Here is a 113,785-nt window from a genome sequence, read left to right on the forward strand (position 1 = left end):
CTATCAACACCATGATTTATATACGAAATACCAAGCTCAGGACAGCGAAATCAGCGGACTACTTGGGGAATGCGGGTGAGTACCTTTTCAGCTTTACCAAAGTATGTCACGGCCTTGGATGCGTTCTGCATGTGGTAAACATATTGATGGGCTGCCATGTCTGTGCCGCTCCGCTCCGGTGTGGATGATTGAGCGATCTGATAACGCCCCGCGATGGCAGGGGCAATGGTCAGCGCACAGCGTCGCGCAGGCGCGGCGCGGCCGCATATTGCGGCAGCCAGTCCAGCAGCGACGCCAGCGGCATGGGACGTGCAAGACCGAACCCCTGGATCACAGGACATCCGGCGCGCCGCAGCATGCGCAGTTGTCCCATCGTCTCGACCCCTTCAGCTACGACAACCATCTGCAACATGCGGCACAGCCGGATGATGCCACGCACCACAACGCGATTGCGCGGGTCGTGATCGAGCCGCGCGACCATCGAGCGGTCGAGCTTGATCTCATCCACGTCCATGCTTGCCATATGCGCGACGCCCGCATAGCCGGTGCCGAAATCATCGAGTGCGACGCGCACTCCGAGCCGTTTGAGACGCAGGATGGCGGTCTCCACATCCGGTCCGGACCCGTCAAGGATCGTCGTCTCCAGCAGTTCGACGCAGATCCGATCGGGCCGAAGCCCGCGCGCCTGCAACGCCCGGTCAAGCCGGTCGGGATAATCGGGATCCGCAAGACCCGCGGCCGAGACGTTGATCGACATGGTCAGATGGTCGAAGCCCGCCGCGTGCAGCGATTTCAGTGCGTCAAGGGCCTTTGTCATCGACAGGTGATCGATCTCGGCCACGAAGCCCTGCCGGCCCGCCGCCTCCATGAAGTCCGCGGGGCTTAGCACGCCCCGGCGCGGGTGTCGCCACCTTATCAGTGCCTCGCATCCGCAGATCCTGTCACCGGACAGGCTGAGTTGCGGCTGCAGATGCACCTCGAACTGATCCGCGCGCACCGCCTGTTCAAGGTCCTGCTCCAGTTGCTGCCGGATGCGTTGTGCGCGCCCCATATCGTCGGTGTAGTGCACGACACAGCCACGTCCGCGCGTCTTGGACACCTCCAGCGCGATTTCGCCACGTTGTATGAGATCCTCGCCCGTGTCGCCCGTCCCGTCCGCGAGGCAGACCCCGATGGATGCGCTGACCTGAACGGACTGCCCCTGCCACTGCAGCGGCCGGCACACGGCACGGCGCACGGTTTCGGCACGATTGCGAAGGGCCGGCCCGTCCGCGACGGTGCAGACGAGGTTGAACTCATCCTCGCCGGTGCGACAGACAAGATCGCCGTCACCGCATTGCGACCGCAACATCTGCGCCACATGACACAGGGCCGCATCACCTGCCCCATGGCCGAGCCGTGCGTTGATGTCCTTGAGATTGTCGATGTCGATCACCAGAACCCCGAGGGCACGGCGCGCGATGTCGCCGCGCACGGTTGGCGACCGCATGTGAACCGCCAGAGCCTGTCGGGTGGCAAGCTGCGTCAGATCGTCATGGTGCGCAGCGGGGCGCAGGCCGATCTGGTGAAAGAGCGCCTCCACTTCGGGTGTGTCTCGCGGTAGATTGTACTGCGCAATGTGTCCCATCTGCGATCCTGACTCGACTATGTGTTACGGGTACCGACGCTAAATCACTCAGGTTAAGGTTGTACATCTTCGCGCAGGACGTGTCAGAACATAATAGCTAAAATCCAGCCGACCGGCGCACGGTCCAACGCGGCCCCGCGACCGGACCAAGGCGACTGTCAGGCGATGGTGCGTGTCCGGCGGGCCCGGTGTCCACATCGGGTCCGCCGTCTGCGTCCATCGCGCATCGCCACCGCGCCTTGACCTGACAGGGCCGGGCAATGTCATATTTTTTTCAGTATGTTGACCGTCCGGTACAGGGCGGAACGTGGTGTCGCAACCGCGTAGGGCGGGGCCTATCTCATGGAGGTGATCCACAGGATCGTCGCATCCTCCGGGCTGATGGAAATCACGTTATGGCCCATGCGCGCATCATAGTAGGCACTGTCGCCGCGCCGCATCTCGCAGGGTTCGTAGAATTCAGTGTAAAGCCGGACGACCCCGGTCAGCACGTAGAGGAATTCCTCGCCGTCATGGCGCACCCAGCCGTCGAATTCGGCCATGTCGCGTGCCCGGACCCGCGTGCGGTAGGGCAGCATCCTTTTCCAAGTCAGGGGCTCGGCCAGCAGATCGTGCTCGTAGGTGGTCGTCGCCTTGGCCGTCCCGTCGCCCGATTTCGTCACCGCCATGCGCCCGTCGACCTGACCGTCCGACGGCGGTGTGAAAAGCTGTGGCACCGTGATCTCCAGCCCCGACGCCAGCTTCTTGAGCGCATCATAGGTCGGCGACATCTGACCGTTCTCGATCTTCGACAGGGTCGACCGCGCCAGCCCCGCCTGTCCGGCCGCCTGTGCGAGGGTCCAGCCGCGCGCCTTGCGCAGATCGCGCACCCGCGCACCGAGGTCGAGCGGTGCGGGTGTGGCCGTGTCTGCGGCGTCATGCGCAAGGCGCATCCATGGCGTCGAAGCGTCATCCATCATGTCCCAGTGCTATAGGCGGGCGCCCTCCTACTTGCAACTCGCGCGCCGCCCGCCTAATCCGAAGACATGCCTGCCATATTCGATCAGGGCGCTGCCGCCCCATGCCCCGCCCCCTTCAACCTCGCCGCCCATGTCATGGGGGGCGCCGACGCCGATCCCGACAAGATCGCGCTTGCCATCCTGCGCCTTTCCGGCGCCGAACGCTGGAGCTATGCGCGGCTGCGATCGGCAATTCTCGGCACCGGCACGGGGCTTTTGCGGGCGGGGCTGTCCCCCGGTGACCGGGTGCTGATGCGGCTTGGCAACACGGTGGACTTTCCGATCGCCTATCTCGGGGCCATCGCCGTGGGTCTGGTGCCGATCCCCACCTCCAGCCAGCTGACCGCGCACGAGGTCGCGAAGATCCTCGAGACGACAGGCCCCGCGCTGATCCTGCGGGACGGCGAGATCGCGTGCCCGGATACGGAGATCCCGGTGCTGGACGTGCCCGCATTGCAGGCGATGCGCGATCTGCCCGCGGCCGAGTGGCATATGGGGGACCCGGAAAGGCTGGCCTATATCATCTACACGTCGGGCACATCGGGCACCCCCCGCGCGGTGATGCACGCGCATCGCGCGATCTGGGCGCGGCGGATGATGCATCAAGGCTGGTACGGCCTGACACCCGAGGATCGGCTGTGCCATGCGGGGGCGTTCAACTGGACCTTCACGCTCGGCACCGGGTTGATGGACCCCTGGACGATGGGGGCGACCGCCCTGATCCCCGCGCCCGAGGTGACGCCCGATCGCATCCCGCTGCTGCTGAAACGCCATGATGCGACAATTTTTGCTGCAGCACCGGGCGTTTATCGCAAGATGCTCAAGCAGGACACGACGTTGGCTCTGCCACATCTGCGCCACGGTCTGGCCGCGGGTGAAAAGCTGTCCGACAGCCTGCGACACCACTGGCAAGAGGCCACCGGAACCCCGATCTACGAAGCCTACGGGATGTCGGAATGCTCGACCTTCATATCGGGCAGTCCCGATCACCCGGCCACCCCCGGCACCCTGGGCCGCCCGCAAGACGGGCGGCGCGTCGCGATCATGGGCGCAGACGGCCCGGTCGAGATCGGCGAAGAGGGGACGATCGCCGTCCACAAATCCGATCCGGGCCTGATGCTGGGCTATCTTGGTGCGCCCGAGGCGACAGCGGCGAAATTTTCGGGCGACTGGTTCATCACCGGCGATCAGGGGATGATGGACGCCGCCGGCGAGATCACCTACCTTGGGCGGGCGGATGACATGATGAACGCGGGCGGGTTTCGCGTGTCCCCGATCGAGGTCGAGAACGCCCTCACCCCGCATCCGGGCATCACCCAGGTCTTGGTTACCGATATCGAGGTGAAAGAGGACGTGCGCGTCATCATGGCCTTCTATACCGGCCCAGAAACACTCGATTCCGCAGACCTGGACGCATTCGCACGCGCCCGGCTTGCGGGTTACAAATCGCCACGCGGCTACATACATGTCTCGGCACTGCCGACCGGGGCCAATGGCAAACTCCTGCGCCGCGCATTGCGGCCGATCTACGAGGACCTTCATGGTCAAGCTTGACATCATCTCCGATCCGATCTGCCCGTGGTGCTACATCGGCAAGACGCTTCTGGATCAGGCGCTCGTCGCGCGCCCCGACCACCCGTTCGTGATCGAATGGCATCCGTTCCAGCTCAACCCCGAGATGCCCGAGGGCGGCATGGACCGGCGCACATATCTTGAAACGAAGTTCGGCGGACAACAGGCCGCGGCGCAGGCCTATGCACCGGTTCTGGAGCGCGCCGAGGCGGCGGGGCTGAGCATCGACTTCGCCGCGATCGAACGCACCCCGAATACTCTCGACGCGCACCGCGTCCTGCACTGGGCGGGAATCGAGAAATGTCAGGACCGCATGGCAATGGCGCTGTTCGCGGCCTATTTCGACGAGGGCCGCGATATCGGCGATCACGAGGTTCTGGCCGATGTGGCCGATACGCTCGGGATGGATGGCGCGGTGATCCGCCGCCTCTTGAAGTCCGACGCCGACCGCGACGATATCAAGACCCGCGATGCCCAGTTCCGCGAGATGGGGATAACCGGCGTGCCGACCTTCATCCTCGGATCCGAGCAGGCCGTGCCCGGCTGTCAGCGAGCCGAGCTGTGGTGTCAGGTGATCGACGATCTGGCCGCTGCGGCGGAGACCTGACCGCACCGCATCCGTGTCGCGTGTGCGGGCGCTCGGCCGACGCGACCGGCGCCCCGCCACCGCCCCGCTGATACCACGGGGCGGCGGCGCTCAGGCGATTTCCACGCCCAGATGCTTGGCGACGGCAAATATATCCTTGTCGCCACGTCCGCACATGTTCAGCACCAGCAGGTGATCGCGCGGGAGATCGGGCGCGATCTTCATCACATGGGCCAGCGCATGGCTCGGCTCGAGCGCGGGAATGATCCCTTCCTGCGCGCAGCAAAGCTGGAACGCCTCGAGCGCTTCGGCATCGGTGATGGACACATATTGCGCCCGGCCGATATCGTGCAGCCAGCTATGCTCCGGCCCGATGCCCGGATAATCCAGACCCGCCGAGATCGAATGTCCCTCTAGGATCTGCCCGTGGGCGTCCTGCAACAGGTAGGTGCGGTTGCCGTGCAGCACGCCCGGCCGTCCGCCATTGAGGGACGCGCAATGCTCCATCCGGTCATCGACACCGTGACCGCCGGCCTCGACGCCGATCAGGGCCACGTCCTTGTCGTCGAGGAACTGGTAGAACAGCCCCATCGCGTTCGAGCCACCGCCGATCGAGGCGATCAGGGTGTCGGGCAGACGTCCCTCGGCCATCTGCATTTGTTCGCGGGCTTCCTTGCCGATGATCGACTGGAAATCGCGCACCATGGCCGGATAGGGGTGCGGCCCGGCGACCGTACCGATGCAGTAAAAGGTGTCGCGCACATTGGTCACCCAGTCGCGCAGCGCGTCGTTCATCGCGTCCTTCAGCGTGCCGCGTCCCGACGTCACCGGCACCACCTCGGCGCCCAGCAGCTTCATCCGGAACACGTTGGGCGCCTGCCGTTCGGCATCATGCGCGCCCATGTAGACCACGCATTGCAGGCCGAACTTGGCACAGACCGTCGCGGTGGCGACACCGTGCTGGCCTGCACCGGTCTCGGCGATGATGCGCTTCTTGCCCATGCGGCGGGCAAGGATGATCTGGCCCAGCACGTTGTTGATCTTGTGCGCGCCGGTGTGGTTCAACTCGTCACGCTTGAGGTAGATCTTCGCGCCGCCAAGATGCTCGGTCAACCGCTCGGCATGATATAGCGGCGAGGGCCGACCGACGTAATGCGTCCAGAGGTGGTGCATCTCGTCCCAGAAGCTCGGGTCGGTCTTGGCATGCTCGTAGCACTCTTCAAGCTCCAGGATGAGCGGCATCAGGGTCTCTGACACGAAGCGCCCGCCAAAATCGCCGAACCGGCCCTTTTCATCGGGGCCGGTCATGAAGCTGTTGAAGAGTTCATTCATTGCATGCGTGCCTTTGTGCTTCGGGTGTTGGCCAAGACATATGGGACGCACACGGCATTTTCCAGTGCAAAGCGCGCCATCCCTCATCCGACAAAGCCGGTGCCGGCGACGGTTTGGGGGGCGGGGACGTGTTTTTTCCCGGTCCCCTTGCACAGATGCTGTTTTTGCCGGAACGTGCTTTAAGGCTACCCTCTTTCTGGTGATCGAAAGACGGAGGCGCATATGGCATCAATGAGGTCCGACAGCATGGACACGAACCCCGGCAGCGAACCCTTGATCGAAGAGTTGCGCCGCATCGTCGGGCGGCGGCATTGCCTGACCGGCGACCGGCGCACCGAACGCTTCCGCAAGGGCTGGCGCTCGGGCGAGGGTGACGCGCTGTGCGTGGTGCAGCCCGGTTCGCTGCTGGAACAGTGGCAGGTATTGCAGGCCTGCGTCGCCGCCGACAAGATCGTGATCCTGCAGGCCGCCAATACCGGCCTGACCGAGGGTTCGACGCCCAAGGGGCAATACGACCGCGACGTGGTACTCATCAATACGCGCCGGATGGACGCGCTGCAAAAGCTGGGCAATGGCGAGCAGGTGCTGGCATTTCCCGGCTCTACACTCTTCGCGCTCGAAAAGATGCTCGCGCCGCTGGGGCGTCAGCCACATTCGGTGATCGGCTCGTCCTGCATCGGGGCGTCGGTCATGGGCGGGGTGTGCAACAACTCGGGCGGCTCGCTTATCGAGCGGGGGCCGTCCTACACCGAGCTGTCGCTGTACGCGCGGATCACCGAGGCGGGCGAGCTCGAGCTGGTCAACCATCTTGGGCTGAACCTCGGGGACACGCCGGAGGACATCCTGACTCGGCTGGAGGCCGGGCATTTCGACGCCTCCGATATCGAGCCCACCAACAAGAAGGCCTCGGACACGGACTACATCACCCGCGTGCGCGATGTGGACGCCGACACGCCTGCCCGGTTCAACGCCGACAAGCGGCGGCTCTACGAGGCAGCAGGGTGCGCGGGCAAGCTGGCGGTCTTTGCCGTGCGGCTCGACACCTACCCGATCCCGGATGCCGAGACGACCTTCTACATCGGCACCAACGATCCGAGCGAGCTGACGGCGCTGCGCCGCCACATCCTGCGCGACTTCGATCATGTGCCGGTCTCGGGCGAATACATGCAGCGCGCCTGCTTCGACGTGTCGGACCGCTACGGCAAGGACACGGTGCGCATGATCGACTGGCTGGGCACCGACAAGCTGCCGATGTTTTTCGCGCTCAAGGGCACGTTCGATGCGTGGTTCAACAAGCTGGCGCTGACACGCGGGCTGACGGACCAGGTGATGCAGCTTTTTGCCCGTCTCACCCCCGATCACCTGCCGCGCCGGATGCGGCAATGGCGCGATGACTACGAGCATCACCTGATCCTGAAAATGCGCGACGGCGGCATAAACGAGGCGCGGGCATTCCTGACCGACTTCTTCGGGACGCGCGTCGGCGATTTCTTCGAGTGCGACGCGCGCGAGGCCAAGCTCGCCGGTCTGCACCGCTTTGCCGCCGCCGGCGCCGCGATCCGCTATCAGAACATCCACCGGGCCGAGGTCGCGGATATCCTGGCCCTCGACATCGCGCTGCGGCGCAACGACGAGGATTGGCTGGAAAAGCTACCGCCCGAGATCGACGACAAGCTGGTGCACAAGCTGTATTACGGGCATTTCTTCTGCCATGTGCTGCATCAGGATTATGTCGTGAAGAAGGGCACCGACCCGCAGGCGCTAAAGGACAGGATGCTCGCGCTGCTCGACGAGCGTGGCGCGGAATACCCCGCCGAGCACAATGTCGGCCATCTCTACGCCGCCAAGCCCTATCTCGCGGCGCATTACCGGGCTTGCGACCCCACCAACAGCCTCAACCCCGGCATCGGCAAGATGTCGCGGCGCAAGCATTACGGATAGGCGGGCGCCATGGGTCCAGCGAGGAGGGAAACTAGTTCAACGCTAAACTTTCTTTTGCACCGCTATGCGTGCGACACATGCAAGTCATGCCGCAAATGGGGTAACACAACGTCATACGGTCGGTTAGGACCGGCTGCGACGAGGTGATGGTTCAATATTAAACAAATCCGGTACGCTCGCGTGCCGCATCAGAGGAGAAGGGGGAGAGATGACACAGATCCCAGACATAGATCCGGTCGAGTCGCGGGAATGGCAGGACGCCATCGAGGACGTGATCGAACGCGACGGCGCCAACCGCGCGCATCACCTGCTGGACAAGGCCGTGCAGGCCGCCCGCGCCGCCGGGGCCAACCTGCCGTTTTCGGCCACCACCCCCTATCAGAACACCATCCCCGCCGACGATCAGGATTCGTTTCCCGGCGATATCGAGATGGAGTGGCGCATCCGCACCATCAATCGCTGGAACGCCATGGCCACCGTCGTTCGCCGTAACAAGGAAAGCAGCGAATATGGCGGGCATATCGCGTCCTTCGCGTCCTCGGCGGTGATGTACGATATCGGGCTCAATCATTTCTGGCGCGCGAAATCGGCGATCCATGGCGGCGATCTGGTGTTCTTCCAAGGCCACGTGATCCCCGGCATCTACGCGCGGTCCTTTATGGAAGGCCGCATCAGCGAAGAGCAGCTTGAAAACTTCCGCTCCGAGGTGGATGGCAAGGGCCTGTCCTCGTACCCGCACCCGTGGCTAATGCCCGATTACTGGCAGTTTCCGACCGTCTCGATGGGGCTGGGGCCATTGATGGCGATCTACCAGGCGCGGTTCATGAAATACATGCACAACCGCGGCCATATCGACATGGCCGATCGCAAGGTGTGGTGTTTCCTCGGCGACGGCGAGATGGACGAGCCCGAAAGCCGCGGCGCGATCGACCTCGCCGCGCGCGAGGGGCTCGACAACCTGATCTTCGTCATCAACTGCAACCTGCAGCGCCTCGACGGGCCGGTGCGCGGCAACGGCAAGATTGTGCAGGAGCTCGAGGGCGATTTCCGCGGTGCCGGCTGGGAAGTCATCAAGCTTCTCTGGGGCAAGGGCTGGGACGAATTGCTGGAGCGTGACACCTCCGGCCGCCTGCGCCAGCTGATGGACGAGACCGTCGATGGCGACTACCAGACGTTCAAGTCGCGCGACGGCGCCTATATCCGCGAGCATTTCTTCGGCAAGTACCCCGAAACCGCCGCACTGGTCGAGGACTGGACCGACGACCAGATCTGGGCGCTGCGGCGTGGCGGGCATGACCCGCAAAAGGTCTACACCGCCTTCAAGCGCGCCGCCGACACCAAGGATCAGCCCACCTGCCTGCTGATCAAGACGGTCAAGGGCTACGGCATGGGCACCGCCGGCGAAGGCCAGAACACCACCCACCAGCAAAAGAAACTGGCCGAGGATCAGCTGCGCGCGTTCCGCGACCGCTTCAAGATCCCGGTCAGCGACGAGGATCTGCCAAAAGCGCCGTTCGTCACGCTCAACAACGCGCAAAAGGCGTATCTGGCGGATCGGCGCAAGGCGCTTGGCGGTGAGTTCCCGAAACGAACGACCGATGCGCCCAAACTGACGCTCCCGTCGCTTGACGCCTTCAAGCGCCAGTTGCAAAGTTCGGGCGAGCGCGAGATTTCCACCACGATGGCCTTCGTGCAGATCCTGACCACTTTGTTGCGCGACAAGAATATCGGCCAGAACGTGGTGCCCATCGTGCCCGACGAGAGCCGCACCTTCGGGATGGAGGGGTTGTTCCGGTCGGTCGGGATCTACAACCCCATGGGCCAGAACTACGTCCCCGAGGACCGCGAGCAGATGTCCTACTACAAGGAATCCAAGACCGGGCAAGTGCTGCAGGAGGGCATAAACGAGGCCGGCAGCATGGCCGACTGGATCGCCGCCGCGACGGCCTATTCCAACCACGGCGTGTCGATGATCCCGTTCTACATCTACTACTCGATGTTCGGCTTCCAGCGGATCGGCGACCTCGCCTGGGCCGCCGGCGACAGCCGCGCGCGCGGCTTCATGCTGGGCGGTACGGCGGGGCGCACCACGCTCAACGGCGAGGGCCTCCAGCACGAGGACGGGCACAGCCATGTGCTGTCCAGCACCATCCCCAACTGCATCAGCTACGACCCGACCTTCCAGTTCGAGGTGGCGGTGATCGTGCAGAATGGCCTAAAGCGGATGTTCCAGGACGAGGAGGACGTCTATTTCTACATCACGCTGATGAACGAGAACTACGCCCACCCCGAGATGCCGATGGGCGTCGAAGAAGACATCGTGCGCGGCCTCTACCGTCTGGAAAAGACGTCCAGACCGGGCAAGAAGCACGTCAACCTGCTGGGGTCGGGGACGATCCTCATGCAGGCGATCAAGGCGGCGCGGATGCTCAAGGAGGATTTCGGGGTCACCGCCGATATCTGGTCGGTTCCCTCGTTCACCGAGCTTGGCCGCGATTACGAGCATGTCGAACGCTGGAACCGCATGAACCCGCTGGAAGAGCCGCGCGAACCCTTCGTGACGAAACAGCTCAAATCCGCCAAGGGCCCGTTCATCGCCGCCACGGATTACATGAAATCCTTCGCCGACCAGATCCGCGCGGGCGTGCCGGGGCGCTACACGGTGCTGGGGACCGACGGGTTCGGCCGGTCCGACAGCCGGGTGAACCTGCGTCGTTTCTTCGAGGTGGACGCCAACCACATCGCCGCGGCCGCGATGACCGATCTTTACCGGGAGGGGGCGATCACCAAGGCGGATCTGAAAAAGGCGCTGAAAACCTACGAAATCGACGGCGAGAAGCCGAATCCGCGTCTGGTCTGACGCGAGCAGGAGGAGAATGACAAGATGACACGTGACGTGAATGTTCCCGACATCGGCGATTTCGACGATGTGCCCGTGGTCTCGATCCTGGTCAGCGTCGGGGATACCATCGCCGAAGAGGACCCGTTGATCGAACTGGAATCCGACAAGGCGACAATGGAGGTGCCCAGCCCCGCCGCCGGCACCGTCAAGGAAATCAAGCTGAACGAAGGCGACAAGGTATCCCAGGGATCGCTGATCCTCACCCTGGAGGATGAGGACAGCGGCGGTGGCGACCCAGCCCCCGAAAAGGACGCGGCCCCGTCCGAGGCCGAAGCGCCCGAGGAGGCTGCCGCGCCTGCGGCCGCACCCGCAGCCCCCGCCCCGGCGGTGACCGATGCGGGTTTCGGCAAGGCGCATGCCAGCCCGTCGGTGCGCGCCTTCGCGCGGCAGCTCGGGATCGATCTGGCCAGCGTCAACGGATCGGGCCGCAAGGGCCGTATCCTGCGCGAGGATGTGACCAAGCACCTCAAGGCCACCTCGGCGCCGGCCGGCTCCGGGGCTCCGGCGGCGGGCGGCGGCATGGGCATTCCGCCGATCCCGCCGGTCGATTTCTCGAAATTCGGCCCGGTCGAGGATGTCGAGATGACGCGCATCCAGAAGCTGTCGGGGCCGGCGCTCCACCGCTCCTGGCTCAACATCCCGCACGTCACCCATAACGATGAGGCCGACATCACCGATCTGGATGCCTACCGCAAGGAGATGGACACCCAGGCCAAGGAGGAAGGCTACCGCGTCACCCTGCTGTCGTTCGTCATCAAGGCGAGCGTTTCGGCGCTCAAGACGCACTGGCAGTTCAACGCCTCGATCCACCCCGACGGCGACAAGCTCATCCGCAAGCACTTCTACAATATCGGCTTTGCCGCCGACACGCCCAACGGGCTGATGGTGCCGGTGATCAAGGACGCCGACCGCAAGGGTCTGGTGGAGATCTCGAAGGAGCTGATGACCCTGTCGAAGGCCGCCCGCGATGGCGAGCTGAAATCGAAGGACATGCAGGGCGCCACCTTCACCATCTCGTCGCTCGGCGGCATCGGGGGGACGTCCTTCACGCCCATCGTCAACGCGCCCGAGGTGGCCATCCTCGGCCTGACGCGCTCCAAGATGGCACCCGTCTGGAACGGCAGCGAATTCGTGCCGCGCCTGATGCAACCGCTCTCGCTCAGCTACGACCACCGCGCGGTGGACGGGGCGCTTGCCGCACGCTTCTGCGTGACGCTCAAGACGCTGCTCGGCGACATGCGCAAACTGATGTGGTAAGGAGAAAACCCCATGGACATCAAGGTTCCCGATATCGGTGATTTCTCCGATGTGCCGGTCGTCAGCATCCTCGTGAGCGTGGGCGACACCATCGCCGAGGAAGACCCGCTGATCGAGCTCGAGAGCGACAAGGCGACGATGGAGGTCCCCTCCCCCGCCGCCGGCAAGGTCACCGAAATCAAGGTTGCAGAAGGAGACAAGGTCTCCGAGGGCAGCGTGATCATGGTGGTCGAGAGCGCGGACGCGGCCGAGGAAGCGCCCAAGTCCGACGCCCCGAAATCCGAGGCCCCCAAAAAGGCCGAGGCCCCGCAGGCCGCCACCGGCACTGCGACGGGTAAGGGTGACAAGCACGCCGATCTGGTCGTGCTCGGCTCCGGTCCGGGCGGCTATTCCGCGGCGTTCCGCGCGGCCGATCTGGGCAAGAAGGTGATCCTGATCGAGCGCTACCCCACCCTTGGCGGCGTCTGCCTGAACGTGGGCTGCATCCCGTCAAAGGCGCTTCTGCACGTCGCCAAGGTGATCACCGAGGCCGAGGAGATGGCGCATCACGGCGTCAGCTTCGGCAAGCCCAAGATCGACCTCGACGCGCTGCGCAAGTTCAAGAGCGATACCATCGGCCAACTGACCGGCGGGCTCACCGGGCTCGCCAAGGCGCGCAAGGTCGAGGTCGTGCAGGGCTATGGCAAGTTTACCGGCCCCAACATGCTGGAGGTGGAGCATGAGGGCAAAAAGGTGAGCGTGTCCTTCGACAACTGCATCATCGGCGCGGGGTCCGAGGTGGTGAAGCTGCCCTTCGTGCCGCATGACGACCCGCGCGTGATCGATTCGACCGGCGCACTGGAACTGGAGGACATCCCCAAGCGGATGCTGGTGCTGGGTGGCGGGATCATCGGTCTGGAAATGGCCTGTGTCTATGACGCGCTTGGGTCGAAAATCACCGTGGTCGAACTGATGGACCAGCTGATGCCGGGGGCCGACAAGGATCTCGTCAAGCCGTTCCACAAGCGCATCGAGGGTCGCTACGAGTCGATCAGGCTCAAGACCAAGGTGACCAATGTCGAGGCGCTCAAGAAAGGCCTCAAGGTCACCTTCGAGGACGACAAGGGCGAGTCGAGCACCGACACCTTCGACAGGATCCTCGTCTCGGTCGGGCGCAAGCCCAACGGCAAGACGATCGACGCCGAAAAGGCCGGCGTCGCGGTGGACGAGCGCGGCTTCATCGCCGTCGACGGCCAGCAGCGCACCAATGTCGGCCACATCTTCGCCATCGGCGACATCGTCGGCCAGCCCATGCTGGCGCACAAATCCGTGCACGAGGGCAAGGTCGCCGCCGAGGTCGTCGCGGGTCACAACCGGCATTTCGACGCGCGGCTGATCCCGTCGGTCGCCTATACCGACCCTGAGGTCGCGTGGTGTGGCCTGACCGAGACCGAGGCGAAGGCCAAGGGCATCAAGTACGAGAAGGGCGTGTTCCCCTGGGCCGCCTCCGGCCGGGCGCTGTCCAACGCCCGCAGCGAGGGCATGACCAAGCTGCTGTTCGATCCCGAGGACGAGCGCGTGATCGGCGGTGGGATCGTCGGCACGAACGCGGGCGATCTCATCTCCGAGGTCGCGCTGGCGATCGAGATGGGCGCGGACGCGACCGACCTCGGCCAGACCATCCACCCCCACCCGACCCTGTCGGAGACCGTGAACTTCGCCGCGGAGATGTTCGAAGGGACGATCACCGACCTGATGCCGCCCAAGAAGAAAAAGGCGTAACAGCGCGCAAAAAAACGGAAAAGGGGGCACGCGGCCCCCTTTTCAATGCAACGGCGGGGCTGCGTGCGTCAGCCGCTTTCGGTTTCCGTACCGCGCACACCCAGAAGCTGGTCCATGCTGACCGAGGGCTGATCGCAGCCGGCCTCGCCCACGATTTTCGCGGGCACTCCGGCGACGGTCTTCATCGGCGGCACGTCTTGCAGCACGACAGACCCCGCGGCGATGCGCGAACATTGCCCGACCTTGATATTGCCCAGAACCTTGGCCCCGGCCCCGATCAGCACGCCATTGGCGATCTTGGGGTGCCGGTCCTCTTCCTCCTTGCCGGTGCCCCCCAATGTCACCGAGTGCAGCATCGACACGTTGTCACCCACCACGGCCGTCTCGCCGATGACTATGGAATGCGCATGGTCAATCATGATGCCCTTGCCGATCCGTGCCGCGGGATGGATATCGACGCCGAACACCTCCGACACGCGCATCTGGAAGAACCGCGCCAGGTCGAACCGGCCCGCGTCCCACAGCCAATGCGCAATGCGATACGCCTGGATGGCCTGGAACCCCTTGAAGAACAGCAACGGCATCAGAAAGCGATCACAGGACGGGTCGCGGTCATTGACCGCCACGATGTCGGCGCGCGCCGCCAGCCCGATGCTGTCATCGGCGTCCAGCGCCATGTCGCAGATCTCGCGCAGGATCTGCTCGGGCATCTCGTTCGAGGTCAGTTTGAGGGAAATGCGATAGGCCAGCGCCGATTCGAACGTGCCGTGATGCAGAACGCTGGAATGGATAAGACCGCCCAGAAGAGGCTCGTCAGAGATCGCCGCCTCGGCTTCGCGGGCAATCCGGCCCCAGACGGGGTCGAGTTCAGCCAGTTTTGATTTTGTGTGCGCCACGGGCACGCCCTCCTATGGATCAATATAAATATAGCAGATAGTCGGAGCAGGTGAAATGCAATGGACACTGCAGGGGATCACCAATGGATGAAAATCGTCTGGCCGCATATCGGCACAAGGTGAACGCCCTGCTGTCGGAACTGAACACCGAAGATACGCGTGGACAGTCCGGGCAGGCGACGGTCGAGCTTGACCAGCAGGCGGTCGGCCGGCTGAGCCGCATGGATGCGCTGCAGAATCAGGCCATGGCCAAGGCCGGCCATGCCCGCCGCCAGGCTCAGCGCACTCGGCTCGAGGCCGCGCTGCGCCGCATGGACGAGGGTGAGTTCGGGTATTGCGAGGATTGTGGCGACGAGATCGGCAAAGGCCGTCTGGACCTTGACCCCGCGGCGATGCGCTGCATCTCCTGCGCGACAGGGTGACCCCTAACCGATCCAGGAGACACGTATGCCCGCCCTCTCTGTCATCATCGTGAGCCACGGACAGCCCTCCGACCCGGATCCCGCACAGGCCGATCTGGAGGGATTCACGGCCCGCGTGGCCGCCGCCCTGCCCGGCTGGCATGTCGAGGCCGCTACACTGGCCAAGGATGGCGCGCTGGACCGCGCGCTTGACACGGCGGGAGCCCAACCATTGATCTACCCGCTTTTCATGACCGAGGGCTGGTTCACCGGCGACAACCTGCGCAAACGCCTGCACGCCGCCCCCGAGGCGCGGATCCTGCGACCTCTCGGGGTGTCGCCCGCCCTGCCCGATCTGGCGGCGGATCTGCTACGCGGCGTGCTCGCGACGCACGGTTGGAACGCGTGCGACACCCGGCTTTTCATTCCCGGCCACGGATCCGGGCGCAGCCCGAATTCGGCGCGCGACACGCGTGCTTTCTCCGATGCCCTGGCAGAGCGTATCACCTTTGCCGAAAACCGCGTCGCGTTCATCGAGCAAGCGCCCTATCTCGCGGATCAGGCGGTCGGGCTCGGGCCGCGGGCGATCTGCCTGCCGTTCTTCGCGATGAGGCTCGGCCACGTGATCGACGACATCCCCGAGGCGCTGGATACGGCAGACTTCGCGGGTGTGCGGCTGGATCCCATCGGCTGCGCGCCGGGGGTGCCGCAACTTGTTGCCGACGCGTTGACGCACGAGGCTGCACTCTCGGGGTGATCACGCGGGCCGGCAGACAGGTGATGCCGGCCCACGTTTGCGATAACCGTTATCGCTATCATTCTGAAATCCCGCCGAAAATACGAGTTTTGCGTCTTTCGACAGGCGCCGCTTGGGTCTATACCCCCGGCAAACCAGTCAGCAGGAGCAGCCCATGACCATCACCGTCGGGATCAACGGGTTCGGCCGCATCGGTCGCGCCACCCTTGCGCATATTTCCGAAAGCCTGCGCAACGACATCGAGGTCGTGAAGGTCAACGCCACGGGCCCGATCGAGACGGCGGCCCACCTGATGCGCTATGACAGCGTGCATGGCCGGTTCCCTCACCCTGTCACGGTCGATGGCAACAGCATGGATCTGGGTCGCGGCCCTATCGAGATGTTCTCGACCTATGACATGACCGCGCTCGACTGGGACGGGGTCGATGTGGTGATGGAATGCACGGGCAAGTTCAACGACGGGCTGACCGCCAAGACGCATCTGGAGCGCGGCGCGGGAAAGGTGCTGCTGTCGGCGCCGGGCAAGAACGTGGACCGCATGGTGATCTACGGCGTCAACCATGACAGCCTTCAGGCGGGCGAGCGGATGATCTCGAACGGGTCCTGCACCACCAACTGTCTTGCCCCGCTGGCCAAGGTCCTGAACGACGCCATCGGGATCGAGTCGGGGCTGATGACTACCATCCACGCCTATACCGGCGATCAGCCGACGCATGACCGCCGCCACAATGACCTGTACCGCGCACGGGCCGCGGCGATGTCGATGATTCCCACCTCGACCGGGGCCGCGCGCGCGCTTGGCGAGGTCCTGCCGGAATTGTCGGGACGCCTCGACGGTACGGCGATCCGGGTCCCCACGCCCAATGTCTCGGCGGTGGACCTGACCTTCGTCGCACAGAAGGACGTGACCCGCGACGACGTGAACGAGGTGATGGCCACCGCAGCCGCCGGGCCGATGAAAGGCATCCTTGGCTACGACCCGGAACCCAAGGTCAGCGTCGATTTCAACCATACCGAGGAAAGCTCGATCTTTGCGCCAGACCAGACCAAGGTGATCGGCAAGCGCCTTGTGCGGGTGCTGGCATGGTACGACAACGAATGGGGATTTTCCTGCCGCATGGCGGATGTCGCCGTCGCCATGGCGCGCCTGAACTGAGGGGGCATGTAGGCCCCACACGACACCCGTGATCGCGGGTGTCGTAACACAAGCTTCATAGCGGTCTTACAATACTGTCATCAGAGTTAACCATCCCATGGGCGGGGCTTCGTGTCCTTATCACGCCAATGGGAGATTTGTTCGATGTCACATTATACCAAGACCACCGCGATGGCGGTTTCGCTGACCGCGCTCTACGCCTTTGCCACCCCGGCCACTGCCCTCTGCACTGCGGGCGGGGACACTGCCAATCCGACACTGATCTGCACCGGCACCGACAGCGCGATCAATGACGGGCAGGACAATCTGGCGGTCACCGTCGAAAGTGGCGCGGCGATAAGCGACACAGGCGATACCGTGACCCTGACGGGACCCGACCAGACACTCGACAATCTGGGCCTGATCGACAGCGAGACCGGGAACGGTATCCTAGGCACCGGCGCGAACCTGACCGTGACCAATAACGGCACGATAGAGGCTGGCGACCGCGCGATCCGGCTGCAGGAGGGGGCGGACGGGTTCACGCTGTTCAACGGCACCGGGGGCGAAATCCGATCAACCAACCAGGCGGTGCGGCTGGACAATAGTGACGCGCTGAAGAACGCGACGATCACCAATGACGGCCTGATCGAAAGCACCGACGGGCGCGCGATCCAGAGCCGCGGACCGGGCACCACGATCACCAATTCCGGTACGCTGAGCGGCGGCGAGGAGGTGGTCGAGGCACGCGAGGCTTTCACCCTGACAAACACCGGCACCATCGCCATTCGCGGGTTGTCCTGGGATGCGGACACGCAATCCTGGACCAATGACGCGGCGCCCGATGACGAGGATGGCGTGCAATTCGCCAGCGGCACGCTGGAGAACTCCGGCGTGATCCTTGGCACCGATGACGGCGTCGACCTCGACGAAGGCAGAATAATCAACACGGGTGTGATCGTCTCGACCGGATCCGCAAGCGACCCCGACATCGGCGGCAGCGGCATCGACGTGGACGCGCTTTTCGAGCCGACAGTGGGCCCCGACAGACAGGCTGGTGCGCTGACCATCGAGAACGCGGGCTATATCGAGGGCATCAACGCCATCGGCACCGACCCCGGCAGCGACGCGGATCCCTCCAGCACGTCCAAGCTTACGATCCTGAACAGCGGCACGCTTGTGGGTCGTTCGGGCACTGCGATCCAGATGGTCCCGACGCAGGGCGACAGCAGCCTGACGCTGAGCGGCGACAGCGAAATCTTCGGTGACGTGATCTTTGGCGGCGGCAATGATCTGCTGAGCGTCGGGGACGTGTCCTCGGGCAAGCTGATCAACAGCGTTTTCGATGGCGGCGCGGGCGAGAACACCGTGGCCTTCACCGAGCTTGCCTTGGGCGATGTCACGTCCGCCCGGTTCGGCGCGGATCAGATTTCGCTCAGCCTTGCCACGGATGACGGCACGATCTCGGGCGATTTCCGCAATTTCGGCTTCTGGCAATTCGGCAGCGATGAGGCCGTGACGACCTCGGCGTTCCGCGATGCACTGCCGCAAGCGGTCGTCGTGCCAGTACCTGCGGGACTGCCCTTGCTGATCACCGCGCTTGGTGGGCTGGCCTGGCTGCGCCGCCGCGTCGCGCGGGGCTGAGACGGCGGCTGACCCTTGCAGTCTTGTGAACACCGGTCCCGTCGGGCATACCCGGCGGGATTTTTACATTCGGGGGCGCACAGCCCATGACCAATCGGATCGCGATCATTCTGGCGATTGTCCTTATGGCCCTGCTGGGCGGCGACTGGCTGTACAACGATAGTGCCGCGGTTATCTTTCTGGGTCGCAAGCTGATCGTGTTGATCGAGTACATCGCCTTCTGGCGGTGATCGCTTTTGACCACTTCGACAGAAAGCCGGCACAATTTGACAGTTTTCGAATTTCGTTTATGCTCGCGCTCGTAAGTTAGCGCTAACTGAACGGCGCACCACGTCATCTAAAACCACACGAGGACGACGTCATGACACTCAAACTTGCCATCAACGGATTCGGGCGCATCGGTCGGAACGCGCTGCGCGCCCTGGTGGAATCCGGGCGCGACGATATGGAGATCGTCGCGATCAACGATCTCGGTCCGGTCGAAACCAACGCCCATCTGTTGGAATTCGACAGCGTGCATGGCCGCTTTCCCGGCCCCGTCACCACGACCGAGGACACGATCGATGTCGGGCGGGGCCCCATCCGGGTGACCGCCATACGCGACCCCGCCGATCTGCCCTGGGGCGACATTGACGTGGTTCTGGAATGCACCGGCATTTTCACCGATCGCGACAAGGCCGCGACGCACCTGAAAAACGGGGCAAAGCGCGTGCTGGTCTCGGCCCCGTCGAAAGGTGCGGATCGCACGGTCGTCTTCGGCGTGAACGAGGGCGATCTGACAGCCGACGACGTCATCGTGTCGAACGCCTCTTGCACGACCAACTGCCTCGCCCCCGTGGCCAAGGTCCTGCACGAGGCGGTGGGGATCACACGCGGGTTCATGACGACGGTGCACAGCTATACCGGGGATCAGCCGACGCTGGACACGATGCACAAGGATCTCTACCGCGCGCGTGCCGCCGGATTGAACATCATCCCGACGACGACGGGGGCCGCGCGCGCGGTCGGGCTGGTGATGCCAGAGCTTGACGGACGGCTTGACGGCACGGCGATCCGCGTGCCCACCCCCAATGTCAGCGTCGTCGACCTGACCTTCGAAGCCGCGCGCGACACGAGTGTCGAAGAAATCAACGCCGCTGTCGAGGCCGCGGCAGGCGGTCCGCTCAACGGCATCCTCGACGTGGCCCGGCGCGAGCTTGTGTCATCGGATTTCAACCACAACCCGCACAGTTCGATCTTCGCGCTCGACCAGACGCGGGTGATGGACGCGCGCATGTGTCGGGTGCTGAGCTGGTATGACAACGAATGGGCATTCTCGAACCGGATGCTGGACGTCGCCGGCGAGATGGGGAAAACCGTATAGGCCGGGTCAGGCGAACTTGGTCAGCAACGCCTGTTTGACGGCGGGCGAGACGAATTTCGTCACGTCCCCGTCAAGCCGCGCGATTTCCTTGACCAGTTTCGACGCGATTGCCTGATGGTTGGCGTCAGCCATCAGGAACACCGTCTCGACCGTGTTGTCGAGTGCCCGGTTCATGCCGACCATTTGAAATTCGTATTCGAAATCCGCAACCGCGCGCAGCCCGCGCACGATCAATTGCGCGCCCACGTCATGCGCGCAGTTGATCAGCAGGTTTTCGAACGGATGCACCACGATCTCCGCGCCGGTCTCGACCGACAGCGCCCGCGCCTCGTCCTCGATCATGTCCACCCGTTCCTCGAGACAAAAGAGCGGCCCCTTGTCACGGTTGATCGCGACCCCGATCACGAGGCGATCCACGAGGATCGCGGCGCGACGGATGATGTCGACATGCCCCAGAGTGATCGGATCGAAGGTTCCCGGATAAAGGGCGATGCGCATTGGACTGCTCCGTTATGTCTTGCCAAGCGCACGCAACAATAATGCCCCGGCGAATGCAAGCCCCATAGCCCTTGTTCGACCCCGCCCCGGCGGGGTTTCAGCGCGTTGGCGACGCGCCGAAGACGTCCGTCACCCGTGTCGTATCTTCCTAGAACCCCTTGATCATGCCTTCGAGCGCGTCCTTTTCCATCGCCAGTTCTTCAAGGCGGGCCTTGACGACGTCGCCGATCGTGACGATCCCCACAAGCTGGCCGTTCTCTATCACCGGCACGTGGCGGAACCGTCCGTCGGTCATCCGCTGGAGCACCTCGTCGGAGGTATCCTGCATCGAACAATTGACCGGATTGCGGGTCATCATCTGGCTGACGGTCTCGTGCACGCAGCCGACACCGCGCACCGCCAGGCTGCGCACGATATCCCGCTCGGACAGGATGCCGTCCACCGCCTTGCCGTCCCGCGACACGATCAGGCCCCCGATCCGGCGTTCGGCAAGGATCTGCGCGGCCTCGGAAACGAGCGTCTCCGGCGTGACGGTGATCACGTCTTCATTGCCTTTGGATTTCAGGATCTGCTGAACCAGCATGGCGGGACCTCCCTAATGAATACCCTTGTATTCAGCGTCCGCCAGACTGCGATTTTTGTCAACTGCAACCGGCCTCCGCGGGGCGGGCCGAATTGCGGGCGGGCTTTTGACCTATTCCCTCTTTCCGACCGGGGGCTGCACGACTAAACTGCGCGCAATCGAAGAGGAGGACCAAAGATGCAGGAATTGACCCATTACATCGACGGCGCACATGTCAAGGGAACGTCGGGGCGTTTCTCGGACGTGTTCAACCCGGCCACCGGCGAGGTCCAGGCCAGATGCCCGCTGGCGGGGCCTGACGAGATGGCCCGCGCCGTCGCGGTCGCACAGGCCGCACAGCCCGCATGGGCGGCCACCAACCCGCAGCGCCGGGCGCGGGTGATGATGGAATTCGTCCGCCTTCTGAACCGCGACATGGACAAGCTGGCCGAGACGCTCAGCCGCGAACACGGCAAGACCTTTCCCGATGCCAAGGGCGATATCCAGCGCGGCCTCGAAGTGGTCGAATACTGCGTTGGCGCGCCGCAGTTGCTCAAGGGAGAGTTCAGCGACAGCGCCGGACCCGGCATCGACCTTTACTCGATGCGCCAGCCCCTTGGCGTGTCGGCGGGGATCACCCCGTTCAACTTTCCGGCGATGATCCCGATGTGGATGTTCGCGCCGGCGCTGGCCTGCGGCAATGCCTTCATCCTGAAGCCGTCGGAACGCGACCCCTCGGTCCCCTTGATGCTGGCCGAACTGATGGAAGAGGCCGGGCTGCCCAAGGGCCTGTTGCAGGTCGTCAACGGCGACAAGGCGGCGGTGGACGCGATCCTGTACGATGACGTGATCCAGTCGGTGGGCTTCGTTGGCTCCACCCCGATCGCGGAATATATCTATGGCACCGGCTGCGCGCAGGGCAAGCGCGTGCAATGCTTCGGCGGTGCCAAGAACCACATGATCGTGATGCCCGATGCCGACATGGACCAGGCCGCGGACGCGCTGATCGGCGCGGGCTACGGCGCCGCGGGCGAGCGCTGCATGGCGATTTCCGTGGCGGTCCCGGTGGGTGACGAAACCGCCGACAAGCTGATCGAAAAGCTTGTGCCGCGCATCGAGAAGCTGAAGGTCGGACCCTATACCGCCGGCGACGATGTCGATTACGGCCCCGTCGTGACCGCCGAGGCCAAGAAGAAGATCGAGGGTCTCGTGCAATCTGGCATCGACCAGGGTGCAGAGCTCGTCGTGGACGGGCGCGATTTCAAGCTGCAGGGCTACGAGGACGGCTTCTTCGTCGGTCCGCATCTCTTTGACCGCGTGACGCCCGACATGGACATCTATCAGCAGGAGATCTTCGGCCCGGTCCTGTCGACGGTGCGCGCCGGCAGCTACGAAGAGGCGCTGCAACTGGCAATGGATCACGAGATGGGCAACGGCACCGCGATCTTTACCCGCGACGGCGACGCGGCGCGCAATTTCGCCAACCGCGTCAATGTCGGCATGGTGGGCATCAACGTGCCGATCCCGGTGCCGCTGGCCTATCACACCTTCGGCGGCTGGAAGAAGTCGGTCTTCGGCGATCTCAACCAGCACGGGCCGGACGCGTTCAAGTTCTACACCCGCACCAAGACCGTGACCGCGCGCTGGCCGTCGGGCATCAAGGAAGGTGGCGAGTTCAACTTCAAGGCCATGGACTGATCCGCAATGACAAAGGGGCGGTCCGATGGACCGCCCCCTCTGCTGACCCCACTATTGGGATGCTGGGATCAGACAGTCTTGCGCCGACGCAGCGCCGCCAGCCCGCCAACCCCGGCCAGCATCAGCCAGCCCGCGGCGGGAAGGGGAACGGGCGTGGACACATTGGGCGGAGTCACCGGCGCGCTCTTGGCATATACGGACAGGTGAGACAGACTGTTTCCCCACGCCACATTCCAAGTGCCGGACGTAGAGTCAGCATCCGTCCCCGAGAACAACCAAACCGCGTAGCCGGGGTTGTTGGCCGCCTTCAGCGAAATCAGGAAGTCGCCATATGGTGCGAACTTATCCTCATCAACGGACCAGTTACCAACCGCTCCGTTGCTCGAAGGGGTGACGGTCAAGCCGATGTCGTTGCCGCTGATATTTCCGCCAATATCCTTCTTTGAGACGAAGGAATAAAGCATGCCATCCGCTTTAAAATTGCTCGTCCCGTCGGTATCGGTTCCCGTAAGTTGACTGTCATTGCCTTCTGCCGCGCCCCAGCAGTCACTAGCCCCACCAATATTTCCGGTAACATCCGTAACGTTTATTGTAACAGATGTGGTCGTGTTTCCTTGGCCAAAGGTATTGGTCGAAGACGTTCCGTTACAATGCCCGATTGAGGCAAGATCCACAGTCGCAGCGTCGACCCCCCCGACCATCATGACGGCGGCGATGGCAACAGCCCCAGTCGTTTTGAATAGCATTCTCTATCCCCTTTCAAATACTCGGAAAGCGCGCGGGTATTCCGCGCCGACTTGACGTTGATTTTTGTAGGGGCTGACCGGGCGGGCACCGCGCGTTACAACCCTGCATTGCGGGTTTGAGCGCGGCTGCGAAGATAATGGTTAATATTTCGTTTCATTGTTTTGACACTGGAAATGGTGCCGGGGTTTCTTCTGCGCACGCCCCAAGGCGCCGCGCGCAATCCTGACCTGATTCGTGCTTGCCAAAACGGGGCGCGGACGCTTTCGTGGTCGGTGCGGCGAGCGGAGACACAGATGATCACGGCACCCGACTTCACCATCGGCATCGAAGAGGAATACCTGCTTGTCGATCGCGACAGCCTCGCGTTGGCCAACGCACCCGAGGCGCTGATGTCCGCCTGCCAGGAGGATCTTCAGGACCAGGTCAGCCCGGAATTCCTGACTTGCCAGATCGAGATCGGCACCCGCGTCTGTGCCGATGTCGCCGAGGCGCGCGAGGATCTCAAGCGGCTGCGCAGCACAGTTGCGCGGCACGCGGCCGCGCACAACCTCGCGCCGATTGCCGCCTCGTGTCATCCGTTTTCCGACTGGCGCAGCCAGACCCATACCGACAAGCAGCGTTACAACGACCTGCAGCACGATCTGGCGGGCGTGGTGCGGCGCATGCTGATCTGCGGGATGCATGTGCATGTCGGGATCGACCCGCCCGACCGGCGCATCGACCTGATGAACCAGCTTGCCTATTTCCTGCCCCACTTGCTGGCGCTGTCATGCTCGTCCCCGTTCTGGCAGGGACAGGACACCGGGCTGGCCTGCTACCGGCTGAGTGTCTTCGACAACCTGCCGCGCACCGGCCTGCCGCCCCGAATGGAAAGCTTCGGCGAGTTCGAACGCTCGGTGAAATCGCTTGTCGATCTTGGCGTGATCGAGGATTCCAGCAAGATCTGGTGGGATCTGCGTCCCTCGTCGCGCTTTCCGACACTTGAATCGCGGATCTGCGATGTGCAGCCCCGGCTGGAGCACGCCCTGACGCTCGCGGCGCTACAGCAGGCGCTGGCGCGTATGCTGTGGCGGCTGGCGGTCCACAACCAACGCTGGCGCATCTACGATGCCTTCCTGGTGGCCGAGAACCGCTGGCGCGCGCAGCGCTACGGCATCACCGAGGGCCTTATCGATTTTGGCCGCGCCGAAATCGTGGACATGGCCACGCTGGTCGAGGAGATTCTCGTGCTGATCGAAGAGGACGCGGCGTTCTTCGGCTCTGCCGCCGAGGTGGCGGGCGCCCGCGATATCCTGCGTCTTGGCACCAGCTCCGAGCGTCAACGCGCCGTGTTCACCGCCGCGCGAGATACCGGCCAGACCGAAGCCGAAGCACTGCAATCCGTGGTCCGGCACCTGATCGAGGAATTCCACGCGGATCTGTAGCGCATCAGGTGCGCAACTCGTCGACGATGGCCTGGGCGGCGGCTTTCGGCGCCTTGGCAGCCCAGATCGGGCGGCCGACCACGATGTGATCGGCCCCGTCGGCCACCGCCCGGCCCGGGGTCGCCACGCGTTTCTGATCGCCAAGCGCCGCGCCTGCGGGGCGCACCCCCGGCGTGACGATCAGTCGGCCGGATGCTTCGGGCAGCCTGCGGATCATCGCGGCCTCCTGCGGGCTGGCGATCACGCCGTCGGCGCCCGCGTCGAACGCGCGGCCGGCGCGCGTCGCCACCAGGTCGGGCAGATCGCCCGCAACCATCAGCCCGTCATCCAGATCATGGCGGTCGAGCGAGGTCAGGATCGTCACCGCGAGGATTTTCATGTCCGTGCCGGCGGCGCCTTGCCGGGCCGCGCGCACCACATGCGGATCACCATGCACCGTCAGGAAATCCAGATCGAACTGCGCCAGACCCCGCACCGCCGCCTCGACCGTGGCCCCTATATCGAACAGCTTCATGTCCAGAAAGATCCGCTTGCCGTGATCCTGCTTCAACTCGTTTGCAAGCGCCAGACCGCCACCCGTCAGCATCCCAAGACCGATCTTGTAGAACGACACGGTGTCGCCAAGCGTCTCGGCCAGCCTCAGCCCGTCCAGCGCATTGGGCACATCAAGGGCAACGATCAGACGGTCATCGGACATCGCGGCAGTCTCCGGTCAAGGGCGTTCCGGTCTCTTGTCACGGCACGGGGCGGGGGCGTCAAGGCCCGACCACGCGCGCCCCGGCGCGCGGTTTTGTCGGCCCGCGCATCTTGAACCAGATGGCGGCTTTGCCCATCTACCTAGCAAGGTCCCCGACCGTTGCACGCCTCTGCGAGGGTGCGCCACCGGGGGAACGCTTGTAAAAAGGAGAAAAGACCATGGACTTCGAAAAGTTCACGGAACGGTCGCGCGGGTTCATTCAGGCCGCCCAGACCATCGCGATGCGCGAAAGCCATCAGAAACTGGCCCCGGAACATCTGCTCAAGGCGCTTCTGGACGATACCGAGGGTCTGGCGAGCAACCTGATCACCCGCGCCAAGGGCGACCCCGCGCGCGTGACCCAAGCCAATGAGCTGGCGCTGGCGAAGATCCCGCAGGTGACCGGCGATGCCGGTCAGACCTACATGGATCAGCAGACCGGCAAGGTGCTGGCCGAGGCCGAGAAACTGGCCCAGAAGGCCGGGGACAGTTTCGTCCCGGTCGAGCGGATGCTCTGCGCGCTGGCAATGGTGAAAAGCCCCGCGAAAGAGGCGCTTGAGGCCGGCAATGTCAGCGCGCAGACGATCAACGAGGCGATCAACGATCTGCGCAAGGGCCGCACCGCCGACACGGCCGGCGCCGAGGATACCTACGAGGCGCTGGAAAAATACACCCATGACCTGACGAAGGCGGCCAGCGAAGGCAAGATCGACCCGATCATCGGCCGCGACGACGAGATCCGCCGCAGCATGCAGATCCTGTCGCGCCGGACCAAGAACAACCCGGTGCTGATCGGCGAGCCCGGCGTCGGCAAGACCGCCATCGCCGAGGGGCTGGCGCTGCGCATCATCAACGGCGACGTGCCGGAAAGCTTGCGCGACAAGCGCCTGCTGTCGCTCGACATGGGTGCGCTGATCGCCGGTGCGAAATATCGCGGCGACTTCGAGGAACGCCTGAAAGGTGTGTTGAACGAGATCACCCAGGCCGCCGGCGAGGTCATCCTGTTCATCGACGAGATGCACACGCTGGTCGGTGCCGGGAAGACCGATGGCGCGATGGATGCCGCCAACCTGATCAAGCCGGCACTGGCGCGCGGCGAGTTGCACTGCATCGGTGCCACGACGCTGGACGAGTACCGCAAGCATGTGGAAAAGGACGCAGCCCTTGCCCGCCGGTTCCAGCCGCTGACGGTGTCCGAGCCGACGGTCGAGGATACGATCAGCATCCTGCGGGGCATCAAGGAAAAGTACGAACTGCACCACGGTGTGCGGATCTCGGATTCCGGGCTCGTGGCGGCGGCGACGCTGTCGCACCGCTACATCACCGACCGCTTCCTGCCCGACAAGGCGATCGACCTGATGGACGAGGCTGCAAGCCGCCTGCGCATGGAGGTTGACAGCAAGCCCGAGGAACTGGATGCGCTCGACCGCGACATCCTGCAAAAGCAGATCGAGGCCGAGGCGCTGCGCAAGGAAGAGGATGCGGCATCCAGAGACCGGCTCGACAAGCTGGAAAAGGAACTGGCCGAGATGCAGGAACGCTCTGCCGAGATGACCGCGCAATGGCAGGCGGAACGTGACAAGCTGGCCTCGGCGCGCGATCTCAAGGAACAGCTCGATCGTGCCCGCGCCGAGCTCGACAGCGCCACGCGATCCGCCAATTACGCGCGCGCGGGTGAATTGCAGTATGGCACCATTCCGGAACTGGAAAAGCGGCTATCGGACGCCGAAAAGCGCGGTGACGACGACATGATGGTCGAAGAGGCCGTGCGCCCCGAACAGATCGCGCAGGTCGTCGAACGCTGGACCGGCATCCCGACCGCCAAGATGCTTGAAGGCGAGCGTGACAAGCTTCTGGGGATGGAGGCCAACCTGCATCGCCGCGTGGTCGGTCAGGACAAGGCCGTCAAGGCCGTGGCCAATTCCGTGCGCCGCTCGCGCGCGGGGCTCAACGACGAGAACCGGCCGCTCGGCAGCTTCCTGTTTCTCGGGCCGACCGGCGTCGGCAAGACCGAACTGACCAAGGCGGTGGCCGAATTCCTGTTCGATGACGACACCGCCATGGTGCGCGTCGATATGTCCGAATTCATGGAGAAGCACTCGGTCGCGCGGCTGATCGGGGCCCCGCCGGGCTATGTCGGCTACGAGGAAGGCGGGGTGCTGACCGAGGCCGTGCGCCGCCGCCCCTACCAGGTGATTCTGTTCGACGAGGTCGAAAAGGCACATCCGGACGTGTTCAACGTGCTCTTGCAGGTGCTTGAGGACGGGATCCTGACGGACGGTCATGGCCGCACGGTGGATTTCAAGCAGACGCTGATCGTGCTCACCTCGAACCTCGGCAGCCAAGCGCTCAGCCAGCTGCCGGAAGGTGCCGATGCCGAAGCCGCCAAGCGCGACGTCATGGAAGCGGTGCGCGGACATTTCCAGCCCGAATTCCTCAACCGTCTGGACGAGATCGTGGTCTTCGATCGCATCACGCGCGACCAGATGACCGGGATCGTGGACATCCAGATGCGGCGGCTGCTCAAGCGGCTGGCCACCCGCAAGATCGATCTGCAACTGGATCAGTCGGCCAAGGAATGGCTGGCGGATGCGGGCTACGACCCGGTTTATGGCGCACGTCCGCTGAAGCGTGTGATCCAGAAGGCGCTGCAGGATCCGCTGGCCGAAGCGCTCTTGGCCGGGGATATCCTTGATGGTGCGACCGTGCCCGTGACGGCGGGGTCCGACGGGCTCATCATCGGTGAGAGGATCGGGACGACCACCCAAGATCCGCCCGCTGACGCGGTCGTTCACTGACACGAAAACTACGCCTCCCTGATCGGATCAGGGGGGCGTTTTCCACCTTGGGCAGACATTTGATTGACACGCCATTCGCAGGGTTGAGGCCGAAGGCGCCGCATTGGTGGCTTCAGGATAATCGCCTTTGCATCTTGACGGTTTCACGACCGCCCGTGGCTGCGATCATAGCCATTGCGCGGCGGGCTTTGCCAATCACCCAAGGCCCCCGGTGCGGGGCGAAACACCTCGACCAGCATCGGGTGGCACGCGGCGGCATCGCTGGTATGTTCGGACGAGCAATCCCCGCCCGGACAGGCGCTGAGCGCGCCCAAGAGGTCGATCTCGGCAAAAAATTCCAGATGATCGCCGGGGCGTACCGGGCTTGCCTTCATGAAATACTGCCCCGTATCGCGGGTGAAGCCCGTGCACATGAACACGTTGAGGACATCGTGCACATGGGCTTCGGCCATGGACAGCGACACATCCAGCTCTTCCGCGACCGCACGGATCAGGTTGGAGTGACAGCAGTGATGATACTGCACCCCTGACAGCAGATTTCCGGTGTACGGATCGCAGCGCGTACCGATCACGTCATGTACCGCCCCGCCAAAGTCGTCGATGCCGTACCAATCCAGCGTATCCGCGACGATCGTCGCCATCGGGCGCAGATGCGGAAAGGACGACCACAGCCGGTCACCCGTGCCGACATGCGTGCCGTGCAGCGCGCGTGTCTTGCCGGAATAGAACCGCTCCGACAGGTCGGCGGCGTTCCACAGGTTGAGATCGCCGACCTGCGCCCCCTCGACGCAGGTGATCCGAAAGAACTGTCCCGCACCCACACGAAAACAGGCCGCATCGCGCGGCGGCACGACCACCTCGGAAAGCTTGTCCGCCCCGTCCCGCGCCGCTGAGTATAGCCCCAGGTCAGGCACGGGCAGCGTGTCGGTGGGATAGCAGATGACGGGTGGCACGGCCCGCCGCATCCCGGCGTCTGAAGGTTCGGATGTCATCGGGTCATGTCTTTCGGCGGGCGGGATCATAGCAGATCTTCGGCGGGGTGCTGTCGGATGTAAATACCTCTGCGCCGCAGGCCACACACTGCCACCTTCGGCGGGTGTCGCTGCCGCTGACACGGTATTCACGCCAGCGGCAATTGCGTGTCTCGCGATTGGTGAAGATCAGCACCAGCACGAACGCGACGATAAGACCGACGACGACAATCACGGTGTTCCGCTCGCCGGTCTGAACGCCGCACTGGACTTATCGCCAAGTCGCGCAGGTTGCATGGGTCCACCCTCAGCGCCATACACCGACGGCAAAAGCGGCATGACGACCTCTCTCGTGATGGCGATGACCTGTCTGCTGTGCCCCGATAAAAGACGATACTTGCACCCGCAACGCCGATGTCCCGTCATTCGCCGGACGATCAACTGCCGCACAAAACGACGGCCCCGACGTCGTATCAGGGCCGCCAGACACGGGCTTTGCCGCGCACGCGCCATGTTTCAGACGTGGCGCTCGACCATCTGCTTCTTGATCTCGGAGATGGCCTTGGCAGGGTTGAGGCCCTTGGGGCAGGTCTTGGCGCAGTTCATGATGGTGTGACAGCGATACAGCTTGAACGGATCTTCCAGATCGTCAAGACGCTCGCCCGTCGCCTCGTCACGGCTGTCAATGATCCAGCGATACGCGTGCAACAGCGCGGCCGGTCCAAGATACTTGTCGCCGTTCCACCAGTAGGACGGGCAGGCCGTCGAACAGCACGCGCACATCACGCATTCATAAAGCCCGTCAAGCTTGTCGCGGTCCTCGATCGACTGCTTCCACTCCTTGGCCGGCGTGTTCGACTTGGTCTCGAGCCACGGCATGATGCTCGCATGCTGCGCATAGAAATGCGTGAGATCAGGAATCAGATCCTTGACCACCGGCATGTGCGGCAAAGGGTAGATCTTCACGTCGCCCTTGACCTCGTCCATGCCGTAGATACAGGCCAGCGTGTTGATCCCGTCGATATTCATCGCGCAAGATCCGCAGATCCCCTCGCGGCAGGAGCGCCGGAAGGTCAGCGTCGGATCGATCTTGGTCTTGATATAGATCAGCGCGTCAAGAACCATCGGCCCGCAATCGTCGAGATCGACGAAATAGGTGTCCACACGCGGGTTCTGCCCGTCATCGGGGTTCCAGCGATAAATCGTGAACTTGCGCAGGTTCGCCGAACTGTCAGGCTTGGGCCATGTCTTGCCAGCCACCATGCGCGAATTCTTGGGGAGTGTCAGTTGAACCATCTGTCTGTTCCTTTCAGCTGCCCAGCAGGGTCAGGCCATTTCGGGCGATGCATTGAACCGAATCGGGGCGACGCGCGATATCGTACACTTCTTGCGCAACCTCGGGCTTCGCCCCGTTTGCGCCAACCGTGGCAAGGCGCAGGATCTCGTTGGCCGATGCCGCATCTATGATGCAGTCGGTGACCGGTGCGGGATTCACCCGTGGAAACCGATCTGTCACCACCGTGTTCACGACCCGTTTCGCCCGGTCGCGCGCAACGGCATCGGCCACATCGTTCGCGACCGCGCAGCCCGCCAGCAGGGCGATCCCTGCAAGAGAGGCAACACAGCGTCTCAAAATGTGCGCTCTTTCGGCGCGATCCGCTTGAGGCTTATGCCGCCCTTGTCCTCGGGCGTCAGCGGGTCCTCGATGATCGGGCGATAGCTGAGGTTGAGATGGATCGCGTTGACGCGGTTGTCCTTGGTCCGCGCGATGGTGTGCACGCGCCAGTTGGCGTCGTCGCGCTTGGGATGATCCTCGTGCGCATGCGCTCCACGGCTTTCCTTGCGGGCCTCTGCCGAAAAGATCGTCGCCAGCGCATTGGGCATCAGGTTGGTCAGTTCCAGCGTTTCCATCAGATCGCTGTTCCAGACCATCGACCGGTCGGTGACACGGATATCGTCCATCTTGGACGCCACGCCGGTCATCTTCTCGACACCGTTCTTGAGCGTTTCAGAGGTCCGGAACACCGCCGCGTCCTCCTGCATGGTCTTTTGCATCTCCAGCCGCAGATCGGCGGTCGGCACCTCGCCCGAGGCGTGCCGCAGCCCGTCGAACCGGTCAAGCGCGCGATCGACCTCGACCGTGTTGGTCGACGGCACGGCCGACTCCGGGTTCACCGTCTTGCCCGCGCGAATGGCGGCGGCGCGTCCGAACACCACAAGATCGATCAGCGAGTTCGATCCCAGCCGGTTCGCGCCATGAACCGAGGCACAGCTCGCCTCGCCCACGGCCATCAGGCCGGGTACCACGGCGTTGGGGCTGTCCTTGGTCGGGTTCAGTACCTCGCCCCAGTAATTGGTCGGAATGCCGCCCATGTTGTAATGCACCGTCGGCAGCACCGGGATCGGCTGCTTGGTCACATCCACGCCGGCGAAGATCTTGGCGCTCTCGGAAATGCCCGGAAGGCGCGAGTGCAGCGCCTCTGGCGGCAGGTGACTGAGGTTCAGGTGAATATGATCGCCGCCCGTCCCGACGCCACGCCCCTCGCGGATCTCCATTGTCATGCAACGGCTGACGTAATCGCGCGGGGCGAGATCCTTGTAATTGGGCGCGTAGCGTTCCATGAAGCGTTCGCCCTCGGAGTTGGTCAGGTACCCCCCCTCGCCGCGCGCGCCCTCGGTGATGAGGCACCCGGCACCGAAGATGCCGGTGGGGTGAAACTGCACGAACTCCATGTCCTGCAACGGCAGCCCCGCACGGGCCACCATGCCGCCGCCGTCGCCGGTGCAGGTATGCGCGGACGTGGCCGAGAAATAGGCGCGACCATAACCGCCCGTGGCCAGCACCACGGTCTTGGCATTGAAGACGTGGATCGTGCCATCGTCCAGCTTCCAGCAGACGACACCGGTACACGCGCCATCTGTCATCACCAGGTCGATGGCGAAATACTCGATATAGAACTCTGCCTTCTGCTTGAGGCTTTGGCCGTACAGCGTGTGAAGGATCGCGTGCCCGGTGCGATCGGCGGCAGCCGCGGTGCGCTGCACGGGCGGGCCTTCGCCATACTCGGTGGTGTGGCCGCCGAAGGGACGCTGATAAATCGTCCCTTCTTCGGTGCGCGAGAATGGCACACCGTAATGTTCCAGTTCGTAGACGGCCTTGGGGGCCTCGCGGGCGAGGTATTCCATCGCGTCCGTATCACCCAGCCAGTCCGACCCCTTCACGGTGTCGTACATGTGCCACTGCCAGCTGTCGGGGCCCATGTTGCCAAGGGACGCGGCAATGCCGCCCTGTGCGGCGACGGTATGCGAGCGGGTCGGGAAGACCTTGGTCACGCAGGCCGTACGCAATCCCTGTTCCGCCATGCCGAGCGTGGCGCGCAGCCCGGCCCCGCCGGCCCCCACGACCACGACATCGTAATCATGCGTTTCGTATTCATAAGCAGCCATTGTTCAATTCCTCACAGCGCGATCTTGGCAAGGGCGAAAAGCCCCACAGCTATCAACCCGTAACTTAGAATGGTCACGGCAATAATCAGCCCCCGGCGGGTGCCACCCTGGCTGTAATCCTCGATCATCGTCTGCGCGCCGCCGGCGAAATGCCGCAATCCGAAGAAGATCACGAGGCCCGTCAAGATCGCCATGAACGGGCTGGAGAAGGTCGCGAGCACGTCCGCGCGACTGCCCCCGAGAGCGCGGCCGAACGCCACCAGAAAAATCGGGACGATCAGGGCAAGGCCGACGCTGCTGATCTTCATGTACCAGTGATGCTCGGTCCCGGTGCCTGCCGCGCCCTTGCCCTCGGCGCGTTTGAGTGCGGTCATGTATCGCATGTCGTCCTCCTCAGACCAGAAACAGGGTGATGACGGTCAGAACGACCGATCCGATGATGCAGCCCCAGCCCATCATCTCGGCGGTCGGCAGGTCCAGTCCCTTCCCGGCATCCCAGACCAGATGCCGCAGCCCGGCAAGATAGTGATACCAGATCGCCCAGAGCGACAGGGTCAGGACCAGATCACCGAACCACGATGTCAACACAGCGTCGGCCACCGTGAAATACGCGTCCGACGTTGCGGCCGCGAGCAGCCACCATACGATCATCACGGATGCGACCACCAGCGCATTGCCGGTGATGCGCGTCAGGATCGACGTGATCGACGTCAACTGGGGGCGATAGATTTGCAGATGCGGAGAAAGTGGACGTTCCACCGGCTCGGTACGGGCCAGGTCTGGGTCGGCCATGGAGGACCTCCTTTGGGTTGGCAACGGCTGGGCGCCGTCTTTGCTATGTCTGTTTTGGTCCCTTTCGACGAGGTTGTCACCTGTTTCAACGGGAAAATTTCGACAAAAAGGACGATAGGACGCAAATCCGCGCCCCGTGTGATCACATGCATAATCGTGTGATCACAAATACCCGACACAGTGTCGCACGCGCACCCAATGCCGGTGACCGCACCCGAGGCAGAATGCAAAAGGCCCGGATCGTCACCGAACCGGGCCCATCACGCATCATCTGCACGTGGATTAGTGCAACTTGGCCCCGACCTCGTCGATCGCCGTGTCGATCAGCGCATTGCGGTCTTCTGCCGTCATCTGCTTGGAGATCACGTCACGTGCTGCCGCAACCGAAACCGAGATGGCCTGGTCGCGAATGTCACGCACTGCGCGCGCCTCGGCGCTCGCAAGCTGATCTTCGGCTGCCTGCAACCGCCGCGCGATCGACCGCTTGATGTCGGCCTTTGCCTCTTTCGCGTGTTCTTCGGCCTCGTCCTTGGCTTGCGCCACGATCCGGTCCGCCTGCGCCTGCACGTCCCGTTGCTTGCGCTCGAAACTGGCCAGCAGGCTTTTGGCCTCGTCGCGAATGGCGCGGGCCTCGTCCAGCTCGGACTTGATGCCCTCGGCCCGCTCGTCCAGCTTGCGCCCGACAAGACCGGGCACCTTGTAATAGACAAGCACACCCAGAAACAGCAGGAACGCGATCAGAACCACGAAATCGGTATTTGACAGCGAAAAGAACGCCCCCTCGGCGGCCCACGCCGGGCTGGCGGCGCCAAGCGCGGCAATCAGGATCATCGATCTCATGGCGCTATCCCTTCATGCGTGCGTTGACGGCCGCGTCGACGGTCTTGGCATCGGCCTTGCCGCCCATGGCCACGACGATATCGCCGGTTGTGTCACGCGCGACTTCCCGAACGTTCTCTAGGGCCGCGTCGCGGATTTCCGCGATCTTCTTCTCGCCTTCCGCGGTCTTTTCAGCGATCTCGGCATCTGCCTCGGCGTTTGCCTTTTCGAGATCCGCCTTCATTTCGGCCTTGGTATCGGCGATGATCTTTTGCGCCTCGGCGCGGGCATCGGCCAGCGCCTTCTTGTAGGCCTCTTCCGCCGCGGCAGCCTTGGCCTTGAGATCCTCGGCGGCTGCCAGATCATTCGTGATCGTGCCCTGACGCTCGGCCAGAACGGCCGAAATGCGCGGCAGTGCGACGCGCGACAGGATAAGGTAGATGGCGACCAGGGCAACAAGAAGCCAGAAGATCTGGTTGCCAAAGGTCGTCGGATCGAGCTGGGGCAGACCCGATGCGGATTCGGCCCCCTGCGTTTCGCTCGCCATGGCGTCCTCCTTGGGGAGTGTTCCGGTCACGTCGGGGTGCAGCACATCACTGCACCCCGACTGTAAGGATCAGATACCCGCGAGGTTCAGACAGCGAACATCAGCAGAAGCGCGACGAGGAACGAGAAGATCCCCAGTGCTTCCGCGAATGCGATGCCGATGAAGAGGGTCGCGGTCTGACCGGCAGCCGCGGACGGGTTGCGCAGTGCACCGGCGAGGAAGTTGCCGGCCACGTGGCCCACACCGATGGCAGCGGCGCCCGAACCGATGCCGGCAAGGCCTGCACCGATGTATTGACCCAGTTGTGCGATATCGCCTTCCATGAGATGTCTCCTTGATTTGGAATTGGCAGTGTCGGGGTGATCGTGAGGCGCGCAAACCTGCGCGCCGGTTGAAGGCCCTGCCCTAGTGATGCGGGTGAAGCGCATCCTTGAGATAGACGCAGGTGAGAATGGTGAAGACGTAGGCCTGAATGAACGCGACCAGAACCTCGAGCCCGTACATCGCCGAAACGGCGAGGATCGACAGCGGCGCAATAACGGCGACTTGGCTGAAGCCCGCGAAGACCTTGATCACCGCGTGACCGGCCATCATGTTGCCGGCAAGACGCACCGAATGGCTGACGGGCCGCACGAAATACGAGATCAACTCGATCAACGCGAGCACCGGGCGCAACGGCAATGGCGCAGACTTTACCCAGAAGATGTTAAGAAACGCTGCACCGTTCTTGACGAAGCCGAGGATCGTCACCGCAAGAAACACCATGACCGCAAGCACGGCCGTGACGGCGATGTGGCTCGTGGTGGTGAAGGCCATCGGCAACAGCCCGAGGAAATTGGCAAAGACGATGAACAGGAACAGCGTCAGGATATACGGGAAGTAAACCAGCGCTTCCTTGCCCGCGACATCCTCGACCATCTTGCGCACGAATTCATAGGCCATTTCCGCGACAGATTGCATCCGGCCGGGGACCGTCGCGCGCCCGGATGTTCCCATCACGAGCAACCCGAACACGGCCAGCACCGTCAGCGCCATCCACAATGTCACATTGGTCAGCGTGAACACCCCGACAGCACCGTCCCCAAAGAGCGGCTGCACCAGAAACTGGTCCATCGGGTGGAAAACCAGGCCGCCCTCGTCGGCCCCTTGCGCGTCAGTCGCCATCCTTTTCCCTCTCTTCTCCGCCCGGCTCGGGCGCGTTCGTCGTCTTCTGCATCTCGGCAGCGCTGCGCATCATCGTCTTGATACCCGCGGCGAGACCCAGCATCGTAAATGTCACAAGGAATATCGGCAGCGTCCCGAACAACAGGTCCAGACCATACCCCATTCCGAAACCGATCATCAGACCGGCCACCAACTCGATCACCATACGCCACGCATGTTGTGCCTGCGAATAGTGCTCTTCCTGATGCGGCGAGGCCGCGCCCTTGTCCCGAAGCTTGGCAAGCCGTGCCTCCAGCTGTGCCATCCGCTCGCTCTGATCGGGATCGGTCACGCATCACCCCCTCCGCGAAGTTGCCGTCTTGCTATGTCGTCCACCCGTCCGAGTCAAGCATCCTCGCCAAAGCGGACGCGCAACCGCAAGCCGTTGATCAAACGTAATTTTTCTGAAATATACCGATCGCTCGCCGCGATCTGGAACCGCCCCGGCATACTGGCGGGGAGGCTCGCTCATATTCAACCTGCCGGTTGATCGTCAGCGGACAACGAAGACCGAGACTTTGGCATGCTGCGCGATGTAGCCGCCATGCGAGCTGAAGATATGTTCCAGAAAGCCGGGCTTGTGGCTTGCCATGATCACCAGATCTGCCCCGACCTTCTCTATCGCGCGCATCAGTTCGGATGTCGTCTCGACCGCGGGGTCATGCGCCATGAGTGGATCGGCCTTGACCGTCACGCCGTAATTCTTGCGCAAATCGTCCGCAAAGCCCTGCAGCTTGTTGCCGAACTCCTCGGGGGTGTGCCCCAGCTGACTGGGAAGCTCTCCGCCCACGCTGACCACGTCGATGGTGGCATCGTACAGCTTGGCCATGTCACCCGCCACATCGAGCGCCTTCTGAAGGTTGTCCTTGTGCACCAGGTCTACGGGCACCATGATTTTGGAGAACATGTCTTATCCTTTCAAGTTTCGCTGTATCGCTTCGAACCCTAACCATCGCAGCCTGCCATCGCTTTGCCCCAGATCAAACCCCTTTTCCGGCTGAATTCCCAGGGCACGCCAAGGAAAATCGGCCATGCGGCGCGGTATCAGCCGCGAATGGCGTTGACGGACCGTGCCCGCTCGGGCTTATGAGCGCCATGGACAAGGCCCGCGCCCTCGACACCGTTTTCGCCGCCCTCGCCGATCCCACACGACGCGCGATCCTGTCGATGCTGCTAGAGGACGACATGGCGGTCACCGATGTGGCAGAGCCGTTCGAGATGAGCCTCGCCGCGATTTCCAAGCATCTGGGCATCCTCGGGCGGGCCGGGCTGATTTCCCGCGAGCGGCGCGGACGCGTGACATGGTGCAAGCTTGAACCCGACGCGCTGCGTGACGCCTCGATCTGGATGCAGGGATTTGGCCAGTTCGAGGCCGTGCATCTTGACGCGTTCGAACGTTTCCTGCGGTCGGAACTGCCGGATGAGACCTGATCCGCGGCACCTGCCCGCCGCCACGATCACGCGCGTCGCCGGCGCCACCGTCATGCCCATGCGCGACGCCGATATGCCGGCCTGCGGTGTGATCGACAGCCACGGCCTGCCCGTCGCTGCGGCAGCGACGCGCCTGTCAGGCCACCGCGTCACCCCCGCCCCTGCGCCGCCCGAAACCCCGGTCACGCATCTGCCCGGACGCTGGCTTTTCGCCGGGGTCGGGCGGCATCATTTCGGGCATTTCCTGATGGAGGCGACGCCGCGGCTCTGGGCACTCGACCACATGGATGAACAGCCCGACGGCATCCTGCTTGTGCCGATGGCCGGGCGCGACATCGCCGCCGTGCTGCGGCGCCGCCTCGGGCCGCTCATGGATGGTCTGGCGCAAGGTCTGCCGCTGCACCTGGTCGAGGGGCCGACGCGGGTGGACGAGGCGATCGTGCCCAACCAGGGATTCGGCCATCTCGGCTGGAGCCATGGCACCCCCGAAGCACGCCGTTACATGCGCCGTCACGTGCGGGGCTTGGCGCCGGCGGATGGTGCCGAACGGCTTTATATCTCGCGCCGCCGCCTGAAGAACCCCGCACAACAGGTCCCGTTCGAAGGCCGAATCGAACGCTGGATGTCGCAAGCCGGGTTCGACATTTTCCACCCCGAACGTCACCCGGTGACAGAGCAGATCGCCCGCTACCGCGCCGCGCAGGTGATCGTTGGCCCTGACGGGTCGGCCTTTCACCTCGCGGCGTTCGCGATGCCGCGTGGTGCACGGGTGGGCCTCATCCGGCGGCGCATCAGGAAACCGGTTTTCGACGCGATCGCGCGCCAGATCTCGGGCTTTGCCGAGGCTGACCTGTGGACCACCGACGCCCTGTCGCAGATTAGCGGCGCAGACGCCGACAATGACGATGCACCCGAGTTGCACGCGTTGCACGCCGACCTGCGGCAGGCCGGCTTTCTCTGATCGCGCGGCTTAGCTGGCCTGCCACGCGCCGGCCCGGTCCTTCAGGAAGGACAGGAACGCCTGCACCTTGGTCGTGCGGTGCAGATCCATATGCGTCACCAGCCACAAGGGCGCCGCCCATTCCGGGCGTGGCGGCATGACCTGAACAAGCTGCGGAACCTCTCGCGCCTGCAACACCGACGAAAACCCGATTCCCGCCCCGGCCATGATCGCATTGCGCTGCGCATGCACATCGCCGCTGCGGAACACGATCGTCTCGGCCGGCACGGTATCGTGCAACCAGCGCAGGAAGGGCGCGCGCGTCTTGGGATCGTCCGCCCCCACAAAGCGATGCGCCCCAAGCGCGTCACACGTCTCGGGCACGCCGTACCGTGCGACATATCCTTCGCTGGCATAAAGCGCGAAATCCTGTTGAAAGAAGGGCTGCACGACGTTGTCGGGCTGATCGGGCACCGCGCCCGCCCGGATCGCCACATGCGCCTCGCCGTATTCAAGGCGGAACAGACGTTCCCCGGTGAGATAGCGCACCACGAGGCCGGGATACTCCGCCTGGAACTCCGCCAGCACCGGCACCAGAAGGTGGCTCAGCCCGCCGATCGAGGTCACGACCAGCTCACCCGAGACATCGTTGCCACGCCCCTTGATGCGCCCCGCCAACTGGTTGAACTGATCGTCGGTCGCCTGTGCGACCCGCAACAGGTCGTCGCCTGCTTCTGTGGCCGTATAGCCCCGCGCATGCCGCTGGAACAGCTTTACGCCGAGACGTTCTTCAAGCGCATCGATATGGCGGATCACCGTTGCGTGATGCACGCCCAGCACCTCGGCGGCACCGCTGACCGTGCCGACCCGCGCAACATGATAGGCGGTGCGCACCTCGTCCCAGTTTTCCATCGCGGCCTGCATCCTAGGTCCTCCTTGCGGATCCCGCCACGGAACCCGCTGCGCAGTCTAGACCCTGAGGCGCGATGCGCAACAGCGCACCCCACGCGGATCATGCCTTGCTTGACACCCGCACCGCGCCCGCGTAATCCCTGTCCAATCCCGGAGGCGTCTTGCTTCCGGTCCTGGACGCGGTCCGGGATCGCCCCCCGTCAGCGCGTTGCGCCCACGGGGGCATTTATCGTGTGACCCGTCGGCCCTATATCGGACGACAGACAGCAACCGGCGACAGGAGCCCGAGCGATGTTTGAAAATCTGTCCGACCGCCTCTCCGGCGTCCTCGACCGGCTCACCAAGCAGGGCGCGCTGTCCGACGAGGACGTAAAGACCGCCCTGCGCGAGGTCCGTGTGGCCCTGCTGGAGGCGGACGTGTCGCTGCCCGTCGCCCGCGACTTCATCAAGCGGGTCGAAACCGAGGCGACCGGCCAAGCCGTCACCCGGTCGGTCACACCCGGTCAGCAGGTCGTCAAGATCGTGCATGATGCGCTGATCGACACCCTGCGCGGCGACGGCGATCCCGGCGCGCTCAAGATCGACAACCCGCCCGCGCCGATCCTGATGGTCGGCCTGCAGGGGTCGGGCAAGACCACCACCACCGCCAAGCTCGCCAAGCGCCTGCATGATCGCGACGGCAAGAAGGTGCTGATGGCGTCGCTCGACACCAACCGCCCCGCGGCGATGGATCAGCTCGCCATTCTCGGTCGCCAGATCGGCGTCGACACGCTGCCCATCGTCAAGGGCGAAGACCCGGTCCAGATCGCCAAACGCGCCAGGACGCAGGCCAGCCTTGGCGGGTATGACGTCTACATGCTCGACACGGCGGGTCGGCTGCATATCGACGCCGACCTGATCGCGCAGGCGGCGGCGGTGCGCGACGCGGTCGGTCCCCGCGAAACGCTGCTGGTGGTCGATGGCCTGACCGGTCAGGACGCGGTCAACGTCGCCACCGAGTTCGACGACAAGATCGGCGTCTCGGGCGTGGTGCTTACCCGGATGGATGGCGACGGGCGCGGCGGCGCCGCGCTGTCGATGCGCGCGATCACCGGCAAGCCCATCCGCTTTGTCGGCACCGGCGAAAAGATGGAGGCCATCGAGACCTTCGAGCCCGAGCGTATCGCCGGTCGCATCCTCGGCATGGGCGACATCGTGGCGCTGGTGGAAAAGGCCCAGGACACCATCGAGGCCGAACAAGCCGAACGCATGATGCGCCGGATGCAAAAAGGTCAGTTCAACATGAACGACCTGCGCAGCCAGCTTGAACAGATGCAGAAGATGGGCGGCATGGAGGGCCTGATGGGCATGATGCCCGGCATGGGCAAGATGGCCAAACAGGTGCAGGACGCAGGCTTTGACGACAAGGTGATCACGCATCAGGTCGCCCTCATCCAGTCGATGACCAAGAAGGAACGCGCCAACCCCGCCCTGCTGCAGGCCAGCCGCAAGAAACGCATCGCGGCGGGCGCGGGCCAGCAGGTCTCTGATCTCAACAAGTTGCTCAAGATGCACCGCCAGATGGCCGACATGATGAAAAAACTCGGCAAGAAGGGCGGGCGCAACTCGCTCAAGCAGGCCCTTGGCGGCATGATGGGCAAGGGCGGCGGCGGCATGCCCGACATGAACGACCCCAAGGCGATGGAAGAGGCGGCCAGGTCCATGGGCGGCCGCATGCCGGGCGGCATGGGCGGCGCCCCGTCCTTGCCGCCGGGCCTGTCGGGGTTCGGAAAGAAGAAATGACCACGATGTACACCCCGGTTTCATCTTTCCAGAAATACTCGATCGCGACGGCACGGCCCGCATCCGGGCCGGAGGTGGCATGATGGCGTTGACCAATGCGCCCGTGCTGGAAACCCGGCATCTCGTCCTGCGCGGCCCCGAGCGGCGCGACGCAGAGCCGATGATCGCCTTCCTGCTCGACCAGATCCGCGCGGCGGGCTTCGGTGCGGCCGCCAATCGCGGCGAGGCATGGCGCTGGTTCGCGCTCAACATCGGGCATTGGCACATCCACGGCTACGGCTATTTCACGATCGAGGACAAGGCCAGCGGCCAGCCCGCCGGCATCACCGGCATATGGAACCCCGAAGGCTGGCCCGAGCCCGAACTGGGCTGGGTGGTGTTCGACGGCTTCGAGGGGCGCGGCATCGCGCACGAGGCCGCACTGCGCGCACGCCGCTACGCCTACGAGGATCTCGGCCTGACCACGCTCACCTCGAATATCGTGCCCGGCAACACACGCTCGATCGCGCTTGCCGAACGTCTCGGTGCGTGGTTCGAACGCGAATACGTCAACATCTCGATGGGCCGCGATTACCTCTACCGTCATCCCGGCCCCGACGCGGCCGGCCGGGTCGAGGCCTGCGCATGACACACCACCCCGACATTCCCGTGATCGAGACCCGCCGCCTCGCGCTGCGCGGCCCCGAGGCCGTCGATTACCCCGATTTCAAGGCGACCTTCGCCTCTTATCGGTCGCGTTTCATGGGTGGGCCGCTCAACGCCTACGAGGCGTGGATGCTCTACGCCGCCGAGATCGGGCACTGGGTGGTGCGCGGCTTCGGGATGTGGATGGTCCATGACAAGGACAGCGGCGAGACCTGCGGCATGGCCGGCGGTTGGTTCCCGGCCAAGTGGCCCGAACGCGAGATCGCCTGGATCATCTGGCCCGGCAAGTCGGGGCGCGGCTACGCACTCGAGGCCACGCATGCGGTCCGTCGGCATCTCTACGAGCAGCAGGGCTGGGATGGCGCTGTCAGCTATATCGACCCCCGCAACCTCGACAGCATCCGGTTGGCCGAACGGCTGGGCTGCGTCAAGGATCGATGCGCTGCGACCATCGACGGCACCGACGCGGTGTATCGCCACCCGGACCCCGCGCGCATTGCCTCGGGGCAGTTGCGCGACGCGATCGAGCTCGAGATAGACCATTACTGCGATCCGATGTTCCGACCGAAGGGGATGCCCGTTGACTGACACCGCCACACGCGCCGCCACCCTGCTGGGCGAGCATCGCCAGAGCATCGACCGGCTGGACGCGATCCTTGTCTTCACTCTGGCCGAACGATTCAAGCATACGCAGGCCGTCGGCCGGCTCAAGGCCGAGCATGACCTTCCCCCGTCGGATCCGGCGCGCGAGGCCGCGCAGATCGAACGGCTCGAAGACCTGGCGCAATCGGCGGATCTCGACCCCGAATTCGCCCGGAAGTTCCTGAATTTCATCATTGCCGAGGTGATCCATCATCACGAGCGGCAAAAATCGTAGGGGGCGTGACCTCACACCCCCGAACCCACGCCATAAAAGGAGAGACCCAATGGCCATGAAAATCCGCCTTGCACGTGCAGGCTCCAAGAAACGCCCTTTCTACCGCATCGTGGCAGCCGACAGCCGCATGCCGCGCGACGGCCGCTTTCTCGAAAAGCTGGGCACCTACAACCCGCTTCTGCCCAAGGACAGCGAGGACCGGGTGAAGATGAATGCCGAGCGCATCAAGCATTGGCTCGACCTCGGCGCGCAGCCGACCGACCGGATCAGCCGCATGCTCGAGGCCGCTGGCGTCATCGAGAAGAAAAATCGCGCCAACATGCAGAAGGCCGTCCCCGGCAAGAAAGCGCAGGAGCGCGCCGAACAGAAAGCCGCCAAGGCCAGCGCCGCCGCCGACGCCCCGGCCGAGTGATCAAGGCAGGGCGCTGGAATGTCGATGTTTTCCAAGGACTTCCAGACTGACTTGCGCGATCTCATGCGGTGGCGGCGCGACGTGCGCCGCTTCCGCACCGATCCCGTGGACGCGGCGGTATTGCGCGATTGCCTCGACACGTTCCTGCTGGCCCCCTCTGTGGGGCTGAGCGAGCCGTGGCGGGTGGTCGATGTGCAATCGCCCGCCGCGCGCGCCGCAGCCCTAGAAAATTACCGCGCCGCCAATGCCCGCGCGCTTGCGGGGTATGACGGTGACACCGCGCATCTCTACAGCAATCTCAAGCTTTCAGGCATGCAGGACGCCCCTGTGCAGCTTGCCGTCTACTGCGACGAGGCAACCGAAAAGGGCGCGGGCCTCGGCGCGCAGACCATGCCCGAGATGCGGCGCTATTCCGTGGTCGGGGCCATCACGCAGTTCTGGCTCGCCGCCCGCGCGCACGGGCTGGGCGTGGGATGGGTGTCGATCCTGGACCCTGAGGATCTCGGCCGGGCGCTGGATATCCCGCCAGACTGGGCCCTTGTGGCGTATCTCTGCGTCGGCTGGCCCGAAGAGACCAGCGACACGCCGGAACTGGAGAAGGCCGGCTGGGAAACGCGCCGCGCCTCTCTGCCGATCGAGGTGCGCTGATGGATGCATCCCACATTGCGCACAGTGCGCAGTCCCCCGAGAGGCCAGCATGACCGACAACACCCTGATCTGCGTGGGCGCACTGGCCGGCGCCTTTGGCGTAAAGGGCGAGGTGCGCCTCAAGAGCTTCACCGCAACGCCCGAGGATATCGCCGATTACGCGCCACTGATGTCCGAAGACGGCACGCACAGCTTCGACGTGACCCTCACCGGCCAGACCGGAAACGCGTTCACCGCGCGGCTTTCCGGCGTCGCGACCCGCGAGCAGGCCGACAGCCTGCGCGGGACACGGCTTTACGTGCCGCGTGCGCGCCTGCCCGGCCTGCCGGATGACGAGTTCTACCACGCCGATCTCGTCGGGCTGGAGGTGGTCGACACCGGCGGCGCGACACTTGGCCGGGTGCGGGCCGTGCTCAATCACGGGGCCACGGATCTGCTCGAGCTGCATATGCCGGGCCGGTCCGACACGGTGCTTCTGCCCTTCACGAAGACGGCCGTCCCGACCGTCGATCTCGCAGCGGGCCGAATCGTCGCCGACCCGCCCGAGGGGCTGACATGACGGACACACCCAGATCCCACGGCACCAAATCCATCCGCGCCACCTTGCAGCCGCGCGAACTGATCACCCCGCACCGCGAACGCGCCGATGCGTGGCGGGCGCAGGTCATCACCCTGCTACCGCAGGCCTTTCCCGGCATACTGGGCGAAAGCCTGACGGGGCGCGCGCTGAAAGACGGGCTTTGGTCGCTCGACGCGATCGACCTGCGCCCCTTCGGCGAGGGCAAGCATCGCAATGTCGACGACACGCCCGCCGGGGGCGGTGCGGGGATGGTGCTGCGCGCCGACGTCATGGGCCGCGCCATTTCGCACGCGCTGCGGGATGCGCCGCGCGCAGCGCCGCTTTTGTATCTCAGCCCGCGCGGGCGGCGCTTCGATCAGGCCATGGCACGACGGCTGGCCGACGGGCCCGGCGTCACCCTGATCTGCGGCCGCTTCGAGGGGCTCGACGAGCGGGTGATCGACCATCACGCCATCGAAGAGGTCTCGCTTGGCGATTTCGTCATGACCGGCGGCGAAATAGCGGCGCAGGCCCTGATCGATGCCTGTGTGCGGCTGCTGCCCGGTGTCCTCGGCAATGCGACCAGCGCCGAGGAGGAAAGCCATGCAAGCGGCCTGCTGGAACACCCGCACTACACCCGGCCCGCCGAATGGCAGGGCCGCACGATCCCCGAGGTCCTGACCTCGGGCGACCATGCGCGGGTGGCCCGATGGCGGCGCGAGATGTCCGAACGCCTGACTGCCGAACGCCGGCCCGATCTTTGGGAAAAACACCGTTCGGGGCGCGACGAGACGGCTTGATCCACGCGACCAACTCACCTATACGCCTGTCATCCGGGCAGGTGTTCCGCGCCCGGTGTGTTTGCGTTGGCTTCCCTCGTCGCAGGATCTTCTTCGATCCATCGCGACCGCCACGCGCAGGCGACGGACACAACAAGACGATCCCGATCTCCGGCGGGCGTTCCACAGCGACGTGAGCGGACCCGGAAGAAGACCAGGAGCGCTCGGGGCGTGACACACATTTGCGGGCCAAACCGCATTCAGATCAGGAGTAAGGCGATGGATATTATCGCTCAATTGGAGGCGGAACAGATCGCCTCGCTCGGGAAGACAATTCCCGATTTCAAGGCCGGCGACACGATCCGCGTCGGCTACAAGGTGACCGAGGGCACCCGCAGCCGTGTGCAGGCGTTCGAGGGCGTGTGCATCAGCCGCAAGAACGGCCACGGAATCGCCGGGTCCTTCACCGTCCGCAAGATTTCCTTTGGCGAAGGGGTGGAACGTATCTTTCCGCTCTATTCGACGAATATCGACAAGATCGAGGTGATCCGCAGGGGCCGCGTGCGCCGCGCCAAACTGTATTACCTGCGTGAGCGTCGCGGCAAGTCGGCCCGTATCTCGGAAGATACCCGGTACAAGCCCCGCAAGTTCAAGTCGACCTGAGGACCAGAGCCATGAAACAGAAGATCCACCCAGATTACCACGTCATCGACGTGAAACTGACCGACGGAACCATAGTGCAGATGCGCTCGACCTACGGGGCCGAGGGCGACACCCTGTCGCTCGACATCGACCCGTCGGTGCACCCGGCCTGGACCGGCGGAAGCTCGCGCCTGATGGATGCCGGTGGCCGCGTCTCGAAGTTCAAGAACAAGTATGCCGGCTTGGGCTTCTGAACGCCCGCGTCATACCGACCGCACTGCGCGCCGCCCCGTTGGGGCGGCGTTTTTCGTGTGTCCGACCCACGATTTCCCCGTCATCACGCCGCACGGCCAGACGGGCCGAACCCGTCACGCCACCATCGCCTCGGCCTTTTTTAGATCCACCGACACAAGCTGGCTGACCCCCTGCTCGGCCATCGTCACGCCGAACAACCGGTCCATCCGGCTCATCGTGACGGCGTGGTGGGTGATGATCAGGAACCGCGTGTCGGTGCGGCGGCACATCTCGTCCAGCATGTCGCAGAACCGGGACACGTTCGCGTCGTCAAGCGGCGCGTCGACCTCGTCGAGCACACAGATCGGCGCCGGATTGGCGAGGAACACCGCAAAGATGAGCGCAAGCGCGGTCAGCGTCTGCTCACCCCCGGACAACAGGCTGAGCGTCGACAGCTTCTTGCCCGGCGGCTGGCACATGATCTCCAGCCCGGCATCAAGCGGATCATCGCTTTCGACAAGTGTCAGCCGGGCCTCGCCGCCGCCGAATAGATGCCGGAAAAGCTGTGCGAAATTGGCGTTGACCTGATCGAACGCGGTCAAGAGCCGCTCGCGCCCCTCGCGGTTGAGGCTCGCGATCCCGCCACGTAACGTCTTGATCGCTTCTTCCAGATCGGCCTTTTCAGTGCACAGGCTGTCATGCTCGGCCTCGACCTCGCGGGCGTCCTCTTCGGCGCGCAGATTGACCGCCCCAAGCGCATCGCGCTGCCGCTTGAGGCGGGCCACGTCGGCCTCTATCGTCTCCGATTCCGGCATGGTGTCGGGATCGACGCCTAGCGTTTCCAGCAGGGCCTCGGGCGTCAGGTCCAGCACCTCCGCGATCCGGTCGGCGGCCCGGTCGCGCGTCTCGCGCGCGGCATCGACACGCGCCTCGGCCCGTGCCCGCGCTTCGCGCGCCTCGCCGGCGCGGCGCTCCGCGTCCCGCTCGTCCAGCGCGGCCTGCCGCGCCGCGCCTTCGACCTGTGACAGCGTGTCTGCGGCCGCCGCGCGCCGGGCCTCGCTGCGGGTGATCTCGGCCGTCAGATCGGCGCGCTTGGCCGCCAGCGTCTCTGGAATTTCACGCGCCTCGGCCAGCTCCGCCTCGGACGTCTCCTTGCGCGCGGCCAGTTCCGCGCTGCGGGTCTCGGCAGTCTCCAGCCGGCGCCGCCAGCCGCCGATTTCCTTGGCGATCGCATCGGCGCGGCGGTCGCGGCGCTCGCCCTCGCGGCGCAGCTCGTCGGCCGCTGACCGCTTGGTCATCATCGTCATGCGCGCCGCCTCGACCGTCACCTTGATGTCGTCCAACGCCGCACGCATCGCGTCAAGATCGCCCAGATCGGCCAGCGCCTTTTCAGCCTCTGCGAGGTCCTTGCGGGCCGACATCGCCTCGTCCTCGTGCCGGGTCACGGCAAGGCCGAGCTGTTCGAGCCGCGAGTCCGCGAGGTTGCGATCCGCCTCTGCACGGCTGAGCGCGCGATTGGCCTCGTTGACGGCGGCATCGGCGGCCCGCCGGGCGTCGCGGGCCGTGCGATCCTCGGCGCTGCGCTGATCGAGCGTGGCCTTCAGCGCGTCATGCGCCTGCGCCGCAGCCGCGGCGCGCGCATCGGCCTCTTCCAGCTGCCGGGTCAATTCCTGTAACCGGTTGATCTGTTGCAGACGCAGCGCGGCCGCACTTGGCGCATCCTCGCCACGCGCACGCAATCCGTCCCACCGCCACAGATCGCCCGCCAGGCTGACCAGCCGCTGACCGGGCTTCAGATGGGCGTGCAGACGCGGCGCATCGGCGGCGTCGACAAGCCCCACCTGCCCCATCCGCCGCGCCAGAACATCCGGAACAGACACATGCGCGGCAAGCGACGTGACCCCCTCGGGCAAGGGCTGCGGGTCGGCGTAATCGGGCAGCACGGCCCAGCCGGACGGACCGTCGGCGGCAACCTCGGGGGCACGCAGATCATCGGCAAGCGCCGCGCCAAGCGCGGTCTCATAGCCCGTCTGCACCTGCACGCGGTCAAGGATCTGCCCACTCTCGCCGCGGTCGCGGTCCACCAGCCGGGTCAGCGCGGTGACCTCGGCGCGCAGCGCGCCGGTCTCTCCCTCGGCCTCCGACCGGGCGGCGCGGGCCTCGGCCTCGCGGCTCTGTGCCTCGGCCAGCGCGGCATTCGCGGTCTCCAGCGCGGTCTCTGCAGCCTGCGCCTCGGCGACGGCGCGCGCTTCGGCTTCGGTGGCCGCCGCATGATCGGTCTGCGCCTTTTCCAGCGCCGCTTGCGATTGCCGCTCGGTGGCGCGCGCGCGCTCGGCCTCGGCCTCGCTGCGCGACACTGTCTTGCGGGTATCATCAATCAGCCGCTGCGCCGATTGGTGACGGGCCGACAGACGCGCCATGTCCTCGGTCGTCTGGCTCAGATCGGCCTCGCGGTCTTGCAGGATGCGCGCCGCGTCCTCGGCTTCGGATTGCGCGGCAGCCAACCGGGAGTCATGACCCTTGGCCGCCTCGGCCAGCTCCGCCGCCTCGGCGTCAAGCCGGGTGATCGTCTCGCCCGCATCCCGGTTGAGGCCGGTCTCGCGGTCGATGTCGCGGGCAAGCTGCGCGATGCGCCCCTCGAGCGTGGCGATCCGGTCGCGGGCCGTCGTCTCCTGCTCGGCCAACGTGTCACGCTCGACCACCAGCCGCTGCAGGATCGCCGCCGCGATGGTCTCTTCCTCGCGCGCACCGGGAACGGCCTCGTCGGCGCTGACCCGCAGGCTGGCCGTTTCGCGGGCCGCCGCCTCGGCGCGTGCGACTTCGGTCGTGCAGGCGCGCAGATTTTCTTCGGCCTCCGCGCACGCGATGTCGGCCTCTTTCCAGCGGCGGTAGAACAACAGGCCCTCGGATTGCCGCAATTCCTCGCCGATCTGGCGATAGCGCGCGGCCTGCTTGGCCTGCTTGGCCAGTTGCGCCAGTTGCCCGGCCAACTGATCGACCACGTCATCGACCCGGGCCAGGTTCGTCTCAGCGGCGCGCAGTTTCAGCTCGGCCTCGTGGCGCCGCTGGTAGAGCCCGGAGATACCCGCCGCCTCCTCCAGAACGCGCCGCCGCGCCTTGGGCTTGGCGTTGATCAATTCCGAGATCTGACCCTGCCGGACCAGCGCCGGCGAATGTGCCCCGGTCGAGGCATCGGCAAACAGCATCGACACGTCGCGCGCGCGCACATCCTTGGTGTTGACCTTGTAGGCGCTGCCCACGTCGCGGGTGATCCTGCGCACGATCTCGAGGCTGTCGGCATCGTTGAAGGCAGCCGGCGCAAGGCGATCGGAATTGTCGAGATGCAGCACCACCTCGGCAAAGTTGCGCGCCGGGCGCGAGGCGACGCCGGCAAAGATGACATCCTCCATCCCGTCGCCACGCATGGCAGAGGGACGGTTTTCGCCCATGACCCACCGCAAGGCTTCCAGCAGGTTCGATTTACCGCAGCCATTCGGCCCGACCACGCCGGTCAGACCGTCCGATATGACCAGATCCGTGGGGTCGACGAAGCTCTTGAAGCCGGTCAGCCTGAGTCTGGAAAACTGCACGTTTGCCCCTGACTGAATGATTCAACGGTGCCTGAGTGTGGCCGGGCCGACACGCGGCTGTCAATGGCGAACCACAGGATATGGGCCCCACTGGGCGGTTGCCCGCAGGATATTGCAAATAGCCACGCCGTCGCGAGGCTTGTGTAGTGACGTGGACCTGTTAAATTTAGAATGTCTCGTCTGGGAAAGGTCGCCATGGGGTCATCATCCGCAACAGCCTCGTATCAGGTGACGCCCGCCGACCCGACGGCGCCGGGAGCGGCCGCGCTGCTGAAGACGAGCCATGCCTTGATGCAATCACTTTTCCCGCCAGACGAGAATTTCTACCTTGATCTCGACGCGCTTCGTGGGCCCGATATCCGGTTCTTCGCGGCGTTCGAGGGCGAGACATGCCTTGGCACCGGCGCGCTGGCGCTGTGCGGCGGCTATGGCGAGGTGAAATCGATGTTCGTGGCCGAGGACGCGCGCGGGCGGGGTATCGCGGACGCGATCCTTCGGCGGATCGAGACGGAGGCGCGCGAGCGTGGGCTGGGCGCCCTCAAACTGGAGACGGGTCGCGGTCTCGACTCGGCGCACAGGCTGTATGCGCGCCACGGCTTTGTCGAATGCGCACCGTTCGGCGCCTATCCCGCTTCGCCCTCGTCGATATTCATGCACAAGGCGTTGTGATCAGTCGGGACGCGGTCGACAGACAAGATCGGCCTCGCCTTTGCCCAGATCCTCGACGGCACAGATGTAGGTTGGTGGGGGTCGCGGTGGCGGACCGGCCCCGCAGTCCAGTTGCGCCAGTATCACCGCCTGATCCCCGCCAAGCCGCACGGCACGGCACCTGCTGACCGCCTCAATCGCCACGACGGCACGTGGCACCACGGCGGCGGGGCGTGGGGCCCATTCCGGCGTGAGGCGCACCGCCTCGGCCCAACCTCCGGCGACGCGCACATCGAAAACGCTTTTCCCGACTGCGATCCGGACGGGCGCGACATCGCCGAAACCGGGCCCCGGCATATTGCAGGCCGCGAGCACGACAAAGAGAATGGCGGACACAAAGCGCATGTCACACCCTGGATCGCAAACGGTTAAGAAACGCTTTCGCGGTGCGGCCCGGCGTAAAAATACCGTATGGCGGCGGACGGTCTTGCCCGTGCCACGCCGCGATTCTATCGTTGCCTGATCGTGAAAGGACGTGGCGATGCCGTTTCACCCCGTGACCCCGGAAAGATTGTCCGCATCCGTGGCCAAACAGATTGAGACCCTCATCCTGCGCGGTATCCTGCGCCCGGGCGAGCGCCTGCCCGCCGAACGCGACCTTGCGGAAAAGTTTCGTGTCTCGCGGCCGTCACTGCGCGAAGCGGTCGCAAACCTGCAGGACAAGGGATTGCTGACCACCCGCGCTGGCGCGGGTATCTACGTGGCCGATGTGCTTGGCAGCGCGTTTTCGGACGCGCTGATCGGCCTTTTTGCCGAACATGACGAGTCCGTCTTTGATTATATCAGCTTTCGTCGCGATCTCGAAGGGTTGGCCGCATGGCGCGCGGCGCGGTTCGCCTCGGATACCGACCTGCAGGTGATACAGGCCCTGATGGACAAGATGGAGGCCGCCCACCGCAAGACCGACCCCGCGGACGAGGCGCGGCTGGATGCCGAATTCCACATGGCGATCATAGAGGCCAGCCATAATGTCATCATGCTGCACATGATGCGATCGATGTTCCAGCTGTTGCGAGAGGGAGTCTTCTACAACCGCAAGGTGATGTTCAAACAGCGCACGACCCGCGGCGCGCTGCTGGCGCAACACCAGGCCATCAACGCCGCCCTTCAGGCGCGTGATCCTGACGCGGCGCGCGATGCCGTCGCAGACCATCTCACCTACGTCGAACAGGCGCTTGCCGATCACCGGACATCCGAACGCCACGAGGCCGTCGCCCGCCAAAGGTTCGAGCACGAGAAATCCCGCTAAACCACCCGCCATCTTGTGGCTATTGGGCCAGTAGAGGGGGTGCAAGACACCAGATATTGATCACATCACAGCAAGATCGACAAAATGCCAACAAAACTAGGACTTTATCCAGAACTGCTTGTGTGCTATTGGTGATAAAAATGCCAGTCGGAAAACCGGCGGCGCGAGGCAGTGAAAGAGCGGTTCTATGACAAAACTGGGCATGTCGCCGGCTCGATGGGGGCTGGCTGTTTTCGCGGTGATCGGGATGCTTGTCCTCGCGCCGTTGACCGTGGCAGCGGCACCCTATGCCGGATACGTGATCGATGCGCGAAACGGACAGGTGCTGTATTCACGCAATGCCGAAGCGCGGCTGCACCCGGCCTCGCTGACCAAGATGATGACGCTGTATATCGTCTTCGAGGCGGTCGAGAACGGCGAAATCGGCCTTGACGACAGGGTGACCATTTCAAGAAACGCCACCCGCGAGCCGCCCAGCAAGCTGGGCTTGCGCGCCGGACAAAAGATCGCCCTGCGGTATCTCATCCGGGCGGCAGCGGTCAAATCGGCCAATGACGCCGCCACGGCCCTCGCCGAGGCGATCGAGGGGTCGGTGGACCGCTTTGCGAAACGCATGAACCGCACGGCGAAATCCATGGGCATGCGGGACACGACCTTCAAGAACGCTCATGGCCTGACCGAAAGCGGGCACCTGTCGACAGCGCGCGACATGACCCTGCTGGGCCGACACGTGTTTTACGACTATCCGCAGTATTACAACCTGTTCTCGCGGATCTCGGCGGATACGCAGATGAAGACCGTCTATCACACCAACCGCCGCATGCTGCGCAGCTATCGCGGCGCGGACGGGATAAAGACGGGCTACACGCGCGCGGCGGGCTTTACACTCGTGGCCAGTGCGCGGCGCGGGAGCAAGCATGTCATCGCCACCGTGTTCGGGGGCAAGTCGACCACGACGCGCAATGCGAAAGTTGCCGAGCTTCTCGATCTCGGGTTCCGGAAATCTGCGACCCGTGTCGCGATCGTGAGGCCCGCACGCCCGGCCTACCTGGGCAAGATGGGCACCAGTGCGGTGCACATCGCCGCCGGTCAGGACCGACCCGCCTATGCCGCACGTACGACACGTGCCGCAGCCGCGGCCGCCGTACGTCGCAGCCTGCGCCCCCTACCCCGCCCCGGATCCGAGCGCGCACCGCTGCTGCTGGCCGACAACGAGGATATCGAACGCGCCCTCGTCGCCGCGCAAGAGGCCGTTGCGAGCGCCAGCGCGGAGCGCACCCAACAGTTTGCCGAGGGCAGCACCGACGACGCGACCGTACCGGCGGTGCGACCACGCCCGCGTGCGGCCGCACTGCCGGCAACCGAGGCGACCGAGCCGGTCAAGGAAGTGGTGCGGCGGGTCTCCAGCTCTGACGGGCGGCATTGGGGCGTGAACATCGGGCGCTATTCCACCCAGTACAAGGCACGGCAGATCCTGCTTCAGACCGCCCTGACCGAGATGAGCACGCTTGATGGCAGCCTGCGCAAGGTGGTGAAACGCCCGACCGGATTCGACGCGAACTTCATGGGGATGACCCGCGAGAGTGCCGATCTCGCCTGTCGCCGCCTGCAGGCAAAGCAGATCACCTGCTTCATGATCGGCCCCAGCTGAGCCGCCGCGCGCAAGCATCAGGGTGTTCAGACGACGATGCTGCCGGCCCAACCGCATATCCGACACCGGGGCGCTGCCCCCCGGCCCCGCAGGGGTATTTAATCCAAGAAGAAGCGACGGTCAGGGTTTCGGGTGGTCGTCCCAGTCATCCGACAGGATGCGGCGTGCGTCGCCTTCCGGGTCATCGTACTGGTTGGATTTCACCGTATAGATGAAGGCCGCGAGACCGAGACCGCCAAGCACGAGGGAAATCGGGATCAGATAGGTGAGGATGTTCATCGCTTACCTCAATCGCAAGGCGTTCAGCGACACCGTAATCGAACTGAGCGACATGGCCAAGGCCGCGATCAGCGGCGTGGCCAGCCCGGCCACGGCCAGCGGCACCGCGATCACGTTGTAGACCGTGGCAATGCGGAAATTCTCGGTAATCCGGCGTGTCGCGGATTTCGCTGTCGTGCAGGCCGTGCCGATGGTCGAAAGATCATTCCCCAAAAGCACGATATCCGACGCGACCCGCGCCGCGTCGAGTGCCGAGGCCGGCGAGATCGAGACATGCGCCGCCGCCAGTGCCGCAGTGTCGTTGAGCCCGTCGCCAACCATCAAGACGCGCGCCCCCTCGCGCGTCAGGGCCTCGACCCGCGCGGCCTTGTCGGCCGGCAACGCCTCGGCCATCCATTCCGGAATGCCGATCCTGTCGGCCAGTGTTTCCACCGCGAGCGGGGTATCACCAGACATCAGGATCACACGTTTTCCCTGACGAGTCAGCGCCGCGACGGCGTCTTCGGCACCGGGGCGCACGGCATCGGCAAAGGTGAACGCCACCGGCGGCTGATCGCCGATCCTGAGAAAAGTCGCGGTCTCGGCCACGCCGTCCGCGCCGGTCCAGCCCGCGCGCCCAAGGCGAACCTCGCGACCCTCGGCGATACCCTTGGTGCCGTAACCGGGCACCTCTGTCACGTCCCGGACCCGGGCGGCCGTGTATCCGGCGCCGGTCGCGGCAGCCGTGATCGCGCGGGCAAGCGGGTGCGACGAGCCTTGCGCCAGTGCCAGTGCCAGTTCGACCGCATCCTGCGGCAGCGCGTCAAGGTTGGTCAGGCGCGGCGTGCCCGCGGTCAGCGTGCCGGTCTTGTCGAAAACCACCGTGTCGACCTGCGCCAATCGCTCCAGCGCGGTTTCGTGCTTGATCAGCATACCGCGCCGGAAAAGCCGCCCCGAGGCTGCCGTCGTCACCGCCGGCACCGCGAGGCCAAGCGCGCAGGGACAGGTGATGATCAGAACCGCCGCCGCGATGTTGAGTGCGGTGCGCATGTCCCACGTGTAGACATACCAACCGACAAAGCTGAGCCCCGCAAGGATATGCACGCCGGGCGCATAGAGCTTGGCCGCGCCATCGGCCAGTGACGTGTAGCGCGACCGCCCTGATTCCGCGATCGCCACAAGGTCGGCCATGCGGTGCAGGGAGGTGTCGGACCCCACGGCGGTAGCACGTATGGTCAGCGGCCCGGTCAGGTTCACCTCGCCGGCGCTGACCGACTGTCCCTCGCCGGCGAAGACCGGCAGTGTCTCGCCGGTCAGCAGCGATCGATCGAGTTCGGACGTGCCGGTCACGATGACGCCATCCACGGGCATCCGGCCGCCCGGCCGCACGCGGATCACATCGCCCACGGCAAGGTCGGAGACGTTGACCTGCGCGTCGCCGGCATCGGTCACCCGCGTCGCGCGCGGCACCTCCAGCGCCGTCAACTCCTCGGCCGCCGAGCGTGCAATGGCCCGCGTCCGGTGGTCGAGATACCGGCCCGCCAGCAGGAAGAACGTCAGCGCCAGCGCCGCATCGAAATAGGCATGCGCGCCCGACAGTGCGGTTTCCCACAGCGACGTGGCGATCGCCAGCAGAATGGCCAGCGTGATCGGCACATCCATGTTAAGCCGGCCCTGCCGCAGCGCACCCCAGGCGTTGCGAAAGAACGGCATCCCGGAAAAGGCGATTGCCGGCAGTGTGATCGCAGCGGAAATCCAGTGGAACATGTCGCGCGTCGCGGCCTCGGCCCCCGACCAGACCGAGACCGACAGCAGCATCACGTTCATCGCGGCAAAGCCCGCCACGGCAAGGCGCATCAGCAGATCGCGGCCGGCGCGGTCGGTCGCGGTGGCATTGAGCGTGCCGGGATCGAGCTCGTGCGCCTCGTATCCCAGCCCCTCGACCAGCGCGCGCATCTCTTCTGCCGTCACGTCGGGCGCGGCCTCGATGCTGGCGCGCTTCAAGGTCAGGTTGACGCGCCCGGATATCACCCGCGGGTCGGCGTCCAGCGCGCGCTCGATTTTCGATATGCAGGCCGAGCAGTGAATCGTCGGCAGCGACAATGCGATCTGCGCACGGGGCAGATCACGCGCCGCGCACGCCTCGGCGGCGGGGGCCGCGGCACAGGCCGGACAGGCCGACGGCGACGGGCGCAGGGGGGCGGTCATGTCCTAGTCCTTGTGCAACACGACCCGCTGTCGGAACAGCGTGCCGTCATGGTCGCGGGCGGTCATGCGGATGTTCCAATTGCCGTCTCCAAGCGCCACTGGCGCGACATAGGCGTTGCCGTTGAAGTTGAAATCGGGGGTCTGGTCATCCTGCACATGCGTGGCCCGGCCCACCGTCGCGTCCAGGTCGGCGACCGCGACGGGCCGACCCGCCTCGTTCGTGATGCGCAATGTCAGCAGCCCCCCGGAATGATCCGCCGAGACCGTCCATCCAAGCGCCTCTTGCGCCGCCTTGCGGTCGTCGAATTCCTGGCTTGCGACGTAGGAATTCTTTACCTCCAGCCCCGGAAAGGTGCGCACCGCCGAAAAGGCAAGCACAAGGTTGACTCCGATGATCACGCTGAAAGCGGCAACGAAACCGATGAGCACGTGCTTACCGGTGATCTCTCGTCCTGCCATCACTCGCCCTTTCCATTGAAGACCGTGTCCTTGTAGCTGCGTTCGCCGTTCAGCGTGTCCTCGATCCAGAGCCGCACGTCGGTGCGATCGGATTGCGCCGGATCCGACCCCGGCGGCGCGATCAGGTAGACCCGTTGCAGGCGCATCTCGTCGGCGGGCACGGTGAGCGAGCTGTAGGGTGTGCCCTCCAATTGCAACCTGATCGTCGGATCGCCCTTGACCGACATGTTGAAGCGCCTTTCGCCATGATGCATGTTGCGCAGCCGGACCTCGTACGTGTTGCGCACCGATCCGTCCGCCAGCGTGACATAGGTCGGATTGCGCACCGGGGCCACGGTCATGTCCATGTCGGAGCGGATGAACAGCGCCACGACAAGCCCGATCCCGACAAGCGCCCACAGGGACGTGTACAGCACCGTACGCGGCCGGAAGACGTGTTTCCAGACCGGCTTTGGCGGGTGGCCGGCGCGTTCGTTGACCTCGTCGGTCAGCGCCATGTAATCGATCAGCCCGCGCGGCTTGCCGATCTTTTCCATGACCTCGTCACAGGCGTCGATGCACAACGCACAGGTGATGCATTCCATCTGCTGGCCGTCGCGGATGTCGATCCCCACCGGGCAGACATTGACGCAGGCCATGCAATCGATGCAATCGCCCTGCTTTGCGCCGTTCTTTACCTCTTCGGAATGCTTGCGCGGTTCGCCGCGCCATTCGCGATAGGCCACCGTCAGCGTGTCCTCGTCCATCATCGCCGCCTGGATGCGTGGCCATGGGCAGGCATAGATGCAGATCTGCTCGCGTGCGAACCCGCCGAAGAAGAAGGTCGTCGCGGTCAGGATGGCAATCGTCGTATAGGCGATCGGATGCGCGTCGAGTGTGAAGAGATCCACCATCAGCGTCGGCGCATCGGCGAAATAGAACACCCAGGCCCCGCCGGTTGCCACCGCGATCACAAGCCACGTGGCCCATTTCACGAGGCGCAACCTGATCTTCTTGGCATCCCATTTCTGACGGTGCAGACGCAGGCGTGCGTTGCGGTCACCCTCGATCCAGCGTTCGACCGTGATGAAGAGGTCGGTCCACACCGTCTGCGGGCACGCATAGCCGCACCAGACCCGGCCAAGCGCCGAGGTGAACAGGAACAGCCCCAGCCCCGCCATGATCAGCAGACCGGCGACGAAATAGAATTCATGCGGCCAGATCTCGATCCAGAAGAAAAAGAACCGGCGTTCCGCGAGGTCGAGCAGCACAGCCTGATCGGGCAGATTCGATCCACGATCCCACCGGATCCAAGGGGTGACGTAATAGATCCCGAGGGTGATGATCAGGATCGCCCATTTCAGGTTGCGGAACGGGCCATACACCTTCTTGGGAAAGACCGGCTCTCGCGCGGCATAGAGCGATGGCGGGGTGTTGGGGGTATCGGTCACGGAGACACTCCGAAATGTTCAGGTCGTCGGGGGCGTTTGTGGCAGGCGCGCGGGCCGGAGACCTTGACCTGCATCAAATGATGACTCTTGAACCCATCAAATAAGTATCCGCCTTGTCCGGGGTAAGCCCCTTTACAACGGATGCCGTGCGTTCGATCCGGCCCGGTCCTGCGACACAGCGCCCCACGGCGTTCCCGGCGACCCGGCCGAACGACTGGACCCGCAAAGCGGCCGAACCATCGGGATGTCCGGGGTCAGTCACGGTCGGACCGGCCCCGCGGCGGGCGGCCGGTCACGGATCCCCGACCGTGGCCACGCACGGTCGGGGATCGGTTGCATCGATCATTCACCACCGCCCAGTTGGTGGACATAAACGGCGACGGCGCGCACCTCGGCCTCGGACAGCCGCTCGTTCCAGGGCGGCATGACGCCAAAGCGGCTATAGGTGACGGTTTCCATGATCGTGTCGTAATCCCCGCCATACAGCCAGATCTGATCGTTGAGCGCGGGCGCCCCCATGGCCGTCATGCCGCTGCCATCTTCCATATGGCAGGCGGCGCAGTTGTTCAGAAAGATCTCCTCGCCTGCTTCGGCGGCCTGTGCATCCCGCGGATCACCGGACAACGACATCACGTAATTGACGACCTGATCGATCTGCTCACGCTCGAGGATCTCGCCATAGGCCGGCATCTGCGAATACCGAGCGTCGGGATCATCCTCGTTACGGATGCCATGTGCGATGGTGTAATGGATCTCTTCGACAGACCCGCCCCATAGCCAGTGATTGTCCAGCAGGTTGGGATACCCGCCCGCCTTGACGCCGGCCGCACCCGAGCCGTGGCACTGTGCGCACCATGTCTTGAACACCGCGTCGCCCGCCGAGACGGCATAGCTTTGCAGTTCGGGATTGTCCGGGATCTCGGTCAGCTCCGCAGACACCAGCCGCGCGTTGATCTCGGCGTTGGCGGCCTCGGCCTCGGCCAGCTCGACAGCGATGTTTTCGCGGGTCGACCAGCCCTTGTAGCCCTCGGTGGCCCCCTGAACCAGCGGCCAGGCGGGATACGCGATGACATACCACACGCCCCACGCAATGCAGGCGTAGAAGGTCCACAGCCACCAGCGGGGCATCGGGTTGTCGTATTCCTCGATCCCGTCCCAGGAATGGCCGGTCGTCTTGGGCTCTTCAGGCTTTCCCCGGCGCCGGTTCTTGGGGTCGGGGTAGTGACGCTCGGGCGGTCGGACCTTGTTGTCCGCGGACTTGTTCTTGTCGGACACCATCAGCGTGTCTCCTTGTCTTGCGCACCATCTTTTGCGGGCGCCGGCTTGTCTTCATGTCGGAACGGGATGTTGGCCGGCTCCTCGTATTTCTTGCCGGCGCCGGGGCGGAAGACCCAGATCACCACCCCGATGAAGAACAGAAACAGCGCCAGCAACATCCAGCTATCTGCGAACTGGCGCAACATCGAATAGGTTTCCATATCGGTGCCCTCCTAACGGCTCGGGTCCGGAGTGAAGGTCGAGAAGTCGACCAGCGTGCCCAGCATCTGAAGATAGGCGATCAGCGCGTCGGTTTCCGAAATCCCCGGCTGTCCGTCGAAATTGCGGGCCTGCGCCTTGGGATAGCGCGACAAGAGACCTTCTGTGTCGGCATCGGGGTCGGCTTGGGCGCGGAAATCGGCGGCTGCGTTCTCGATCATCTCGTCCGTGTAGGGCACGCCCACAAAGGCGTCCGTTCTCAACCTGTCTTCTATATACGTGGCGTCGACCATGCGGTCTTCAAGGAAGCCATATTTCGGCATCACCGATTCCGGCACCACCGATTGCGGGTCCCGCAGGTGATCGACATGCCAGTCGTCCGAATAACGTCCGCCGACGCGCGCCAGATCCGGCCCGGTGCGCTTGGACCCCCACTGGAACGGATGGTCGTATTTCGACTCGGCCGCGAGGGAATAATGCCCGTAACGCTCGACCTCGTCGCGCATGGGACGCACCATCTGGCTGTGGCAGACGTAGCAGCCCTCGCGCACATAGACGTCGCGCCCGGCCAGTTCCAGCGGCGAGTAGGGCCGCATGCCCTCGACATCCTCAATCGTGTTCTCCAGCCAGAACAGCGGGGCGATCTGCACGATCCCGCCGACACTGACCACGATGAAGGCGAAGATCGCGAGAAGCGTGATGTTCTTCTCGAGGATCGCGTGTTTGTCCAGAATTGCCATCTCTGCGGCGCTCCTTATTCAGCCGGAACTGTGCTGTTGCGGGCCTCGACGGCCGGCGAACGCTTCACAGTCATCCAGAGGTTGTAGACCATGATGATCGCACCCGAGAGGTAAAGCACCCCGCCCAGTCCGCGCACCACATACATCGGAAACTTGGCGGCGACGGTATCGGCGAAGGAATTGACGAGAAAGCCGTTCTCATCCACCTCGCGCCACATCAGGCCTTCCATGATCCCGGTGACCCACATCGCCGAGGCGTAGAGAATGATGCCGATCGTCGCCAGCCAGAAGTGCCAGTTCACCAGGCTCAGGCTGTACAGCCGCTCGCGGTTCCACAGCTTGGGCACCAGAAAGTAGAGCGCGCCGAAGGTGATCATGCCGTTCCAGCCAAGCGCGCCGGAATGGACGTGCCCAATGGTCCAGTCGGTGTAGTGCGACAGCGAGTTGACCGCGCGGATCGACATCATCGGCCCCTCGAAGGTGGCCATGCCGTAGAACCCGACCGAAATCACCATCATGCGGATGATCGGATCGGTGCGCAGCTTGTCCCACGCGCCTGACAGCGTCATCAGGCCGTTGATCATCCCGCCCCAGGACGGCATCCACAGCACGATCGAAAACACCATGCCAAGCGTCGACGCCCAGTCGGGCAGCGCGGTGTAATGCAGATGGTGCGGACCGGCCCAGATATACAGAAAGATCAGCGCCCAGAAGTGGATGATCGACAGCTTGTAGCTGTACACGGGGCGTTCCGCCTGCTTGGGCACGAAGTAGTACATCATGCCAAGGAACCCGGCGGTCAGGAAAAAGCCCACGGCGTTATGCCCGTACCACCACTGCGTCATCGCGTCCTGCACACCCGAGAACAGCGAAACCGACTTGGACCCGAAAATCGAGACCGGAATGCTCATGTTGTTGACGATATGCAGCATCGCCACGGTGATGATGAACGCGAGGTAGAACCAGTTGGCCACGTAGATATGCGGCTCGCGCCGCCTGACGATGGTGCCGAGGAACACCGCGAGATAGGCGACCCAGACGATCGTCAGCCACCAGTCCATGTACCATTCGGGTTCTGCGTATTCCCGCGATTGCGTGGCGCCGAGCACATACCCCGTCGCCGCCAGCACGATGAAAAGCTGATATCCCCAGAACACGAACCATGCCAGGTTGCCGCCCCAGAGGCGCGCGGCGCTGGTGCGCTGCACCACGTAGAACGACGTCGCGATCAGCGCGTTGCCACCGAACGCGAAGATCACCGCCGAGGTATGCAAGGGCCGAAGCCGGCCGAAGTTCGCGTAGCCTTGCGCCCATTCGAAATTCAGCTGGGGAAAGGCAAGCTGAAAGGCGATCCAGGTCCCGGCAAGAAAGCCGACCACGCCCCAGAGGCAGGTCGCGACCACGCCTGCGCGGACCACGCCATCCATGTATTGCCCGGACAGGTCCATCTTCGGCGCCACCGGCTCGTCGGTGTTGCGCAGCACCCACAGGAAAAGCCCGCCGGCGACCGCAGCCACCGTCAGCGCATTGACCAGATAGGCCAGATCACGCGCGTAATTGGCCGCGACCAGCGCGCATAGCGTGATCACACCAAGCACGATCAGCTTGATATAGTTCATCATGTTGCGTTCCTTCGTCCCTTGTCACCCGCACCGCGTCACCCCGCGCGCACGTAACTCAACTTGTCGCCTAATGGCGGTGATACGAATATATATCCTTGATCTGTGTCAATATATCGATACGCGACGTTTGATCCGCGTCAAAGCACCGCGCCGCTAAGGTGCCCTAGGATGTGGCGAACCGCAACGCCGCCAAAGGAACGCGACATGACCTACAATACTATCTTCACCGTATTGACCGACGAGGCCCTCGTCGAGGAAACGCTGTCGCATGCGATGGCCGCCGCCGAGACGCATGGTGCCCATCTGGAGGTGCTGTGCCTTGGCGTGGATCGCAGCCAGTCGGGCTATTACTATGCCGGCGCCAGCGCGATCGTGCTGCAGGAAACCATCACCCGCGCCCAGGAAGAGGCCGAAGCGATCGAGGCACGCGCGAACAAGGTGCTGAACGGCAGCTCGCTGCGCTGGAGCGCAGAGGCGGGCGTCAGCCAACTGGCCGATCTCGGGCGGCACGTTGCGAAACATGCGCGCTTTTCCGATCTGGTGATCCTGCCACAGCCCTATGGCGACGGGCGTGGCGCCGAGCTTGAACCGGTGACAGAGTCGGCCTTGTTCGAAGGGCGCACACCGGTTCTGATCGCTCCGTCAGGCAGCAATCCGACCCCCGCCCCCAAGCGCATCCTGCTGGGCTGGAATGACAGCAGCGAGGCCCTTGGCGCGCTGCGCGCGGCTCTGCCGCTGCTGAAAGCCGCGGATGTGGTGCATGTCGTGGTGATCGACCCGCCGACACACGGGCCCGAACGCTCTGATCCCGGTGGCGCGGTGGGGCAGTACCTTGCCCGGCACGGCGTCAAGGTCGAGATAGATGTCCTGTCGAAAACCCTGCCGCGCGTGTCGGACGTGATGATGCGTCACGCCAAGGATATGGACGCGGATCTGGTGGTGATGGGGGCTTACGGCCATTCGCGCTTTCGCGAGGCGATCTTCGGCGGGGCCACGCGCTACATGCTGGAAAACGCGACCCTGCCGGTGTTCATGGCGCATTGATCGCCCAAGGGCGGCACACCGGACGGGCGTCGCCGGGTGCCGCATATCCGCGATACAGGCGTCATCATAACGCCGGGGCTCCGCCATACGTGGACCCTCGACATATGCACATTCTTGAAAGTATACTTGGCGCGACGTGAAAATACTGAAAATGGGAGGTATCGATGAGACTACTGTTCGCAGCCCTGGCCATCGCGGGATTGCCTGTTTCGCAAGCGGCGGCCGAAGAGCTTGATGTCCGGATCAGCTCCGAGATCGGAAGTGTGACGGTCGAGACCGTCGATGGTCCGGTCAAAATAATGCGCAATCAGGACACCGGGGCGACGATTGATCCGGATTACGCAAAAACCTCTCGCGAATGTCCCCCCTTCTGCGTTCAACCGATGCAGGTCGCCCCCGGAGTCACCACCGTCGGCGAGATCGAGCTTTTGAAATTCGCGGAAAAAGGCGGCAAGCTCATCGATGGTCGAACGCTTGAGTGGCACCTTGACGGCACGATCCCGAGCGCGATCAACATGCCCTACACGGCCATGGCCAGCCGTCTCGACGAGATCGGTTGCACGGGCAGCCAAGGCGACTGGGATTGCACGAATGCCGAAGAGGTGCTGCTGTTCTGCAACGGGCCGTGGTGCGGACAGTCCCCGATGGCCATCAAGGCGATGCTGCGCGAGGGCTACCCGGCCGAGAAGATCTACTATTACCGTGGCGGGATGCAAGCGTGGCACGGTCTGGGTCTGACCGTTGTCGAAGGTCAGATGTGAACCGGGTCTGACGCTATTGGTAAGGGCACAAGCCCGGCGCGTTGGGCGCCGGGCTTTTTACTGGCACGGTGACGGACCGGCCTTGCAGTGTGCCTGCAGCCCCGGCCCCGACAACGGATCTCGCCCCCGGTGATGGCGATCGTGCCGCACCCTGCATCGAACACGCCGTTTCGAAACCCTCGCTAAGCCTGCCCGAACGATTGGCACCCATCCGCCCGGCGAGGGTTGCGGTAGAGGGCGTCGCATATCGCGGGCCACGGCCGGCTCAGGCCAACATCCCGCCATCGCTGTCATCGCCCGCCTCTTCCAGCAATCGGTTGAAATCCGGTATCTTTATCCGCCGCTTGCCTTCCAGGGATATGACGTTGTCACGCTTGAGGGCAGAAACCTGGCGACTCACCGTCTCCAGTGTCAGCCCGAGGTAGTCGGCCATCGCCTCGCGCGTCAGCGGCAGATCGACCACCGCAGGACCGCGCGTTGCCTGCAGGCCGACGGTGGCATCGCGCCGCGCAATGATCGCGATCAGTGACGCGATCTTCTCGCGCGCGGTCTTGCGGCCCAGGATCAGCATCCATTCGCGCGCGGCATCAAGCTCGTCCAGTGTCATTTCCAGCAGGCGCTGCGAAATGTGCGGTGTGCGCAGCATCATCTCCTCGAACGGCTTCTTGCGAAAGCAGCACATGACGATATCGGTGGTCGCGACCACGTCATAGGCCGCACAGGCCCGCCCCGGACGCCCGACAAAATCACTGGGCAACAGCAATCCGACCATCTGCCGCCGCCCGTCTTCCATGGTCTGGGTCAGTGTGGCGATGCCGGTCACGACGGAGCCGACGAAATCCATCCTGTCACCGGACCAGATCACCGTCTGTCCCGCCTCGAAGGTCCGGTAATACTTGATCTGGTCCAGCATCTCCAGCTCATCCGCCTCGCAGCGCGCGCAGACCGCGCGGTGGCGGATCGGGCAATCACTGCACTCGGGCGGGATCTCGGCGTCGCGATCAGTCAGCATCGGCATCAACTTTCACGGAATTTGATTTCGGTCAAGGAAACGTACCCTATTCTGTCAAAACTGCACATATGGAAAACCGAACCCGATTGGGCGATCTGGGTCTGTTCGACGCCAAGGTGCCCCGCTATACAAGCTATCCGACCGCGCCGCATTTCGACGGCGCTACGGATCAAGACGGATTTAAGACCTGGATCGAGGCGATACCAGAGGGCGCGCGCATATCGCTTTATGTGCATGTGCCCTTCTGTCGGCGGCTTTGCTGGTTCTGCGCCTGCCGCACCCAGGGCACGCAAAGCGACAAGCCTGTGCTGGCCTATCTCGAAACGCTGAAGTCCGAGATCGCGATGCTTGGCCGGGCCCTGCCCCGTGGCGTGCGTCTGTCGCGGCTGCACTGGGGCGGCGGCACGCCCACGCTGCTGCAACCCGGCATGATGGCCGAACTCGCCGGTGCGATCCGCGACGTCGCGCCATTCACCGAGGACACCGAGTTTTCGGTCGAGATCGACCCGAACGAGATCGACGGGGCCCGCCTTGATGCGCTCGCCGCGGCCGGCATGACGCGTGCCTCGATCGGGGTGCAGGATTTCAACGAGGAGATCCAGAAAAGCATCGGGCGTATCCAGGGCTATGACATCACCCGCTGGGCCGCCGACGAGATCCGCGCGCGCGGCGTGTCAAGTCTTAACGCCGACATCCTTTACGGCCTGCCCCACCAGACCGGCGCGCGGATCACCGAAAGCGTTCAGAAGCTCTTGTCGCTCGATCCGGACCGCGTGGCGCTTTACGGGTATGCACATGTGCCGTGGATGGCCAAGCGCCAGCAGATGATCCCGTCCGACGCCCTGCCGACCCCGCAGGAACGACTGGAGCTGTTCGAGACCGCGCGCCGCCTGTTCCTGTGGGACGGCTATGACGAAATCGGGATCGATCATTTCGCCACCCGCGCCGACGGGCTGAGCATCGCGCAGAAAACCGGCCGCCTGCGGCGCAATTTCCAAGGGTATACCGACGATCAGGCCGATGTGCTGATCGGTCTGGGGGCCTCGTCGATCTCGCGATTTCCGCAGGGCTACGCGCAGAACGCCCCCGCGACCGGCACCTATACCGCGACGATCCGCGACGGCCGATTTGCAACCGCGCGCGGGCATGCCTTCAGGGGCGAGGACCGGCTGCGCGGGCGCATGATCGAGGCCCTGATGTGCGATTTCCGCATTGATGCCGCCGAGATCACCCGCGCGTTCGACATCGCCCCCGACGCACTGCACGCCCTGCTGTCGGAAGTGGATCAGGCCTTTGCCGGGCACCTTATCCTCGACGAGGGCGGGCTGAGCATCCCGCCCGAGGCGCGGCCCCTGACGCGTATGATCGCGCGGCGGCTCGACCTCTACGAGATGAGCGAACACGGCCATAGTTCCGCCATCTGACGGCCCGCGCTGCGGTCGCTTGCGTGCCGCGCGGCCCATGCCGTACAGTCGCGACATCGTCCCAAAGGGGCGGTGCCCGTCCCTAGGTGGCGTCCGCGTCGATTCGCCCCTCGAGCGACGCCTCGAGCAGCGTGCGCGCATAGGGCGTCTGCGGCGCGGTGAAGATCCTTCCGGCATCACCCTCCTCGACGACATCGCCCTCCTTCATCACGATCACCCGGTGGCTCATCGCGCGCACGACATGCAGATCGTGGCTGATGAACAGGTAGGCCAGCCCGTATTTCACCTGCAGATCGCGCAGCAGATCGACGATCTGCACCTGCACCGTCATGTCGAGCGCGCTTGTCGGCTCGTCCAGTACAACCAGCTTGGGGCGCAGGATCATCGCGCGGGCAATCGCGATGCGCTGACGCTGCCCGCCGGAAAACTCGTGTGGGTAGCGGTCCATCATGGCAGGGATCAGGCCCACCTCGGCCATCACCTCGGCGACCAGCTCGCGCTCGGGGCGGCCGCCGGGATTGCCATGCACGCCAAGACCCTCGGCGATGATCTGCGCCGCCGTCATGCGCGGGGACAGGCTGCCGAACGGGTCCTGGAAGACGATCTGCATTTCCTTGCGACGTTTGCGCAACTGCCGCGTCGACCAGCCATTCACGTCCTGACCGACAAAGCTAATCCGGCCCTCGGACGCGACGAGCCGCATGATCGCCAGTGCCAGCGTGGTCTTGCCCGACCCGCTTTCACCGACGATGCCCACGGTCTCGCCGGCGCGCACGCGCAGGCTGGCTGCGTTGACCGCCTTGACGTGGCCGACCGTCCGCTTGAGCAACCCCTTGTGGATCGGGAACCAGACGCGCAGGTCTTCGGTTTCGGCCACCACCGGCGCATCCGCGTGCACTGGCGCGGGCACGCCCACCGATTGCGCGCCGAGCAGCTTTTGCGTGTAGGGATGCTGCGGCGATGCAAAGATCGTGTCCACGGGGCCGGCTTCGACAATCTCGCCGTCCTGCATCACGCAGACCTTGTCGGCGATGCGCCGGACGATCCCCAGATCATGCGTGATGAACAACAGCCCCATCCCCTCGTCGCGCTTGAGCGCCGCCAGCAGGTCGAGGATCTGCGCCTGGATCGTCACATCCAGCGCCGTGGTCGGCTCGTCAGCAATAAGGATGTCGGGCTTGTTGGCCAGCGCCATGGCGATCATCACCCGCTGCCGCTGCCCGCCCGACAGCTGATGCGGATAGGCGTTCAAACGGTCGCGCGCCTCGCGGATGCCGACCCGCTCCAGCAGATCCACGATGCGGTCGCGCGCAGCAGTCCCCGTCAGCGCCTGGTGCAGCTCGAGGCTCTCGCGCAGCTGCTTTTCCAGCGTATGCAATGGGTTCAGCGACGTCATCGGCTCTTGGAAGATGAAGCTGATATCGTTGCCGCGCACCTGCCGCAGCCGCTTGTCGCTGGCGCCGATCATCTCCTGGCCGTCATAGGTGACGCTGCCGGTCACCTCGGCCGCCCCCCCCAGAAGCGACACCGTCGACAGCGCGGTCACGGATTTGCCCGAGCCGGACTCGCCGACCAGCGCCACCGTCTCGCCCCGGTCAAGGCTGAACGACACGCCGCGCACGGCCGGGATCACCCGCCCGTCCTGCCGGAATCCAACAGCCAAGTTGCGCACCTTCAACAAGCTCATTGAAAGGTCTTTCTGGGATCGAACGCGTCGCGCACGCCCTCGAAGATGAACACCAGCAGCGACAGCATGATCGCGAAGGCGAAGAACGCGGTGAAGGCCAGCCACGGCGCCTGCAGGTTCTGCTTGGCCTGCAAGGTCAACTCGCCAAGGCTGGGCGACGAAGACGGCAGACCGAAGCCCAGAAAATCCAGCCCCGCCAGCAACGAGATCGTCCCGGTGATCACGAAGGGCAGCATGGTCAGCGTCGCCACCATCGCATTGGGCAGCATGTGGCGGAACATGATCGTCAGGTTGCCCACCCCAAGCGCCTTGGCCGCGCGCACGTATTCCAGGTTGCGCGCCCGCAGGAACTCGGCGCGCACCACGCCCACCAGCGCCATCCAGCCGAACAGCACGGTGATCACCACCAGCAGCCAGAAACTGCGCGGCAGGATCGCGAACAAAATGATGATCACGTAAAGCTGCGGGGTCGAGGCCCAGATCTCGATGATGCGCTGGAAGAAAAGATCGGTCTTGCCGCCGAAATACCCCTGCACGGCACCCGCGAAGATCCCGATCACCGATGACAGCAGCGTCACGATCAGCGTGAACAGCACCGACAGCCGGAACCCGTAGATCACCCGCGCCAGCACGTCGCGCTTGGTGTCGTCGGTCCCCAGCCAGTTCTGCGCATTGGGCGGCAACGGCGCGGCGCCGTCGCGGTCCACCGTGGTGTCATAGCTGTAGGGGATGGGCGGCCAGATCGCCCAGCCCTTGCTAATCTCGCTGCCATTCACGACACCGTCCTCGGCATCGGCCATCACGCCCTCGGGGTCGTCGAAACACCGGTCCAGCCCGCCCGAGACAATCAGGCACTGCACCTCGGGATCGCGGTAGATCGCCTCGGTCTGGAAATCACCCCCGAACGCGGTCTCGGGGTAGAACTGGAAGATGGGCGCGTAGAAATCGCCGCGATACTGGATCAGGATCGGTTTGTCATTGGCCACGAATTCGGCAAACAGCGTGATGGTGAAGATCACCGAAAAGATCACCAGCGACCAGAATGCCCGCCCATTGCGGCGGAAATTGCGCCACCGGCGCTGGTTCAGTGGCGACAGGCGAAAGCGCCCGGCCTTTCTTCTTGGCTCAAATACCCCGGGGGAGTCGCCGCTCTGCGGCGACGGGGGCAGCGCCCCCTCTGCGCGCCCGTGATCATCGCGCATCGCCTCAGCCCTCCCGCTTCTCGAAATCGATCCGGGGGTCGACCAGCACATACATCAGATCGCTGAGGATGCCGACCACAAGCCCGATCAGCCCGAACAGGAACAGCGTCCCGAACATGACCGGGTAATCGCGGCCCACGGCCGCCTCGAAGCCGAGCCGACCCAGACCGTCGAGCGAAAAGATCGTCTCGATCAGAACCGATCCGCCGAAGAACACGCCGATGAACACCGCGGGAAAGCCCGCGATCACGATCAGCATGGCGTTGCGGAACACGTGCCCGTACAGCACCCTGCGCTCGCTCAGGCCCTTGGCACGGGCGGTCATCACGTAATGCTTCTTGATCTCGTCGAGAAAGCTGTTCTTAGTCAGCAGCGTCAGCGTGGCAAAGGCCGAGATCGTCGAGGCGAGCACCGGCAGGGCAATGTGCCACAGGTAGTCGAGGATCTTGCCGCCAAGGGTGAGCTGATCGAAATTGTCCGATGTCAGCCCGCGCAGCGGGAAGATCTGGAAATAGCTGCCGCCTGCGAGCAGCACCAGCAGCATGATCGCGAACAGGAAGGCCGGGATCGCATAGGCCACCACGATCAGCCCGCTGGTCCATGTGTCGAACCGCGTGCCGTCGCCCACGGCCTTGCGAATTCCCAGCGGGATCGACACGAGATACGCGATCAGCGTGGACCACAACCCGAGGCTGATGCTGACCGGCATCTTTTCCAGCACCAGATCCAGCACGTCGATCTTGCGAAAGTAGCTTTCGCCGAAATCGAAGCGCATGTAGTTCCACATCATGTTGAAGAAGCGCTCGACAGGCGGCTTGTCGAGACCGAACTGCTCTTCCAGATCGGCGATCAGTTCCGGCGGCAGGCCGCGCGCACCGACATACTGGTCGTTGCCGCCCGATCCCATGTCCTGCCCGGTGTCGGACCCCGCCCCCGAAAAGCTTTCGAAGACGTTGCCCTGCCCTTGCATGTTGGCGATCATCTGCTCGACCGGCCCGCCGGGCACGAACTGCACCAGTGCGAAATTGATGATCATGATGCCCAGAAGCGTCGGCACGATCAGCAGGATCCGCCGCAGGATATACGCCCCCATTTCAAATGGCCCTTTCGGTCAAAGCGCGCCCGCGTCGCGCAACGCCTGTGCCTTCTCAGCGTCATACCACCAGAAATCCAACACCCCGGTGGCGTATTCCGGCAGCGGTTCGGGATAGGCGTACTGATCCCAGTAGGCGACCCAGGTCTTGTCGAGATACCATGTCGGGATCATGAAGAATTCGTAGCGCAGCGCCCGGTCGAGGGCTGTCAGCGCCACGTCCTGCGCCTCCTGGCTATCGGACTCCAGCGCCTTGTCGATGATCGCGTCGACCATCGGGCTGGCCAGCCCCGCGGGGTTGAACAGGCTGAATTCGGCCTCTTGGCTGCCATAGCGCTGATGCAGCCCGGTGCCCGCCTCGAGGAAGGCGACATAGCTGTCGAAAATCAGGTCGTAATCGCGGTCCCGCTCGCGGGCGGTGTACTGCGCCGCGTCGATCTGGTCGAAGCGCGCGTCGATCCCCATCAGCTTGAGGTTGCTAACAAAGCTTTCCACCACCGCAGACATCGTGGCCGATCCCGAGGCCGAGATCGGGATCTCGATACGCAGGGTCTCGCCGGCCGCGTTGCGCCGCATGCCATCATCGCCGACGGGCCAGCCGGCCTCGTCCAGCAGGCCCATGGCGCGGCGCAGATTGCGCCGGTCGTTCAAGCGGTCCGGGCTGGAACTGTGCGCGCGTACCGCCGGTTCGGTCAGCATCTCTTGCGGAACCACATCGCCCAGGGATTTCAGCAGCTCCAGCTCGGCTCCTTCGGGGACGCCCTCGGCCTGTAGATGGGTGTCCTGCACGAAGGAATGGCGTTGCTCGAACAGGCCGTATTGCAGCGACTGGTTCGTCCACTCGAAATTGAACCCAAGCGCGATCGCCTCGCGCACCCGTTTGTCCTGCAGCTTTTCACGCCCGAGGTTGAACACGAACCCCGACGGGGTCGGCGGCAGACCGTCCGGTAACGCCTCTGTGACCACATGGCCCTGATTGGCGGCCGGAAAATCGTACCCGGTGGCCCATGTCTTGGAATTGCCCTCGGGGCGGAAGGTGTAGATGCCAGCCTTGAACGCCTCGAACGCGGCATTGTCATCGGCGAAATATTCGATCCGGATGCGGTCGAAATTGTGCCGACCCTGGTTGATCGGCAGATCCCAGCCCCAGTAATCGGGATTGCGCTCGTAGACGATGCTGCGGTTCACCTCGGCGCTCTTGACCTGATAGGGTCCCGATCCGGGCGCCGCCTCCAGCCGGGGCTCGTCCAGCCGCGCGCCTGTCTCCTCGTACCACTTGCGCGGAAAGACCGGCGTGCCGCCGACCTGATCGATCAGCGACCGGCGCGAGATGCCCTCGGCAAACGTGAACTTGACCCGGTGATCGTCGAGCGCCTCTGCCCCTGTCACACGGCGCTGGACCGCCTCGGCATAGGATCGCAGGCCTTGCTCCAGAAACAGGTTGTGGGAAAAGACCACGTCATGCGCCGTCACCGGGGTGCCGTCGGCGAACCGTGCTTCGGGGCGCATGTGAAAGATCACCCATGTCTTGCCCGCGTCGTATTCCAGCTTTTCGGCGAGCAGGCCGTAGCCCTCGTTATAGCGGTCCCCCGGCAGCGGCTCGCCCGTGGCCTCGGACCCGCCCAGCAGGCTTTCATAAACCATCCACGAAAGCCGCCCGGCCCGACCCTTGCGCGAATAGGGGTTCATCGAGTCGAACGTGCCCGGCGCGTAAAGCGAAATCTCGCCCCCCTTGGGCGCGTCCGGGTTCACATAGTCGAAATGCGTGTAATCGGCGGGATATTTGAGATCCCCGAAAAAGGAATACCCGTGCGAGGTGATGACGCTGTCGTCCTCTTGTCCCCAGGCCGCCTGCGCGATCAGCGCGGCGATGCCCAACCCCGCCAGCGCGACAGCACCGCGCCAGACGGAGAAAAACCTCGGGGAACGGGCCTTGGCCGGGATCGGTCGTCCGGTCATGTCATCCTCCTGCTACCGGGTCTGGTGAATATCTGGCGCGGTTTTCACACCCGGCAAGCTACGGAGAGAGGTCAGCTTGTTCAAGCACCGATGATCGGCGCCAAGTAAAAAGGCCGCGATCCGCAAGGACGGATCGCGGCCTTTTATGAGTACCCGGATGGATCAGTTTCCAGCGCTTTGCAGGTAGGCCATCAGGTTGGCGCGGTCCTGCTCGTCCGACAGGCCACGATAGCCCATCTTGTTGCCGGGCGCGTAGTCATTGGGGTTTTCGATCCACGCGCTCAGCTCGTCAAGCGTCCATGCGCCGTCCAGACCCGACAGCGCGTCGGAATAGCGGAACCCGTCGACCGAGGCGATGTCACGCCCGACGATCCCGACAAGATGCGGGCCGACGCCGTTGCGCTCTGTGTCGATCTGGTGGCACGCGCGGCACTGACGGTACAGCCCCTCGCCCGCATCGACATCAGCGGATGCGACCATTGTGGCAAACTCTGACGCACCGCCATCGGCGGTCTCTGTCGCGTCGGTCTCTTCAGTGGTCGAAGTCTCTTCGGCGGTGTCCGCCTCGGCCATGTCATCTGTCTTGGCCTCTTCGGTCGTGGCGTCCGCGTCAGATGCGGCGGTGTCGGTCGTGCCGTCGCCCTCATCCGCGGCCTCGTCGGCTTGCGCCTCTTGCGTCGCGGCCTCGTCGCCTGCGGGTTCTTCCGCGGCTGCGTCCGCATCCTCGGCCGCGCCTTCGCCTTCATCCGCGGGCGCCGTGTCGGCCTCGGCGGCGTCGTCTGTTGCGGCCTCGTCCATGGACGCCTCATCCGCCGGTGCGTCTGCGTCCGCCGATGCAAGCTGAATGTTGTTCTCGCCATCGGTCTCGTCGAGATAGGCGATCACGTTGACTCGATCCTCGGGTTTCGACAGGCCGGCATAGCCCATGCTGGTGCCCGGCGCATATTCGGCGGGGTTTTCCAGAAAGGCGTACAGTTCCTCGGCGTTCCAGACATCCGCAGCCTCGCCGAGCGCGCCGGAATAGTTGAACCCGTCGACGGACCCCACATCGCGCGCCACGACGCCATAAAGATGCGGGCCGACGCCGTTGTTGCCATCTTCGACCTGATGACAGGCGCGGCACTGGTTGAACACGCGTTCACCTTTCGAGGCGTCCGCCGACGCGAACAACGTGGCCAGATCGGGCTCTGCCTCCGCAGTGTCTTCCTCGGTTTCGTCCTCGCCCGTGTCGATCACGTAGCCTTGCGCATGATCGTCGCCGTGCCCGCCCACGGAATAGATCGCCTCGGCTGCCCAGCCCCCCAAAAGGAAAATCAGCAGCGCCCCGCACAGGGCCCCGGCGGTCTTCGTCAGTGTCATCGTGTCGAACATTGGCTCACTTTCGTTTGCTCCACATTTTGGCATCGTATCTAGCCGCTTCCCCTACCGCCTTGCAAGGTGTAGTTTCCGCGACCAAACGCCCGATACGCCCGAACAGGACGAAAGCCACAGCATGACAAAACCGATCGCCTTTCAGGGAGAGCCGGGCGCCTATTCGCATCAGGCCTGCCACGAGACCTATCCCGACCGCGAGGCCCTGCCCTGCCGCACGTTCGAGGACACCATCGCGGCCGTGCGCGACGGGCGCGCGGACCTTGCTATGGTGCCGGTGGACAACTCGACCTTCGGGAGGGTGGCCGACATCCACCACCTGCTGCCCGAATCGGGCCTGCATATAGTTGGCGAGGCGTTCGTTCGGGTGCACATCAATCTGCTGGCGCTGCCCGGCGTGCGTCTGGACCAGATCGAAAGCGCGGTCAGCCACACCATGCTGCTGGGGCAGTGCCGCGTCTTTCTGGAACGTCACGGCATCCACAGGGTCACCGGCGCCGACACCGCCGGCTCGGCACGCTACGTGGCCGAGGCCGGCCAGCCAGAGCTTGCGGCGCTGGCCAGCGATCTCGCCGGCGAGATCCACGGGCTGGACGTGATCGCCCATCACATTGAGGATCAGGGTACCAACACGACACGGTTTCTGGTCATGGCGCCAGAGCCGGATTTCACCCGCCGCGGCGAGAACGGCATGATGACGACGCTGGTCTTTCGCCTGCGCTCGATTCCGGCGGCGCTTTACAAGGCGCTTGGCGGGTTCGCGACCAACGGCGTGAACCTGACCAAGCTGGAAAGCTACATCGTGGACGGCAATTTCAACGTCGCGCAGTTCTACGCCGATATCGAAGGCCACCCCGAGGACCCGGCCGTGGCCCGCGCGCTGGACGAGCTGGATTACTTCACCTCGGACATCACCATCCTCGGTGTCTACCCGGCGGACCCGCGCCGCCACGCGGACGAAGGCTGAGCGGGGCACCAGTCAGGACGGCAGGCGCATGACGCTGACCGACTGGCCGATCATCGACGCCGGCGCCCATGTCTCCATGAAGGCGACATCGCCCGCGTCCCGGCCCACGGCGATCAACGCCGCGCCGTCGCGGCCGCTCATGCCGGTCGCGTCCACCATGTGCCACGCGCCCTCCAGCCAGACCTGCGCCACGGCGTGGAAATCCGGGGGATCGACATCCGGCGCATAGGCCGCGGCATAGCGTGCCGGAATCCCCGCCGCCCGCGCCAGCGCGCAAACCACATGCGCATAGTCCCGGCAGACGCCTTCGCGCGTCACGAACGTGTCGAGCGCGGTCGTGGCCGCGGCCGAGCTTGCCGGTACGTATGACAGCTTATCCCTCACCCATTCGGTGATCGCGGCGACTTTCGGCCCGCCCGCCAGCCCGCCAAAGCGGCGGCCCACGAAGGCCTGAAACATGTCCGACTGGCAGAACCGCGACGGTCTGAGATAGGTGAACGCCGCGCCGGGCAGCGCATGCACCGGCGTCGGGCCAAGCTGGTCCAACACGGGCGCGGGCCGGGTCACGTCGACCGTCGCGCGGTAGCGCAGCTTCAGCTCGCCGCCCATGACGCGGGCCCATGCCCGCGATCCCAGCCCGTCCTGGGCGTCGGTCCGCGTCACCTCTGCCTGTGCGACCTCGAACCGCTCGTCGGTCACCGTCTGCCCCGCGGTCCGCGCCGCTTCCAGTACCAGAAGGACCACGGGGTCGTCGCCCAACTGATAGTGCAGTCGCACATCGATTCCGAACGGCATCCGCGCCCTCTCCTTTGCTGCCGGGGCCGCGATCCGGCCCTGTCGCGCCCGCCACGGTCCACGCCCGGACCGGCGCGGCGGATCACGCGTGACGTTTGAAACGGTCCTCGACATCCGTCGCGAAATCCGCCACTCGAAGCCTGAAGCGCCGCGTCATATTGCCGCGCATGAGCTTGAACGGTTGCATCATGATCCGCCCCGCCAGACTGCGCGCCTTGACCGTCAGATCAACGCCAAGACGCGTGCGACCCGGCGCGACCGCGACAAGATCGACCCGCATCTGGCCGGTGATCGCCGAGGAGTCGCCGGTCAGCACGATCCCGGTCGGCGGCTCGTATGTCACAAGGGCGATATCCATCTCGCGGGCACGCTCGCGCAGAACGAAGCGGACGTGCCAACCCATGCCCGGCCCCGGCACCGACAGCGCATCGGTGCGCCGCACCTCTGCGCCATGCCGTCGCGCCGCGCGTTCGAAGGTCCGGAAATCGGCGATTTCCCGGAACACCGCCTCGATCGGGGCCTCGATGTCTTCGGTGCTGGTGAACTTCATCCGTGATCCCCGTCTTTTCGCGCATGACATCCCCGCCCATCACGGGCCGACCCCCGGCACATCCTGCGGTAGTTTCCCCTCAATCAAGGCTGTCGGCAAGCCAGTTCCGCAGCAGGAAATGCGCGATGGCGCCCCGGCGCGCGGGCAAAAGCTCGGGGGTTTCGCCGGCAAACGCCGCAAGCATCTCTTCACGGGTCATCCAGCGGGCATCCTCGATCTCGTGCGGGTCGATGGTGATCTCTTGGCTCAACGCCTCGCCATGACAGCCCAGCATCAGCGACGCGGGAAACGGCCACGGCTGACTGGCGAGATAGGTGACACGCCCGACCTGCACATTCGCCTCTTCCAGAACCTCGCGGCGCACGGCGGCCTCGACGGTCTCGCCCGGCTCGACGAAGCCGGCCAGCAACGAATACATGCCATCGGGAAATCCCGGCGATCGCCCCATCAGCACCGCATTGCCGTAGGTCACAAGCATGATGACCACAGGGTCGGTGCGCGGGAAATGCTGTGCGCCGCACGCCTCGCAGCGCCGTTGCCACCCGGCGCGGATCATCCGGCTTTCCGCGCCGCAGCGCGCGCAGAAGCGGTGTGTCAGATGCCAGCCGAACAGGGCCTTCGCAGTCGCGGCCAGTTCGGCGTCGCGTGCCGAAAGACGGGTCATGACCTGGCGCAGATCAGCAAACGCACCGTCATCCGACAGCGCCGGATGCACCGTGTCGGCCGCATCGGGACCGCTGTCGCGGTGATCGCCGCCCTGCCCCGCCGGCACGCTGTGGGACATGTCATGCGCAAGGATCAGGTCGCCCGTTTCGTCGCGCCCCAGCAGGACCGTTGCACTGCCGCCCGCGTCCCGATGCGTCAGCACCGGATGATCCGGGCCGACACGGATCAGCCGGTCAAGCCCGGCAGCCGCCAGAAGCGGCTTTCCATGCCAGAAAACGAGGACGCGCGCGCGCCCTGCGGAGATCGCCGCGTCGATGGCCCCGGCGTCGCCGCGCAGATCGTCCGCCCGATCCAGACCCGACCCTCCGAATGTCCCGTGTTCCGCGTGCCGCATGTTGCTCTCTCATTGTTTTTCACACGCCGGTTACTGTCATCTGTTGCATGGGAAACACAAGATGCCCCGGGCCAGACCCTGCGAACGGTCCAATTCGCTTGCACAACCTAAGGTAGGTTGCATTCGACGGCGATACCCGCTTATGATGAGTCCAGCTGTATGATTGAATATGCGTTTTCGGACGTCCCGGTACCGATGCGTGCAAACCCGCCAAACCATGAAGGCCCTGTCTTGACCAAGTCCTCTTCGCTTTGCGACATCCGGCCCTGATATGACGGCGAAGGTTCACCTGCGTATCCTCGCGACGTCTGATGTGCACGGCCATGTCCTGCCCTTCGACTACTTCACGCATGAAACCGACCAGCCCCACGGGCTGGCCCGTGTCGCGACACTCGTGGGGCAGGCCCGGGCCGAGGCAGGGACCGACAATTGCCTGCTGCTCGACAATGGTGATTTTCTGCAGGGCACGGCGCTCAGCGACCTTACACCGCAGCCGGGTCAGGGGTGGCACGGTCAGCACCCGGTGCTGCGCGCGATGAACAAGATGGGTTATGACGCAGCCACACTTGGCAATCACGAGTTCAATTTCGGGCTCGACTGGCTGCGCGAGGTTCTGCGCGACGCGGCGTTTCCGCTGACCTGCGCCAATGCCGTAACGCGATGCGGCGACACCCCGCTCGACGACCAGACATTCGTGCCGCCTTATGTCATTCTGACCCGCCAGCTTCGCGACGCGGACGGTGGCACGCATATCCTGCGCATCGGCCTGATCGGGTTGACCCCGCCGCAGATCACCACCTGGGATCACGCACATCTGTCATCGCGGCTAAGCGCCCGTGACATGGTCGAATGCGCACAGTCATGGGTTCCGGTGATCCGCAGCCAGGGGGCGGACCTGGTGATCGCGCTGGCCCATACCGGCATCGAGGTAGGCCCCCAGTCACAGATGCCCGAGAATGCCGCATGTGCGATCGCCCGCGTTCCCGGCATCAGTGCCGTCGTCGCCGGGCACACCCACCTGACCTTCCCGGATCCTGCGCCCGGCGACGCGAAAGTTCCGGGGATCGATCCGGACCGTGGCACGCTTCACGCGACGCCCTGCGTCATGCCCGGTTTCGGGGGGTCGCATCTTGGGCAGCTCGACCTCGACCTGACACGGACAGAGGATGGCTGGCAGGTCGCGGGGCACAATGTCCAGCTCAGGCCGACCACCGGCATAGAGCCATGTCCGCAGATCGTCCGAAGCCTTGCCCCGGCCCATGCCCACACGGTGCGACTGACCAATCGCATCGTCGCGCGAACGGATCGACCAATCCACAGCTATCTGTCACTGGTGCAGCACGATCTCGCGGCGCGCATCGTCAACGACGCGCAGCGCATGGCCCTCGAGGAGATACTGGCGCACACGCCGCATGCGGACCTGCCCGTGCTGTCGGCGACGGCGCCATTCAAGACCGGCGGACGCGGCGGGCCCGAGCATTTCACCGACATTCCCGCCGGCCCGTTGCGGATGCGAAACATCGCGGATCTCTACGGCTTTCCCAACACCCTTTGCGGTTTGATCGTGACCGGGGCGGATCTGCGCGACTGGCTGGAACGCGCGTCGGTGTGCTTCAACAGGATCACGCCGGGCCGCGCCGGGCAGACGCTGCTCAACGCGGATGTGCCGGGACATGCCTTCGATGTGATCGACGGGCTAAGCTACCGCATCGACGTCACGCAACCGGCGCGCTGCGATGTACATGGCCGGGTGGTCGCCCCCGCCACAAAACGGATTCGCGGCTTGTCCCATGCCGGGCGACCCGTGGCCGATACCGACCGATTCGCGATCGCGATCAACAGCTACCGCGCCTGGGGCGGCGGCCCGTTCCGGGCGCTCGCCACGGGCGGACTGCTGCATTTCGGGCACCGGCCTATCCGGGACATCATCGCAGATCATGTCGCATGCCACGGCACGACCCCGACCCCCGATCGTGGCGGCTGGAGGCTTGTTTGCCTGCCCGGCACCCGCGTCGAGATCGAGACGGGTCCGGGCGTGCGCGCCTATCCGGACGACATCGCCGCCTTGGGTGCAACGGATCTCGGGACGACCGACGCGGGGTTTGCGCGGCTGCAGATCCCCCTTGGGCATCGCGATGCTCTGCGGACCCTTGCGAATCCGGAACCAGACAGTTACATCATGTTGCGAGAGGTTGGCGCGGGCAGGCACCTCGCCAACCCGGTCAGATCCGGAAGGAAGCAGCCGTAACGAGCCTCGCTTGGGTCGTTGTCCAACCTCTCACCTTTCCCCAAGGCTTTCGAAGGGGTTGCGCGGACAATCCGCGCATCTTCGATATATGATACCCGAAAAGACAGGCGGTTTCACCCGCGCATCGCCCAGGCGATCTGGGCCTCGGTTTCCACGGCACATGGGCGTACCGCACGCAACCGCTCAAGTGCGTGGTCGGGCCGCTCACCCGTTTCGATCATGAGCCGCAAGGCGATCATGCCAGACCGGCCGCAACCACCATTGCAATGCAGAAGGATTCGGCCCCCGCCCTTCAATGCGGCGCGCACCATCCGGCTCGTCGCACGCCAATCGGCGCACTGATCCGGCCCCGGCGCGCTGAAATCCCGCACGGGAAAGGAGATCCAGCGCGTGCCTGCCTTCAAAAGGTCCGCCCCGAGGCTTGGTGCGACACAGGAGTCCATCTCCTCCGACGTGACCAGACTGATCACGAAGGCCGGTTTCCAGTCGCTCAGATGCGCCATGTCCCCGGCGTAATCGCCACTTGCGCCCGGCAGAGGTGCCAGCGCAAGCGTGCCACCGCCCACGTGAAGCGCGTGGATCACGAAATCCGCCATCGCTCCGTCTCAGCCCTTGTCGCCGCCAACGCATTCTCCGATCAGTCTTGTGCAAGCATTGCCACAGCATGCGAAAAAAGCAAGCTGGACGACCCGCCTGCCCCGCCTTACCCTTGCATCCAGATCCGATTCCGAAAGGCGCGCCGCATGTCCGACACCGACCCCTCCGGCTATCAGGTCCTGGCCCGGAAATACCGGCCCGAAACCTTTGCCGACCTGGTCGGTCAGGACGCGATGGTGCGCACGCTCAAGAACGCGTTTCAGGCGGACCGGATCGCGCAGGCCTTCATAATGACCGGCATTCGTGGCACCGGCAAGACCACCACGGCCCGAATCATCGCAAAGGGCATGAACTGCATCGGCCCCGATGGAACCGGTGTGCCGACGACCGATCCCTGCGGCCTGTGCGAGCATTGCACGGCGATCATGGAAGGCCGGCATGTCGACGTGATGGAGATGGACGCGGCCTCGAACACCGGGGTCGGCAACATCCGCGAGATCATCGATTCGGTACATTACCGGGCGGCCTCGGCGCGCTACAAGGTCTACATCATCGACGAGGTGCACATGCTCTCGACGGGGGCGTTCAACGCGCTTCTGAAAACGCTCGAGGAGCCGCCCGCACATGTGAAGTTCATCTTCGCGACAACCGAGATCCGCAAGGTGCCGGTAACCGTGCTGTCGCGCTGCCAGCGATTCGACCTGCGCCGGATCGAGCCGGAGATGATGATCGACCTGCTGCGCCGCATCGCCGACCGCGAGGGCGCGCAAATCAGTTATGATGCGCTCGCCATGATCACCCGCGCCGCCGAAGGCTCGGCGCGTGATGCAACGTCGCTGCTCGACCAGGCGATCAGCCACGGCGCCGGCGAAACCACCCCCGATCAGGTGCGGGCGATGCTGGGTCTGGCGGATCGGGGCCGGGTGCTGGATCTGTTCGACATGATCGTGAAGGGCGACGCGGCAGGGGCCCTCGCCGAGCTTGGCGCGCAATATGCCGAAGGCGCGGACCCGCTGGCGGTGCTGCGCGACCTGTCCGAGATCACGCACTGGATTTCGGTGGTCAAGATCACGCCGGATGCCGCCGACGATCCCACCATCGGCCCCGATGAGCGCGCCCGCGGCCTCGACATGGCCGAGGCGCTGCCGATGCGTGTGCTGACACGAATGTGGCAGATGCTTCTGAAAGCGCTCGACGAGGTGGCCGAGGCACCCAATTCCATGATGGCCGCGGAGATGGCGATCATTCGCCTCACACACGTCGCCGACCTGCCCACGCCCGAGGATCTCGTGCGCCGGCTGCAGGATAACCCGCCCCCCGGTCCGGGCGGTGGTGGCGGCGGTGGCGGCGGCCAGCAGACACGGGCAGAGACCCAAGGCGCAACCGCGCGGGGCGACACCCTGCCCAGGCCCACCCATGCCGGCCCGGCCGGGCCGACCGCCGGCAGTGCGGGACCGGCCACGGCACTCGCACAGGGTCCCGAAGAGGCCCTCGCGCGGTATCCCAGCTTCGAGCATGTGCTGGACCTCGTCCGCGCCAATCGTGACGCCAAACTGCTGATCGAGATCGAAGGCTGTGTCCGGCTTGCCGCATATCGCCCCGGTCGGATCGAGTTCACGCCAACCACAGATGCGCCCGCCGACCTTCCACAGCGTCTTGGCAGCGCGCTGCAACGCTGGACCGGCAACCGGTGGACCGTGAGCATCGTGAATTCCGCCACCGCCCCAACGATTCGCGAGGCCCGCGACGCCGAGGCCGACGCGCTGGAAGCCGAGGCCCGTGCGCATCCGCTGGTGGCGGCCGTGTTCGCGGCCTTCCCCAAGGCGCGCATCACCGGGATCAAGACGCAACAGGACATGACCACCACGGCCGAGGACGACGCCCTGCCTGAGGTCGAGGACGAATGGGACCCGTTCGAGGACGAATGACGGCAAAGCTTGCCTGTCGCCTTTCCCGTGACGATATGCTTAAACGCGACACACACTATTTCGGCCCGCGGCAGCCGGGCCTCGATCCAGAGGAGATATCACGATGTTCAAGGGGTTGGGCCAGATGGGCGACATGGCCAAGATGATGAAATCGGCGCAGGAAATGCAGCAGAAGATGGCCGATCTGCAGGAAGAGCTGAAGACCATGATGGTCGAGGGCGAAAGCGGCGCGGGCCTCGTCAAGGCGACTTGCAGCGCCAAGGGTGAACTCAAGGGGATAGATATCGACCCGTCGATCTTCAACACAGAGGACAAGGAAGTGGCCGAAGACCTGATCCTCGCCGCGATCAAGGACGCGCAGGCCAAGGCGTCCGAACGCGCGCAGGAAGAGATGGGCAAACTGACCGAGGCCATGGGTCTCCCCAAGGATATGAAACTGCCCTTCTGAGGCATCGTTCATCTTTCCCCAAATACTCTCGCCGAAGGCGTCTTCATCCCGCGACCGGACCGGACGGACCCGTTGACCAGCACCCAGCATATCGACACCCTGATCGACATGATGGCCCGGCTGCCCGGTCTTGGGCCCCGGTCGGCTCGGCGTGCCGTGTTGCACATGATCCGCAAGCGCGCGGTCCTTTTGGCGCCCCTGGCCGAGCAGATGCGAAAGGTTGCGGAAACCGCGTGCGAGTGCCTGACCTGCGGCAATATCGGCAGCGCCGAGATCTGCGACATCTGCGCCAACCCGAAACGCGCCACCGGGCAGATCTGCGTGGTCGAGGATGTCGCGGATCTGTGGGCGATGGAACGCGGCCACGCCTTCAAGGGGCGCTATCATGTGCTGGGTGGCACCCTCTCGGCCCTCGACCAGGTCGGGCCGGACACGCTGCGCATCCCGGCGCTCGTGGAACGGGTGACGTCCGAAGAGATCACCGAGGTGATCCTCGCGCTCAACGCCACAGTAGAGGGCCAGACCACCGCGCATTACATCGCCGATCAGCTTGATGGGCGCGTGCGGCTGACATCGCTGGCACAGGGTGTGCCCATCGGGGGGGAACTCGATTACCTCGACGATGGCACGATCAGCGCGGCGCTGTCGGCCCGCAAGACGCTGTGACGGGGCGTCACGCCCGCTCGACCAGCACCGACCCGACGGAATAGCCCGCACCGAACGAACAGATCATGCCCCGATCACCCGGTTGCAGATCGTCCGAATATTGCGAAAACGCGATGATCGATCCGGCCGAGGACGTATTGGCATAATCCTGCAGGATATTGGGCTGTTCCCGCGGCTCCGGCACACGGCCCATGACCTTGCGGCCGATGAAATCGTTCATCGCCTTGTTCGCCTGGTGCAGCCAAAGGCGACGCAGGCTGTCTGCGGACACGCGCGCCTCTTGCAGATGCCCGAGAATATGCGCCGACACCAGCGGCAGCACCTCCTTGAAGACGCGGCGCCCGTCCTGAACGAATTGCATATCGCGCCGGTCGGCCAGGCCATCCGGCCGGCTGCGGCGCAAGAACCCGTTATTGTTGCGGATGTTGTTCGAGAACTTCGTGGCGCAGCGCGTTGATTCAATGAGGAACTGTGCGCCCTTGGCGGAATCGGCGGGCTCGATCACCACGGCGGTGCAGACATCGCCGAAAATGAAATGACAATCGCGGTCGCGCCATTCCAGATGGCCCGAGCAGATCTCGGGGCTGACCACCAGCGCCCGGCGCACGCTGCCCGCCCGGATCATGTCCGCCGCCGCCTGGATACCGAATGTCGCCGACGAGCAGGCGACATTCATGTCAAAGGCGAACCCGCGCGCGCCAAGGTAGGACTGTATCTCGATCGCGACGGCCGGATAGGGCCGCTCGTGATTGGACGCGGCACAGATGATCAGATCGATCTCGGACGCATCCCGACCCGCCTGCGCCAAGGCCTTGCCACAGGCATCGAGCGCCATCTCCGCCATGATCCCCGGCTCGTCGTTGCCGCGCGCCCGCAGGCGCGGATACATCACCTCGGGGTCCAGGATGCCGCGCTTTTCCATGACATGGCGCTGCTCGATCCCCGAGGCGCCGACGATGAACTCCGACGATGACGGCGCCTTCGCCTCGACCCGGCCGGCCGCGATATCATCGGCATGACGCGCGTTGAACTGCGCCGCATAGACGTTGAACGCCTCGACAAGTTCGGCGTTGGTGATCACCTCCGGCGGGGTGAAGACACCCGACCCGGTTATCGCGGGCTGACCCATCTTAGCTCTCCTCGCCTGTCGTGGCTTGACGCGTGCGGCGATACCGCATCAGGCTCCCGGTTCTTCTTGGCAAAAATACCCAGAATTCCCAACCTCACCGCTCAGTTCACCCGGTCGGGCGGGGCCTCACCGGCGAAAAAGGCGCGCAGGTTGTCCACCGCCTTAAGCCCCATCGCCTCGCGTACCTCCAGCGCGGCAGTCCCGAGATGCGGCAACAGCACGACATTCTCCATCGCGGTCAGCGCATCCGGCACCTCCGGCTCGTGCTCGTAGACATCAAGCCCCGCGCCGGCGATGCGCCGCTCTTGCAGGGCCGTGATCAGGGCGGCCTCGTCCACAACGTCACCGCGCGAGATGTTGACAAGATGCGCGGTCGGTTTCATCGCCGACAGGAACTCGGCGCCGATCAGGTGCCGGGTCTCGGCACCGCCGGGCACGGCGGCAACCACGATATCGGCCTGCGCGGCCACATCACCCGGCGTGTCGAGCTGCTGCGCCTCGATCTCGACCGCCTTGGGCGAGCGGTTGTAATAAACCACCTTCATGCCGAACCCGTCATGACAGCGCCGGGCGATCGCCTGCCCGATCCGGCCCATGCCGATGATACCGACGGTCTTTCCGGTGACATGCAGCCCAAGCATCTGCGTCGGGTTCCAGCCGGGCCAGCGCCCCGCGCGCACCAGCCGCTCGCCCTCGCCGGCACGGCGCGCACTCATCAGGATCAGCGTCATGGCGATGTCGGCCGTGGCATCGGTCACCGCGCCGGGCGTGTTGGTCACGGCGATGCCCGCGTTTCGCGCGGCCTCGACGTCGATATGATTATACCCGACCCCGAAATTCGCAAGAATCCGGCAGCGGCAGCTTTCGGCCTCGCTGAACACATCCGCCGAGAACAGGTCGCCAAGCGTCGGCAGGATGCCGTCATGAAGCGCCAGCGCGCCGCGCATCTGGCCGGGCTTCATCGGCGTCGTGTCGTCGCGCATCTCGACGTCGAAATGCTCTCTGGCCGCATCGACCACTTTCTGCGGCATGGGCCGTGTTATCAGAACCCGTTTCAATGCAACTTCTCTCCCAGGGGGACGTCTTGATCGGGGCGGACCAGAACGACATCGCCCGCCCTATCGCTCAGCCCCAGTACCAGCACCTCCGACAGGACCTTGCCGATCTGCCGGGGCGGAAAATTCACGACCGCCAGCACCTGCCGCCCGATCAGCGTCTCGGGGGTGTAATGCGCGGTGATCTGCGCGCTGGACCGTTTCACCCCCATGTCGGGGCCAAAATCGATCCACAACTTGAGCGCGGGCTTGCGCGCCTCGGGAAAGGGTTCGGCCCGCGTGACTTTGCCCACGCGAATATCGACCTTCACGAAGTCCTCGAACCCGATCTCAGCCATCGCGCAGATCCCGAGAGCGCCCTGCCGCGGCGGCGACCGTGCGCGCCATCAGCGGCGGCAACCCGTCCGTCTCGTTCATCAGCACTTCCAGCCCCGCCTGTGTCGTGCCGTTGGGGCTTGTCACGTTGCGGCGCAGCTCGGCCGGTGTCTCGTCGGCCGCCTCGGCCAGCGCGCCGGCCCCGGCCACGGTCGCCTGCGCCAGCTGCATCGCGAGATCCGGCGCAAGACCCTGCGCCTCGCCCGCCTTGGCCATGCATTCGATCATGTGAAACACATAGGCAGGCCCAGATCCCGAAAGACCGGTGACCGCGTCCATCTGGTCCTCGGTCTCGAGCCGCACAACCTGCCCTACGGCGCGCAGCAGCATGTCGGCCTGATCGAGCTGCGCCTCGGTTGCATGCGCATTGCCGATGATGGACGTGATCCCGCGACCGATGGCGGCGGGCGTGTTGGGCATCGCCCGCACAATCGGCGTGCTCTGTCCAAGCGCCTGTTCAAACACGGAAATCGGCGTGCCGGCGGCGACAGAAATGAACAGCGTTTCACCATTTCCCCTGTCGCGCAGCACCGGAAGGGCGTCACCCATCATCTGCGGCTTGACGGCGACAAGCACGATCGCAGGGGCTTCGGGCAGATCCGCGTTGATCCGCACGCCGGTCTCGCGCAACCAGTCCGACGGATTCGGGTCGATCACCCAGACCGAGGCGGGCGGCAGGCCATCGGCCAACCAGCCCTGCAACATGGCGCTGCCCATCTTGCCGCAACCCAGTAAAACAAGGCCGTTCTCGGCGACTTCCTGCATGCTCATGATGCTCCCCCGGTTTGGTCTGCTTTTCCGGGGACAGTGTTACGCGCGACCGTAAGCCTCTGCAATGGCGACCTGCATGGCCTGCTGCGGGGTCTGGTCGCCCCAGATGGCAAGTTGCAGTGCCGGGTAATACCGTTCGGCGCTAAGGACTGCCGCGTTCAGCAGGGCATCGATCTGCTCGGGGCTGGGGGCCTGCGCGCCCGCCATCACGAGCCCGTAGCGATAGACCATCAGCTTGTGCTCGCCCCACCATGTGAACGATCCGAACCAGCACTTATCATTGATTTCGTTGAGGATTTCAAACAGCACCGGCAGCCTGTCGGCGGGCGGCTCCATCTCGTAGGTGCAGACCAGACGCAGGGTTTCGTCGTGGTGCGACCATGCCAGCGTAAGCGAGTAGGTACGCCATTGCCCCTCGACTGCCATAGCGATCTGGTCGTCGCCGATGCGGTCGAAATCCCAATCGTGGTGTTCCGCGATATGTTCGACGATATCGATCGGGTGGATATCGTCCTGAAAGACATGTTCGGAAATTGCCATGGCGCCGCCTCGTTTGCTATAGCGCAAGAAGAGGTATCTCTCCCCAAGCGCTAGGTGCCTGCTCTACGGGCGGGGGCCAGTCCCCACGCCCATACCAGATATGGTGCGGTGGTCGGCACGTCCTGTAAAGCGATTTATTGCGGATGACAGCAATATCTTGTGGGTAAGTACGGTCGTGCCGCAATGCGCGGCCCCGGCCCGATCAGACCCGGCCCACCGTGACGCGTGCCTAACCGATCCGCGCCGCCGGGCCGGGCTGTCACCGTAGGGTAAAGGACATCGGCACCGAGAACTCCATCTGCGCGCGATCAAGGGCGCCGGGGATGCGCGGCAGTCGGGCGCGGCGCAAGGTGTCCATGATCGCCTGATCGAGCACCGTGTGCCCGGTGCCGCGTGTCAGGCGCGCGGCCGTGACCTGCCCGGCGGCGTTCATGCGGAACCAGACGGTGCCGGTCCCCTCCAGACCGGCGCTTTGTGCGCGGCGCGGATACTGCTTGGCCCGCGCAAGACGCGCCGCGACCGTCGCGGCGAAATCCGCGCGTGCGCCGGGGCGGCCACCGCCCTGCGCGTCATCGCCGCTGCCGCGCGTGTCGCCCTGCGACGCGCCGCTCCGGCCCTGTTGACCGGCCGGGGCGCGGCGCTCGGGCACGGAGCCTTCGGTGCGACGTTGCGCAGGCGCTGCCCCGGCCCGGTCGACCGCAGAGCTTTGTCCGGCCTCTTCAACGGATCGGGGGCGCGAGACGGGTCTGCGCGACACGCCGGGGGCCCCGCGCGGCACTGTTGCGACGACCGGATCAGTCGCCGCCACGTCGGGGATCGTTCGGGCAGAGGTGTCCGGCGCGACGACCTGAGCAGCGGGTATGGCAGGATCGGCCGCCGACGGGGGCACGACCGGCGCCACGGGTTCCGTCGGAACCGCCGTTTCGACCTGCGGCGATCCCGGCGCGGGCACCGGGCCGGGGGTCCGCGCGGTCGGTACGGTCTCTGCCGACACCTCCGGGGGCATGGATGGCGCGGACTCGTTTGTCACGTCGGCGGCCATCACGGGCGCAGCCGCATCCGGCGTCACGGGGTCCACCGGTTCGGCCTCGACGGGATCGACCGCACCGGGGGCCCGCCCGGCAGGACCCAGCCCGACCGTCAGGCCGCCCTGCCCGTCGGCGACGGCACCGCCGCGCGGCAAGGTTACGTACACGAACGCGGCACCCGCCAGATGCAGCCCGACCGCCAGCACCACCACGACAGCCACGCCCCCGCGTGGCAAGGCCGAAGGCATCGCCGGCACGCTATCGGGCCGCGACAGGCTCATCGGTCCGCCGGCAGGGTGATCAGGGTGACCTCACGCGCGCCAAGACCCCGCAACGCCTGCAGGACGGCCACCAGCGCGCGCGCCTCTCCGGTCCGGTCGGCGCGCAGGCGCACCGGCAGGTCGGGTGTCGCCCTCAGGCGCCGGCCCAGCCGGTCCAGCAACGCCGCGCGGTCCATCTCCTGGCCGTCAAGCGCCAGATCACCTGTCGGTCCCATCAGGATCTCGACCCCGTCAAGCCGCGCGGTGTCCGCGCTGGCAGCCTCGGGCGGGGCGACCTCGAACGGGTCGCCCGTGCTCAGCCGGCCGGCGACCATAAAGAAGATGAGCAGCAGGAACACGATGTTGATCAGCGGCAGTATGCGCGCATCCGCATCCTCGGGCGGGCGCGGGCGGGTCAGGCGCCGGGGCGCCGGGTCGGTCCGCCACCTCATGATCCCGTCCCCACGACGGTCAGGTTGCGCAGCCCCGCACGCGCCAGCCGATCAAGCACATCCACCAGCGCGCCGGTGTCCACACCGTCGCGCGGCAGGATCAGCAGCGCCGCATCCGGATCATCCGCGCGCCGCGCACGCAGTCGGTCGACAAGCGCGAGCATCGGCACCGTCTCGCCGGCGAACCGCAGGCCCTGCGCCGTCACTTCGACCAGCACCGCGCCGCGCATCTCGCCGCCGGCACCGCTGCCCGAGGCCCGAAGCGGGATCGCCCGCCAGTCCTGAAAGTTCGAGGCCAGCATGAAGAATACCAGCAGGATGAACACCACGTCTATCAGCGGTGTCAGGCTGATGCGCAGGGGCGGCCGGACGCGGTCATTCAGCCGCGGCATGCCACGCCTCGGTGGTCGCCGCGGCCGGCGCGGGCGGCGCCGCCGCAAAGATCGCCGACAGGGCCGATTCGGTGGCGTGCGCGCTACGCTCGATCCGGCGGTCGATCCAGTTGACCGCCGCAAGCGTCGGGATCGCCACGGCGAGGCCGAGCGCGGTGGTCAGAAGCGCCTCCCATATGCCGCCCGACAGGACCGCCGGATCGACGCGGCTGCCCGCCGCCTCAAGCTGGGCGAAGGCAGAGATCATCCCCAGAACGGTGCCGAAAAGCCCCAGCAGCGGCGCGGTTGCCGCGATCACCTCGAGCGGGCGCATCCAGTTGCGCAAACCGTCCAGCGCATCCCCGGCCACGCGCCACGCCTCTTCGCGGGCGCGCGCCTCTGGTATGCCGGCGGCCAGATCGGCCATCGCGCCATGCGCGGCGCGCGCCGGCAGCGAACGGCCACGCGCGATGCTGACGAGCGCCGCGTCCCGCGCCCCGCCGCGCCACTGCGACACCGCCGCGCGCAGGCGGGCGCAGGGCGCGGGGCGAACGCGCGCGAGATGCCAGATCTTGCCGAGGATCAGGCAAAGCGACAGCACGGAAAGCGCCGCGAGCAGCCAGGCCACCGGTCCGCCCGCCGCCAGCGTCTCTCGGGCCTGCGCGAGTGCCGTCAGGACCTGTGTCATGACGTCCTGGGGGCCGGGATCGGCGGGGACGGGATCTGTCGGGCGGATGTCAGGCGGCAGGGCGGTGTCCGATGTCGATCCGGCCTGACCGCCTGATGTCACCCCTGGCGTGTCGGAGGCATCGATGGTGAGTTCGGAATCCATCACGTCAGCCTTTCATCACCGAATGAAGTCGACATTGCCCCGGCCCGACACCTGCAGCGCGGCATCGCATGTCGTGGTCGGATCGACACGGTCGGGGCTGCATGTCAGCACCTCGTTCAGCAGGACGCGCCCAACAATGTCGCAGTCAAGTTCGGCCATGTCGAACGCCTTGACCTGCGTGCGCCCCGCATCCAGCGGCCCGAGCGCCACCGCGAGACGCCGTTCGATCACACCGTCCGTGTCGAACACCACGAGGTCGAGCGACAGCGTGTCGAGCGGCGTCTCGGTACGGTTCGACAGCACCATGTAACTGCGGCAGGCCGCGCCCGTCTGTTCCAGCTTGTTCAGTTCGACCGCGAGGGTCGGGCCGGTGTCCGCGTCCTGCGCCCCCGAGGCATCGCCAGACAGCGCAACGATGGTGGCAACGGCACCCATGATGACCAGCCGGCCGGTCCTTGCACCTGGTCGAGCGGGCGTGTGGCGGTAAGAGGTCTGCATGGCTTCGGTTTCCTGTCTGCGATGCCTGAAGGTGATATGAAGTAACACGCCCCGGCGCAAGGGACAGGTCGCATCGGCGCTGCAAGACAAAAGGGTCAGTCAGACCAAGGATCCGCCGCATGTCCGGTGGCCGTACCGCAGGCCGACGCTGCATCGTCGGCCGCTCCCACAGCGTCGCGCACGGCACATCCCATAAGATCACCGGGGCATGCGTTCGGCACCCCGAACACGCCGGCACCCGCGACGACAATCGCGCGTCAAAAACACGGTGCAACCGGTATCTTCCCCACTTGCGGGCGTTCTCTCGAATGTTTAAACGACACACTCAGCGCCCCAATAGCTCAGTCGGTAGAGCAACTGTTTCGTAAATAGTAGGTCGGCGGTTCAAGTCCGTCTTGGGGCACCACTGCATCAGTCAAAGCATTGATTTTTAATAGCCTTCAACATCAGGGCCTTTATCGCGGCCGGGCCCTGGATCTAGGTGGCCGGCAGATTCCTGGGCTTGGCGTTCACACTCACGGGTTCTTTTGGCTGCGTCGCCTCCGACACCCTCATGCCGCCGAACCAAGCGATCCGGTTGTCGAAGATCGCGTCCGACGGGCCCGACTGTCGGCACAGGTCCGCGCGTGTCGCACCTGACCCGCCGTCGCGTGGGCGGGGTTGCCACGCAAAACCCCCTTGGATAATGACAGATGACACATAGTGGGAGGAAATCCATGACATTCGTTTTCAGCCGCATTGCCGTAGCCGGTTCTCTCGTTGCGCTTGGCCTGCCGGCTTTTGCCCAGACCGAGATCAAGATTGCCTACGCCCTTGCCACCGACAGCCATTACGGCGTCGCCGCCAACACGTTCGAAGAGGTCGTGCTTTCCGAGACCGGCGACCAGTTCGAGTTCACTCATTTCCCGTCGTCGGGTCTTGGCGGCGAGCGGGAAGTGATCGAGGGGCTGCAGATCGGCACCATCGAGGCGACCATCGTGTCCTCGGGCACGCTGGCGAATTTCGTCCCGGAAACCGGCGTCTTCGACATCCCCTTCCTGTTCCGCGATCTGGCGCACGCGCGCGCCGTGCTCGACGGGCCGATCGGGCAGGACATTCTGGCCAGGTTCGACAGCGTCGGTCTGCACGGGCTGGCCTGGGGCGAGCAGGGTTTCCGCCACATCACCAACAACCGCAACCCGATCGAGACGCCGGCCGATGTCGAGGGGCTGAAGATCCGCACGATGGAAAACCCCGTGCATCTCAAGGCGTTCAACGCCATGGGCGCAGCCCCCACCCCGATGGCCTGGCCCGAGGTGATCTCGTCACTGCAGCAGGGCGTGATCGACGGACAGGAAAACCCGCTTTCGGTGATCGTGTCCGTGAAGCTTGACGAAGTGCAGGAATACCTGACGCTTTCGGGCCACGTCTATTCCCCGGCAATGCTGCTGGTGTCCAAGCCATTCTGGGAGGGGCTCGACGACTCGCAGAAAGCCGCGTTCGAGACCGCCGCGGCAGAGGCCGTGACGGCGATGCGCGGCTATGTCGATGATGTCGAGACCAGCGGCGTGGAAACGCTGAAAGACCGGGGCATGACCGTCAACGCGCTGTCGGCCGAGGAAAAGACCCGCTTTCAGGAGTCGATCGCCTCGGCCTATGACGACTATTACGAGACCTACGGCCAGGAGTTGGTCGACGCGATCGTGAATTTCGAGTGATACGTCACCGCCGGCGCCGCCATGGCGCCGGCTTGTCTGCCGGGGGCGCGCCTTGAAACGGTTGGAACGCGCATTCGTTTTCCTGAATGCCTGGGCCCTAATCGTCATGCTGTCGGCCATGACCCTTGTGATCGGGGCGAACATCACGTCGCGCTACCTGACCGGACATTCCGTTGCATGGGCCGACGAGGTGGCGCGCTACCTGATGATATGGCTGACCTTCACCGGAGCGGGGCTGATCCTGCGCACGGGTGGCCACGTGGCCATCACCCGGTTGCAGGAGGTATTGCCCGACACCGGGCAGAAACTGATGCGTGCGGCCATCGTCGTGGGGCTGCTGATCTTTTTCGGGTTCATGGTCCATGTCGGCCTGCAATACGCGCAGCGCATGCAGTTCCAGTCGACACCGGCGCTGCGCATCCCCTTCGTCTATGTCTATGCCGCGATGCCGATCGGTTTTGGCCTGCTCATCATCCACCTTCTGATCATTGCACGCGGCTTTATCAGCGCGGGCGACTACAAGCGGCGCGACGAGACAGAGACCGGCGCGTTGCCGGGTGAACCCAATGGCTGAGATCCTGTTCCCGGCGCTCTTCATCCTGCTGGCGCTCGGCCTGCCGGTGGCCTTCGCGATGGCGATCGCGGTCTTCGCCGCGCTCAGCTTCGGGTCGAGCTATCCGCATATCGTGGTGGTCAAGGAGATGTTCGCGGGCCTCGACAGCTTTCCGCTGCTGGCGGTGCCGTTCTTCATCCTCGCCGCCGAGATCATGACAGGCGGTGCCGTGACGCTGGCGATCCTGCGCCTTGCGCAATCGCTGGTGGGGCACATGCGCGGCGGGCTGGGGCATGCCAATGTCGTCAGTTCGGCGATGTTCGCGGGCATTTCCGGCAGTGCGCTGGCCGATGCCGCCGGTCCCGGCACGATGATGATCCGGATGATGGAAAAGGGCGGCTACGACCGCGCCTATGCCGGGGCGCTGACCATCGCCAGTTCCGTCGTCGGGCCGATCATCCCGCCCTCGATCACCATGATCATCTACGCCATGCAGGACCAGCAGGTTTCGGTCGGATCGCTCTTCATGGCCGGCGTGCTGCCGGGGCTGCTGATCACCGTGCTGGTGCTGGTGGCGAATGCGCGCGTCAGTCACGTGCGCGGCTATGCGTCGGGCGCGGCCATGCCCCCACTGCGCGAGATCGCCCGCCTTGCCTTTTACGCGCTGCCAGCGCTTTTTTTGGTGCTGCTGATCGTCGGCGGCATCCGCTTTGGCATCTTCACACCCACCGAGGCATCGGTGATCGCGGTGTTCTACGCGCTTGTGGTCGGCATGTTCGTCTACCGGTCGCTGCACCTGCGCGACCTGCCCGACATCATCCTGCGCGCGGCGCTGACCTCTGGGGCGGTGCTGCTGATTCTGGGCGCGGCGCGGGCCTTTGCCTGGGTCCTGATCATCGAGAGCATCCCGCAATTCCTGGCCGAGACGATCATCGCCTGGGACCTGTCGCCGCTGGTGTTTCTGCTTTGCGTCAACGTGCTGCTGCTTGCCTTCGGCCTGTTCATGGACCCGCTGCCGGGGGTGATGATCCTTGTGCCGATCCTTGCACCGATCAGTCTGGCCCTTGGCATCGACCCCAACCATTTCGCGATCGTGGTGATCGTCAACCTGACCATCGGCCTGACCACACCGCCGGTCGGCAGCCTGATCTTCGTCGTTTCTTCGACAGTGCGCTTGAAACCGTCGGTCCTGATCGGGGAAATGCCGCCCTTCTTCCTTGCATTGGCGGCAGCGTTGCTGCTTATCACCTTCGTCCCGGTCCTGTCGACGTGGCTACCGACGGCAAGCGGGTTCTGAAATCCGGCGCAGATGGCTGAACGGCCGGGCGCCGCGCCTCATCAACGGCAGGCCGCAGCGGTGCTTAGGCCTCCCAGGTGACACGCCCGGCGCACAGGGTCAGCGTCGCGCGGGCCCGGTCAAGGTCGGACGGCGGCATCGACGCGAGATCGTCGGACATGACCACGACATCGGCCATCATGCCGCGCCGCAGCATGCCCTTGCGGTGTTCGTTGAATTCCAGCCATGCATTGTCGGCCGTGTAGCTCTTGAGCGTCTCCATGAGCCCCTGACTCTGGTCGCGCCACGGCGCGCCCAGAGTCAGCGGTGCGACGGCGGCCTTGACGCTTGGCATGACCTCGACCCCGATGACCGGCCAATCGGTGGAAAAGCACAGCCGCGGCGCAACGCGGCGCAGATCGCGCCAGGCAAAGGTCAGCGGGATCTGGTCATCATGCAGCAGGTCCGACATGCCCGCCGCGGGAAAAATGCCACCAAAAGGCGCGTGGCCGGGCTGCATCGATGCGACGACGTCGAGTGTGCCAAAGCGCGGCAGATCGTCGGGATGCAGCACCTCGATATGCTCGACCCTGTGGCGCGCGTCGCGCACCCCGTTGGCTGTGCGCGCCGCCTCATAGCCGTCAAGCGTACGGCGGATCGCCAGATCGCCGATGGCATGGGTTGCGATCTGGAACCCCATGGCGTCGGCGCGGATGCAGGCGGCGTTGAAATGGTCGGGGTCGAACACCGCGTCGCCGACGTGATCGGTGCCGGGATAGGGCCGCAGCATCAGCGCGGTGCGGCTTTCGGTGACACCGTCCATGAACATCTTGACCCGGTTGCACCACAGCATGTCGGTATCATACCGGCGCCGCATCTCGGCGGCCTCGTCAAAGCGGTCGAGCGGGTCGAAGCTTTTGTAATGAAAGGGTATCTCGGTGCGGCAGAGAAGCGTGCCCTCGGCCTCCATTTCCGACAGCAGGTCAAGCTGGTAGAAATTGCCATCCATGTTGTGCAGCCCGGTGATGCCGTGGCTGGCACAGTGTTTCATGCCGCGCGCGATCGCCGCCTTGTCGCGGGCGCGTTCGGCGGGTGTCGCGGGCGGCTCGGGATCGGCGCCGGTGATCAGCCCCATCATGTCGCGCCCGGCATGGCGCGTCAGACGCAGGACCGGCGCGTAGGCCGAGGGTTCCTGCAATTCGCCGGTGGCCAGACCGTCCTCGCCCATCACGATTTGCGCGCCCTTGTCCACGACAGCGCCATGCAGCAGGCCCGCCGCGTCAAGCGCCTTGGTGTTGGCCCAGATCGTGTGGTGATCGGGAGCGAACATCGCGAAGGGTCGGTCGGGCAGCACCCGGTCGAGATCGTGGCGGGTGGTGGCACGGCCATGGCCCAGGATCGCGTAATCGGCCTGCACGGCGAAGACGACGGTGTCGTCGGGGCAATCTGCGGCCCAGTCGCGGACCTTTTGGGTCAGCGCGTCTTCGCCGGTGACGCCGTAGAGGTCGAGATACCCAAGCTCTACCGAGCCACCGAAAAGATGCACATGGCTGTCAATGAAGCCCGGCAGCACGGTCGCGCCGCCCGCGTCGAATACCCTTGTGCCGGGACCGGCCAGTGCGCGGATCTCCGATGTGGTGCCGACCGCCGCGATCAGCCCCCCGGCGATCGCCAGCGCCTCGGCGTGGGGGCGGTCGGGATCGAAGGTGACGAGGCGACCGTTGAGGATCACTGTATCTGGCGGCTGGGTCATGCGGGCCTCAATTTCGGGGTCGGCAAGGGGTCCTCGCGGCCCGCGCACAAGGCGGGGCCGCGAGGGGTGCGATCATTTCTGAACTTCGGTCCAGATCGCGCTGTAGATCGTCTGCACCTCGGGCGGGCAGGTCTTGGACAGGTACCCCGCATCGGCAAGCTCGTCAGGGATGATCACCTCGGGAGCGTTCGCCATGACCTCGTCCATGTACTGCTCGGACCCGTCGATGCCGTTGGCGTAGCGCGCAAAGTTCGACAGCATCGCGGCGTTCTCGGGCGCCATGATGAAGTTGAGGAAGGTGCGCGCGTTCTCGACATTCTCGGCATCGGCGAGGATCGCGGCGTTGTCCATCCAGATCGGGAAGCCCTCTTGCGGGTAGCCGAACTGAATATCCTCGTTCTGGAGGCGCGAGCGCAGCGAGGCCCCGTTCCAGTTCACGCCGGCGGCGAGATCGCCCTTGGCGAATTTCTCGATGTTGCCGTACGCCATCGACAGCCAGTGCTGCTTGGCCTCGACCACCTTGTCGCGCACCTTTTCCAGAAGCGCCTTGTCACCGGTGCACTGCTCGCCGCCCATGTACTGGATCGCCATGCCCATGACGTCGTTCATTTCCGGCACGACGTTGATCTTGCCCTGCAACTCCTCTGGCGGGTCGAAGATCAGACCGGCGGTGTGGATATTGCCGTCGTAGACCGCGGTGTCGACGGTCACGCCCACGGTGCCCCATTGCCACGGCACGGTGTATTCGCGGCCCGGATCGAATTCGACATCGACCCACCGTTCGGACATGTGTTCGAAATTCTCCATCTCGTTGGGGTTCGATTTCATGAGCAGCCCCTCACCGATGAAGATCGGCACATAGGTGCCCGAGGGCACCACGATGTCGAAGCCGTGACCGCCGGCCTTGATCTTGGCAAGCGCGGTGTCGTTGCTGTCGTAATCGGTGATCGTGACGTCGATGCCGGTCTCTGCCTCGAACTTCTCGATCATCTCGGGGCTGGTGTAGTTGCCCCAGTTGTAGATGTTGAGCTCGCCCTCGGCGAGGGCGGCGGTGCCGGCGACGGCCAGCACGGCGGTGGTGGCGTATAGATGTCTCATGGTGGATCCTCCTGTTGGATGGGGTTATTTCTTTTTGCGGCTGAGCAGGAAAAAGCCCGTCACCAGTATAACCGAGACAGCAAGAAGTGCGGTGGAAATCGCATTGATCTCGGGGGTGATGACGCGGCGCAACTGCCCCAGCATGTAGGTGGGCAGGGTATCCTGCCCGGCGGACTTTACGAATTCGGTGATAACCACGTCATCCAGCGAGATGACGAAGGCCAGCATCGCACCGGCAAGGATGCCGGGGAAAAGCTGCGGCAGGGTGATGCGACGAAACACCTGAAAGGGCGTGCCGTAAAGATCCGACGCCGCCTGTTCGAGGCTGAGATCCATCCCCTGCAGCCGCGCGCGGATCGGCATGTAGGCAAAGGGCAGGCAGAACGCCGCATGCGCAAGGATCAGGTACCAAAGCCCGGTATAGCCGGTCCAGACCTTGATCATCGCGAAAAAGATCAGCAGGGCGACGGCGGTCACGATTTCCGGCACCATCAGCGGCTGGTTGATCAGCGCGAAGGCCAGCGTCTGGCCGCGCCAGGGCGTCGTGCGGGTGGTGGCCAGTGCCGCCAGTACCGCCGCGGTCGCGGCCAGCGCCGAGGCCGAGACGGCGAGGATCAGCGACCGCATGGTGGCGGCCTGCACCTTTTCATTGTCCCATGCCGAGACGTACCAACGCCACGAGAACCCTTCCCAGATGGCGATCGAGCTGCCGGCGTTGAACGAGTAGATCACCAGCAGGATGATCGGCAAGTAGAGCACCACGAAGCAGAACAGCGCCACCGTGGTGAAGCCGGGCTGCCGGCGGACATCGAAGCCGCGCTTAGACATGGCGTTCGCCCTCGCGCCCGATGGCGCGCACGTAGAACAGCAGCGCGACCGACACCAACACCAGCAGCGTCAGCGACAGCGCCGCCCCCAGCGGCCAGTTGCGCAACTGCCCGAATTGCAGCTCTATCAGGTTGCCGAGCATCAACTGCTTGCCGCCGCCCAGCACCCGCGGGGTGACATAGGCCCCTAGGCACGGCACGAAGACGAGGATCGAGCCCGCCACCACGCCGGGCTTGACCAGCGGGAAGATCACCTTGCGCAGCACCTCGAGCCTTGTGGCGTAAAGGTCGTAGGCGGCCTCTACGAGGCTGAAATCCAGACGCTCCATCGAGGCGTAGATCGGCAGGATCATCAGCGGCAGGTAGACATAGGTCATGCCCAGAAGCAGCGAGAATTCGGTGAACAGCATCTGGATCGGCTGTTCGATCACGCCGAGCCAGATCAGCACGGTATTGAGCGTGCCCTGGTTGCGGATGAGTTCCATGATCGCGAAGGTCCGGATCAGCAGGTTCGTCCAGAACGGGATCATGATCAGCAGCATCCACACGTCTCGCTGTCCGCGAGGCCGGGTGGCGATGAAATAGGCTGTGGGAAAGCCGAAGAGGAAGGCGAGGATCATCGTCAGGATTGACAGCTTGACCGACCGCCAGAGGACCGACAGATGCGCGTCGGCCAGTTGCAATTCGCCGGTGAAGAAGTCGCGCTCGACCACGACGTTCATCCACGCCTTGGTCGAGAAGTCCCACACCACGCCGCCGTAATCTCCGGGGGTCAGGAACGAGTAGACCAGCACGATCAGCAACGGCCCGGTGGCCGCGACCAGCAGGATCAGCATGGCCGGTGCCAGCAGCAGCGCGCGGGTGTTGCGGATTCGGCGGGCGCGCGAGGCGGCGAGGCCGGTTGCGTAATGGGTGGCGTGATCGGTCATCGCGTCAGTCCTTCAGGACCTGGCCGACGCCAGGCGCGAAGGCCACGCCGACCTGCTGGCCCTCGTGCCAGTCCTGGGTCTGGCCGGGCGAATTCTGCTGGCGGATGACGAAGCGCCCGCCGTGGACCAGCTCGACATGGTAATGCGTGTCGGTGCCGACATAGATCACGTTGGCCAGCCGCCCCGACAGCATCGCATCCTCGGGCGGCTCCAGCGTGGCGTGTTCGGGGCGCACCGCCATGGTCACCGACCCGCCCGCCGCTTGCATGTTCTGGGCCGCGCGGCCCTCGACCTCTGCCCCGGAGGCCAGCCGCACGCGGGCCGCATCGCCGGTCGTGCCCAGCAGATCGACGGGCAGGAAGTTGGTATCGCCGATGAAATCTGCAACGAAGCGTTCGGCGGGGTGGATGTAGATGTCGCGCGGGCTGCCGATCTGGCGGATCTGGCCCGCGTTCATCACCGCGACGCGGTCGGACATGGTCAGCGCCTCGTCCTGGTCATGGGTGACGAAGATGAAGGTGATCCCGGTCTCGTGCTGCAGGCGCTTGAGTTCCAGCTGCATGTCCTTGCGCAGCTTGAAATCGAGCGCCGAGAGCGGCTCGTCCAGAAGCAGGACCTTGGGGCGCGGCGCGAGCGCGCGCGCCAGCGCCACGCGCTGTTGCTGGCCGCCCGAGATCTGGTCGGTAGTTCGGTCGGCCATCTCGGTCATGCGCACCAGATTCAGCATCTCGTCGACGGTGTCGGTCACCTCGCGTTTCGGCTTGCGTAGCATTTCCAGCCCAAAGGCGATGTTCTGCACCACCGTCATGTGCGGGAACAGCGCGTAGGACTGGAAGACGGTGTTGACGGGCCGCTTGTAAGGCGGGCGGGTCAGAAGATCCTCGCCGTCGAGCGTCACGCTGCCACGGCTGGGGTCGATGAACCCGGCGATGACGCGCAGCAACGTGGTCTTGCCGCAGCCGGACGGGCCCAGCAGGGTGAAGAACTCGTTGGAACTGATCGTGACCGATACGTCATCGAGCGCGGTAAAGGCGTCGGCACCGCTTCCGAATGTCTTGGTAACGTTTTCGATCTCGATCATCTGTCCAACCCGTACTTGGCGCTTCCTGCGCGACCACCAGCAAAGGAGCGGGCCCGTCGAATGTCAAGCCGGACAAGCGCAACACCGTCACGGCCGTATCGGCCGCGATGAAATCGACGCCGTGCGCCATCGCCCGCCGATGCCACGCCCCGGCGGATGCAACAGCATGATCGGGACAGACACCTGGGATGCGTCCCGCGCGCGATCTCAGGTCTGTTCCCTTGGTCGGGGCTTGCGGATGGCGGTTTCTTCGGCCGGGAACCAATGCGCCGTCCGATTGGCGAACCACACGAGCGACAGCATCACCGGAACCTCGACCAGCACGCCCACCACGGTCACCAGCGCCGCGATGGAGTTCAGACCGAACAGGCCGATGGCCACGGCGACCGCCAGTTCGAAGAAATTCGAGGTGCCGATCATCGCGCAGGGGGCGGCGACCTTGTGCGGCACCCGCCACGCCTTCGCGGCCCAATAGGCCACCGCGAAGATCCCGTAGGACTGGATCAAGAGCGGCACCGCGATCATCAAGATGACCAGCGGCCGGTTCAGGATCACCTCGCCCTGGAACCCGAACAGAAGCACCACCGTGGCGAGAAGCCCCAGCACCGACAGCGGTTTCACCCGCCCGGTGAAGGCGTCCACCGCCGCCTCGGCCTCGGCTTTCGTGGCCGCGCGGCGCGTCATCACCACCCGGGTGAGGATGCCGGCGATGAGCGGGATCACCACGTAAAGCCCGACCGACAGCACCAGCGTCGCCCAGGGCACCGAGATATCGGTGACCCCCAGCAGAAGCGCCACGATCGGCGCGAAGGCAAAGACCATGATCGCGTCGTTCAGCGACACCTGTGCCAGCGTGTAGTTGGGATCGCCCTTGGTCAGTTGCGACCATACGAACACCATCGCCGTGCAGGGCGCAGCCCCCAGCAGGATCATGCCGGCGATGTACTGCCCGGCGGTGCCCGGCGTGATGAACGGCGCGAAGATCCATTCGAAGAACACCACGCCGAGCGCGGCCATGGTGAACGGCTTGATCAGCCAGTTGACCGTCAGCGTGATCACCAGTCCCTTGGGCCGTTCATGGATTCGCGCCAGCGACGAGAAATCGACCGCCACCATCATCGGGTACACCATGAACCAGACCAGCACCGCGACCACGAAATTGACGGACCCGTATTCGAGGCTCGCCAGAAAATTCACGATCCCCGGTGCGACCTGGCCAAGGCCAAGCCCGGCGACGATCGCAAGCGCGACCCAGACAGAAAGATATCGTTCGAATACAGGCATGTGCGATCAGTCCTTCATGTTCGGATGGGGCTTCGCCGCGGGCGTGTCGGACGCGGTGACGGCGGCGCGTGGTTCGGGTGTGTAACAGGCTGCGACGGGCCGTCGGGTGTGCGCGGCCACCTCTGCCAGCAGCGTCCGAAGGGGTACGACCGCCTCGGGGTTGAGCGCATAGCAGATGCGCGGATGCTCGATCGTTCCGGTGATGACGCCGGCGGCCTTGAGGATGCGCAGGTGTTCGGAGACGGTGGATTGTGCAAGGCCGATCGCATCCACGATATCCCCGGCGATACACCCCTCGCGTGACATCAGAACCGTGACGATCTCGACCCGCACGGGATGCGCGAGTGCCTTGGCGACCGCCGCGATCTGCTCCGGTTCGCTTCGCATGGGGCGCGACCGGGGGTATGGCATCGAGGTTGGCATCCTGTCCTCTTTATCGACTTTTGACGATACTGGAATCGTTCATCGACGATATACGGTCAGACGTCAACCAAACCAGTGGCGCGGCGAGCCATCTCCCTGCCCGTCCGGGATACGGTGCCTTGCCGAGGTTGACGCCGCTTGCGGATACCAATGGCGCGTGTATGCATGGCGGATATGATACCGAGCACGCCATCTGCCTTTGCGGTGCTGATGCTCCTGCACCCGATGCACCGCCCGAGAAACGGTCAATATCTCAGTGTTTTCGGAGCGATGCCGCGGATTCATGCCCGACGGCTGGCCGCCGGCATGATCCGTGCTTTGAGTCTTGCCAGCCGCAACGCGCAGACCACCTATAAGTGGATGGAGTGGGAATAGCCCGTGCCCCATGATCATGCCCCCACACCGCCCGCCGATCTTGGCCCGGCCTTTCAATGGGCCGTCGGGCTGAATACCGTTTACGTCATCGTCGAGGTGGTTGCCGGAATTCTGACCGGGTCACTCGCACTGCTGGCCGATGCCGCGCATAACCTGACCGATGTGGCGGGGCTGCTGATCGCGTGGGGGGCTGCGGTGCTGGCCAGGCGCGCCGGAAGCGCCACCTACACCTTCGGATACGGTCGCGCGACGATCCTTGCGGCCATGCTGAACGCGACGGCAATCCTGATCGGCGTCGTCATTGTGATCTGGGAAGCCGCATGGCGGTTCCAGACCGTTGTCGAGGTTCCGGGACTGACGATTCTGCTGGTGGCGTTGGTCGGGATCGGGATAAACGCCGGTTCCGCGCTTCTGTTCATGAAATCGCAAAAGGACGACCTGAACGCCAAGGGCGCATTCCTGCACATGGCCGCCGATGCCGCCGTGTCGGGCGCGGTGGTACTCGCGGCGGCGGGAATCATGATGACCGGCTGGCACTGGCTCGACCCGGCCGTGGCGATCGCGGTCAGCCTGCTGATCGCCGTGACGGCATGGGGCCTATTGCGCGACTCGATGCGACTGGAGCTTGACGGCGTACCGCATGCGATCGACCGGGATGCCGTGGCCGACTGGCTGGCGGCACAGGACGGCGTCGAGGATGTGCACGATCTGCATATCTGGGCGCTGTCGACCACGCGCACGGCGCTGGCGGCGCATGTCGTCTGGCAGGGCGACGCCCCGGACACCTTTCTCGATCACGTCACCGACACGCTGGCGCATAACTTTGGCATCGACCACGCCACGATCCAGATCGAACGCGCGCCCTGCGGCGAAACCTGCGAGCCGGTCGGCACCTGATCCGATCAATCCCGAGGCTCGTGCAAGCGGCCGCAAGAGGTGACACGCGCAGAACTTCACAGGGCATCCGTACCATATCGCAACGGGTCATGGTCGGCGCGGGCGGGTCGCGGTGCGTGTCACGGCCCGCCAAGACGGGCCTAAGACACGGGCGAAGATGCGGCATCGGCCAAGGTGGACCCACCGACCCGCAGCCTGCGCCTGCCCGGAGGGTCACGTCGCCCGGATCCGACGGCGAAACGGCGATTCGACCCACATGGATGCCGCAGGAGCTGTGGCCCGTTCCATACGCCACGGCCGCAATCGAACACCCGTTCTCGAACACGCCGACGGGTGCAGGATGGCCCATGGCCGCAGCTTGCCATGACACGCCAACGCGACACCGGTTTTCATGTCAATGAATGGGGTTCGGGGCACAGGACTTGCTGCGATATCTTGCAATCCAAGGCAACCGGCCCCAGAATACCGGGATGACGCCCGGTTCGCGCCGTGATACGTCGTACAGATGAGTGACATGCCCAGCAAGGTCGAGATCCTGCAATGGATTTCGGACAACCCGACCCTCACCTCGAAACGTGACATCGCCAAGGCCTTCGGGATCAAGGGCGCGGCGCGAATCGACCTCAAGCGCCTGCTGAAGGAGCTCGAGGACGAGGGGCATTTGGAAAAGCGCCAGAAGACCTATCGCGATCCCGACCGCCTGCCCCCGGTCAGCGTGTTGCAGGTCTCTGACCAGACGCCGGATGGCGAGTTGTTGGCGCGGCCCCTCGAATGGCAGGGGACCGGGGTCGAACCTGTCGTGCTGATGCTGCCACGTGCCACGGACCCGGCCCTGGGACAGGGCGACCGCATCCTCGCGCGACTGCAAGAGGTCAAGGGCGAGGCGCATCACTACGAGGCGCGGCTGATCCGGCGGATCGGGGCCAATCCGCGCAAGGTGCTGGGGATCTTCCGCACCGGTGAGGAAGGCGGCCGCATCGTGCCCATCGACAAGGGCGACGGCAAGGAATGGCTGGTGCGCAGCGACGCGACGGGCGGCGCACGCGATGGCGAGCTTGTCGAGGCCGAACAGGCGGGGCCCAAGGGCCGGCTTGGCCTGCCGCGCGCACGGGTTCTCGACCGGCTGGGCGATCCGTCGGCGCCCAAGGCCGTCTCGTTGATCGCGATTCATCAGCACGGCATCCCGGACGAATTTCCCGATGACGTGATCGCCGAGGCGGACGCGATGACCCCTGCCGGTCTGGACGACCGCGAGGATCTGCGCAATCTGCCGCTGATCACGATCGACCCCTGGGACGCGCGCGACCATGACGACGCGATCTTCGCCAAGGCCGATGACGACCCTGAAAACGAGGGTGGCCACGTGATCTGGGTGGCCATCGCGGATGTGGCACAATACGTGCGCCCCGGTACGGCGCTGGATGCCGAGGCACGGCGGCGCGGCAATTCCAGCTATTTCCCGGACCGCGTGGTGCCGATGCTGCCCGACAGGTTGTCGGGCGACCTGTGTTCGCTGCACGAAGGGGTGCCGCGCGCCTGTCTTGCGGTGCGCATGCAGATCGACCGCAACGGCGAAAAGATCGGCCACCGTTTCGTGCGCGGGTTGATGCAATCCGCCGCATCGCTGACCTACCAGCAGGTGCAGGCAGCCGCGGATGGCGATCCGGACGCGGCCTGTGCCCCGCTGCTCGACGATGTGATCCGCCCGCTTTATTCCATGCATGCGGCGTTGCAAACGGCGCGCCACAATCGGCAGCCGCTGGATCTCGATCTGCCCGAGCGCAAGGTCGTGCTGAGCGACGAGGGCAAGGTCCTGTCGGTGAAGTTCGCCGATCGGCTGGAGGCACACAAGCTGATCGAGGAATGCATGGTTCTGGCCAACGTGGCCGCCGCCGAGACACTGGTGGCGCGCAAATCGCCGCTGCTGTTCCGGGTGCACGAGGAACCGACCCCGGAAAAGCTGGACACGCTGCGCGAGGTGGCCGAGGCGGCGGGGCTGGTGCTGGCCAAGGGGCAGGTCCTGCGGACCGCGCATCTCAACGCGCTGCTGGCTGCCGCGCGGGACACCGATCACTCAGAGGTGATCAACATGTCCACGCTGCGGGCGATGACACAGGCCTATTACGCGCCGCAGAATTTCGGGCATTTCGGCCTGTCATTGAGGGCCTACGCACATTTCACCTCGCCGATCCGGCGCTATGCCGACCTGATCGTGCATCGCGCGCTGATCTCGGCGCATGGCTGGGGCGAGGACGGGCTGAGTTCGGCAGAGGTCGAAAACCTCGATGCCACGGCGCAGCACATCTCGGAAACCGAACGCCGGTCCATGGTGGCCGAGCGCGACACCAACGACCGCTATCTCGCCGCCTTCCTGTCAGAGCGCGTCGGCGAAAGCTTCACCGGCAAGATCAGCGGCGTGGCCAAGTTCGGCGTATTCGTGCGCCTTGACGAGACAGGGGCCGACGGCCTGGTGCCCGTGCGCTCCCTCGGGCGCGAGTTCTTTCATTTCGACCGCGAGGCGGGCACGCTGATGGGGGCCGATACGGGCCTGACGATCGGTCTTGGACAGCGCGTGACCGTGAAGCTGGCCGAGGCCACGCCGGTCTCGGGCGGGATCGCGCTGGACCTTGTCAGCATCGAGGGCGAGACGATGCCCAAGGGCGGTCGCGGTGCGCGACGGGGCAAACCGCCGCAACGCAAGGTGGCCCAGGCCAAGCGCAAGGCGGCGAAGGCCAAGCGCAAGGTGGCGCGAAAACGCGGCTAGGCATGGGGGCGTCGGGCACGGCCTCACAGGCGTCCGTGCCCCCCCGGCAAACGGGGCTGGCGCATCTTCATGGTCCTGCGAACGGACCGCGCTTTGTCGCGCGGCAGCCTGGCCAACGGGCAAAATCCCGATGTCCTGTCCGCCGCGTGAACAGGCAATCGGGCTACGGTCACGCCGCTGCCTCTTGGCGCGGAGACGAGGCCGCGCAACAGGCGGCCACCCCGTCTCAGATATCGTTGAACTGCTCTTGCTGGCGCACAGACCACCGCACGGTCAACTCGAATCCGTCCTCGGTCTGTTGCTCGTGCTCGACGAGATCCTTCTCGTATAACCAAGCACGTTTGCGGCCCTCATCAAATGCAAGATGCACGTTGCTGACATGGCGCATCGCCGACAGGGCGTGCGAGATCGCCGTCACCAGATCCTCGACCCCCTGCCCGGTCACCGCCGACACCGCCTGCACATCGTCGAGCCGCGCGGCCTGTGTCAGTGTTGCGCCGCGCGCGGCTTCGTCCAGCCGGTCGATCTTGTTCCAGACCTCGATCTGCGGTGTCGTGTCCTTGACCCCCAGACTGTCCAGGATCGTTGCCACGTCGCGGGCTTGCGCCGCGGTCTCGGGATGCGAGATGTCGCGGACATGGCAGATCAGATCGGCCTCGAGCACCTCTTCCAGCGTGGCGCGGAAGGCCGCCACCAGTTCCGTGGGCAGATCGCTGATGAAGCCCACAGTGTCGCTCAGGATCACTTCCGGGCCGCCATGTGGCAACGCCACCCGGCGCATGGTGGGGTCGAGCGTGGCGAAAAGCATGTCCTCGACCATGACATCGGCCCCGGTGAGGTGATTGAACAGGGTGGACTTGCCGGCATTCGTGTACCCGACGAGGGCCACGATGGGGAACGGCACCTTGGCGCGCGCGGCCCGGTGCAGGGTGCGGGTCTTGGCCACCTTGTCCAGCTGGCGGCGCAGGCGGACGAGCTGCTCGTCGATGGCGCGGCGGTCGGCCTCGATCTGCGTCTCGCCGGGGCCGCCGACAAAACCCAGCCCGCCGCGCTGCCGCTCGAGATGGGTCCAGGCGCGCACCAGACGGGTGCGCTGATAGCTGAGCGCGGCCATCTCGACCTGCAGCACACCTTCTCGCGTGGCGGCGCGGTCGCTGAAGATCTCGAGGATCAGCCCGGTGCGGTCCAGTACCTTGACGTCCCATGCGCGTTCCAGGTTGCGCTGCTGCACGGGGCTGAGCGGGCCGTCGACCACCACGAGGTCGGCCTCGGCCTCATCGATCGCCGCTTTCAGCTCCTCGCGCTTGCCCTTGCCGAACAGCCGGCCCGCATCGGGCTTGCGCAGCCGCACGATCTGCTCGCCGACGACCTTCAGATCAGGCAGCGCCTGCGCCAGCGACACCGCCTCGGCAAGGCCGAGGTCGGGATCGCGGTCACGATGATCGGTGGCGATATCGGGGTGGACGACCCAGGCGCGCGTCGTTCGGCGTGCGGTTTCCCTCACGTCGCCTCGTCGCCGTCATACAGGTTCACGGGTTGCGACGGCATGATTGTCGAAACGGCATGTTTGTAGACCAGTTGCGATTGACCGTCACGGCGCAGCAGAATGCAGAAATTATCGAACCAGGTGATCACACCCTGCAACTTTACCCCGTTGATCAGGAAGACCGTCACCGGGATCTTTGTCTTGCGCACCTGATTGAGAAATGCGTCCTGCAAATTTTGTCGATCAGAAGCCATTCGTTACCCTGCCTTTTTTCTTGCACGTGCCGCATTCGGGCACGCTCTGCAAAAACTTGCCCGGTACGAGTATGTCTTGCCGACGCCGGAGTTTCCAGCCAAAAATCTTGCCGCCTCGCTCGGCGGGCCCTGCCTCAGTCGCGCCAGATGGACGGATTGAAAAGCGCGATCAGGGCAAGCGTCTCCAGCCGTCCCAGCACCATCGCTGCCGCGTAGGCCAGCTTGGCCCCGGTCGTCAGTTGCACAAGGCGGATCGGCTCTTCGCTGGCCGCATGGATCAGCGGGCCCGTGGTCGACAAACCCGACAGTGCGAGGATCAGGGCGGACTCGAAGCTCTGGCCGGCCAACGCAAGCACCGCGGTAAGCACGGTCAAGGTCAACGCGAACAGCATGAAGAAGATCCACGCGATATACGCCCCCTGCCGCCGGATGCGCCGCCCCGGACCCGAGGCACGCCCCACCGATGAGGGGTGGATCAATCGCTCGACCTCGCGCTGACCGTGCAGATAAAGCGCATAGACTCGAAGCAGCTTGACCCCGCCGGCCGTGGTGGCGACGCCGCCGCCCACCATCGCAAGGCCCATCAGGATCAGCCCCGGTGTCCGCAATCCGGACCAGTCACGGGCGGCCTGCCAGTCCGCGCTTTCGAACCCCGCGGTCGACAGAAACGACAACACCGTGAAGGTCGCGCCCCAAAAGGCCCGCAGCGCCTGTGCGATATCGTCGGGGTCCGACACCTCCAGCGCCGCGATCCAGTGCCGCAGAAACAGCAGCAGCGGCACGACGCCGACAATCGTCAGCGCCAGCCGGAATTCGGGGTCCCTGAACACGCCCTCGGGCACCGTCGATACGGTATCGGAAGAAAAGGTCAGACGGGTCAGCGCGAAGATGAGAAAGACGAAGATCGCCACTTCGCCCAACAACCCGGCCGCGCCGTTCTGCACGCCGCCGACGGACGAGATGCCGCTTGTCGCAAGGGTCGACATCGCATGTACCGCCGCGACGAAAGCCCGTTCACCATTCGCCATGAGCAGCACCCAGAGCAGCAGGGTCAGGCCCGCATAGATCGGCACCAGCGTCAGCGTGACCTGCGACAGTCGCCGCGCCGGGCTGGCGCGCTGGAACCGGCCCAGACGTGCATCGTCCTGCCCGGGTTCGGCGCGGACCGTGACCTCGAATCCCCCCAGGCTCAGCGGGGCCAGAACCGCCGATGCGGAAATCCAGATCAGCAGCCCGCCGGCCCATCCGACAAGCGCCCGCCACAGGTGCAGGCTGTCCACAAGCCGCCCCGGCGCCCCGAAGAACGTGGCGCCCGTCGTGGTGAAGCTCGACACCATCTCGACATAGGCATTGAGATAGGTGGTGGTCTTCAGGCCCTCGTAGAAGGGCAGCGCAAGGTAGAGCGGCAACAGGATATAGGCCATGAGAAGCGCGGCGAGGTTCTGCGTATCGCTCATGTCGCGCGCCGAGCCACGCCCCGACATCGCCAGCCCGATCATCAGGAAGGTGGCAAGCCCCAGCAGGCCGGAATAGAAAAACGCGCGCGCAACGCTGGTATCGTCGCGCATCAGCGCGTCAAGCGCCGGCAGGAACATCATCAGCGCCGCGAGACCGGCGAGGATCAGGATGAGGGGAAAGCTCAGAAGCCGGGCGAACATCGGATCAGAAATAATCGATCGAGACCTGAAGCATCTTCTCGACCGCCGCCACATCGGCCGCGAGCGCGAAGATCACGATCACGTCCCCCGCCTCGATGCGCAGGCCGCCGCGCGGCTTCCTGATCCTGTCGCCCGTCTTGACGCCGCCCACCAGCACGCCTTCGGGAAAGTCGATATCGCGCAGCGTGGCCCCCGCGATCGAGGATGTGGACAGAACCTCGGCCTCGATCACCTCGGCCTCGGCATCACCGATCGAATAGACGCTGCGCACCTTTCCGCGCCGTATGTGGCGCAGGATCGAGCTGACCGTGGTGGCGCGCGGGTTGATGTAGGCGTCGATGTTCAACGGATCGAGCAGCGATACCATGGTGGGATCGTTCACCAGCGAGATGGCAAAGGGGCACCCTTCGGACTTGGCGCGCACGGCGGCCAGCATGTTGGTCTTGTCGTCATCGGTCACCGCGAGCACGGCATCGGCCCGCGCGATCCCCGCCTCCGTCAGGATCGCCGTGTTGAGCCCGTCACCGTTGAGCACGATGGTCCGTTCCAGCGTATCGGCCGCACGTTCGGCCCGGGCGCGGTTCATCTCGATCACCTTGGTGCGGACGCGCCCGCCGGGGCGCGCCTCTAGCGCCTGCGCCACGGCCAGCCCGATATTGCCGCCGCCGACGATCACCACACGGTCCTGCCGCTTCTGCGCCTTGCCGAACACGTCCAGCATGCGCGGGACATCCTCGACCGGCGCGAAGAGGTAGCACGCGTCCCCCTCGAACAGCTGGTCGCCGGGCTCGGGCGAAAAGAGCCGCCCTTCGCGCCGCACCGCCAGCACCACGACCCGAAGCGTCGAGAACAGATCGCTCAACTGCCGCAGCGGCGTGTTGAGCACCGGGCAATCCTCGGCCAGGCGCAGGCCGATCAGGCGCGCGGTCCCGCCCATGAAGGTCTCGGTGTCGAACGCGGCGGGGGCCGCCAGGCGTTGCAGCGCGGCCTGCGCGACCTCGCGTTCGGGGCTGATGACCACGTCGATGGGCAGGTGATCGCGCCGGTAGAGATCGGAGTAGATCGCATCGAGATAGGATTGGCTGCGCAGCCGCGCGATCTTGCGCCGGATGTCGAAGACCGAATGCGCGACCTGACAGGTCACCATGTTGACCTCGTCGGAATAGGTCGCGGCGATGATCATGTCGGCGTCACGCGCGCCGGCGCGATCCAGAACATCCGGATACGAGGCAAAGCCGGTGATGCCCTGAACGTCCAGCGTGTCCGTCGCCCGGCGCACCAGATCGGGATTATTGTCCACGACGGTGACGTCGTTACGCTCGCCCGAAAGATGCCGCGCGATCTGCCATCCCACCTGGCCGGCACCGCAGATGATGACCTTCATGTCGCTCGCCCCAGCCTGACCGGTATCCGGGCATGGCAGACGGGTTTGTCGCGGTCAATTGCTTTGTCCACCCGCGACGTTGACGGGCGCCGGGCGATCATCCCTTCGCGCCCTGGCCGCGGGCGTAAATGTCGTCATAGCGGGTGATATCGTCCTCGCCCAGATAGCTGCCGGTTTGTACCTCTATCAGCACCATCGGCACCTTGCCGGGATTCTCCATCCGGTGCACCGCTCCGAGCGGGATATAGACGGACTGGTTTTCGCTCAGCAGCCGCACCTCGTCATCTATGGTGACGCGTGCAGTACCGGCCACCACGATCCAGTGTTCCGAGCGGTGGTGATGGCTTTGCAGCGACAGTGCCGCGCCGGGATGGACATGGATCCGCTTTACCTGAAAGCGCCCGCCCAGGGCCAGGCTCTCGAACCAGCCCCACGGGCGGTAGTCACGCGGCAGCGTCTCGGCCTGCTTGGCGCCTTGCGCCTTCAGCGCAACGACGGCCTGTTTCACGTCCTGGGCCCGGTCCTTGTGGGCGACCAGAACCGCGTCCGGCATGGCGACCGCGATGATATCCTGCAGGCCGATGCCGACCAGCGCCTGCTGCGGGTCTTCGGCGCGCAACAGGCTGCCGGTGCAGTCGATGGCCGTGGCCGGTCCGCCGGTGACCACCCCGGCCGCGTCCGGACCGCTTTCGCGCCAGACCGCGTCCCAGCCGCCCAGATCGGACCATGCGCCACCGTATGGAACGACCGTCAGGTTACGGGCCTTTTCCATCACCGCGTAGTCGATCGAGATATCGGCGCACTCGGCCCAAGCCGCCGGATCGAGCCGCAGGAAATGCAGATCACGCTCGGCGCGATCGACGGCACGGGTCACTGCGGCGAACATCTCGGGCTGATGCACCTCGAACGCGGCGAGGATCGCGTCGGTGGAAAACAGGAAGATACCGGCGTTCCAAAGATGCATGCCACCGGCAAGAAGCTCTTGCGCCGTGACCGCGTCCGGTTTTTCGACAAACCCCTTGAGCGGTTGTGGCACGGGCGCGAAATCGGTCTCGGGCATCTGACTGAGCGCAAGCCAGCCATAGCCCGTCTCTGGCCGGTCGGGACGAATGCCGAAGGTCACGAGCTGCCCGGCCTCGGCCGCGGGCACGGCCGCCTGCACAGCGGCGCGAAACGCCTCTTCGTCCGGGATCACGTGATCGGACGGGGCCACCAGCATCAGCGCGCCCGGTGCGCGCGCGTGCAATTCCAGCGCAGCGGCAAGGATCGCGGGGGCGGTGTTGCGCCCCTCGGGTTCGATCAGCGTTGCCTCGGCGGCAATCTCGGCCCCGGCCAACTGCTCGGTCACGACAAAGCGGTAATCGGCCCCGGTGATCACCGACGGCGCCGCAAAGCCCGGCCCCGACAGCCGGCGCGCCGACGCCTGAAACAGGCTCTCCTCGCCGGTCAGCTTGGTGAACTGCTTGGGATAGCTCTTGCGCGAGAGCGGCCAGAGCCGCGTGCCCGAGCCGCCACACAGCAGCAGCGGGTGAATGTCCTGAGCCATGTGCGCGCCCCCTTTGAGAATTGAACGGCCTCAGCCGCGAAAATCGTCCCTGTGGTCAAGAAACCACCGATACGTTTCGGCGATCCCCTGTTCCAGCCCGATCCGGGCACGCCAGCCCATGTCGCCGAGGCGGCTTACATCCAGCAGCTTGCGCGGGGTGCCGTCGGGCTTGGTCGGATCAGTGGCGATGCGGCCCTGAAACCCGGTCACACGCGCCACCATCCGCGCCAGATCGAGGATCGCGATATCCGACCCGGTGCCCACGTTGATGTGACTGAGCATCGGGTCGGTGTTGGCGTCATAGGTGGCCTTGTCGAGATCCAGCACGAAAAGCGACGCCTCGGCCATGTCGTCGACATGCAGGAATTCGCGCATCGGCCGGCCCGTGCCCCAGATCGTCACCGCCTCAAGCCCCTGTTCGCGCGCCTCGTGAAAGCGGCGGATCAGCGCCGGCAGGACATGCGAATTCTCGGGGTGGAAGTTGTCGCCGGGACCATACAGGTTGGTGGGCATGACAGACCGATAATCGGTGCCGAACTGGCGATTGTAGCTCTCGCACAACTTGATACCGGCGATCTTGGCGATGGCGTAAGGCTCGTTCGTGGGCTCCAGCGGACCGGTCAGCAGGGCATCCTCGCGCATGGGCTGCGATGCGGCCTTTGGGTAAATGCAGCTTGATCCCAGTTGCAGCAGACGCCGCACCCCGGCCTGATGCGCCTGATGGATCACGTTGCATTCGATCATCAGGTTTTCATGGATGAACTCGGCCGGATAGGTGGCGTTGGCATGAATGCCCCCCACGCGGGCTGCGGCAAGTATCACGACGTCCGGCTGCTGATCCTGCATGAAATCGCGTACCGCCGCCTGCTCGGTGAGGTCGAGTTCGGCATGGGTGGCGGTGACAAGCGTCAGGTCCTCGCCCGCCGTGCGCCGCGCCTCCAGACTGCGCAGGATCGCGCCGCCCACCATGCCCCGATGCCCGGCTACATAGATCTTGTGCATGTTCACCTTCCGCCTGCGACCGCCCCTTGCGTATGACATCCGAAAGGCGCGCGGTCCAGACGGGTTGCCGTCAGTCCGGCGAACTTCCCTTGAAATACCCGAAAACACCGCCCAGAACGGTGCAGATCGCGGTGCAGATCAGGATAATGCCGGCCTTGCCGTACCGGTCAAGTCCCACGCCACCCGGCGCGACCGTGCCGTCCAGCCAGACGATCACGACAATCCCCAGCAGCAGGCCGGCCGCCGCGCTTACCCCCATGCTTTTCAGCATCCATGCCTCCATCGCGTCAGTTGGACAGGTCCTTGTAAAACGCGAGATCCCGGCCCAGCGCATTGGCGAAGCGGATGATCGCCGCGCTCCAACTGGAATTCGCGATGCGATTTTGTCGCCACAGGCCGGTATTGTCTTCTATCGCATCGCGCCACGCCTGGAAAACATGCTCGGCTTCCGTCTCGGTATCGACGTGCGACAGATCGAACGCGAGAACGAGCACGTTGTCGGTCGTCTTTCCCTTGCCGTCGCCCGGTGCCCACGCCAGAAGCCATGGCCCTTCCTGAACCGGCGCATCGATCCGGTCGGCGACGGCGCGTTTGCCGCGGCTTTCGAAGAATGTCGCGGCATCCGCAATCGCCTTCTGGCCGGCGTTCAGGTCATACGACGTCACGGCCTGTCGGCATACCTTTTCCGCGACGGCATCAGTGGGCACGCCGTCTGACAAATCCTCGAGCTGGTCCGCCTTGCGCGCCGATCGTACGGGCCAGACGGTGACAACCTGCGCGCTGCGCGGCGTATCGTTGCTTGCGACCATCTCGACAGTGAAGACGTCGCGCAGAAAAGCCTTGCAAATGATTTCGGCACGCGCGCGCATGGTGCCGCCGGGGTTTCGCGGGAACGCGACGACGGCGAGGCCGGCGAAGGGCGGGATCTCGCGGTCGTCCATCTTGCGAAATTCGCGGGACACCTTGAGCCCCTCCAGTTCAGGCGGAGGTGCTGCTACCGAGGGCTCCGGCTCCATGACCACAAAGTCATCGTCGGGAACGGGCCCGCAACTGACCAGGGCAAGCACCGAAAGCAAAGGCATGATCCGGCATGTCATCCGGTATTTTAATCGCCAAAGCTGACGTAAAGTCAAGCACGCACGCGGCGACCTGTTCAGCTTTGCTCCATCGAGATCGGCAGGTCATAGCTGTTGGCCTTGAGAAACGAATGGCGCTGCGCCACCCGGAGATCCTCTGCCACCATCTCGGCGCACATCTGTTGCGCGGTGATTTCGGGCTCCCAGCCCAGCTTTTCCTTGGCTTTTGACGGATCTCCCAACAGCGTCTCGACCTCGGCGGGGCGAAAGTAGCGCGGGTCGATGCGCAGGATCACGTCACCGGGCTTGAGAGCGGGGGCCTTGTCGCCCGCCACGTCCACGACCGTCGCGATCTCGTCCACCCCGTCGCCGGTGAAATCCAGCGTCAGGCCAAGCTCTGCGGCGGTCCAGCGGATGAAATCCCGCACCGAATACTGCGTGCCGGTGGCGATGACGAAATCCTCGGCCACGTCCTGTTGCAGCATCATCCACTGCATGCGGACGTAATCGCGGGCATGGCCCCAGTCGCGCAGCGCATCTATGTTGCCCATGTACAGGCATGGCTCCAGCCCCTGCGCGATATTGGCCAGCCCGCGGGTGATCTTGCGCGTCACGAAGGTCTCGCCCCGGCGC

The 113,785-nt window shown here is 64.8% G+C and carries 110 protein-coding genes, 1 tRNA gene, 1 other RNA gene and 1 pseudogene (1 of these 113 cut by a window edge); 46 read left to right on the forward strand and 67 right to left on the reverse strand.

All coding sequences use genetic code 11. The features are described 5' to 3' along the window. Positions 1–229: 229 nt before the first annotated feature. Both ACROSR_RS06640 and ACROSR_RS06645 read right to left on the reverse strand, forming a co-directional pair. Positions 230–1,627 carry a putative bifunctional diguanylate cyclase/phosphodiesterase gene (locus ACROSR_RS06640; protein ID WP_432683320.1) on the reverse strand — a complete coding sequence of 466 codons (1,398 nt, stop codon included), beginning with the start codon at positions 1,625–1,627 and terminating at the stop codon, positions 230–232. A gap of 335 nt (positions 1,628–1,962) precedes the next feature. Further along, complete coding sequence (locus tag ACROSR_RS06645) at positions 1,963–2,559, reverse strand: helix-turn-helix domain-containing protein (protein WP_432683574.1); 597 nt, start codon at positions 2,557–2,559, stop codon at positions 1,963–1,965. Positions 2,560–2,652: 93 nt separating this feature from the next. Here ACROSR_RS06645 and ACROSR_RS06650 point away from each other — a divergent pair, with 93 nt between their 5' ends. Next, the gene (locus tag ACROSR_RS06650; RefSeq protein ID WP_432683322.1) at positions 2,653–4,179 is read left to right on the forward strand and encodes a class I adenylate-forming enzyme family protein; all 1,527 of its coding nucleotides are present in this window, start codon (positions 2,653–2,655) and stop codon (positions 4,177–4,179) included. After that, complete coding sequence (locus ACROSR_RS06655) at positions 4,166–4,804, forward strand: DsbA family oxidoreductase (protein ID WP_432683323.1); 639 nt, start codon at positions 4,166–4,168, stop codon at positions 4,802–4,804. The genes ACROSR_RS06650 and ACROSR_RS06655 overlap by 14 nt, the downstream gene beginning before the upstream one ends. A gap of 90 nt (positions 4,805–4,894) precedes the next feature. On the opposite strand, the gene trpB is transcribed toward ACROSR_RS06655, so the two are convergent. Beyond that, entirely contained in the window at positions 4,895–6,115 is a 1,221-nt protein-coding gene (gene trpB / locus ACROSR_RS06660) for a tryptophan synthase subunit beta (RefSeq protein WP_432683325.1), read from the reverse strand. Positions 6,116–6,337: 222 nt separating this feature from the next. Here trpB and dld point away from each other — a divergent pair, with 222 nt between their 5' ends. The 4 genes from dld (at position 6,338) to lpdA (ending at position 13,976) form a co-directional block, all read left to right on the forward strand. Then, positions 6,338–8,056, forward strand: a complete 1,719-nt coding sequence (gene dld, locus ACROSR_RS06665; RefSeq protein WP_432683326.1) for a D-lactate dehydrogenase — start codon at positions 6,338–6,340, stop codon at positions 8,054–8,056. A 208-nt stretch (positions 8,057–8,264) separates the two neighbouring features. Continuing rightward, on the forward strand, positions 8,265–10,916 hold the full coding sequence (aceE, locus tag ACROSR_RS06670; RefSeq protein ID WP_432683327.1) for a pyruvate dehydrogenase (acetyl-transferring), homodimeric type: 2,652 nt from the start codon (positions 8,265–8,267) through the stop codon (positions 10,914–10,916). Between the two features lie 24 nt (positions 10,917–10,940). After that, a complete protein-coding gene (gene aceF / locus ACROSR_RS06675) occupies positions 10,941–12,215 on the forward strand; it encodes a dihydrolipoyllysine-residue acetyltransferase (protein ID WP_432683329.1) in 1,275 nt (424 codons plus the stop codon). 12 nt (positions 12,216–12,227) lie between these two features. Next, complete coding sequence (gene lpdA / locus ACROSR_RS06680; RefSeq protein WP_432683331.1) at positions 12,228–13,976, forward strand: dihydrolipoyl dehydrogenase; 1,749 nt, start codon at positions 12,228–12,230, stop codon at positions 13,974–13,976. Between the two features lie 68 nt (positions 13,977–14,044). Here the strand turns inward: lpdA and cysE are convergent, their stop codons facing one another. Beyond that, positions 14,045–14,872, reverse strand: a complete 828-nt coding sequence (gene cysE, locus ACROSR_RS06685) for a serine O-acetyltransferase (RefSeq protein WP_432683333.1) — start codon at positions 14,870–14,872, stop codon at positions 14,045–14,047. Positions 14,873–14,955: 83 nt separating this feature from the next. Between cysE and ACROSR_RS06690 the strand changes: the two genes are divergently transcribed. The 6 genes from ACROSR_RS06690 to gap (ACROSR_RS06715) all read left to right on the forward strand — a co-directional run bounded on the left by ACROSR_RS06690 (position 14,956) and on the right by gap (ACROSR_RS06715) (position 20,172). Beyond that, complete coding sequence (locus ACROSR_RS06690) at positions 14,956–15,294, forward strand: TraR/DksA family transcriptional regulator (protein ID WP_432683335.1); 339 nt, start codon at positions 14,956–14,958, stop codon at positions 15,292–15,294. A 25-nt stretch (positions 15,295–15,319) separates the two neighbouring features. After that, positions 15,320–16,030 carry a CbiX/SirB N-terminal domain-containing protein gene (locus tag ACROSR_RS06695; protein WP_432683337.1) on the forward strand — a complete coding sequence of 237 codons (711 nt, stop codon included), beginning with the start codon at positions 15,320–15,322 and terminating at the stop codon, positions 16,028–16,030. 154 nt (positions 16,031–16,184) lie between these two features. Next, the gene (gap, locus tag ACROSR_RS06700; protein ID WP_432683339.1) at positions 16,185–17,186 is read left to right on the forward strand and encodes a type I glyceraldehyde-3-phosphate dehydrogenase; all 1,002 of its coding nucleotides are present in this window, start codon (positions 16,185–16,187) and stop codon (positions 17,184–17,186) included. A gap of 144 nt (positions 17,187–17,330) precedes the next feature. Next, positions 17,331–18,809, forward strand: a complete 1,479-nt coding sequence (locus ACROSR_RS06705; RefSeq protein WP_432683341.1) for a VPLPA-CTERM sorting domain-containing protein — start codon at positions 17,331–17,333, stop codon at positions 18,807–18,809. 86 nt (positions 18,810–18,895) lie between these two features. Next, positions 18,896–19,039 carry a hypothetical protein gene (locus ACROSR_RS06710; protein WP_432683343.1) on the forward strand — a complete coding sequence of 48 codons (144 nt, stop codon included), beginning with the start codon at positions 18,896–18,898 and terminating at the stop codon, positions 19,037–19,039. 131 nt (positions 19,040–19,170) lie between these two features. Further along, positions 19,171–20,172: a type I glyceraldehyde-3-phosphate dehydrogenase gene (gap, locus tag ACROSR_RS06715; RefSeq protein ID WP_432683345.1), complete on the forward strand. Its 1,002-nt coding sequence runs from the start codon at positions 19,171–19,173 to the stop codon at positions 20,170–20,172. A gap of 6 nt (positions 20,173–20,178) precedes the next feature. Here the strand turns inward: gap (ACROSR_RS06715) and coaD are convergent, their stop codons facing one another. Together coaD and ACROSR_RS06725 are read right to left on the reverse strand one after the other, a co-directional pair. Further along, entirely contained in the window at positions 20,179–20,670 is a 492-nt protein-coding gene (coaD, locus tag ACROSR_RS06720) for a pantetheine-phosphate adenylyltransferase (RefSeq protein WP_432683347.1), read from the reverse strand. Positions 20,671–20,818: 148 nt separating this feature from the next. Next, positions 20,819–21,253, reverse strand: a complete 435-nt coding sequence (locus ACROSR_RS06725; RefSeq protein ID WP_432683349.1) for a CBS domain-containing protein — start codon at positions 21,251–21,253, stop codon at positions 20,819–20,821. 177 nt (positions 21,254–21,430) lie between these two features. On the opposite strand from ACROSR_RS06725, the gene ACROSR_RS06730 reads away from it, so the two are divergent. Then, positions 21,431–22,930, forward strand: coding sequence for a CoA-acylating methylmalonate-semialdehyde dehydrogenase (locus ACROSR_RS06730; protein WP_432683351.1), 1,500 nt, complete (start codon positions 21,431–21,433; stop codon positions 22,928–22,930). Positions 22,931–22,998: 68 nt separating this feature from the next. Here ACROSR_RS06730 and ACROSR_RS06735 read toward each other — a convergent pair whose 3' ends face one another. Next, positions 22,999–23,676, reverse strand: a complete 678-nt coding sequence (locus tag ACROSR_RS06735; RefSeq protein ID WP_432683353.1) for a VPLPA-CTERM sorting domain-containing protein — start codon at positions 23,674–23,676, stop codon at positions 22,999–23,001. A 297-nt stretch (positions 23,677–23,973) separates the two neighbouring features. Between ACROSR_RS06735 and ACROSR_RS06740 the strand changes: the two genes are divergently transcribed. Next, positions 23,974–25,101 (forward strand): carboxylate-amine ligase, encoded by a 1,128-nt coding sequence (locus tag ACROSR_RS06740; RefSeq protein ID WP_432683576.1) that lies wholly within the window; start codon positions 23,974–23,976, stop codon positions 25,099–25,101. Between the two features lie 4 nt (positions 25,102–25,105). On the opposite strand, the gene pyrF is transcribed toward ACROSR_RS06740, so the two are convergent. Continuing rightward, complete coding sequence (gene pyrF, locus ACROSR_RS06745; protein WP_432683354.1) at positions 25,106–25,798, reverse strand: orotidine-5'-phosphate decarboxylase; 693 nt, start codon at positions 25,796–25,798, stop codon at positions 25,106–25,108. Between the two features lie 218 nt (positions 25,799–26,016). On the opposite strand from pyrF, the gene clpB reads away from it, so the two are divergent. Continuing rightward, positions 26,017–28,635 carry an ATP-dependent chaperone ClpB gene (gene clpB, locus ACROSR_RS06750; RefSeq protein ID WP_432683356.1) on the forward strand — a complete coding sequence of 873 codons (2,619 nt, stop codon included), beginning with the start codon at positions 26,017–26,019 and terminating at the stop codon, positions 28,633–28,635. Positions 28,636–28,778: 143 nt separating this feature from the next. Here clpB and ACROSR_RS06755 read toward each other — a convergent pair whose 3' ends face one another. The 12 genes from ACROSR_RS06755 to ACROSR_RS06810 form a co-directional block, all read right to left on the reverse strand. Further along, complete coding sequence (locus ACROSR_RS06755) at positions 28,779–29,627, reverse strand: urea carboxylase-associated family protein (RefSeq protein ID WP_432683358.1); 849 nt, start codon at positions 29,625–29,627, stop codon at positions 28,779–28,781. Positions 29,628–30,122: 495 nt separating this feature from the next. Further along, on the reverse strand, positions 30,123–30,902 hold the full coding sequence (locus tag ACROSR_RS06760) for a succinate dehydrogenase iron-sulfur subunit (protein WP_432683360.1): 780 nt from the start codon (positions 30,900–30,902) through the stop codon (positions 30,123–30,125). A 13-nt stretch (positions 30,903–30,915) separates the two neighbouring features. Further along, complete coding sequence (locus ACROSR_RS06765) at positions 30,916–31,239, reverse strand: succinate dehydrogenase (protein ID WP_432683362.1); 324 nt, start codon at positions 31,237–31,239, stop codon at positions 30,916–30,918. Then, positions 31,236–33,053, reverse strand: a complete 1,818-nt coding sequence (gene sdhA, locus ACROSR_RS06770; protein WP_432683364.1) for a succinate dehydrogenase flavoprotein subunit — start codon at positions 33,051–33,053, stop codon at positions 31,236–31,238. Before sdhA ends, ACROSR_RS06765 begins: the two co-directional genes overlap by 4 nt. 11 nt (positions 33,054–33,064) lie before the next feature. Further along, on the reverse strand, positions 33,065–33,436 hold the full coding sequence (gene sdhD, locus ACROSR_RS06775) for a succinate dehydrogenase, hydrophobic membrane anchor protein (RefSeq protein WP_432683366.1): 372 nt from the start codon (positions 33,434–33,436) through the stop codon (positions 33,065–33,067). A 10-nt stretch (positions 33,437–33,446) separates the two neighbouring features. Next, positions 33,447–33,830, reverse strand: a complete 384-nt coding sequence (sdhC, locus tag ACROSR_RS06780; protein WP_432683578.1) for a succinate dehydrogenase, cytochrome b556 subunit — start codon at positions 33,828–33,830, stop codon at positions 33,447–33,449. 297 nt (positions 33,831–34,127) lie between these two features. Beyond that, positions 34,128–34,685, reverse strand: a complete 558-nt coding sequence (locus tag ACROSR_RS06785) for a F0F1 ATP synthase subunit B (protein WP_432683368.1) — start codon at positions 34,683–34,685, stop codon at positions 34,128–34,130. Positions 34,686–34,689: 4 nt separating this feature from the next. Further along, positions 34,690–35,211 (reverse strand): F0F1 ATP synthase subunit B', encoded by a 522-nt coding sequence (locus tag ACROSR_RS06790; RefSeq protein ID WP_432683369.1) that lies wholly within the window; start codon positions 35,209–35,211, stop codon positions 34,690–34,692. A gap of 86 nt (positions 35,212–35,297) precedes the next feature. Beyond that, positions 35,298–35,534, reverse strand: coding sequence for a F0F1 ATP synthase subunit C (locus ACROSR_RS06795; RefSeq protein WP_336419149.1), 237 nt, complete (start codon positions 35,532–35,534; stop codon positions 35,298–35,300). Positions 35,535–35,616: 82 nt separating this feature from the next. Next, entirely contained in the window at positions 35,617–36,375 is a 759-nt protein-coding gene (locus ACROSR_RS06800) for a F0F1 ATP synthase subunit A (RefSeq protein WP_432683371.1), read from the reverse strand. Continuing rightward, on the reverse strand, positions 36,365–36,706 hold the full coding sequence (locus ACROSR_RS06805) for an AtpZ/AtpI family protein (protein ID WP_432683373.1): 342 nt from the start codon (positions 36,704–36,706) through the stop codon (positions 36,365–36,367). Before ACROSR_RS06805 ends, ACROSR_RS06800 begins: the two co-directional genes overlap by 11 nt. A gap of 201 nt (positions 36,707–36,907) precedes the next feature. Next, positions 36,908–37,321 carry a universal stress protein gene (locus tag ACROSR_RS06810; RefSeq protein ID WP_432683375.1) on the reverse strand — a complete coding sequence of 138 codons (414 nt, stop codon included), beginning with the start codon at positions 37,319–37,321 and terminating at the stop codon, positions 36,908–36,910. 188 nt (positions 37,322–37,509) lie between these two features. On the opposite strand from ACROSR_RS06810, the gene ACROSR_RS06815 reads away from it, so the two are divergent. Both ACROSR_RS06815 and ACROSR_RS06820 read left to right on the forward strand, forming a co-directional pair. Beyond that, a complete protein-coding gene (locus tag ACROSR_RS06815) occupies positions 37,510–37,845 on the forward strand; it encodes an ArsR/SmtB family transcription factor (RefSeq protein ID WP_432683377.1) in 336 nt (111 codons plus the stop codon). Beyond that, positions 37,835–38,806, forward strand: coding sequence for a glycosyltransferase family 61 protein (locus ACROSR_RS06820; protein ID WP_432683379.1), 972 nt, complete (start codon positions 37,835–37,837; stop codon positions 38,804–38,806). The genes ACROSR_RS06815 and ACROSR_RS06820 overlap by 11 nt, the downstream gene beginning before the upstream one ends. Before the next feature lie 9 nt (positions 38,807–38,815). Here the strand turns inward: ACROSR_RS06820 and ACROSR_RS06825 are convergent, their stop codons facing one another. Further along, positions 38,816–39,697, reverse strand: a complete 882-nt coding sequence (locus ACROSR_RS06825; RefSeq protein WP_432683580.1) for a LysR family transcriptional regulator — start codon at positions 39,695–39,697, stop codon at positions 38,816–38,818. A gap of 291 nt (positions 39,698–39,988) precedes the next feature. On the opposite strand from ACROSR_RS06825, the gene ffh reads away from it, so the two are divergent. The 10 genes from ffh to rpmE all read left to right on the forward strand — a co-directional run bounded on the left by ffh (position 39,989) and on the right by rpmE (position 46,295). Continuing rightward, positions 39,989–41,479 (forward strand): signal recognition particle protein, encoded by a 1,491-nt coding sequence (ffh, locus tag ACROSR_RS06830; RefSeq protein WP_432683381.1) that lies wholly within the window; start codon positions 39,989–39,991, stop codon positions 41,477–41,479. Between the two features lie 82 nt (positions 41,480–41,561). Then, a complete protein-coding gene (locus tag ACROSR_RS06835) occupies positions 41,562–42,107 on the forward strand; it encodes a GNAT family N-acetyltransferase (protein WP_432683383.1) in 546 nt (181 codons plus the stop codon). After that, on the forward strand, positions 42,104–42,712 hold the full coding sequence (locus ACROSR_RS06840; RefSeq protein WP_432683385.1) for a GNAT family N-acetyltransferase: 609 nt from the start codon (positions 42,104–42,106) through the stop codon (positions 42,710–42,712). The genes ACROSR_RS06835 and ACROSR_RS06840 overlap by 4 nt, the downstream gene beginning before the upstream one ends. Beyond that, the gene (locus tag ACROSR_RS06845) at positions 42,705–43,001 is read left to right on the forward strand and encodes a chorismate mutase (RefSeq protein ID WP_432683387.1); all 297 of its coding nucleotides are present in this window, start codon (positions 42,705–42,707) and stop codon (positions 42,999–43,001) included. The genes ACROSR_RS06840 and ACROSR_RS06845 overlap by 8 nt, the downstream gene beginning before the upstream one ends. A gap of 49 nt (positions 43,002–43,050) precedes the next feature. Further along, positions 43,051–43,413 (forward strand): 30S ribosomal protein S16, encoded by a 363-nt coding sequence (gene rpsP / locus ACROSR_RS06850; RefSeq protein WP_432683389.1) that lies wholly within the window; start codon positions 43,051–43,053, stop codon positions 43,411–43,413. Between the two features lie 18 nt (positions 43,414–43,431). After that, positions 43,432–44,061: a 5,6-dimethylbenzimidazole synthase gene (bluB, locus tag ACROSR_RS06855; protein WP_432683391.1), complete on the forward strand. Its 630-nt coding sequence runs from the start codon at positions 43,432–43,434 to the stop codon at positions 44,059–44,061. 49 nt (positions 44,062–44,110) lie between these two features. After that, positions 44,111–44,620, forward strand: a complete 510-nt coding sequence (rimM, locus tag ACROSR_RS06860) for a ribosome maturation factor RimM (protein WP_432683393.1) — start codon at positions 44,111–44,113, stop codon at positions 44,618–44,620. Next, positions 44,617–45,420 (forward strand): tRNA (guanosine(37)-N1)-methyltransferase TrmD, encoded by an 804-nt coding sequence (gene trmD, locus ACROSR_RS06865; protein WP_432683395.1) that lies wholly within the window; start codon positions 44,617–44,619, stop codon positions 45,418–45,420. The genes rimM and trmD overlap by 4 nt, the downstream gene beginning before the upstream one ends. A gap of 258 nt (positions 45,421–45,678) precedes the next feature. After that, positions 45,679–46,062, forward strand: a complete 384-nt coding sequence (gene rplS, locus ACROSR_RS06870) for a 50S ribosomal protein L19 (protein WP_432683397.1) — start codon at positions 45,679–45,681, stop codon at positions 46,060–46,062. Between the two features lie 11 nt (positions 46,063–46,073). Next, entirely contained in the window at positions 46,074–46,295 is a 222-nt protein-coding gene (gene rpmE, locus ACROSR_RS06875; protein ID WP_432683399.1) for a 50S ribosomal protein L31, read from the forward strand. Positions 46,296–46,409: 114 nt separating this feature from the next. Here rpmE and smc read toward each other — a convergent pair whose 3' ends face one another. Next, entirely contained in the window at positions 46,410–49,865 is a 3,456-nt protein-coding gene (gene smc, locus ACROSR_RS06880) for a chromosome segregation protein SMC (protein ID WP_432683401.1), read from the reverse strand. A gap of 195 nt (positions 49,866–50,060) precedes the next feature. Here smc and ACROSR_RS06885 point away from each other — a divergent pair, with 195 nt between their 5' ends. Next, the gene (locus ACROSR_RS06885) at positions 50,061–50,534 is read left to right on the forward strand and encodes a GNAT family N-acetyltransferase (protein WP_432683403.1); all 474 of its coding nucleotides are present in this window, start codon (positions 50,061–50,063) and stop codon (positions 50,532–50,534) included. On the opposite strand, the gene ACROSR_RS06890 is transcribed toward ACROSR_RS06885, so the two are convergent. Next, positions 50,535–50,918, reverse strand: coding sequence for a hypothetical protein (locus ACROSR_RS06890; RefSeq protein WP_432683405.1), 384 nt, complete (start codon positions 50,916–50,918; stop codon positions 50,535–50,537). It lies immediately after the preceding gene. Positions 50,919–51,054: 136 nt separating this feature from the next. Between ACROSR_RS06890 and ACROSR_RS06895 the strand changes: the two genes are divergently transcribed. Together ACROSR_RS06895 and ACROSR_RS06900 are read left to right on the forward strand one after the other, a co-directional pair. Beyond that, positions 51,055–51,822: a FadR/GntR family transcriptional regulator gene (locus ACROSR_RS06895; RefSeq protein ID WP_432683407.1), complete on the forward strand. Its 768-nt coding sequence runs from the start codon at positions 51,055–51,057 to the stop codon at positions 51,820–51,822. 187 nt (positions 51,823–52,009) lie between these two features. Beyond that, the gene (locus ACROSR_RS06900) at positions 52,010–53,473 is read left to right on the forward strand and encodes a D-alanyl-D-alanine carboxypeptidase family protein (protein WP_432683409.1); all 1,464 of its coding nucleotides are present in this window, start codon (positions 52,010–52,012) and stop codon (positions 53,471–53,473) included. A gap of 120 nt (positions 53,474–53,593) precedes the next feature. On the opposite strand, the gene ccoS is transcribed toward ACROSR_RS06900, so the two are convergent. The 8 genes from ccoS to ccoN form a co-directional block, all read right to left on the reverse strand. Continuing rightward, positions 53,594–53,752 (reverse strand): cbb3-type cytochrome oxidase assembly protein CcoS, encoded by a 159-nt coding sequence (ccoS, locus tag ACROSR_RS06905; RefSeq protein WP_432683411.1) that lies wholly within the window; start codon positions 53,750–53,752, stop codon positions 53,594–53,596. A 3-nt stretch (positions 53,753–53,755) separates the two neighbouring features. Then, positions 53,756–55,939 carry a heavy metal translocating P-type ATPase gene (locus tag ACROSR_RS06910; protein ID WP_432683413.1) on the reverse strand — a complete coding sequence of 728 codons (2,184 nt, stop codon included), beginning with the start codon at positions 55,937–55,939 and terminating at the stop codon, positions 53,756–53,758. 3 nt (positions 55,940–55,942) lie between these two features. After that, on the reverse strand, positions 55,943–56,398 hold the full coding sequence (locus tag ACROSR_RS06915) for a FixH family protein (protein ID WP_432683415.1): 456 nt from the start codon (positions 56,396–56,398) through the stop codon (positions 55,943–55,945). Next, positions 56,398–57,828, reverse strand: a complete 1,431-nt coding sequence (gene ccoG, locus ACROSR_RS06920; RefSeq protein WP_432683417.1) for a cytochrome c oxidase accessory protein CcoG — start codon at positions 57,826–57,828, stop codon at positions 56,398–56,400. Before ccoG ends, ACROSR_RS06915 begins: the two co-directional genes overlap by 1 nt. A 342-nt stretch (positions 57,829–58,170) precedes the next feature. Continuing rightward, the gene (gene ccoP / locus ACROSR_RS06925; protein WP_432683418.1) at positions 58,171–59,106 is read right to left on the reverse strand and encodes a cytochrome-c oxidase, cbb3-type subunit III; all 936 of its coding nucleotides are present in this window, start codon (positions 59,104–59,106) and stop codon (positions 58,171–58,173) included. Continuing rightward, positions 59,106–59,306 (reverse strand): cbb3-type cytochrome c oxidase subunit 3, encoded by a 201-nt coding sequence (locus tag ACROSR_RS06930; protein WP_432683420.1) that lies wholly within the window; start codon positions 59,304–59,306, stop codon positions 59,106–59,108. The genes ccoP and ACROSR_RS06930 overlap by 1 nt, the downstream gene beginning before the upstream one ends. Positions 59,307–59,318: 12 nt before the next feature. After that, a complete protein-coding gene (gene ccoO, locus ACROSR_RS06935; RefSeq protein WP_432683421.1) occupies positions 59,319–60,044 on the reverse strand; it encodes a cytochrome-c oxidase, cbb3-type subunit II in 726 nt (241 codons plus the stop codon). 14 nt (positions 60,045–60,058) lie between these two features. Next, the gene (ccoN, locus tag ACROSR_RS06940) at positions 60,059–61,666 is read right to left on the reverse strand and encodes a cytochrome-c oxidase, cbb3-type subunit I (protein WP_432683423.1); all 1,608 of its coding nucleotides are present in this window, start codon (positions 61,664–61,666) and stop codon (positions 60,059–60,061) included. A 204-nt stretch (positions 61,667–61,870) separates the two neighbouring features. Between ccoN and ACROSR_RS06945 the strand changes: the two genes are divergently transcribed. Both ACROSR_RS06945 and ACROSR_RS06950 read left to right on the forward strand, forming a co-directional pair. Then, positions 61,871–62,710, forward strand: a complete 840-nt coding sequence (locus ACROSR_RS06945; protein WP_432683425.1) for a universal stress protein — start codon at positions 61,871–61,873, stop codon at positions 62,708–62,710. 164 nt (positions 62,711–62,874) lie between these two features. Next, positions 62,875–63,471: a rhodanese-like domain-containing protein gene (locus ACROSR_RS06950; protein ID WP_432683428.1), complete on the forward strand. Its 597-nt coding sequence runs from the start codon at positions 62,875–62,877 to the stop codon at positions 63,469–63,471. Between the two features lie 265 nt (positions 63,472–63,736). Here the strand turns inward: ACROSR_RS06950 and fnrL are convergent, their stop codons facing one another. Beyond that, positions 63,737–64,483, reverse strand: a complete 747-nt coding sequence (gene fnrL / locus ACROSR_RS06955) for a transcriptional regulator FnrL (protein WP_432683429.1) — start codon at positions 64,481–64,483, stop codon at positions 63,737–63,739. Between the two features lie 68 nt (positions 64,484–64,551). Here fnrL and hemN point away from each other — a divergent pair, with 68 nt between their 5' ends. Continuing rightward, the gene (hemN, locus tag ACROSR_RS06960; protein WP_432683430.1) at positions 64,552–65,907 is read left to right on the forward strand and encodes an oxygen-independent coproporphyrinogen III oxidase; all 1,356 of its coding nucleotides are present in this window, start codon (positions 64,552–64,554) and stop codon (positions 65,905–65,907) included. An 82-nt stretch (positions 65,908–65,989) separates the two neighbouring features. On the opposite strand, the gene ACROSR_RS06965 is transcribed toward hemN, so the two are convergent. The 5 genes from ACROSR_RS06965 to ACROSR_RS06985 all read right to left on the reverse strand — a co-directional run bounded on the left by ACROSR_RS06965 (position 65,990) and on the right by ACROSR_RS06985 (position 73,207). Then, entirely contained in the window at positions 65,990–67,594 is a 1,605-nt protein-coding gene (locus ACROSR_RS06965; RefSeq protein ID WP_432683432.1) for an ABC transporter ATP-binding protein, read from the reverse strand. Then, entirely contained in the window at positions 67,591–68,796 is a 1,206-nt protein-coding gene (locus ACROSR_RS06970) for an ABC transporter permease (protein ID WP_432683433.1), read from the reverse strand. Before ACROSR_RS06970 ends, ACROSR_RS06965 begins: the two co-directional genes overlap by 4 nt. A 4-nt stretch (positions 68,797–68,800) precedes the next feature. Beyond that, entirely contained in the window at positions 68,801–69,889 is a 1,089-nt protein-coding gene (locus tag ACROSR_RS06975; RefSeq protein ID WP_432683435.1) for a microcin C ABC transporter permease YejB, read from the reverse strand. Between the two features lie 18 nt (positions 69,890–69,907). Next, a complete protein-coding gene (locus ACROSR_RS06980; RefSeq protein ID WP_432683437.1) occupies positions 69,908–71,848 on the reverse strand; it encodes an extracellular solute-binding protein in 1,941 nt (646 codons plus the stop codon). A 162-nt stretch (positions 71,849–72,010) separates the two neighbouring features. Next, positions 72,011–73,207: a c-type cytochrome gene (locus tag ACROSR_RS06985; RefSeq protein WP_432683439.1), complete on the reverse strand. Its 1,197-nt coding sequence runs from the start codon at positions 73,205–73,207 to the stop codon at positions 72,011–72,013. A gap of 133 nt (positions 73,208–73,340) precedes the next feature. On the opposite strand from ACROSR_RS06985, the gene ACROSR_RS06990 reads away from it, so the two are divergent. Then, positions 73,341–74,186 (forward strand): prephenate dehydratase, encoded by an 846-nt coding sequence (locus tag ACROSR_RS06990; RefSeq protein ID WP_432683441.1) that lies wholly within the window; start codon positions 73,341–73,343, stop codon positions 74,184–74,186. Between the two features lie 12 nt (positions 74,187–74,198). On the opposite strand, the gene ACROSR_RS06995 is transcribed toward ACROSR_RS06990, so the two are convergent. The 3 genes from ACROSR_RS06995 to nudC all read right to left on the reverse strand — a co-directional run bounded on the left by ACROSR_RS06995 (position 74,199) and on the right by nudC (position 76,591). Further along, positions 74,199–74,981, reverse strand: coding sequence for a transglutaminase-like domain-containing protein (locus ACROSR_RS06995; protein WP_432683443.1), 783 nt, complete (start codon positions 74,979–74,981; stop codon positions 74,199–74,201). 82 nt (positions 74,982–75,063) lie between these two features. Beyond that, complete coding sequence (locus ACROSR_RS07000; RefSeq protein ID WP_432683445.1) at positions 75,064–75,531, reverse strand: SRPBCC family protein; 468 nt, start codon at positions 75,529–75,531, stop codon at positions 75,064–75,066. Between the two features lie 79 nt (positions 75,532–75,610). After that, entirely contained in the window at positions 75,611–76,591 is a 981-nt protein-coding gene (gene nudC / locus ACROSR_RS07005; protein WP_432683447.1) for an NAD(+) diphosphatase, read from the reverse strand. A 271-nt stretch (positions 76,592–76,862) separates the two neighbouring features. Here nudC and ACROSR_RS07010 point away from each other — a divergent pair. After that, a pseudogene (locus ACROSR_RS07010) lies at positions 76,863–78,656 on the forward strand (bifunctional 2',3'-cyclic-nucleotide 2'-phosphodiesterase/3'-nucleotidase); the annotation flags it as partial. Positions 78,657–78,776: 120 nt separating this feature from the next. Beyond that, positions 78,777–78,875, forward strand: an RNA gene (ffs, locus tag ACROSR_RS07015) — signal recognition particle sRNA small type. Positions 78,876–78,952: 77 nt separating this feature from the next. Here the strand turns inward: ffs and ACROSR_RS07020 are convergent. After that, on the reverse strand, positions 78,953–79,435 hold the full coding sequence (locus tag ACROSR_RS07020) for a phosphatase domain-containing putative toxin (protein WP_432683449.1): 483 nt from the start codon (positions 79,433–79,435) through the stop codon (positions 78,953–78,955). A gap of 147 nt (positions 79,436–79,582) precedes the next feature. On the opposite strand from ACROSR_RS07020, the gene ACROSR_RS07025 reads away from it, so the two are divergent. From ACROSR_RS07025 to recR, 3 genes are all read left to right on the forward strand, one after another. After that, a complete protein-coding gene (locus tag ACROSR_RS07025) occupies positions 79,583–81,364 on the forward strand; it encodes a DNA polymerase III subunit gamma/tau (protein ID WP_432683451.1) in 1,782 nt (593 codons plus the stop codon). A gap of 103 nt (positions 81,365–81,467) precedes the next feature. Continuing rightward, on the forward strand, positions 81,468–81,812 hold the full coding sequence (locus tag ACROSR_RS07030) for a YbaB/EbfC family nucleoid-associated protein (protein WP_432683453.1): 345 nt from the start codon (positions 81,468–81,470) through the stop codon (positions 81,810–81,812). Positions 81,813–81,884: 72 nt separating this feature from the next. Next, entirely contained in the window at positions 81,885–82,478 is a 594-nt protein-coding gene (recR, locus tag ACROSR_RS07035; protein ID WP_432683455.1) for a recombination mediator RecR, read from the forward strand. Between the two features lie 7 nt (positions 82,479–82,485). Here the strand turns inward: recR and ACROSR_RS07040 are convergent, their stop codons facing one another. The 10 genes from ACROSR_RS07040 to ACROSR_RS07085 form a co-directional block, all read right to left on the reverse strand. Continuing rightward, positions 82,486–83,607 (reverse strand): beta-ketoacyl-ACP synthase III, encoded by a 1,122-nt coding sequence (locus ACROSR_RS07040; RefSeq protein ID WP_432683457.1) that lies wholly within the window; start codon positions 83,605–83,607, stop codon positions 82,486–82,488. Between the two features lie 101 nt (positions 83,608–83,708). Then, complete coding sequence (locus ACROSR_RS07045; RefSeq protein ID WP_432683459.1) at positions 83,709–84,665, reverse strand: 2-hydroxyacid dehydrogenase; 957 nt, start codon at positions 84,663–84,665, stop codon at positions 83,709–83,711. Then, complete coding sequence (locus ACROSR_RS07050; RefSeq protein WP_432683461.1) at positions 84,662–85,000, reverse strand: tRNA-binding protein; 339 nt, start codon at positions 84,998–85,000, stop codon at positions 84,662–84,664. The genes ACROSR_RS07045 and ACROSR_RS07050 overlap by 4 nt, the downstream gene beginning before the upstream one ends. After that, on the reverse strand, positions 84,993–85,808 hold the full coding sequence (proC, locus tag ACROSR_RS07055) for a pyrroline-5-carboxylate reductase (protein ID WP_432683463.1): 816 nt from the start codon (positions 85,806–85,808) through the stop codon (positions 84,993–84,995). Before proC ends, ACROSR_RS07050 begins: the two co-directional genes overlap by 8 nt. 39 nt (positions 85,809–85,847) lie before the next feature. Then, complete coding sequence (locus ACROSR_RS07060) at positions 85,848–86,348, reverse strand: type III secretion system chaperone family protein (RefSeq protein WP_432683465.1); 501 nt, start codon at positions 86,346–86,348, stop codon at positions 85,848–85,850. Positions 86,349–86,607: 259 nt separating this feature from the next. Beyond that, positions 86,608–87,657 carry an energy transducer TonB family protein gene (locus ACROSR_RS07065; RefSeq protein ID WP_432683467.1) on the reverse strand — a complete coding sequence of 350 codons (1,050 nt, stop codon included), beginning with the start codon at positions 87,655–87,657 and terminating at the stop codon, positions 86,608–86,610. Then, the gene (locus ACROSR_RS07070; protein WP_432683469.1) at positions 87,654–88,088 is read right to left on the reverse strand and encodes an ExbD/TolR family protein; all 435 of its coding nucleotides are present in this window, start codon (positions 88,086–88,088) and stop codon (positions 87,654–87,656) included. Before ACROSR_RS07070 ends, ACROSR_RS07065 begins: the two co-directional genes overlap by 4 nt. Then, positions 88,085–88,480 (reverse strand): ExbD/TolR family protein, encoded by a 396-nt coding sequence (locus ACROSR_RS07075; RefSeq protein WP_432683471.1) that lies wholly within the window; start codon positions 88,478–88,480, stop codon positions 88,085–88,087. Before ACROSR_RS07075 ends, ACROSR_RS07070 begins: the two co-directional genes overlap by 4 nt. Next, entirely contained in the window at positions 88,464–89,291 is an 828-nt protein-coding gene (locus ACROSR_RS07080; RefSeq protein WP_432683473.1) for a MotA/TolQ/ExbB proton channel family protein, read from the reverse strand. Before ACROSR_RS07080 ends, ACROSR_RS07075 begins: the two co-directional genes overlap by 17 nt. A gap of 15 nt (positions 89,292–89,306) precedes the next feature. Next, a complete protein-coding gene (locus tag ACROSR_RS07085) occupies positions 89,307–89,789 on the reverse strand; it encodes a hypothetical protein (RefSeq protein ID WP_432683475.1) in 483 nt (160 codons plus the stop codon). A 330-nt stretch (positions 89,790–90,119) separates the two neighbouring features. Between ACROSR_RS07085 and ACROSR_RS07090 the strand changes: the two genes are divergently transcribed. The 4 genes from ACROSR_RS07090 to ACROSR_RS07105 all read left to right on the forward strand — a co-directional run bounded on the left by ACROSR_RS07090 (position 90,120) and on the right by ACROSR_RS07105 (position 93,336). Next, positions 90,120–90,195 (forward strand) — tRNA-Thr (locus ACROSR_RS07090). 310 nt (positions 90,196–90,505) lie between these two features. Beyond that, positions 90,506–91,486, forward strand: coding sequence for a TRAP transporter substrate-binding protein (locus ACROSR_RS07095; protein WP_432683476.1), 981 nt, complete (start codon positions 90,506–90,508; stop codon positions 91,484–91,486). Positions 91,487–91,538: 52 nt separating this feature from the next. Continuing rightward, positions 91,539–92,060 (forward strand): TRAP transporter small permease, encoded by a 522-nt coding sequence (locus tag ACROSR_RS07100; protein WP_432683477.1) that lies wholly within the window; start codon positions 91,539–91,541, stop codon positions 92,058–92,060. Then, complete coding sequence (locus ACROSR_RS07105; RefSeq protein WP_432683479.1) at positions 92,053–93,336, forward strand: TRAP transporter large permease; 1,284 nt, start codon at positions 92,053–92,055, stop codon at positions 93,334–93,336. The genes ACROSR_RS07100 and ACROSR_RS07105 overlap by 8 nt, the downstream gene beginning before the upstream one ends. A 64-nt stretch (positions 93,337–93,400) precedes the next feature. Here ACROSR_RS07105 and ACROSR_RS07110 read toward each other — a convergent pair whose 3' ends face one another. The 7 genes from ACROSR_RS07110 to ACROSR_RS07140 all read right to left on the reverse strand — a co-directional run bounded on the left by ACROSR_RS07110 (position 93,401) and on the right by ACROSR_RS07140 (position 100,674). Next, positions 93,401–95,068, reverse strand: a complete 1,668-nt coding sequence (locus ACROSR_RS07110; protein ID WP_432683481.1) for an amidohydrolase — start codon at positions 95,066–95,068, stop codon at positions 93,401–93,403. 72 nt (positions 95,069–95,140) lie between these two features. After that, positions 95,141–96,166, reverse strand: coding sequence for an ABC transporter substrate-binding protein (locus ACROSR_RS07115; protein ID WP_432683483.1), 1,026 nt, complete (start codon positions 96,164–96,166; stop codon positions 95,141–95,143). Positions 96,167–96,190: 24 nt separating this feature from the next. Then, positions 96,191–96,994, reverse strand: coding sequence for an ABC transporter permease (locus tag ACROSR_RS07120; protein WP_432683485.1), 804 nt, complete (start codon positions 96,992–96,994; stop codon positions 96,191–96,193). After that, positions 96,987–97,922, reverse strand: a complete 936-nt coding sequence (locus ACROSR_RS07125; RefSeq protein WP_432683487.1) for an ABC transporter permease — start codon at positions 97,920–97,922, stop codon at positions 96,987–96,989. The genes ACROSR_RS07120 and ACROSR_RS07125 overlap by 8 nt, the downstream gene beginning before the upstream one ends. 4 nt (positions 97,923–97,926) lie before the next feature. Further along, positions 97,927–99,003, reverse strand: coding sequence for an ABC transporter ATP-binding protein (locus ACROSR_RS07130; RefSeq protein ID WP_432683489.1), 1,077 nt, complete (start codon positions 99,001–99,003; stop codon positions 97,927–97,929). 207 nt (positions 99,004–99,210) lie between these two features. Further along, positions 99,211–100,287, reverse strand: coding sequence for an ACR3 family arsenite efflux transporter (gene arsB / locus ACROSR_RS07135; protein WP_432683490.1), 1,077 nt, complete (start codon positions 100,285–100,287; stop codon positions 99,211–99,213). Positions 100,288–100,293: 6 nt separating this feature from the next. Continuing rightward, a complete protein-coding gene (locus ACROSR_RS07140) occupies positions 100,294–100,674 on the reverse strand; it encodes an ArsR/SmtB family transcription factor (protein ID WP_432683492.1) in 381 nt (126 codons plus the stop codon). Positions 100,675–100,875: 201 nt separating this feature from the next. Here ACROSR_RS07140 and ACROSR_RS07145 point away from each other — a divergent pair, with 201 nt between their 5' ends. The 3 genes from ACROSR_RS07145 to rnr all read left to right on the forward strand — a co-directional run bounded on the left by ACROSR_RS07145 (position 100,876) and on the right by rnr (position 104,746). Beyond that, positions 100,876–101,085: a hypothetical protein gene (locus ACROSR_RS07145; protein ID WP_432683494.1), complete on the forward strand. Its 210-nt coding sequence runs from the start codon at positions 100,876–100,878 to the stop codon at positions 101,083–101,085. Between the two features lie 3 nt (positions 101,086–101,088). Then, positions 101,089–101,982 carry a cation diffusion facilitator family transporter gene (locus ACROSR_RS07150; protein WP_432683496.1) on the forward strand — a complete coding sequence of 298 codons (894 nt, stop codon included), beginning with the start codon at positions 101,089–101,091 and terminating at the stop codon, positions 101,980–101,982. Positions 101,983–102,487: 505 nt separating this feature from the next. Further along, positions 102,488–104,746 carry a ribonuclease R gene (gene rnr, locus ACROSR_RS07155; protein WP_432683498.1) on the forward strand — a complete coding sequence of 753 codons (2,259 nt, stop codon included), beginning with the start codon at positions 102,488–102,490 and terminating at the stop codon, positions 104,744–104,746. 226 nt (positions 104,747–104,972) lie between these two features. Here the strand turns inward: rnr and hflX are convergent, their stop codons facing one another. From hflX to gmd, 9 genes are all read right to left on the reverse strand, one after another. Further along, complete coding sequence (gene hflX / locus ACROSR_RS07160; protein ID WP_432683500.1) at positions 104,973–106,250, reverse strand: GTPase HflX; 1,278 nt, start codon at positions 106,248–106,250, stop codon at positions 104,973–104,975. Beyond that, positions 106,247–106,486 carry an RNA chaperone Hfq gene (gene hfq, locus ACROSR_RS07165; protein WP_336419469.1) on the reverse strand — a complete coding sequence of 80 codons (240 nt, stop codon included), beginning with the start codon at positions 106,484–106,486 and terminating at the stop codon, positions 106,247–106,249. Before hfq ends, hflX begins: the two co-directional genes overlap by 4 nt. A gap of 134 nt (positions 106,487–106,620) precedes the next feature. After that, positions 106,621–108,144 carry a TrkH family potassium uptake protein gene (locus tag ACROSR_RS07170; protein WP_432683503.1) on the reverse strand — a complete coding sequence of 508 codons (1,524 nt, stop codon included), beginning with the start codon at positions 108,142–108,144 and terminating at the stop codon, positions 106,621–106,623. Positions 108,145–108,148: 4 nt separating this feature from the next. Continuing rightward, a complete protein-coding gene (gene trkA / locus ACROSR_RS07175; protein WP_432683504.1) occupies positions 108,149–109,528 on the reverse strand; it encodes a Trk system potassium transporter TrkA in 1,380 nt (459 codons plus the stop codon). A 97-nt stretch (positions 109,529–109,625) separates the two neighbouring features. Continuing rightward, positions 109,626–111,074, reverse strand: a complete 1,449-nt coding sequence (locus tag ACROSR_RS07180) for a mannose-1-phosphate guanylyltransferase/mannose-6-phosphate isomerase (RefSeq protein ID WP_432683506.1) — start codon at positions 111,072–111,074, stop codon at positions 109,626–109,628. A 30-nt stretch (positions 111,075–111,104) separates the two neighbouring features. Beyond that, complete coding sequence (gene fcl, locus ACROSR_RS07185) at positions 111,105–112,076, reverse strand: GDP-L-fucose synthase (protein WP_432683508.1); 972 nt, start codon at positions 112,074–112,076, stop codon at positions 111,105–111,107. A gap of 70 nt (positions 112,077–112,146) precedes the next feature. Beyond that, the gene (locus tag ACROSR_RS07190; protein ID WP_432683510.1) at positions 112,147–112,347 is read right to left on the reverse strand and encodes a hypothetical protein; all 201 of its coding nucleotides are present in this window, start codon (positions 112,345–112,347) and stop codon (positions 112,147–112,149) included. Positions 112,348–112,363: 16 nt separating this feature from the next. After that, complete coding sequence (locus ACROSR_RS07195; RefSeq protein ID WP_432683512.1) at positions 112,364–113,143, reverse strand: hypothetical protein; 780 nt, start codon at positions 113,141–113,143, stop codon at positions 112,364–112,366. A gap of 86 nt (positions 113,144–113,229) precedes the next feature. After that, positions 113,230–113,785, reverse strand: partial view of a GDP-mannose 4,6-dehydratase gene (gmd, locus tag ACROSR_RS07200; RefSeq protein ID WP_432683514.1) — the final stretch only. Its footprint extends 569 nt past the window's final position; only the last 556 of its 1,125 coding nucleotides appear in the window; its start codon lies beyond the right edge, outside the window — the gene reads right to left on this strand; the stop codon is at positions 113,230–113,232.

The organism is Roseovarius tibetensis, from assembly GCF_050896375.1.
Taxonomy (GTDB): Bacteria; Pseudomonadota; Alphaproteobacteria; order Rhodobacterales; family Rhodobacteraceae; genus Roseovarius; species Roseovarius tibetensis.

Bases quoted from the DNA above. Each gene is read 5' to 3' on its own strand.
- ACROSR_RS06640 (WP_432683320.1), bottom strand. From the start codon at position 1,627: ATGGGACACATTGCGCAGTACAATCTACCGCGAGACACACCCGAAGTG.
- ACROSR_RS06645 (WP_432683574.1), bottom strand. From the start codon at position 2,559: ATGCGCCTTGCGCATGACGCCGCAGACACGGCCACACCCGCACCGCTC.
- ACROSR_RS06650 (WP_432683322.1), top strand. From the start codon at position 2,653: ATGCCTGCCATATTCGATCAGGGCGCTGCCGCCCCATGCCCCGCCCCC.
- ACROSR_RS06655 (WP_432683323.1), top strand. From the start codon at position 4,166: ATGGTCAAGCTTGACATCATCTCCGATCCGATCTGCCCGTGGTGCTAC.
- trpB (WP_432683325.1), bottom strand. From the start codon at position 6,115: ATGAATGAACTCTTCAACAGCTTCATGACCGGCCCCGATGAAAAGGGC.
- dld (WP_432683326.1), top strand. From the start codon at position 6,338: ATGGCATCAATGAGGTCCGACAGCATGGACACGAACCCCGGCAGCGAA.
- aceE (WP_432683327.1), top strand. From the start codon at position 8,265: ATGACACAGATCCCAGACATAGATCCGGTCGAGTCGCGGGAATGGCAG.
- aceF (WP_432683329.1), top strand. From the start codon at position 10,941: ATGACACGTGACGTGAATGTTCCCGACATCGGCGATTTCGACGATGTG.
- lpdA (WP_432683331.1), top strand. From the start codon at position 12,228: ATGGACATCAAGGTTCCCGATATCGGTGATTTCTCCGATGTGCCGGTC.
- ACROSR_RS06690 (WP_432683335.1), top strand. From the start codon at position 14,956: ATGGATGAAAATCGTCTGGCCGCATATCGGCACAAGGTGAACGCCCTG.
- ACROSR_RS06695 (WP_432683337.1), top strand. From the start codon at position 15,320: ATGCCCGCCCTCTCTGTCATCATCGTGAGCCACGGACAGCCCTCCGAC.
- gap (WP_432683339.1), top strand. From the start codon at position 16,185: ATGACCATCACCGTCGGGATCAACGGGTTCGGCCGCATCGGTCGCGCC.
- ACROSR_RS06705 (WP_432683341.1), top strand. From the start codon at position 17,331: ATGTCACATTATACCAAGACCACCGCGATGGCGGTTTCGCTGACCGCG.
- ACROSR_RS06710 (WP_432683343.1), top strand. From the start codon at position 18,896: ATGACCAATCGGATCGCGATCATTCTGGCGATTGTCCTTATGGCCCTG.
- gap (WP_432683345.1), top strand. From the start codon at position 19,171: ATGACACTCAAACTTGCCATCAACGGATTCGGGCGCATCGGTCGGAAC.
- coaD (WP_432683347.1), bottom strand. From the start codon at position 20,670: ATGCGCATCGCCCTTTATCCGGGAACCTTCGATCCGATCACTCTGGGG.
- ACROSR_RS06725 (WP_432683349.1), bottom strand. From the start codon at position 21,253: ATGCTGGTTCAGCAGATCCTGAAATCCAAAGGCAATGAAGACGTGATC.
- ACROSR_RS06730 (WP_432683351.1), top strand. From the start codon at position 21,431: ATGCAGGAATTGACCCATTACATCGACGGCGCACATGTCAAGGGAACG.
- ACROSR_RS06735 (WP_432683353.1), bottom strand. From the start codon at position 23,676: ATGCTATTCAAAACGACTGGGGCTGTTGCCATCGCCGCCGTCATGATG.
- pyrF (WP_432683354.1), bottom strand. From the start codon at position 25,798: ATGTCCGATGACCGTCTGATCGTTGCCCTTGATGTGCCCAATGCGCTG.
- clpB (WP_432683356.1), top strand. From the start codon at position 26,017: ATGGACTTCGAAAAGTTCACGGAACGGTCGCGCGGGTTCATTCAGGCC.
- ACROSR_RS06755 (WP_432683358.1), bottom strand. From the start codon at position 29,627: ATGACATCCGAACCTTCAGACGCCGGGATGCGGCGGGCCGTGCCACCC.
- ACROSR_RS06760 (WP_432683360.1), bottom strand. From the start codon at position 30,902: ATGGTTCAACTGACACTCCCCAAGAATTCGCGCATGGTGGCTGGCAAG.
- sdhA (WP_432683364.1), bottom strand. From the start codon at position 33,053: ATGGCTGCTTATGAATACGAAACGCATGATTACGATGTCGTGGTCGTG.
- sdhD (WP_432683366.1), bottom strand. From the start codon at position 33,436: ATGCGATACATGACCGCACTCAAACGCGCCGAGGGCAAGGGCGCGGCA.
- ACROSR_RS06785 (WP_432683368.1), bottom strand. From the start codon at position 34,685: ATGAGATCGATGATCCTGATTGCCGCGCTTGGCGCCGCCAGCCCGGCG.
- ACROSR_RS06790 (WP_432683369.1), bottom strand. From the start codon at position 35,211: ATGGCGAGCGAAACGCAGGGGGCCGAATCCGCATCGGGTCTGCCCCAG.
- ACROSR_RS06795 (WP_336419149.1), bottom strand. From the start codon at position 35,534: ATGGAAGGCGATATCGCACAACTGGGTCAATACATCGGTGCAGGCCTT.
- ACROSR_RS06800 (WP_432683371.1), bottom strand. From the start codon at position 36,375: ATGGCGACTGACGCGCAAGGGGCCGACGAGGGCGGCCTGGTTTTCCAC.
- ACROSR_RS06810 (WP_432683375.1), bottom strand. From the start codon at position 37,321: ATGTTCTCCAAAATCATGGTGCCCGTAGACCTGGTGCACAAGGACAAC.
- ACROSR_RS06815 (WP_432683377.1), top strand. From the start codon at position 37,510: ATGGACAAGGCCCGCGCCCTCGACACCGTTTTCGCCGCCCTCGCCGAT.
- ACROSR_RS06820 (WP_432683379.1), top strand. From the start codon at position 37,835: ATGAGACCTGATCCGCGGCACCTGCCCGCCGCCACGATCACGCGCGTC.
- ACROSR_RS06825 (WP_432683580.1), bottom strand. From the start codon at position 39,697: ATGGAAAACTGGGACGAGGTGCGCACCGCCTATCATGTTGCGCGGGTC.
- ffh (WP_432683381.1), top strand. From the start codon at position 39,989: ATGTTTGAAAATCTGTCCGACCGCCTCTCCGGCGTCCTCGACCGGCTC.
- ACROSR_RS06835 (WP_432683383.1), top strand. From the start codon at position 41,562: ATGGCGTTGACCAATGCGCCCGTGCTGGAAACCCGGCATCTCGTCCTG.
- ACROSR_RS06840 (WP_432683385.1), top strand. From the start codon at position 42,104: ATGACACACCACCCCGACATTCCCGTGATCGAGACCCGCCGCCTCGCG.
- rpsP (WP_432683389.1), top strand. From the start codon at position 43,051: ATGGCCATGAAAATCCGCCTTGCACGTGCAGGCTCCAAGAAACGCCCT.
- bluB (WP_432683391.1), top strand. From the start codon at position 43,432: ATGTCGATGTTTTCCAAGGACTTCCAGACTGACTTGCGCGATCTCATG.
- rimM (WP_432683393.1), top strand. From the start codon at position 44,111: ATGACCGACAACACCCTGATCTGCGTGGGCGCACTGGCCGGCGCCTTT.
- trmD (WP_432683395.1), top strand. From the start codon at position 44,617: ATGACGGACACACCCAGATCCCACGGCACCAAATCCATCCGCGCCACC.
- rplS (WP_432683397.1), top strand. From the start codon at position 45,679: ATGGATATTATCGCTCAATTGGAGGCGGAACAGATCGCCTCGCTCGGG.
- rpmE (WP_432683399.1), top strand. From the start codon at position 46,074: ATGAAACAGAAGATCCACCCAGATTACCACGTCATCGACGTGAAACTG.
- ACROSR_RS06885 (WP_432683403.1), top strand. From the start codon at position 50,061: ATGGGGTCATCATCCGCAACAGCCTCGTATCAGGTGACGCCCGCCGAC.
- ACROSR_RS06890 (WP_432683405.1), bottom strand. From the start codon at position 50,918: ATGCGCTTTGTGTCCGCCATTCTCTTTGTCGTGCTCGCGGCCTGCAAT.
- ACROSR_RS06895 (WP_432683407.1), top strand. From the start codon at position 51,055: ATGCCGTTTCACCCCGTGACCCCGGAAAGATTGTCCGCATCCGTGGCC.
- ACROSR_RS06900 (WP_432683409.1), top strand. From the start codon at position 52,010: ATGACAAAACTGGGCATGTCGCCGGCTCGATGGGGGCTGGCTGTTTTC.
- ccoS (WP_432683411.1), bottom strand. From the start codon at position 53,752: ATGAACATCCTCACCTATCTGATCCCGATTTCCCTCGTGCTTGGCGGT.
- ACROSR_RS06910 (WP_432683413.1), bottom strand. From the start codon at position 55,939: ATGACCGCCCCCCTGCGCCCGTCGCCGTCGGCCTGTCCGGCCTGTGCC.
- ACROSR_RS06915 (WP_432683415.1), bottom strand. From the start codon at position 56,398: ATGGCAGGACGAGAGATCACCGGTAAGCACGTGCTCATCGGTTTCGTT.
- ccoP (WP_432683418.1), bottom strand. From the start codon at position 59,106: ATGGTGTCCGACAAGAACAAGTCCGCGGACAACAAGGTCCGACCGCCC.
- ACROSR_RS06930 (WP_432683420.1), bottom strand. From the start codon at position 59,306: ATGGAAACCTATTCGATGTTGCGCCAGTTCGCAGATAGCTGGATGTTG.
- ccoO (WP_432683421.1), bottom strand. From the start codon at position 60,044: ATGGCAATTCTGGACAAACACGCGATCCTCGAGAAGAACATCACGCTT.
- ccoN (WP_432683423.1), bottom strand. From the start codon at position 61,666: ATGATGAACTATATCAAGCTGATCGTGCTTGGTGTGATCACGCTATGC.
- ACROSR_RS06945 (WP_432683425.1), top strand. From the start codon at position 61,871: ATGACCTACAATACTATCTTCACCGTATTGACCGACGAGGCCCTCGTC.
- ACROSR_RS06950 (WP_432683428.1), top strand. From the start codon at position 62,875: ATGAGACTACTGTTCGCAGCCCTGGCCATCGCGGGATTGCCTGTTTCG.
- fnrL (WP_432683429.1), bottom strand. From the start codon at position 64,483: ATGCTGACTGATCGCGACGCCGAGATCCCGCCCGAGTGCAGTGATTGC.
- hemN (WP_432683430.1), top strand. From the start codon at position 64,552: ATGGAAAACCGAACCCGATTGGGCGATCTGGGTCTGTTCGACGCCAAG.
- ACROSR_RS06965 (WP_432683432.1), bottom strand. From the start codon at position 67,594: ATGAGCTTGTTGAAGGTGCGCAACTTGGCTGTTGGATTCCGGCAGGAC.
- ACROSR_RS06970 (WP_432683433.1), bottom strand. From the start codon at position 68,796: ATGCGCGATGATCACGGGCGCGCAGAGGGGGCGCTGCCCCCGTCGCCG.
- ACROSR_RS06975 (WP_432683435.1), bottom strand. From the start codon at position 69,889: ATGGGGGCGTATATCCTGCGGCGGATCCTGCTGATCGTGCCGACGCTT.
- ACROSR_RS06980 (WP_432683437.1), bottom strand. From the start codon at position 71,848: ATGACCGGACGACCGATCCCGGCCAAGGCCCGTTCCCCGAGGTTTTTC.
- ACROSR_RS06985 (WP_432683439.1), bottom strand. From the start codon at position 73,207: ATGACACTGACGAAGACCGCCGGGGCCCTGTGCGGGGCGCTGCTGATT.
- ACROSR_RS06990 (WP_432683441.1), top strand. From the start codon at position 73,341: ATGACAAAACCGATCGCCTTTCAGGGAGAGCCGGGCGCCTATTCGCAT.
- ACROSR_RS06995 (WP_432683443.1), bottom strand. From the start codon at position 74,981: ATGCCGTTCGGAATCGATGTGCGACTGCACTATCAGTTGGGCGACGAC.
- ACROSR_RS07000 (WP_432683445.1), bottom strand. From the start codon at position 75,531: ATGAAGTTCACCAGCACCGAAGACATCGAGGCCCCGATCGAGGCGGTG.
- nudC (WP_432683447.1), bottom strand. From the start codon at position 76,591: ATGCGGCACGCGGAACACGGGACATTCGGAGGGTCGGGTCTGGATCGG.
- ACROSR_RS07020 (WP_432683449.1), bottom strand. From the start codon at position 79,435: ATGGCGGATTTCGTGATCCACGCGCTTCACGTGGGCGGTGGCACGCTT.
- ACROSR_RS07025 (WP_432683451.1), top strand. From the start codon at position 79,583: ATGTCCGACACCGACCCCTCCGGCTATCAGGTCCTGGCCCGGAAATAC.
- ACROSR_RS07030 (WP_432683453.1), top strand. From the start codon at position 81,468: ATGTTCAAGGGGTTGGGCCAGATGGGCGACATGGCCAAGATGATGAAA.
- ACROSR_RS07040 (WP_432683457.1), bottom strand. From the start codon at position 83,607: ATGGGTCAGCCCGCGATAACCGGGTCGGGTGTCTTCACCCCGCCGGAG.
- ACROSR_RS07050 (WP_432683461.1), bottom strand. From the start codon at position 85,000: ATGGCTGAGATCGGGTTCGAGGACTTCGTGAAGGTCGATATTCGCGTG.
- proC (WP_432683463.1), bottom strand. From the start codon at position 85,808: ATGAGCATGCAGGAAGTCGCCGAGAACGGCCTTGTTTTACTGGGTTGC.
- ACROSR_RS07060 (WP_432683465.1), bottom strand. From the start codon at position 86,348: ATGGCAATTTCCGAACATGTCTTTCAGGACGATATCCACCCGATCGAT.
- ACROSR_RS07065 (WP_432683467.1), bottom strand. From the start codon at position 87,657: ATGAGCCTGTCGCGGCCCGATAGCGTGCCGGCGATGCCTTCGGCCTTG.
- ACROSR_RS07070 (WP_432683469.1), bottom strand. From the start codon at position 88,088: ATGAGGTGGCGGACCGACCCGGCGCCCCGGCGCCTGACCCGCCCGCGC.
- ACROSR_RS07075 (WP_432683471.1), bottom strand. From the start codon at position 88,480: ATGCCGCGGCTGAATGACCGCGTCCGGCCGCCCCTGCGCATCAGCCTG.
- ACROSR_RS07080 (WP_432683473.1), bottom strand. From the start codon at position 89,291: ATGGATTCCGAACTCACCATCGATGCCTCCGACACGCCAGGGGTGACA.
- ACROSR_RS07085 (WP_432683475.1), bottom strand. From the start codon at position 89,789: ATGCAGACCTCTTACCGCCACACGCCCGCTCGACCAGGTGCAAGGACC.
- ACROSR_RS07095 (WP_432683476.1), top strand. From the start codon at position 90,506: ATGACATTCGTTTTCAGCCGCATTGCCGTAGCCGGTTCTCTCGTTGCG.
- ACROSR_RS07105 (WP_432683479.1), top strand. From the start codon at position 92,053: ATGGCTGAGATCCTGTTCCCGGCGCTCTTCATCCTGCTGGCGCTCGGC.
- ACROSR_RS07110 (WP_432683481.1), bottom strand. From the start codon at position 95,068: ATGACCCAGCCGCCAGATACAGTGATCCTCAACGGTCGCCTCGTCACC.
- ACROSR_RS07115 (WP_432683483.1), bottom strand. From the start codon at position 96,166: ATGAGACATCTATACGCCACCACCGCCGTGCTGGCCGTCGCCGGCACC.
- ACROSR_RS07120 (WP_432683485.1), bottom strand. From the start codon at position 96,994: ATGTCTAAGCGCGGCTTCGATGTCCGCCGGCAGCCCGGCTTCACCACG.
- ACROSR_RS07125 (WP_432683487.1), bottom strand. From the start codon at position 97,922: ATGACCGATCACGCCACCCATTACGCAACCGGCCTCGCCGCCTCGCGC.
- ACROSR_RS07130 (WP_432683489.1), bottom strand. From the start codon at position 99,003: ATGATCGAGATCGAAAACGTTACCAAGACATTCGGAAGCGGTGCCGAC.
- arsB (WP_432683490.1), bottom strand. From the start codon at position 100,287: ATGCCTGTATTCGAACGATATCTTTCTGTCTGGGTCGCGCTTGCGATC.
- ACROSR_RS07140 (WP_432683492.1), bottom strand. From the start codon at position 100,674: ATGCGAAGCGAACCGGAGCAGATCGCGGCGGTCGCCAAGGCACTCGCG.
- ACROSR_RS07145 (WP_432683494.1), top strand. From the start codon at position 100,876: ATGGCGGATATGATACCGAGCACGCCATCTGCCTTTGCGGTGCTGATG.
- rnr (WP_432683498.1), top strand. From the start codon at position 102,488: ATGAGTGACATGCCCAGCAAGGTCGAGATCCTGCAATGGATTTCGGAC.
- hfq (WP_336419469.1), bottom strand. From the start codon at position 106,486: ATGGCTTCTGATCGACAAAATTTGCAGGACGCATTTCTCAATCAGGTG.
- ACROSR_RS07170 (WP_432683503.1), bottom strand. From the start codon at position 108,144: ATGTTCGCCCGGCTTCTGAGCTTTCCCCTCATCCTGATCCTCGCCGGT.
- trkA (WP_432683504.1), bottom strand. From the start codon at position 109,528: ATGAAGGTCATCATCTGCGGTGCCGGCCAGGTGGGATGGCAGATCGCG.
- ACROSR_RS07180 (WP_432683506.1), bottom strand. From the start codon at position 111,074: ATGGCTCAGGACATTCACCCGCTGCTGCTGTGTGGCGGCTCGGGCACG.
- fcl (WP_432683508.1), bottom strand. From the start codon at position 112,076: ATGCACAAGATCTATGTAGCCGGGCATCGGGGCATGGTGGGCGGCGCG.
- ACROSR_RS07190 (WP_432683510.1), bottom strand. From the start codon at position 112,347: ATGCTGAAAAGCATGGGGGTAAGCGCGGCGGCCGGCCTGCTGCTGGGG.